At 72.0% G+C, this 112,809-nt stretch carries 102 protein-coding genes and 3 pseudogenes (1 of these 105 only partly in view); 54 read left to right on the top strand and 51 right to left on the bottom strand.

Annotation, left to right across the window (positions count from 1 at the left end):
- Positions 1–550, bottom strand: the 5' portion of a protein-coding gene (locus tag ABZ693_RS13990; RefSeq protein WP_359876181.1) for a carbohydrate ABC transporter permease. Its footprint begins 293 nt before the window's first position; only the first 550 of its 843 coding nucleotides appear in the window; it begins with the start codon at positions 548–550; the stop codon falls past the left edge of the window.
- The gene (locus ABZ693_RS13985; protein ID WP_435842421.1) at positions 547–1,509 is read right to left on the bottom strand and encodes a carbohydrate ABC transporter permease; all 963 of its coding nucleotides are present in this window, start codon (positions 1,507–1,509) and stop codon (positions 547–549) included. The genes ABZ693_RS13990 and ABZ693_RS13985 overlap by 4 nt, the downstream gene beginning before the upstream one ends.
- A gap of 321 nt (positions 1,510–1,830) precedes the next feature.
- Between ABZ693_RS13985 and ABZ693_RS13980 the strand changes: the two genes are divergently transcribed.
- The 4 genes from ABZ693_RS13980 (at position 1,831) to ABZ693_RS13965 (ending at position 5,181) form a co-directional block, all read left to right on the top strand.
- The gene (locus ABZ693_RS13980; RefSeq protein ID WP_359876177.1) at positions 1,831–2,688 is read left to right on the top strand and encodes a phosphotransferase enzyme family protein; all 858 of its coding nucleotides are present in this window, start codon (positions 1,831–1,833) and stop codon (positions 2,686–2,688) included.
- A gap of 45 nt (positions 2,689–2,733) precedes the next feature.
- Entirely contained in the window at positions 2,734–3,564 is an 831-nt protein-coding gene (locus ABZ693_RS13975; protein ID WP_359876176.1) for an alpha/beta fold hydrolase, read from the top strand.
- A 71-nt stretch (positions 3,565–3,635) separates the two neighbouring features.
- Positions 3,636–4,148, top strand: a complete 513-nt coding sequence (locus tag ABZ693_RS13970; protein ID WP_359876174.1) for a hypothetical protein — start codon at positions 3,636–3,638, stop codon at positions 4,146–4,148.
- A 298-nt stretch (positions 4,149–4,446) separates the two neighbouring features.
- The gene (locus ABZ693_RS13965) at positions 4,447–5,181 is read left to right on the top strand and encodes a DUF4232 domain-containing protein (protein WP_359876172.1); all 735 of its coding nucleotides are present in this window, start codon (positions 4,447–4,449) and stop codon (positions 5,179–5,181) included.
- Positions 5,182–5,391: 210 nt separating this feature from the next.
- Here ABZ693_RS13965 and ABZ693_RS13960 read toward each other — a convergent pair whose 3' ends face one another.
- Together ABZ693_RS13960 and ABZ693_RS13955 are read right to left on the bottom strand one after the other, a co-directional pair.
- Positions 5,392–6,147, bottom strand: coding sequence for an exonuclease domain-containing protein (locus ABZ693_RS13960; protein WP_359876170.1), 756 nt, complete (start codon positions 6,145–6,147; stop codon positions 5,392–5,394).
- Positions 6,148–6,306: 159 nt separating this feature from the next.
- Complete coding sequence (locus ABZ693_RS13955; protein WP_359876168.1) at positions 6,307–7,569, bottom strand: DUF5919 domain-containing protein; 1,263 nt, start codon at positions 7,567–7,569, stop codon at positions 6,307–6,309.
- Positions 7,570–8,087: 518 nt separating this feature from the next.
- On the opposite strand from ABZ693_RS13955, the gene glgX reads away from it, so the two are divergent.
- Positions 8,088–10,208 carry a glycogen debranching protein GlgX gene (gene glgX, locus ABZ693_RS13950; RefSeq protein WP_359876167.1) on the top strand — a complete coding sequence of 707 codons (2,121 nt, stop codon included), beginning with the start codon at positions 8,088–8,090 and terminating at the stop codon, positions 10,206–10,208.
- 125 nt (positions 10,209–10,333) lie between these two features.
- Entirely contained in the window at positions 10,334–12,700 is a 2,367-nt protein-coding gene (gene treY, locus ABZ693_RS13945) for a malto-oligosyltrehalose synthase (RefSeq protein WP_359876166.1), read from the top strand.
- Positions 12,701–12,838: 138 nt separating this feature from the next.
- Here the strand turns inward: treY and ABZ693_RS13940 are convergent, their stop codons facing one another.
- The 4 genes from ABZ693_RS13940 to ABZ693_RS13925 all read right to left on the bottom strand — a co-directional run bounded on the left by ABZ693_RS13940 (position 12,839) and on the right by ABZ693_RS13925 (position 18,770).
- A complete protein-coding gene (locus tag ABZ693_RS13940; RefSeq protein ID WP_359876164.1) occupies positions 12,839–15,016 on the bottom strand; it encodes a TerD family protein in 2,178 nt (725 codons plus the stop codon).
- Positions 15,017–15,108: 92 nt separating this feature from the next.
- Positions 15,109–16,209: a cytochrome P450 gene (locus tag ABZ693_RS13935; RefSeq protein WP_359876162.1), complete on the bottom strand. Its 1,101-nt coding sequence runs from the start codon at positions 16,207–16,209 to the stop codon at positions 15,109–15,111.
- A gap of 146 nt (positions 16,210–16,355) precedes the next feature.
- A complete protein-coding gene (abc-f, locus tag ABZ693_RS13930; protein ID WP_359876199.1) occupies positions 16,356–18,044 on the bottom strand; it encodes a ribosomal protection-like ABC-F family protein in 1,689 nt (562 codons plus the stop codon).
- 159 nt (positions 18,045–18,203) lie between these two features.
- Entirely contained in the window at positions 18,204–18,770 is a 567-nt protein-coding gene (locus ABZ693_RS13925) for an FHA domain-containing protein (RefSeq protein WP_359876160.1), read from the bottom strand.
- Between the two features lie 125 nt (positions 18,771–18,895).
- Between ABZ693_RS13925 and ABZ693_RS13920 the strand changes: the two genes are divergently transcribed.
- Together ABZ693_RS13920 and treZ are read left to right on the top strand one after the other, a co-directional pair.
- The gene (locus ABZ693_RS13920; RefSeq protein ID WP_435842417.1) at positions 18,896–20,011 is read left to right on the top strand and encodes a GNAT family N-acetyltransferase; all 1,116 of its coding nucleotides are present in this window, start codon (positions 18,896–18,898) and stop codon (positions 20,009–20,011) included.
- A 136-nt stretch (positions 20,012–20,147) separates the two neighbouring features.
- Positions 20,148–21,911 carry a malto-oligosyltrehalose trehalohydrolase gene (gene treZ / locus ABZ693_RS13915; protein WP_359876159.1) on the top strand — a complete coding sequence of 588 codons (1,764 nt, stop codon included), beginning with the start codon at positions 20,148–20,150 and terminating at the stop codon, positions 21,909–21,911.
- A gap of 27 nt (positions 21,912–21,938) precedes the next feature.
- Here treZ and ABZ693_RS13910 read toward each other — a convergent pair whose 3' ends face one another.
- Positions 21,939–23,108 carry an aminopeptidase P family protein gene (locus ABZ693_RS13910; RefSeq protein WP_359876157.1) on the bottom strand — a complete coding sequence of 390 codons (1,170 nt, stop codon included), beginning with the start codon at positions 23,106–23,108 and terminating at the stop codon, positions 21,939–21,941.
- Between the two features lie 272 nt (positions 23,109–23,380).
- Between ABZ693_RS13910 and ABZ693_RS13905 the strand changes: the two genes are divergently transcribed.
- Both ABZ693_RS13905 and ABZ693_RS13900 read left to right on the top strand, forming a co-directional pair.
- Positions 23,381–23,728: an ArsR/SmtB family transcription factor gene (locus ABZ693_RS13905; protein WP_359876155.1), complete on the top strand. Its 348-nt coding sequence runs from the start codon at positions 23,381–23,383 to the stop codon at positions 23,726–23,728.
- Positions 23,725–24,942: an MFS transporter gene (locus ABZ693_RS13900; RefSeq protein WP_359876153.1), complete on the top strand. Its 1,218-nt coding sequence runs from the start codon at positions 23,725–23,727 to the stop codon at positions 24,940–24,942. The genes ABZ693_RS13905 and ABZ693_RS13900 overlap by 4 nt, the downstream gene beginning before the upstream one ends.
- 80 nt (positions 24,943–25,022) lie before the next feature.
- Here the strand turns inward: ABZ693_RS13900 and ABZ693_RS13895 are convergent, their stop codons facing one another.
- The 3 genes from ABZ693_RS13895 to ABZ693_RS13885 all read right to left on the bottom strand — a co-directional run bounded on the left by ABZ693_RS13895 (position 25,023) and on the right by ABZ693_RS13885 (position 27,471).
- Positions 25,023–25,565: a GNAT family N-acetyltransferase gene (locus tag ABZ693_RS13895; protein WP_359876152.1), complete on the bottom strand. Its 543-nt coding sequence runs from the start codon at positions 25,563–25,565 to the stop codon at positions 25,023–25,025.
- A 55-nt stretch (positions 25,566–25,620) separates the two neighbouring features.
- On the bottom strand, positions 25,621–26,574 hold the full coding sequence (locus ABZ693_RS13890) for a DUF1444 domain-containing protein (protein WP_359876151.1): 954 nt from the start codon (positions 26,572–26,574) through the stop codon (positions 25,621–25,623).
- Between the two features lie 339 nt (positions 26,575–26,913).
- On the bottom strand, positions 26,914–27,471 hold the full coding sequence (locus tag ABZ693_RS13885) for a cysteine hydrolase family protein (RefSeq protein WP_359876150.1): 558 nt from the start codon (positions 27,469–27,471) through the stop codon (positions 26,914–26,916).
- 93 nt (positions 27,472–27,564) lie between these two features.
- Here ABZ693_RS13885 and ABZ693_RS13880 point away from each other — a divergent pair, with 93 nt between their 5' ends.
- Positions 27,565–27,876 carry a hypothetical protein gene (locus tag ABZ693_RS13880; protein WP_359876149.1) on the top strand — a complete coding sequence of 104 codons (312 nt, stop codon included), beginning with the start codon at positions 27,565–27,567 and terminating at the stop codon, positions 27,874–27,876.
- A gap of 100 nt (positions 27,877–27,976) precedes the next feature.
- Here ABZ693_RS13880 and ABZ693_RS13875 read toward each other — a convergent pair whose 3' ends face one another.
- Complete coding sequence (locus ABZ693_RS13875) at positions 27,977–28,504, bottom strand: DUF3710 domain-containing protein (protein WP_359876148.1); 528 nt, start codon at positions 28,502–28,504, stop codon at positions 27,977–27,979.
- 108 nt (positions 28,505–28,612) lie between these two features.
- Entirely contained in the window at positions 28,613–29,293 is a 681-nt protein-coding gene (locus ABZ693_RS13870) for a TetR/AcrR family transcriptional regulator (RefSeq protein WP_359876146.1), read from the bottom strand.
- Positions 29,294–29,450: 157 nt separating this feature from the next.
- Here ABZ693_RS13870 and ABZ693_RS13865 point away from each other — a divergent pair, with 157 nt between their 5' ends.
- Complete coding sequence (locus ABZ693_RS13865) at positions 29,451–30,578, top strand: serine hydrolase domain-containing protein (protein ID WP_359876145.1); 1,128 nt, start codon at positions 29,451–29,453, stop codon at positions 30,576–30,578.
- Between the two features lie 59 nt (positions 30,579–30,637).
- On the opposite strand, the gene ABZ693_RS13860 is transcribed toward ABZ693_RS13865, so the two are convergent.
- Positions 30,638–31,093 carry a winged helix-turn-helix transcriptional regulator gene (locus ABZ693_RS13860; protein WP_359876144.1) on the bottom strand — a complete coding sequence of 152 codons (456 nt, stop codon included), beginning with the start codon at positions 31,091–31,093 and terminating at the stop codon, positions 30,638–30,640.
- A gap of 539 nt (positions 31,094–31,632) precedes the next feature.
- Here ABZ693_RS13860 and ABZ693_RS13855 point away from each other — a divergent pair.
- Positions 31,633–32,397 (top strand): annotated as a pseudogene (locus ABZ693_RS13855) (outer membrane protein assembly factor BamB family protein); the annotation flags it as partial.
- 74 nt (positions 32,398–32,471) lie between these two features.
- The gene (locus tag ABZ693_RS13850) at positions 32,472–32,948 is read left to right on the top strand and encodes a hypothetical protein (RefSeq protein WP_359876201.1); all 477 of its coding nucleotides are present in this window, start codon (positions 32,472–32,474) and stop codon (positions 32,946–32,948) included.
- Between the two features lie 16 nt (positions 32,949–32,964).
- Here the strand turns inward: ABZ693_RS13850 and ABZ693_RS13845 are convergent, their stop codons facing one another.
- Positions 32,965–33,600 (bottom strand): nucleoside/nucleotide kinase family protein, encoded by a 636-nt coding sequence (locus ABZ693_RS13845; protein ID WP_435842416.1) that lies wholly within the window; start codon positions 33,598–33,600, stop codon positions 32,965–32,967.
- 149 nt (positions 33,601–33,749) lie between these two features.
- Positions 33,750–34,037, bottom strand: a pseudogene (locus tag ABZ693_RS13840) (peptide deformylase); the annotation flags it as partial.
- 280 nt (positions 34,038–34,317) lie between these two features.
- Between ABZ693_RS13840 and ABZ693_RS13835 the strand changes: the two are divergent.
- Both ABZ693_RS13835 and ABZ693_RS13830 read left to right on the top strand, forming a co-directional pair.
- Positions 34,318–34,698: a hypothetical protein gene (locus ABZ693_RS13835; protein ID WP_359876141.1), complete on the top strand. Its 381-nt coding sequence runs from the start codon at positions 34,318–34,320 to the stop codon at positions 34,696–34,698.
- 108 nt (positions 34,699–34,806) lie between these two features.
- Entirely contained in the window at positions 34,807–36,030 is a 1,224-nt protein-coding gene (locus tag ABZ693_RS13830) for an MFS transporter (RefSeq protein ID WP_359876140.1), read from the top strand.
- Between the two features lie 40 nt (positions 36,031–36,070).
- Here ABZ693_RS13830 and ABZ693_RS13825 read toward each other — a convergent pair whose 3' ends face one another.
- Entirely contained in the window at positions 36,071–36,415 is a 345-nt protein-coding gene (locus ABZ693_RS13825) for a hypothetical protein (RefSeq protein WP_359876138.1), read from the bottom strand.
- Positions 36,416–36,528: 113 nt separating this feature from the next.
- Here ABZ693_RS13825 and ABZ693_RS13820 point away from each other — a divergent pair, with 113 nt between their 5' ends.
- Positions 36,529–36,729 carry a hypothetical protein gene (locus ABZ693_RS13820; protein WP_359876136.1) on the top strand — a complete coding sequence of 67 codons (201 nt, stop codon included), beginning with the start codon at positions 36,529–36,531 and terminating at the stop codon, positions 36,727–36,729.
- Positions 36,730–36,877: 148 nt separating this feature from the next.
- Here the strand turns inward: ABZ693_RS13820 and ABZ693_RS13815 are convergent, their stop codons facing one another.
- The 3 genes from ABZ693_RS13815 to ABZ693_RS13805 are packed head-to-tail and all read right to left on the bottom strand — an operon-like array spanning position 36,878 to position 38,208.
- Positions 36,878–37,339, bottom strand: coding sequence for a hypothetical protein (locus ABZ693_RS13815; protein WP_359876134.1), 462 nt, complete (start codon positions 37,337–37,339; stop codon positions 36,878–36,880).
- 24 nt (positions 37,340–37,363) lie between these two features.
- Positions 37,364–37,948 (bottom strand): hypothetical protein, encoded by a 585-nt coding sequence (locus ABZ693_RS13810; RefSeq protein ID WP_359876132.1) that lies wholly within the window; start codon positions 37,946–37,948, stop codon positions 37,364–37,366.
- A gap of 26 nt (positions 37,949–37,974) precedes the next feature.
- Positions 37,975–38,208 carry a hypothetical protein gene (locus tag ABZ693_RS13805; protein WP_359876130.1) on the bottom strand — a complete coding sequence of 78 codons (234 nt, stop codon included), beginning with the start codon at positions 38,206–38,208 and terminating at the stop codon, positions 37,975–37,977.
- 343 nt (positions 38,209–38,551) lie between these two features.
- Between ABZ693_RS13805 and ABZ693_RS13800 the strand changes: the two genes are divergently transcribed.
- Positions 38,552–38,953: an Imm7 family immunity protein gene (locus ABZ693_RS13800; protein ID WP_359876195.1), complete on the top strand. Its 402-nt coding sequence runs from the start codon at positions 38,552–38,554 to the stop codon at positions 38,951–38,953.
- 135 nt (positions 38,954–39,088) lie between these two features.
- Entirely contained in the window at positions 39,089–39,769 is a 681-nt protein-coding gene (locus ABZ693_RS13795) for a hypothetical protein (RefSeq protein WP_359876194.1), read from the top strand.
- A gap of 205 nt (positions 39,770–39,974) precedes the next feature.
- Here the strand turns inward: ABZ693_RS13795 and ABZ693_RS13790 are convergent, their stop codons facing one another.
- Positions 39,975–40,787 carry a phytanoyl-CoA dioxygenase family protein gene (locus ABZ693_RS13790; RefSeq protein WP_359876129.1) on the bottom strand — a complete coding sequence of 271 codons (813 nt, stop codon included), beginning with the start codon at positions 40,785–40,787 and terminating at the stop codon, positions 39,975–39,977.
- A gap of 219 nt (positions 40,788–41,006) precedes the next feature.
- On the opposite strand from ABZ693_RS13790, the gene ABZ693_RS13785 reads away from it, so the two are divergent.
- Positions 41,007–42,326 (top strand): MFS transporter, encoded by a 1,320-nt coding sequence (locus ABZ693_RS13785; RefSeq protein WP_359876127.1) that lies wholly within the window; start codon positions 41,007–41,009, stop codon positions 42,324–42,326.
- A gap of 86 nt (positions 42,327–42,412) precedes the next feature.
- Positions 42,413–43,288, top strand: a complete 876-nt coding sequence (locus tag ABZ693_RS13780; RefSeq protein ID WP_359876125.1) for a MerR family transcriptional regulator — start codon at positions 42,413–42,415, stop codon at positions 43,286–43,288.
- Between the two features lie 330 nt (positions 43,289–43,618).
- Here the strand turns inward: ABZ693_RS13780 and ABZ693_RS13775 are convergent, their stop codons facing one another.
- From ABZ693_RS13775 to ABZ693_RS13765, 3 genes are all read right to left on the bottom strand, one after another.
- A complete protein-coding gene (locus ABZ693_RS13775; RefSeq protein ID WP_359876123.1) occupies positions 43,619–44,323 on the bottom strand; it encodes a DUF4232 domain-containing protein in 705 nt (234 codons plus the stop codon).
- A gap of 333 nt (positions 44,324–44,656) precedes the next feature.
- A complete protein-coding gene (locus ABZ693_RS13770) occupies positions 44,657–45,403 on the bottom strand; it encodes an SDR family oxidoreductase (protein WP_359876121.1) in 747 nt (248 codons plus the stop codon).
- A gap of 55 nt (positions 45,404–45,458) precedes the next feature.
- Positions 45,459–45,896 (bottom strand): ATP-binding protein, encoded by a 438-nt coding sequence (locus ABZ693_RS13765; RefSeq protein ID WP_359876119.1) that lies wholly within the window; start codon positions 45,894–45,896, stop codon positions 45,459–45,461.
- A gap of 136 nt (positions 45,897–46,032) precedes the next feature.
- Here ABZ693_RS13765 and ABZ693_RS13760 point away from each other — a divergent pair, with 136 nt between their 5' ends.
- Genes ABZ693_RS13760 through ABZ693_RS13750 form a run of 3 tightly spaced genes read left to right on the top strand, consistent with a single transcriptional unit; the run spans position 46,033 to position 47,869 of the window.
- Positions 46,033–46,857 carry a helix-turn-helix domain-containing protein gene (locus tag ABZ693_RS13760; protein ID WP_359876118.1) on the top strand — a complete coding sequence of 275 codons (825 nt, stop codon included), beginning with the start codon at positions 46,033–46,035 and terminating at the stop codon, positions 46,855–46,857.
- Positions 46,854–47,099: a DUF397 domain-containing protein gene (locus ABZ693_RS13755; RefSeq protein ID WP_359876116.1), complete on the top strand. Its 246-nt coding sequence runs from the start codon at positions 46,854–46,856 to the stop codon at positions 47,097–47,099. Before ABZ693_RS13760 ends, ABZ693_RS13755 begins: the two co-directional genes overlap by 4 nt.
- On the top strand, positions 47,099–47,869 hold the full coding sequence (locus ABZ693_RS13750) for an SDR family NAD(P)-dependent oxidoreductase (protein ID WP_359876114.1): 771 nt from the start codon (positions 47,099–47,101) through the stop codon (positions 47,867–47,869). The genes ABZ693_RS13755 and ABZ693_RS13750 overlap by 1 nt, the downstream gene beginning before the upstream one ends.
- 134 nt (positions 47,870–48,003) lie before the next feature.
- Here the strand turns inward: ABZ693_RS13750 and ABZ693_RS13745 are convergent, their stop codons facing one another.
- The 3 genes from ABZ693_RS13745 to katG form a co-directional block, all read right to left on the bottom strand.
- The gene (locus ABZ693_RS13745; protein ID WP_359876112.1) at positions 48,004–48,213 is read right to left on the bottom strand and encodes a YbdD/YjiX family protein; all 210 of its coding nucleotides are present in this window, start codon (positions 48,211–48,213) and stop codon (positions 48,004–48,006) included.
- Positions 48,213–50,366, bottom strand: coding sequence for a carbon starvation CstA family protein (locus ABZ693_RS13740; protein ID WP_359876110.1), 2,154 nt, complete (start codon positions 50,364–50,366; stop codon positions 48,213–48,215). The genes ABZ693_RS13745 and ABZ693_RS13740 overlap by 1 nt, the downstream gene beginning before the upstream one ends.
- A gap of 443 nt (positions 50,367–50,809) precedes the next feature.
- Positions 50,810–53,038, bottom strand: a complete 2,229-nt coding sequence (gene katG, locus ABZ693_RS13735; protein WP_359876109.1) for a catalase/peroxidase HPI — start codon at positions 53,036–53,038, stop codon at positions 50,810–50,812.
- Between the two features lie 207 nt (positions 53,039–53,245).
- Between katG and ABZ693_RS13730 the strand changes: the two are divergent.
- Both ABZ693_RS13730 and ABZ693_RS13725 read left to right on the top strand, forming a co-directional pair.
- Positions 53,246–53,653 (top strand): annotated as a pseudogene (locus tag ABZ693_RS13730) (Fur family transcriptional regulator); the annotation flags it as partial.
- 143 nt (positions 53,654–53,796) lie between these two features.
- The gene (locus ABZ693_RS13725; protein ID WP_359876107.1) at positions 53,797–54,411 is read left to right on the top strand and encodes a WD40 repeat domain-containing protein; all 615 of its coding nucleotides are present in this window, start codon (positions 53,797–53,799) and stop codon (positions 54,409–54,411) included.
- Positions 54,412–54,444: 33 nt separating this feature from the next.
- Here the strand turns inward: ABZ693_RS13725 and ABZ693_RS13720 are convergent, their stop codons facing one another.
- From ABZ693_RS13720 to ABZ693_RS13690, 7 genes are all read right to left on the bottom strand, one after another.
- Positions 54,445–54,981 carry a cupin domain-containing protein gene (locus ABZ693_RS13720; protein WP_359876105.1) on the bottom strand — a complete coding sequence of 179 codons (537 nt, stop codon included), beginning with the start codon at positions 54,979–54,981 and terminating at the stop codon, positions 54,445–54,447.
- An 89-nt stretch (positions 54,982–55,070) separates the two neighbouring features.
- Positions 55,071–55,271, bottom strand: a complete 201-nt coding sequence (locus tag ABZ693_RS13715; RefSeq protein ID WP_359876103.1) for a hypothetical protein — start codon at positions 55,269–55,271, stop codon at positions 55,071–55,073.
- Positions 55,272–55,370: 99 nt separating this feature from the next.
- Complete coding sequence (locus ABZ693_RS13710) at positions 55,371–56,885, bottom strand: FMN-binding glutamate synthase family protein (protein WP_359876102.1); 1,515 nt, start codon at positions 56,883–56,885, stop codon at positions 55,371–55,373.
- Positions 56,886–57,040: 155 nt separating this feature from the next.
- Positions 57,041–57,451: a peptide-methionine (R)-S-oxide reductase MsrB gene (gene msrB / locus ABZ693_RS13705; protein ID WP_359876100.1), complete on the bottom strand. Its 411-nt coding sequence runs from the start codon at positions 57,449–57,451 to the stop codon at positions 57,041–57,043.
- 19 nt (positions 57,452–57,470) lie between these two features.
- A complete protein-coding gene (gene murC / locus ABZ693_RS13700; RefSeq protein WP_359876098.1) occupies positions 57,471–58,862 on the bottom strand; it encodes a UDP-N-acetylmuramate--L-alanine ligase in 1,392 nt (463 codons plus the stop codon).
- Between the two features lie 126 nt (positions 58,863–58,988).
- Complete coding sequence (locus ABZ693_RS13695; protein WP_359876096.1) at positions 58,989–59,459, bottom strand: indole-3-glycerol phosphate synthase; 471 nt, start codon at positions 59,457–59,459, stop codon at positions 58,989–58,991.
- A 119-nt stretch (positions 59,460–59,578) separates the two neighbouring features.
- Entirely contained in the window at positions 59,579–60,394 is an 816-nt protein-coding gene (locus ABZ693_RS13690) for a pyrimidine reductase family protein (protein ID WP_435842414.1), read from the bottom strand.
- 63 nt (positions 60,395–60,457) lie between these two features.
- Between ABZ693_RS13690 and zapE the strand changes: the two genes are divergently transcribed.
- The 3 genes from zapE to ABZ693_RS13675 all read left to right on the top strand — a co-directional run bounded on the left by zapE (position 60,458) and on the right by ABZ693_RS13675 (position 63,644).
- Positions 60,458–61,552, top strand: coding sequence for a cell division protein ZapE (zapE, locus tag ABZ693_RS13685; protein WP_359876093.1), 1,095 nt, complete (start codon positions 60,458–60,460; stop codon positions 61,550–61,552).
- A gap of 32 nt (positions 61,553–61,584) precedes the next feature.
- Positions 61,585–62,010 (top strand): OsmC family protein, encoded by a 426-nt coding sequence (locus ABZ693_RS13680; protein ID WP_359876091.1) that lies wholly within the window; start codon positions 61,585–61,587, stop codon positions 62,008–62,010.
- A gap of 209 nt (positions 62,011–62,219) precedes the next feature.
- Entirely contained in the window at positions 62,220–63,644 is a 1,425-nt protein-coding gene (locus tag ABZ693_RS13675) for an alkaline phosphatase PhoX (RefSeq protein WP_359876089.1), read from the top strand.
- Positions 63,645–63,703: 59 nt separating this feature from the next.
- Here ABZ693_RS13675 and ABZ693_RS13670 read toward each other — a convergent pair whose 3' ends face one another.
- Positions 63,704–64,894, bottom strand: coding sequence for a cytochrome P450 (locus ABZ693_RS13670; RefSeq protein WP_359876088.1), 1,191 nt, complete (start codon positions 64,892–64,894; stop codon positions 63,704–63,706).
- 198 nt (positions 64,895–65,092) lie between these two features.
- Positions 65,093–66,034 (bottom strand): oxidoreductase, encoded by a 942-nt coding sequence (locus ABZ693_RS13665; RefSeq protein ID WP_359876086.1) that lies wholly within the window; start codon positions 66,032–66,034, stop codon positions 65,093–65,095.
- Positions 66,035–66,180: 146 nt separating this feature from the next.
- On the opposite strand from ABZ693_RS13665, the gene ABZ693_RS13660 reads away from it, so the two are divergent.
- Genes ABZ693_RS13660 through ABZ693_RS13650 form a run of 3 tightly spaced genes read left to right on the top strand, consistent with a single transcriptional unit; the run spans position 66,181 to position 68,622 of the window.
- Positions 66,181–66,819, top strand: coding sequence for a TetR family transcriptional regulator (locus ABZ693_RS13660; protein WP_359876084.1), 639 nt, complete (start codon positions 66,181–66,183; stop codon positions 66,817–66,819).
- Positions 66,820–66,835: 16 nt separating this feature from the next.
- Positions 66,836–67,708, top strand: a complete 873-nt coding sequence (locus tag ABZ693_RS13655; RefSeq protein ID WP_359876193.1) for a PPK2 family polyphosphate kinase — start codon at positions 66,836–66,838, stop codon at positions 67,706–67,708.
- Between the two features lie 23 nt (positions 67,709–67,731).
- A complete protein-coding gene (locus ABZ693_RS13650; protein WP_435842419.1) occupies positions 67,732–68,622 on the top strand; it encodes a polysaccharide deacetylase family protein in 891 nt (296 codons plus the stop codon).
- A 681-nt stretch (positions 68,623–69,303) separates the two neighbouring features.
- Here the strand turns inward: ABZ693_RS13650 and ABZ693_RS13645 are convergent.
- Positions 69,304–70,392 carry an acyltransferase family protein gene (locus tag ABZ693_RS13645; protein WP_359876080.1) on the bottom strand — a complete coding sequence of 363 codons (1,089 nt, stop codon included), beginning with the start codon at positions 70,390–70,392 and terminating at the stop codon, positions 69,304–69,306.
- Positions 70,393–70,846: 454 nt separating this feature from the next.
- On the opposite strand from ABZ693_RS13645, the gene ABZ693_RS13640 reads away from it, so the two are divergent.
- Complete coding sequence (locus ABZ693_RS13640) at positions 70,847–72,703, top strand: laminin G domain-containing protein (RefSeq protein WP_359876078.1); 1,857 nt, start codon at positions 70,847–70,849, stop codon at positions 72,701–72,703.
- Positions 72,704–72,799: 96 nt separating this feature from the next.
- Here the strand turns inward: ABZ693_RS13640 and ABZ693_RS13635 are convergent, their stop codons facing one another.
- Genes ABZ693_RS13635 through ABZ693_RS13625 form a run of 3 tightly spaced genes read right to left on the bottom strand, consistent with a single transcriptional unit; the run spans position 72,800 to position 74,989 of the window.
- Entirely contained in the window at positions 72,800–73,456 is a 657-nt protein-coding gene (locus tag ABZ693_RS13635) for an ABC transporter (RefSeq protein WP_359876076.1), read from the bottom strand.
- Entirely contained in the window at positions 73,453–74,295 is an 843-nt protein-coding gene (locus tag ABZ693_RS13630; protein WP_359876074.1) for an ATP-binding cassette domain-containing protein, read from the bottom strand. Before ABZ693_RS13630 ends, ABZ693_RS13635 begins: the two co-directional genes overlap by 4 nt.
- Before the next feature lie 19 nt (positions 74,296–74,314).
- Entirely contained in the window at positions 74,315–74,989 is a 675-nt protein-coding gene (locus tag ABZ693_RS13625; protein ID WP_359876072.1) for an AIM24 family protein, read from the bottom strand.
- A gap of 83 nt (positions 74,990–75,072) precedes the next feature.
- Here ABZ693_RS13625 and ABZ693_RS13620 point away from each other — a divergent pair, with 83 nt between their 5' ends.
- Together ABZ693_RS13620 and ABZ693_RS13615 are read left to right on the top strand one after the other, a co-directional pair.
- Complete coding sequence (locus ABZ693_RS13620; protein WP_359876070.1) at positions 75,073–75,822, top strand: peptidyl-tRNA hydrolase; 750 nt, start codon at positions 75,073–75,075, stop codon at positions 75,820–75,822.
- Between the two features lie 216 nt (positions 75,823–76,038).
- Positions 76,039–77,460 carry a multinuclear nonheme iron-dependent oxidase gene (locus tag ABZ693_RS13615; protein WP_359876069.1) on the top strand — a complete coding sequence of 474 codons (1,422 nt, stop codon included), beginning with the start codon at positions 76,039–76,041 and terminating at the stop codon, positions 77,458–77,460.
- A gap of 25 nt (positions 77,461–77,485) precedes the next feature.
- Here ABZ693_RS13615 and ABZ693_RS13610 read toward each other — a convergent pair whose 3' ends face one another.
- Positions 77,486–78,505, bottom strand: a complete 1,020-nt coding sequence (locus tag ABZ693_RS13610) for a HEAT repeat domain-containing protein (RefSeq protein ID WP_359876067.1) — start codon at positions 78,503–78,505, stop codon at positions 77,486–77,488.
- Between the two features lie 3 nt (positions 78,506–78,508).
- The gene (locus tag ABZ693_RS13605) at positions 78,509–79,264 is read right to left on the bottom strand and encodes a HEAT repeat domain-containing protein (protein WP_359876066.1); all 756 of its coding nucleotides are present in this window, start codon (positions 79,262–79,264) and stop codon (positions 78,509–78,511) included.
- A 248-nt stretch (positions 79,265–79,512) separates the two neighbouring features.
- Between ABZ693_RS13605 and ABZ693_RS13600 the strand changes: the two genes are divergently transcribed.
- Positions 79,513–81,303 (top strand): alpha/beta hydrolase, encoded by a 1,791-nt coding sequence (locus ABZ693_RS13600; RefSeq protein WP_359876065.1) that lies wholly within the window; start codon positions 79,513–79,515, stop codon positions 81,301–81,303.
- Between the two features lie 36 nt (positions 81,304–81,339).
- On the opposite strand, the gene hemQ is transcribed toward ABZ693_RS13600, so the two are convergent.
- Together hemQ and hemG are read right to left on the bottom strand one after the other, a co-directional pair.
- On the bottom strand, positions 81,340–82,053 hold the full coding sequence (hemQ, locus tag ABZ693_RS13595; protein ID WP_359876063.1) for a hydrogen peroxide-dependent heme synthase: 714 nt from the start codon (positions 82,051–82,053) through the stop codon (positions 81,340–81,342).
- A 17-nt stretch (positions 82,054–82,070) separates the two neighbouring features.
- A complete protein-coding gene (gene hemG, locus ABZ693_RS13590; RefSeq protein WP_359876061.1) occupies positions 82,071–83,543 on the bottom strand; it encodes a protoporphyrinogen oxidase in 1,473 nt (490 codons plus the stop codon).
- 165 nt (positions 83,544–83,708) lie between these two features.
- Between hemG and ABZ693_RS13585 the strand changes: the two genes are divergently transcribed.
- Both ABZ693_RS13585 and ABZ693_RS13580 read left to right on the top strand, forming a co-directional pair.
- Complete coding sequence (locus ABZ693_RS13585) at positions 83,709–84,905, top strand: DUF4349 domain-containing protein (protein WP_359876059.1); 1,197 nt, start codon at positions 83,709–83,711, stop codon at positions 84,903–84,905.
- Positions 84,906–84,911: 6 nt separating this feature from the next.
- A complete protein-coding gene (locus tag ABZ693_RS13580) occupies positions 84,912–86,285 on the top strand; it encodes an FAD-dependent oxidoreductase (RefSeq protein WP_359876057.1) in 1,374 nt (457 codons plus the stop codon).
- Between the two features lie 70 nt (positions 86,286–86,355).
- Here ABZ693_RS13580 and hemE read toward each other — a convergent pair whose 3' ends face one another.
- Entirely contained in the window at positions 86,356–87,432 is a 1,077-nt protein-coding gene (hemE, locus tag ABZ693_RS13575) for a uroporphyrinogen decarboxylase (RefSeq protein ID WP_435842413.1), read from the bottom strand.
- Positions 87,433–87,523: 91 nt separating this feature from the next.
- Here hemE and ABZ693_RS13570 point away from each other — a divergent pair, with 91 nt between their 5' ends.
- From ABZ693_RS13570 to ABZ693_RS13515, 12 genes are all read left to right on the top strand, one after another.
- Entirely contained in the window at positions 87,524–88,255 is a 732-nt protein-coding gene (locus ABZ693_RS13570; RefSeq protein WP_359876056.1) for a DUF3000 domain-containing protein, read from the top strand.
- Positions 88,256–88,611: 356 nt separating this feature from the next.
- A complete protein-coding gene (locus ABZ693_RS13565) occupies positions 88,612–89,277 on the top strand; it encodes a response regulator transcription factor (protein WP_017242457.1) in 666 nt (221 codons plus the stop codon).
- 145 nt (positions 89,278–89,422) lie between these two features.
- Positions 89,423–90,700 (top strand): ribonuclease D, encoded by a 1,278-nt coding sequence (locus ABZ693_RS13560; protein ID WP_359876054.1) that lies wholly within the window; start codon positions 89,423–89,425, stop codon positions 90,698–90,700.
- A gap of 198 nt (positions 90,701–90,898) precedes the next feature.
- Positions 90,899–91,732, top strand: coding sequence for a ferritin-like domain-containing protein (locus ABZ693_RS13555; RefSeq protein ID WP_359876053.1), 834 nt, complete (start codon positions 90,899–90,901; stop codon positions 91,730–91,732).
- A gap of 93 nt (positions 91,733–91,825) precedes the next feature.
- Positions 91,826–93,052: a thiolase family protein gene (locus ABZ693_RS13550; RefSeq protein WP_359876051.1), complete on the top strand. Its 1,227-nt coding sequence runs from the start codon at positions 91,826–91,828 to the stop codon at positions 93,050–93,052.
- The gene (locus tag ABZ693_RS13545; RefSeq protein ID WP_359876049.1) at positions 93,049–95,211 is read left to right on the top strand and encodes a 3-hydroxyacyl-CoA dehydrogenase NAD-binding domain-containing protein; all 2,163 of its coding nucleotides are present in this window, start codon (positions 93,049–93,051) and stop codon (positions 95,209–95,211) included. Before ABZ693_RS13550 ends, ABZ693_RS13545 begins: the two co-directional genes overlap by 4 nt.
- Before the next feature lie 152 nt (positions 95,212–95,363).
- Positions 95,364–96,482 carry a phage baseplate protein gene (locus ABZ693_RS13540; RefSeq protein WP_359876048.1) on the top strand — a complete coding sequence of 373 codons (1,119 nt, stop codon included), beginning with the start codon at positions 95,364–95,366 and terminating at the stop codon, positions 96,480–96,482.
- Between the two features lie 253 nt (positions 96,483–96,735).
- Positions 96,736–98,742 (top strand): hypothetical protein, encoded by a 2,007-nt coding sequence (locus ABZ693_RS13535; RefSeq protein ID WP_359876047.1) that lies wholly within the window; start codon positions 96,736–96,738, stop codon positions 98,740–98,742.
- 151 nt (positions 98,743–98,893) lie between these two features.
- Positions 98,894–100,396 carry an SDR family NAD(P)-dependent oxidoreductase gene (locus tag ABZ693_RS13530; protein WP_359876045.1) on the top strand — a complete coding sequence of 501 codons (1,503 nt, stop codon included), beginning with the start codon at positions 98,894–98,896 and terminating at the stop codon, positions 100,394–100,396.
- A gap of 119 nt (positions 100,397–100,515) precedes the next feature.
- A complete protein-coding gene (locus tag ABZ693_RS13525) occupies positions 100,516–101,337 on the top strand; it encodes a rhamnogalacturonan acetylesterase (protein ID WP_359876044.1) in 822 nt (273 codons plus the stop codon).
- Positions 101,338–101,346: 9 nt separating this feature from the next.
- Entirely contained in the window at positions 101,347–102,165 is an 819-nt protein-coding gene (locus ABZ693_RS13520) for an Ig-like domain-containing protein (RefSeq protein ID WP_359876042.1), read from the top strand.
- 10 nt (positions 102,166–102,175) lie between these two features.
- Positions 102,176–103,780, top strand: coding sequence for a glycosyltransferase family 2 protein (locus ABZ693_RS13515; protein WP_359876040.1), 1,605 nt, complete (start codon positions 102,176–102,178; stop codon positions 103,778–103,780).
- On the opposite strand, the gene ABZ693_RS13510 is transcribed toward ABZ693_RS13515, so the two are convergent.
- Complete coding sequence (locus ABZ693_RS13510; protein WP_359876038.1) at positions 103,757–105,055, bottom strand: hypothetical protein; 1,299 nt, start codon at positions 105,053–105,055, stop codon at positions 103,757–103,759. The genes ABZ693_RS13515 and ABZ693_RS13510 overlap by 24 nt on opposite strands.
- A 155-nt stretch (positions 105,056–105,210) precedes the next feature.
- Here ABZ693_RS13510 and ABZ693_RS13505 point away from each other — a divergent pair, with 155 nt between their 5' ends.
- Positions 105,211–106,278, top strand: a complete 1,068-nt coding sequence (locus ABZ693_RS13505) for an LCP family protein (RefSeq protein ID WP_359876036.1) — start codon at positions 105,211–105,213, stop codon at positions 106,276–106,278.
- A gap of 22 nt (positions 106,279–106,300) precedes the next feature.
- Positions 106,301–106,669: a PIN domain-containing protein gene (locus ABZ693_RS13500; RefSeq protein WP_359876034.1), complete on the top strand. Its 369-nt coding sequence runs from the start codon at positions 106,301–106,303 to the stop codon at positions 106,667–106,669.
- A gap of 38 nt (positions 106,670–106,707) precedes the next feature.
- On the opposite strand, the gene argF is transcribed toward ABZ693_RS13500, so the two are convergent.
- The 3 genes from argF to ABZ693_RS13485 form a co-directional block, all read right to left on the bottom strand.
- Positions 106,708–107,682, bottom strand: coding sequence for an ornithine carbamoyltransferase (gene argF / locus ABZ693_RS13495; protein WP_359876032.1), 975 nt, complete (start codon positions 107,680–107,682; stop codon positions 106,708–106,710).
- A gap of 249 nt (positions 107,683–107,931) precedes the next feature.
- Entirely contained in the window at positions 107,932–108,249 is a 318-nt protein-coding gene (locus ABZ693_RS13490; protein WP_359876030.1) for a 4a-hydroxytetrahydrobiopterin dehydratase, read from the bottom strand.
- Positions 108,250–108,254: 5 nt separating this feature from the next.
- Positions 108,255–109,517, bottom strand: coding sequence for an NsdA family TPR-like regulatory protein (locus ABZ693_RS13485; RefSeq protein WP_494485949.1), 1,263 nt, complete (start codon positions 109,515–109,517; stop codon positions 108,255–108,257).
- Positions 109,518–109,668: 151 nt separating this feature from the next.
- Here ABZ693_RS13485 and ABZ693_RS13480 point away from each other — a divergent pair, with 151 nt between their 5' ends.
- Together ABZ693_RS13480 and ABZ693_RS13475 are read left to right on the top strand one after the other, a co-directional pair.
- Entirely contained in the window at positions 109,669–110,280 is a 612-nt protein-coding gene (locus ABZ693_RS13480; RefSeq protein ID WP_359876027.1) for a hypothetical protein, read from the top strand.
- 19 nt (positions 110,281–110,299) lie between these two features.
- On the top strand, positions 110,300–110,506 hold the full coding sequence (locus tag ABZ693_RS13475) for a hypothetical protein (RefSeq protein WP_359876025.1): 207 nt from the start codon (positions 110,300–110,302) through the stop codon (positions 110,504–110,506).
- A gap of 233 nt (positions 110,507–110,739) precedes the next feature.
- Here the strand turns inward: ABZ693_RS13475 and ABZ693_RS13470 are convergent, their stop codons facing one another.
- Positions 110,740–112,242, bottom strand: a complete 1,503-nt coding sequence (locus ABZ693_RS13470; protein ID WP_359876023.1) for an amino acid permease — start codon at positions 112,240–112,242, stop codon at positions 110,740–110,742.
- Between the last annotated feature and the right edge of the window lie 567 nt (positions 112,243–112,809).

Genomic DNA, 112,809 nt, shown 5'->3' with positions numbered 1-112,809 from the left:
GCAACCGCCCGGCGCCGTCCACGGCGGCCGCCTCCTCCAGCTCGCGCGGCACGGCCCGGACGTATCCGGTGAGCATCCACAGCGCGAAGGGCAGCGACCACACCAGGTAGACGAGGACGAGGCCGGTGCGGGTGTCGACGAGGTGGAGGTTCTTGAGGATCAGGAAGAGCGGGATGATCAGCAGGACCAGCGGGAACGCCTGGCTGGCCACGACCCAGCCGGTGGCCGCGGCGGTGAGCCGGGAGCGGTGCCGGGCGAGCACGTAGGCCAGCGGGGTGGCGACGGCGACCGCGAGGAGGGCGGCGGCCACGGCCGCGATCAGGCTGTTGCCGGCGGCGCGCAGCAGGGGCTGTTCCTCCAGGGCCTGCCGGAAGTTGTCGAGGGTGGGGTCCTGCGGAATCCAGGTGGGGTGCGGGGCCCCGAGTTCGCGGGCCGGCTTGAAGGCCGTGGAGACCAGCCACAGGAACGGGAAGACGAGGAAGGCCAGGTACGCGAGGAGGGCCGCGTACTGGCCGGCGCGGGCGGGCCCGCGGCCGCGGAAGGCACTCACCGGTCCTGGTCCCCCTTCAGCCGTCCGACGAGATACAGGGCGAGGAGTACGGAGACGACGGCGACCAGGACGCAGCCCATGGCGGCGGCGTAGCCGAACTGGCCGTAACGGAACGCCTCTTCGTACGCGAAGAGCATGGGCAGCCGGGTGCGGCCGCCCGGTCCGCCGCCGGTCAGCACGTAGACCAGGGCGAAGGAGTTGAGGTTCCAGATGAAGTTCAGGGAGGTGATGGCGAGGGCGACGGGCCGCAGGGCGGGCCAGGTGACGCTGCGGAAGCGGCGCCAGGCACCGGCGCCGTCGAGGGCGGCGGCCTCGTGGAGTTCGCGCGGGGTGTTCTGCAGTCCGGCGAGCAGGGCGACGGTGGTCTGCGGCAGTCCGGCCCAGACGCCGACGACGATGACGGCGGGCAGCGCGGTGCCGAGGCCGCTGAGCCAGGCGCGCCCGTCGCCGAGGCCGAGGTCGTGCAGGGTCTCGTTGAGGAGGCCGGCGTCGGGGTTGTAGACGAGGCGCCACATCATGCCGACGACGACCTCGGGCATCGCCCACGGGACGATCGCGAGCGTCCGGGCCAGCCAGCGCAGCCGGAGGTCCTGGTCGAGGAGGAGCGCGAGGCCGAGGGCGAGCAGGAACTGCAGGGCGGTGACGCCGACCGCCCAGAGCAGGCCGATGCGGAACGAGTCCCAGAACAGGGTGTCGTGGAGCAGGTCCTGGAAGTTGAGGGTGCCGATCCAGCGGGTGGCCTGGGTGCGGCCGGACTGGGCGTCGGTGAAGGCGAGGGCGATGCCGTGGAGGAGCGGGGCGACGCTGAGGATCAGGATCGGGAGCAGCGCGGGCAGGACGAGGAACCAGGCGCCGGGACCGAGGGCCGGGCCGCCGGAGCCGCGCCGGCGGCCGGGGCGCCGGCGGCCGGGGCGCCGGCCGGGGGCGGCGCCTCTCGCGGACCGCTTCGGCGCGGCCATGACATTCGCCAAGGGATCCCCTCCGGCTGCTGAGTATCCGCCTGCTTCGTTCTGTCTACTTCGTTCTGTCTACTTCGTTCCGTCTGCTTCGTTCTGTCTGCTTCGCATCCGGCCGACCGCTCGCACGGAAAGCACAAGATTCAATCGACTTACGCGATATACGCGAGTTCTCCCGGCTTGGCAGACTTTGTGACCCCGTCCGGGACTCGGCCATCGTCCTGAGGGCCCCGCCCCCCGTCAAGGCGACCTGCGCGGCCACCTGCGCGGATGCGAGACTTTGGCGGAATCGCACCTGCTGCGGGGAAAGATGGGGAGAGAACGATGAACGAGGCGCGGGCCCGGGAGATCCTGGCCGCCGCGGGACTGCGGGCGGACGAGGCGACCCTGCTCACCCTGGGCGAGAACGCGGTCTTCGCCCTCGGCGACCTGGTGGTCAAGGTCGGCCGCGACGCCGAACTGCTGCCGCGCGCCACGCGCGAGCTGGCACTGTCCGGCTGGCTGGAATCGGCCGGCATTCCGGCCGTACGGGCGGCGGAAGCCGAGCCCCTGGTGGCCCAGGGACACCCGGTGACCCTCTGGCACCGGCTCCCCGACGCGGTCCGGCCGTCCGAGCCGCGCGACCTGGCGCCGCTGCTGCGCGCCGTGCACGCCCTGCCGGAGCCGGACGGGTTCACCCTGCCGCGCCGCGAGCTCCTGGGCGGCGTCGAGCGCTGGCTGCGGCTCGCCGGGGACGCCATCGACCCGGCGGACGCCGCGTTCCTGCGCGAGCGGCGCGACTCGTTCGCCCCGACGGCCGCCGCGCTCGCCCCGCACCTCACGCCCGGGCCGATCCACGGCGACGCGCTCCCCCGTAACGTCCACGTCGGCCCCGACGGCCCGGTCCTGGTGGACCTGGAGACCTTCTCGTCCGATCTGCGCGAGCACGACCTGGTGGTCCTCGCGCTGTCCCGGGACCGCTACGGCCTGGACCCGGCCGCCTACGACGCCTTCACCGACGCGTACGGCTGGGACGTCCGTACGTGGGAGGGCTGCGCCGTGCTGCGCGGCGCGCGGGAGACCGCCAGCTGCGCCTGGGTGGCCCAGCACGCGCCGTCGAACCCCAAGGCGCTCGCCGAGTTCGAGCGGCGGGTCGCGTCGCTGCGTGACGGCGATCCCGAGGTGCGCTGGTACCCGTTCTGACATCATGGCCCGGACGAACGGACCTGCCCGGAACGGGGTGTTGTGATGCGCGTGGAACTGTCGGACGTCACGCTGGACGTCGAGGTGAGCGGTGAGGGACCGGCGGTCCTGCTGGTCCACGGATTCCCGGACTCGCACCGGCTGTGGCGCCACCAGATCCCGGTCCTGAACGCGGCCGGCTTCCGTACGATCGCACCGACCCTGCGCGGCTTCGGCGCCTCGGGCCGGCCGGAGGGCGGCCCGGAGGCGTACTCTCCCGCCGCCTCGGTGGCCGACATGGTGGAACTGCTCGACCGGCTCGACGTCGACCGGGTCCACCTGGTCGGCCACGACTGGGGTTCGGTCGTCGCGCAGGGCTTCGCCCACGCGCTGCCGGACCGGGTGCCGAGCCTGAGCATCCTGTCCGTCGGCCACCCCCGGGCCGGCCGGGGCGCGGGCTGGGAGCAGCGGCAGCGGTCGTGGTACATCCTGCTCTTCCAGCTGCCGGAGCTGGCCGAGTCCTGGCTCGCGCGCGACGACTTCGCGAACATGCGGGAGATGCTCGCCGAGCACCTGGACGCGGAAGAGGTCCTGGAGCCGCTGCGGGCGCCGGGTGCGCTGACGGCCGCGCTGAACATCTACCGCGCGGGTCTGCCCGCCGAGGTGCAGTTCGCCCCGGACCTGCCGGTGCCACCGCTGCCCGCCGGCCTCCCGGTGATGGGCGTCTGGTCCGCCGGCGACCGCTTCCTCACCGAACACCAGATGTCCGCCACCGCCGACCATGTGTCCGGCTCGTGGCGCTACGAGCGGATCGAGGACGCGGGCCACTGGTTCCCGCTCGACCAGCCGGAACTGACGGGCGAGCTGCTGCTCTCCTTCCTGAAGGCGAACTCCTGAGCCCTCCGCGACCGACGGCCGACCGGTTGGCGGCCGGTCGGCCGGGGAACGTTCTCCCGCTCCGTACCCGAGTGCGGGTCGCCACGGCGCTGACCGTGCTCACGGTCGCCGCCTGCGGCGGTCCCGACGGCGGTTCCGGCGGCGGGAAGGACACCACCCTGGTCCCCTGCGCCGTACGGCACGAGACGGACCAGGTCACGGCGCGCTTCCCGTCGTTCGGCCCGCTGCGGTCGACCTCGTGGTGCGACAGGTGGCACGACTACGGTGAGCGCGGTGTCCCCGGACCGACCGACGTCCGGATGGTCGGGATCCTCGACCCCGTGGACGACCGGGCCGTACGCGACGACCTCGCCGACCCCACGCTGGCGTTCGAGCCGGCGACGCCCGCCGGTCTGCCGGCGGAGATCGAGAAGCTGCTACCGGAAGACGCCGAGTGGCGGGTGAGCGAGCCGGTGAGCCGGCGCCTCACCGAGGAGCGCTACTCCGGGACCTTCTTCTACGACGCGCGCAGCGGGCAGGTGCTCTTCGACTGCGTGAACCCGCGCCGCAAGGACGAGCCCCCACCCAAGGTGGTCACCAACTGACCGCCCCCGAAGCGGCGTCGGAACGGCGGCGTACCGCGGACACCCACCACCCCGCATGCGCCCGTCCGCCCGCCCATCAGGCCAAAGTCCGTTGCATGACCGGTCGGTGGGGGGCGACGGAGGGTCGCCGCGAGGGTTCGCCAAAGTCGAGCGGGCGGCACGGAGTTCGGCGACGATCTTGGACAGAGTTCGTGTGGGCTTGGTGATGCTCGCTTGTCGGCCGCGACGGGTCGCGCGGTGACGGATCATCCTCCTTCTCAGTTGGCTCTCAGTTTTTTGACGGGGAAGAAGGAAGTTCATGCGCACTCGTACCAGCACCCGCATAGCCGTTGCCGGGGCACTCGCCGCACTGTCGGCGCTCGCGCTCACCGGCTGCAACAGCGGCGACAAGGCTGACACCGCCGCCGGTGCACCGGCTCCCGCGTCGGCGTCGGCGTCTTCGTCGGGCTCGACCGCGGGCTCGCCCGAGGCGCCGTCCAAGGCGTCGTCCGGGAGCGGCTCGTCCGGTGGCAGCTCGTCCGGTGGCAGCTCGTCCGGTGGCAGTTCGTCGGGGGGCAGCTCATCCGGTGGTGACTCGTCCGGTGGCGGCGCCACCGCGGCCTGCACCACCCAGAACACCTCGGCGCAGTTCCGTCAGAGCGCGAACCACGCCAGTGCGTCGCAGGCGGCCACAGGTTCGCTGAGGATCACCAACTCCTCCGGCGCCGCCTGCACCCTCGTCGGTCCCACGGTCGTGACCGTCACCGACGACGCGAAGCGCGGCGGGTCGGCCTCCGCCGACAACTCCGAGGAAGGCTCGGACGCGGTCGACATCCCGGCGGGCGGCACGGCGACGGCCGACGTGATGTACACCGACGTGAACACCGAGGGCACCGCGCGCCTCTCCTGCCGGACGGAATCGTCCTCGGTCAAGGTCGCGCTGCCGAAGGACGCGGGCACCACGGTGAACGTGATGAAGGCGGACGGCTCGCCGGGCGGTGTCTTCAGCCTCTGCGCCGACTCCTTCAAGCTCGGCGCCTTCTCGGTCCGCTAGTACGGCGACCGTCCGTACAGCAGCCGTCTTCGGCCTGGTGGGTGGGCGGGCTCGGGTGGTGTGGCCGCGTCGGCGGCCGTAGCTGGTCCGGTCTTGGTGCTGTCGTCCGCGGCGCCGGCGCGCCCGTACGGAACGTGGTCGATCGTGCCACCGCGCCGGACGCCGCGGGCCCCACCCTCCAGGCGGACGGCGCTCCTCCCCGGGCACGGACTAGAACGGCGCCCCGCCCGCCGCCCGCTCCGCCGCCACCGGTGCGAGCGCGGGCGTGCGGATCGGCCAGACCGGGTCGATCACCGCGTCCGCGTCGCCCTTGCGGCGCAGGAAGGCCTGGAAGTCCTCGGCCCAGGTCCGGTACCAGCCGATCTGCCGCTCGTGCAGCGCGGCCGGGTCGAGCGCGGCGACGGCCGGGTGCCGCTCGGCTATCGCGATGGCGACCCGGACGGCGGCGAGCGCGTCGGCCGCCGCCTGATGGGCGGCGGTCAGCTCCACCCCGTACTCCGCGCAGACCAGCTCCAGGGTCCGCTTGCCCCGCCGGTAGCGGTCCACCGCCCGGTCGATGGTGTACGGGTCGACGACCGGCCCGATCGCGGTGCCGCCGAGCCGTTCCTCCAGGGAGGGCAGGCCGTGCCGCCGCAGCTCGGCGGCGAGCAGGGTCAGGTCGAACGAGGCGTTGTACGCGACGACCGGGACGCCCTCCCGCCAGTACCCGGTCAGGGTCTCGGCCAGCTCGTCCGCCACCTCGCGGACCGGGCGGCCCTCGGCGGCGGCGCGCTCGTTGCTGATGCCGTGGATCGCGGAGGCCTGCTCCGGGATCCGGATGCCCGGATCGGCGAGCCAGTCCCGCTGCCGGACCACCCGCCCGCCGTGGACGCCGACGACCGAGGCCGTGACGATCCGGCTCTCCAGCGGATCGGTGCCGGTGGTCTCCAGGTCGAAGCCGACCAGTGCTTCCGCATGCCAAGCCATCGGGTCCTCCTTACGTGAACTCCCCCGTGGTGATGTTCACCCTCGCACGCGCCACTGACAGTCCGACTTGAGCGGTCCGTCGAGGGGCCGCCCGAGGGACCGGACTCATGGCCGCACGAGGATGCGGACGGGCCATCGGACGGATGATCGGACCGGCGGTCAGGAGACCGGCCGGGAGTCGAGCCACACCGACTCGAATTCCTCCCGATATGTCGCGAAAAGTCCGTTGTCGCCATCCGGGTCGACGCCGCCGCCAGGACCGCCGGAACGCACCACGTTCCGCCCGCCGCCGCGCAGCACCAGGACCGGCGCCTCCATGCCGCGCGCCTTGCGCAGATACGTCTGGACGACGGCGAGCCCGTCGGGACCGTCCCCGTCGACGAGGTACGCGGTGAAGCGCGGGGTCTCGTCGAAGACGTGGATCTCGAAGGCGCCCGGGTCGCGCAGCTTGGAGCGCACCCGGCGCATGTGCAGGATGTTCATCTCGACCGACCGGCTCAGCTCGCCCTTCTTCAGGCCCAGCTCGCGCTCGCGCCGCTTGACGGCGCTGCTGGCCGGGTTGAGGAACAGCAGCCTTATCCGGCAGCCCGACTCGGCCAGCCGGACCATCCGGCGCCCGGAGAAGTTCTGCACGAGCAGGTTCAGGCCTATGCCGGTGGCGTCGAGCCGGCGCGCTCCGCCGAACAGGTCCTCGGCCGGCAGCTGCCGCTGCAGCCGCACCCGGTCGGGATGGACGGACACCACATCCGCGTACCGGTCGCCCACGAGGTCCTCGACCGCGTCCACCGGCAGCCGGTCCGCCGAGGGCACTCCGGCGCCGCTGCCCAGGATCTCCAGGAGCCGGGCGGAGGCCCGCTCGGACTGGGCGAGCACGGTCAGCGACAGGGCCCGGTTACGGGAGACGACGTTGCGCGTGACCTCCAGCTCGTCGAGGGCCAGCTCGACCTCGCGCCGGTCGTCGAAGTACGGCTCGAAGCACGGCCAGTGCTGGACCATCAGCTCACGCAGCTGCGGGAGCGTGAGGAAGCTCAGGACGTTGTCGTCGGCCGGGTCGAGGAGATAGCCCTTGCGGCGGGAGACCTCGCGGACCGCCACGGCCCGCTGGACCCACTCCTGCCCGGCGGGGCCGGCCGCGGCCACCACCCAGTCGTCGCCGTGCACCGGCTCGTAGACGGGGCGCAGCACCGCCGCGACGACGGCCCGCAGCCGCTGTTCGACGAGATTGAGCCAGATGTACGCACGGCCGGCCCGCTGGGCCCGGGTGCGCACCTCGCTCCACGCCTCGGCGCCCCACTCCAGTTCGGCCCCGATCTCCACCGGCCGGGCGACGGAGACCGCGCCGGGCGGCACCACCACCGGCTCGGCCGGCTCGCCCTCGCGACCCGCCTCGCCTGGGGGCAGCTCCAGCCCTCCCGAGCTCACCCGCGCACCGCCTTCTGCTCCCGGACATCCGGCCCGGCCACCGGCCGGACTACCGCCACTACCACCTGACAACGATCAAGGAAGGGTACTCCGGGAGCGGGAGCCGACGCAGCAGGATCGTCCGGGTCTCGCCCAACTGCCCGGATCCGGGCTGCGGTTCCCGGCGGCGAGATCGGCCGGAGTGAGCGGATTCATAGGGGTACGACCCCGGCGGCCGGCCGCGCGCCCGCCGCGTCCCGCCCCGCCCGGCGCCGGCCCGCGGCGGGGCGACGGCGAGGAACCTCGGGTTGACCGTCACGACCGCCATGGCCGGAACTTTCCCCCTTGGTTCACTTGTTCCCCCCCGCGCGCCCGTCTCGCGGGCGATCACCCGACCGGAGGGGTCGACATCCTAGGAGCTTGTCCGCTTTTCAGGCAGGATCGGCCCGCATAACGGTTTCTTGCCCCTTCCACCCCTTTCCCTCACCCCCTCTCTTGCCCTTGTCCGCCCCCGGATCGGAACTGGGAGACATTCACCTATGCAGGTCTGGCCGGGACAGGCGTACCCCCTGGGCGCCACCTACGACGGCGCCGGCACGAACTTCGCGGTGTTCTCGGAGGCCGCCGACCGCGTCGAGCTGTGCCTCCTCGACGACGACGGCACCGAGACGGCGGTGGAGCTGCGCGAGACCGACGCCTTCGTGCGGCACGCGTATCTGCCCGGCGTGATGCCGGGGCAGCGGTACGGCTTCCGGGCGCACGGCCCGTACGCGCCGGAGCACGGGCAGCGCTGCAACCCCGCCAAGCTGCTCCTCGACCCGTACGCGCGGGCGATCGCGGGCGCGGTGTCGTGGGGGGAGGCGGTGTACGGCTACCCGTTCGGGCGGCCGGACGCGCGCAGCGGCCTCGACTCGGCGCCGCGCACGATGACCTCGGTGGTGGTCAACCCGTACTTCGACTGGGGCGACGACCGCCGGCCGCGCACCGAGTACCACCACACGGTGATCTACGAGGCCCATGTGAAGGGCCTGACCATGCGCCACCCGGATCTGCCGGAGGAGCTGCGCGGCACGTACGCGGGGCTCGCGCACCCGGCGGTGATCGGGCACTTGAAGGAACTGGGCGTCACGGCCCTGGAGTTGATGCCCGTCCATCAGTTCGTGAACGACCACCGGCTGGTGGACGCGGGCCTCGCGAACTACTGGGGCTACAACACGATCGGCTTCTTCGCCCCGCACAACGCCTACGCCTCCTGGGGCGACCGGGGCCAGCAGGTGCTCGAGTTCAAGGCCGCCGTCCGGGCGCTGCACCAGGCGGGCATCGAGGTGATCCTCGACGTGGTCTACAACCACACCGCCGAGGGCAACCACCTGGGTCCGACACTGTCGTTCCGGGGCCTGGACAACCCCTCGTACTACCGCCTCGCCGACGATCAGCGCTACTACACGGACACCACCGGCACCGGGAACTCGCTGCTCATGCGGTCCCCGCACGTCCTCCAGATGATCATGGACAGTCTGCGGTACTGGGTGACCGAGATGCACGTGGACGGCTTCCGCTTCGACCTGGCGGCCACGCTGGCCCGCCAGTTCCACGAGGTGGACCGGCTGTCGTCGTTCTTCGACCTGGTGCAGCAGGATCCGGTGGTCAGCCAGGTGAAGCTGATCGCGGAGCCGTGGGACCTGGGCGAGGGCGGCTACCAGGTGGGCAACTTCCCTCCGCAGTGGGCCGAGTGGAACGGCAAGTACCGAGACTGCGTACGCGATCTGTGGCGCGGCGAGCCGCGGACGCTCGCCGAGTTCGCCTCCCGTCTGACCGGCTCCTCGGACCTCTACCAGGACGACGGGCGGCGGCCGCTCGCCTCGGTCAACTTCGTGACCTGCCACGACGGTTTCACGCTGCGCGACCTTGTCTCGTACAACGAGAAGCACAACGAGGGCAACGGCGAGGGCAATCAGGACGGCGAGAGCCACAACCGCTCCTGGAACTGCGGGGTGGAGGGCGAGACGGACGACATCGGCATCCGGGAGCTGCGGGCCCGCCAGACCCGCAACTTCCTCGCCACGCTGATGCTGTCGCAGGGCGTGCCGATGCTCAGCCACGGCGACGAGTTCGGCCGCAGCCAGGGCGGCAACAACAACGCGTACTGCCAGGACAGCGAGGTCTCGTGGGTGCGCTGGCCGAAGCCGGGGGTCGAACCGGAGGCCACGCTCCTGGAGTTCACCCGGGCCATGGTGCGGCTGCGCCGCGAGCATCCGGTGTTCCGGCGCCGGCGCTTCTTCCACGGCCGGCCGGTGGAGGGCACGCACGACGAACTGACCGACATCGCCTGGTTCACCCCGGAGGGCGAGGAGATGACCGCCCGGGACTGGCAGGCGGCGCACGCCAAGGCGCTGACGGTGTTCCTCAACGGCGACGCGATCTCCGAGCCCGGGCAGCAGGGCGAACGGATCTCCGACGACTCCTTCCTGCTGATGTTCAACGCCGAGTCCGAGCACCTGGAGTTCGAGGTGCCGGACACGCACGGCGAGCGCTGGCGGGTCGTCGTGGACACCTCCCACCCGGAGGGCATGCCGCCGGAGCGCGGACCGGAGGTCACGGCGGGCGAGCGGGTGACCCTCGCGCCGCTGACCCTGACGGTGCTGCGCCGCCCGGCCTGAGGACCGTTCCGAGACCGGCCCGGTGCGGGTCCGGAGGACGGCGGCGCGACCGTTCGGCGGCACTCGTACGGGTGAGCCCGGGGCCCGATGTCACAGAAGACGGCGCGCGGGGTACGTACGTTCGCATGACGTCCTCCGTGCAGCGGGCGCTGCCCACCGCCACCTACCGGCTCCAGCTCGGGCCGGACTTCCCGTTCGCCGCCGCCGCGCGCGCCGCGCCGCGCCTGGCCGGGCTCGGGATCTCGCATCTGCACCTGTCCCCGGTGTGGGAGGCCGTGCCCGGTTCGGCGCACGGCTACGACGTGACCGATCCCCGGCGGGTACGGGCCGAGCTGGGCGGCGAGGACGGGCTGCGGGCGCTCGCGGCGACGGCGCGGGAGCACGGGCTCGGCCTGGTCCTGGACCTGGTGCCCAACCACATGGCGGCCTCGCCGCGGCACAACCGCGTCCTGTGGGAGGTGCTGCGGGAGGGGCCCGAGTCGCCGTACGCCCGCTGGTTCGACATCGATTGGGCGGCGGGGGACGGCCGGGTGCTGCTGCCGGTCCTTCCGGCCCGGCTTCCGGACGTACGGGACCGGCTGCGGGTGGCGGACGGGGTGCTCGCGCTCGACGGGCCACAGGGGCCGGAGTTCCCGCTGCGGGCCGGCACCGAGGGGCTGCCGCCGGACGAGCTCCTCGACGCCCAGTGGTACCGGCTCGGCTGGTGGCGACTGGCCCGCACCGAGCTGAACTACCGGCGGTTCTTCACCGTCTCCGACCTCATCGGGGTGCGGATGGAGGATCCGGACGTGTTCGCGGCGACGCACACGAAGGTGCGGGAACTGGTCGCGGACGGGGTGGTGGAGGGGCTGCGGATCGACCATCCGGACGGGCTCGCCGACCCGGAGGGCTATCTGTCCCGTCTGGAGGAGGCGACCGGCGGGCGGTGCTGGATCGTGGTGGAGAAGATCCTCACCGGGGCGGAGCAGCTGCCCGGCGCGTGGCCGGTGGCGGGGACGACGGGGTACGACGCGCTGCGGCAGGTGGACGGCCTGTTCACGGATGCGCTCGGCGCGGACGAACTCGCGGATATCTACCGGGAGTTCACCGGCAAGGCCGGGGACCGGGGCGGCTACTGGGAGGCCACGGTCCGGCGCGCCGCGTACAAGGTGGTGACCCACGAACTGGCCGCTGAGATCGTGGCGTTGACCCGTTCGGCCGGGCGGATCTGCGCGGCCGATCCCGCGCTGCGCGATCACGCGCCGTGGGCGCTGCACACGGCGATCCGCGAACTCCTCGTACGGGTCCCGGTCTACCGCCCCTACCGCGTCGGCGGCGAGCGGGTGCTCACGGCGGAGGCGGCGCGGGGCGCGAAGGCGGCGTTCGCGGTGCCGGAGGAGGCGACTGCGGTGGACGTCGTACGCGGCCTGGCCCTCGGTACGTACGGAGACGGCACCGAACACCGGGCGTTCCGGGCCCGGTTCGCGCAGACCGCGTCGGCGCTCCGGGCCAAGTCGGTGGAGGACACCGCCTTCTACCGCTACACCCCGCTGCTGTCCGCCAACGAGGTGGGCGGCGATCCGGGCCGTCCGGCGGTCTCCCCCGACGAGTTCCACGCCTTCTGCGCCCGTCTGGCCCGGGATTGGCCGGCCACCGGGACGGTGCTCAGCACCCATGACACCAAGCGCAGCGCGGACGTACGGGCGGGAATCGCGGTCCTGTCCCAGTGCCCGGAGCGCTGGGCGGAGCTGCTCGCGGAGGTGACGGGCGGGACGGACGGGGCGGACAGTGCGGCCTCGCCCGATCCGCATCTGGCGTGGACGGCCTGGCAGACCGCGTTCGGCTTCGGCTCCCCGGATCCGGAGCGGCTGGTCCCGGCCCTGCTGAAGTCCGTGCGGGAGGCGGGGCTGCACACCAACTGGACGGAGCCGGACGCCGGTTACGAGCGGGCGGTGGCCGACTTCGTGGCGGCGGGCCCGGGCCGGATCCCGCTGCGCGGCCCCGACGGAGGCGCGGCCGGCCTCGAACCCCACATCCGGGCCCACGTCCTGGGCGCCACGCTGGTCCAGCTGACGATGCCGGGGGTGCCGGAGCTGTACCAGAACACCGAGCGCGAGTACCGGGCGCTGGTCGACCCGGACAACCGGGCGCCGTTCGCGAGCGGCCCGGACGACGACAAGACGGTCGTGGTGCGGGCCGCGCTCCGGCTGCGCCGCGAACACCCGGAGCTCTTCGGCCCGGCGGGCACGTACACCCCGCTGACCGCGACCGGCCCGGCCGCCCGGCACTGTCTGGCCTTCGCCCGCACCGGCCGGGTGCTGACCGCCGTCACCCGGCTGTCGCTGCTGCTCGCGGAGACGGGTGGCTGGCAGGACACCACGCTGGTGCTGCCGGAGGGCCGCTGGGCCGATCTCCTCGACGACGTACGGGAGTTCACGGGTGGCCCCGACACTCCGGTGAAGCTCACTGAGCTGTTCGAGGCCCGGCCCGTGACGCTGCTCGTACGGAAGTGACACGTACGAAGGTGACTCGCCGCTCAAGCGCATCGCGGCGAAGTGAAAAAGGGGCGAGGAAAGCGAGAGGACTAATCATGTGGAGTGATTCGTAGAAGGAAGCCCTCTCATGGCCTCGCCCCGGAAAGAACGTAACACTCAGGCGGGAATCATGTCGCGCAGATTTTCCGGGGTGATCACCCGGGAGCCCGGTGCCAGCGCGACGGGCGGCTCCAGGCCGAGGTAGACGACCGGCTCGTCCGGTACGGTCCGCCCGTCCCACACCGTGGTCCGCGTGCCCTTCTCGGCCATCAGGCCCAGGAGATGACGGACCGTCAGCGGAGTGCGCTCGACCAGGGCGCGGACGAGGAGCGCGAGGGTCACCCTGTTCTCCTCGATCCGGTTACCCGACGGCTGCCCCTTCAGGTACAGGTGCAGCCAACGGGCCTGCCAGCGGCCCTCGTCGTCACGCCGGAAGGCCAGCGGCAGCGCGACCCGGCCGGGCCCGCGCAGGTCGGACTTCAGGCGCACGGTCCGCGGTTCGAAGGGCCGCCCGCCCTGCTCGGCGTCGCGCAGCATGAAGCCGAAGAACGACTCGGCGACCTCGTCGAAGCCCTCCCCCGCGTAGATGTTCACCTGCGGCACGACGAACCGTCCGGTCACCGCGCCGAGCCGCAGATCGATGAACTCCGAGGCTCCGTCGGGCGCGTCGGTGATGTCGCCGGAGTGCGCGCCTTCCATGGATCGGAGGTTGGTGTACGACAGCCAGGTCTCGGTCTCGTAGTCGTCGCGCAGGACCACCGCGGACAGGTCGTAGTCGGTGCCGCGTTCGGTCTGCTTCCAGTACGTGAAGAAACGCAGCAGGTCGCCCTCGACCGCCGAGAGGGAGCCGCGCGGCAGCACGCCGAGGCCGGCGGTCGTCGCCCGGCCGCTCAGCGGCAGCGCCACGTCCAGCATGTCCGGGTCGACCAGCAGGTGCGCGGGCGCGTCGAGGCGGCGCCCGATCTCGGCGTCGAGGACGGCGAGGACGCGGTCGCGTACGGCGGCGGGGAGCGGCGCGCGGGTGTCACCGACGGCCCAGGCCCCGCCGGACCGGTTCACGAACACCCGCTGGGGCGCGCTCTGTTCGGTGCGGTTCTGGACGTGCTCGCGGACGGAGAGCAGCACCCGGCCGGACCCGCCGGACGCGGCCCGTTCGAGGGCGGCGAGGACGGCCTCGCGGTCCTCGTCCGTCGCGGCGGTGCGCAGCAGCCGGTCCAGGGAGCGCAGCAGCAGACCGGGCGCCTCACGGGCGAGCAGGTCGGCGGCCTGGGTGACGTCGCCCCGGCCGAGCAGTTCCTCGACCCCGGCGGTGAGCGAGGGCACCCGGCGCTCGCCCCGCGCGATCGCGAACACCGCGGCGGCGTGCGGCCACTGGGGGTACTCGTGCGGGTGCAGCCGCTCGCCGAGCCGCTTCCACACCTCGCGGTACAGGCCCACGTCGGCGTACTTGCCGGGCGCCGTGGCGAGGACCGCGTCGAGCCCGGCGAGCAGGGCGCGCCGGTGCGGCCGGGACAGCGCGCGGAAGCGGGTGCGCTCGCGCAGGGTGACGTCACCGTCGGAGAGCGCGCAGGCCAGCCGCAGCACGTCGGTGACGGTGTCGAGCAGCGGCCCGCGACCGGCCAGCAGACGCGCCTTGTTGACGACGGCGCGGCTCTCCCGGATCGGGATCGCGTCCGGCTGCGGGCCGTCGGCGCGGTGCGCGGCGAGGACGGCCAGGTCGGCCAGGTGCTCGGGACCGAGCGGGGTGGTGCTGCCGGCGAGCGCCCGGTAGAGCGCGCCGGTCTCGTCCTCCAGGGTGCCGCCGAGGTGCAGCACGGTCACCCGGTCCCGGGCGGAGGCGATCAGCCCGTCGTGGGCGGCGAGCATCTCCTCGTACGTGTGCTGGTAGCGCCCGTAGAGGGGCAGGCTCAGCAGGTCGACGAAGCCCCGGCGCAGCTGGTCGAGGACGTCGGCGCGGGTCTCGGCGTCGGCGGTCAGCGCCTGGGCGACGCACTCGTTCCAGAAGTCCCGGGTGTCGGGCACGCCGGCCGGGAAGTCCTTGAAGTAGACGTTGTGGTCGACGTGGTCGCCGACGAGCTCGCGGACCGTGGCGAGGGTACGGGTGGCGATCGCCTCGACCGCGGGCCGCTCGTACCCGGCCAGCGCGGCCAGGAGTCCGCCGGACAGTTTGAATCCCACGGACATCAGGGCCACGTCGAACTGCCGGGCCGCGTCCGCGCCTTGGCCGGCGCTCCCCTCGGGCGCGGGGACGCGAAGGGTGTGCCGGACGACCAGACGTTCGATTGCGTGCTCCATGGACGCATGCTCGCAAACCCCCACGCCTCACCGCACACGGATTTCGCCGCGGTGGTACGGGCCCCGCCACCCGGCCGGTCACCTGCCCCGGATCACCCGCCCGGGCGGACGACGAGGCTCCGGGGCGCGCGGGTGACGACGCCGGTGCGCCGTGGCCGGAAGCCGTCGGCGAGCCGGAGCCGGGGCATCGCCGCGAACAGCGCGCGCAGCGCGTACTCGGCCTCCAGGGCGGCGAGGGTGACGGCGGGGCACGGCCCGCCGCCGTACGTCAGCTGCGCGGGGTCGTCGCGTCCGGGGTCGAACCGGTCCGGTTCCCGGAACCGCTCCGGGTCGCGGCCGGCCGCGCCGAGCAGCAGGGCGACGGGCACCCCGGACGGCAGCACCCCGCCGCTGACCGGGATCTCGCCGCGCGTGCGGCGCAGCACGATCTGCACCGGCGGCTCGCGCCGCAGCGACTCGGCCCAGGCCCGCGCGACGAGCTCCGACGGCGCGTCGCGGAGCGCCGCGGCCTGCTCGGGATCGCTCAGGACGTCCGCGAGGAACCCGGCCAGGGCCTTCTCCCGCACGGCGATCTGCCCCGTGCACTGACCGGCGAGCGCGGAGGCGGCCCGGCCGCGGACCAGGCGCATCATGTCGCGGTACGGCACGCCGACGGCGGCGGCGACCGTCCCGGCGGGCAGCCAGCGGCAGAAGTCGGCGACCAGGTCGACCAGCGGCCGGCCGACGAGACGGTGGGCGAGCACGAACGCGGTGCGTTCCGCGACGGCCCGCAGCTCGGCCTCGTCGATGTCCGTGTGGGTCTGCGCGCAGGGCGGATCGCCGGGCCGGTGCCCGTGGGTGAACCGGGGGTCGGTCAGCGCGCCCGCCACGTCCGCGTACCGGCTGAGCACCCAGGCCCGCAGCAGCGGGTCGTGGGTGAGCGGGAACTCCTCGCGCAGCACGCGGTACGCACGGTACGGATCACGCGCCGCCCCCGGCGCCAGCGGGCTCGGCGCCACCCGCCGGGCGCTGGGGCGCACCGCGCCGGGGCCCGGACTCGGGCGGGCCGACGCCGGCGCCATGGCGGGCAACGCGGCCCAGAGATCCCGCCAGGGCGCCCGGTCGGGCCGGCGCCAGGGAACGTCGCCGGGTACGCCGTCGGGCGCGCCCTCGGGCCTGCCGTCCGGCAGTCGGCCCGCCTGCTGCTCGCTCATCTCGCCCCCTCGCTCATCTCGCCCTCTCGCTCACCGGTCGGCGCTGCGCATCACCCCACAGCACCACCGGCCCCGCCCGCCCGCAGCAGGTACAGGGCCGAACGGGTGAGACGCGCGGGGGCACGGGGGCACGGGGGCACGGGGGATCAGCGTCTACGGCCGGACCGCAGCTCCAGCTCCTCCCCGCCGAAGCGCGCGCGAAAGCCGCGGTCGTGCGACACCGCGACCACCGCCCCTGGAAACGCCGCGAGCGCGGTCTGCAGGTCCTCGACCAGATCGAGCGCGATGTGGTTGGTCGGCTCGTCGAGGACGAGCAGGTCCGCGGGCCGGGTCACCAGGCGCGCGAGCTGCAGCCGCCGCTGCTGGCCCGCGGACAGCCGGGCGACCGGGACGTGCAGGTCCTCCTCGCGGAACAGGCCCAGGGCCAGAAGCCCGTCGGCGTACTCGTCCGCGGGGCCCGGCCGCCCGGCCGCGAACGCGGCGAGCAGGGGGAGCCGGGTGGAGCGCGCGGGCAGCTCCTGCGCGAGATAGCCGATGCGGGCGGGGCGGCGCACCGTCCCCGTGTCCGGCTCCAGGTCCCCCGCGAGGACGCGCAGCAGCGTCGTCTTGCCCGCGCCGTTCTCCCCCGTGACCAGCAGCCGCTGTCCCGGCGCGATCGTGAGCGGCCCGTCCAGACGCAGCCGGTCGCCGACCCGTACGTCGTCGAGCACGGCGAGGAGGTCACCCGGAAGGTCCGGGTGACCGTCGTCCGCCACCACCGGCACCGCCGCGAATCGGAGCGGCTCCGGAGGCTTCGCCACCGGATGACGGCGCAGCTGAGCCAGCCGCTCCCGGACCGCGCGCACCTGCCCGCCGAGCTTCGCCTCGCTGGACCGCCGGTGTTTGCCGAAGCCCTGCCGGGGGTCACGGCCGGTGCCGGCGAGCCGCCGGCCCGCGGCGTCGAGCAGCTCCTCCACGCGGGCCACCTCCTCGGCCCAGTCCGCGTACCGCTGCTCCGCGCCGCGCCGGGCGGCGGCCTTCGCCGCGCGGTATCCGGCCCAGCCGTCGCCGTACCGGCGCACGGTCCGCTCGTCCCGGTCGACCTCGAGGATCGTGGTGGCGACGCGCTCCAGGAAGCCGCGGTCGTGGGTGACCGCGACGACCGTGCCCCGGTGCGCGCGCAGGTGGTCCTCCAGCCAGCGCACGGCCGTCGCGTCGAGGTGGTTCGTCGGTTCGTCCAGGAGCAGCAGTTCGGGGGCGGCGGCCAGGACGCAGGCGAGCGCGAGCCGCGACTGTTCGCCGCCGGACAGCGAGCCGATCCGCCGGTCGCGGGTGATCCGGGCGAGCCCGAGCCCGTGCATCGCGGCGTCGACCCGGGCGTCCGCCTCGTATCCGCCCCGCTCCTCGTAGGCGATCAACAGGTCGCCGTACGCGGCCAGTTCGCGCTCCGAGGCGTCCGTGAGGGACTCCTCCGCCGCGCGGAGCTCTCGTTCCATGGTCCGCAGTTCGGTCAGGGCGGCGTCGACGGCGTCCCGCACGGTGCGGTCCGCGGCGAGGTCGAGGGTCTGGGCGAGATGTCCCGTACCGCCGGGGAAGCGGACGACGATCTCCCCGGAGTCCGGCGTCGCGGCCCCGGCGAGCAGCCGCAGCAGGGTGGACTTGCCGGAGCCGTTCTCGCCGACGACGGCGGCCTTCTCACCGGGCCGGACGGTGAAGGAGACCTGGTCGAGAACGGTCCGGGTGCCGAAGGACCGGGTGACGTCCCTGACGGACAGCTGCGCCACGCCGGCGGGAGCGGCGACGGGCGAAAGGGCGGACGAAGGAAGGGACGAAGCAAGAGGGGCGCGGTCGCGCATGAGGCTTTCCCTGGGCATACGAAGGGTCTACGGGCGGCAGAAACGGCGGCAGCGGCCGTGCCCGGACTCAGACGAAGAAAAGGAAAGCCATGCCCCCACCGTAACAAGACGAGCCGCCCGCACCCCAACGGTTTACGGAAGGGCGGTCCCGGCCCCGGCTCAGTCGCCCGAGAGCTGGTACCCCACCTGTCCGAACCCCACCTGGTCCCCGGCCCGGACCACCACCGCGCCCGTGACCCGGCGCCCGTTGACCATGGTGCCGTTGGTGGAGCCGAGGTCGCGCAGTACCCAGACCCCGCCCTGGCAGGACAGTTCGGCGTGCAGCCGGGAGACGGTCTCGTGGGTGAGCCGCAGTCCGTTCACCGGGTCGCGGCCGATGCGCAGCGGGTACGGTCCGGGCGGCGGGAGCAGGAGCTTGGGCAGGCGCTCGGCGTGCCAGGTGAGGCGGAGCTTCGCCGTGAACGCCGACATGCGGCCGACCGCGCCCACCACCCGCTTGCTCCAGCCCGACTCGGTGGCGAGGTCGGAGGTGAGCATGACGAGTTCGTCGGACCGCCGGGCGGCCAGCACCCGCTCCATGCGGAAGAGGAAGGTGTCGTGGGAGATGCGTCCCTGTGCGACGCCCTCGCGCAGCACCGCGAGCGCCCGCTCCCGCTCGGCGTCGCCGAGCCGGGGGGCGCGGTCCGGCGGGGGCGCCGGGAGCGGGTACGGATGGGGGGTCGTCACTCCGTGATTGTCCGTCGGAATCCCCCGGGGTGTCCAGAAGGGTCGGCAGCGCCTTCGTAACTCCCGTGCCACCAGGACGGATCGCTGTTACGGTCGGCCGCTCCGACCCCTTGGAGGACCTCCGTATGACCTCATCCATGACCGCGCTCGACTCGTTCGACTCTTCCGGCTCCTCCGGCTCTTCCGACGCATCCGGCTCGCCCGAGTCGCCTGAGTCGAACGAGTCACCCACGTCACCCGAGTCGTCAGCGCTGTCAGCGTCGTCCGCCCCGCTCGTCATCCGGCCGCTCGCCGGGACCGAGGAGCTGGAGCTGTTCGACCGTCTCGACTACGTCCTGGACCACGAACTCGCCGACGACCTCGCCGCCGGCCGCCGCCGCCCCGAGTGGCTGTGGGTGGCGCTGCGCGGCGAGCGGCTGGTCGGACGGATCGGCTGGTGGACCGGCCGGGCCGGGGAAGCGCCGCAGTTCCTGGACTTCTTCGATCTGGACCCCGCCCTGCCGGCCGACGAGGCCGCCGCGATCGGGCTCCGGCTGCTGGAGACGGCGAGCGCGGCGGTCGTCGGCGACGGCCCGCGCCCCGAGTACGGCCGCTTCATGCCGCCCGACTGGCGGGAGGTGCCGGAGACCCGCGCGTACCTGGAGACCCTCTTCGGCGTCCTCACCGCCGCCGGCGCCCGCCGGCTGGTGGAGCGCCTGCGCCTGGAGTGGCGCCCCGGGACGACGTCCCCGATCGCCCCGCCCTCCGGCCGGCTGGCCTTCCGCCCCGTACGGGACCGTGAGGACCTGCTCGCGCTCATGACCCCGGTCATGGAGGGCACCCTGGACGCCCACGGGCAGGCCGATCTGGCGTCCGGACTGTCCCCGCGCGAGGCCGCCGAGCAGCACTACGACGAGGAGCTGGCGCAGCACTCCTCGCCGAAGTCGTGGTGGCGGATCGCGGAGCTCGCCGGCACCGGCGAACCCGTCGGCTTCGTCGTGCCCGCACGCAACAACTACCACGCGATCATCGCGTACCTCGGTGTGCTGCCCGCCCACCGCGGCCAGGGCTACGCCGACGAGATCCTCGCCGAGGGCACCCGTGTCCTCGCCGCCGAGGACGTGCCGCGGATCCGCGCGCGGACGGACGTCGGCAACGTGCCGATGGCGCGTTCCTTCGCCCGGGCCGGTTACGCCACGTTCGAGCGGGCCATCGATTACGTGTGGGACGCGCGGGACGTGCCGGGCGGACAGGGCGCCTGACTGCCAGGATGGTTCCGTAGCCACCCACCGCCATGGCCCGGGACCGGGCGTGTGGTCATCCGGGGCCGCCGGCCGTCGCCTGCGGGCGGTCCGGCCCCGGTGCCGCGCGCCCCCGACGAGACGAGGGGACCGTCAGGTGCTGTTCGAGGTATGGGCGCCAAAGGCCCGTGACCGGGTGACGCTGGAGCTGGCGGGTGCCGCGCATCCGATGGCGCGGGACCCCGAGCGGGCCGGCTGGTGGACCTCCACCGCCCCGGCCGCCGACGGCGACCGCTACGGCTTCGCCCTGGACGGCGGCCCCGTGCTGCCCGACCCGCGCGCCCGACGCCTCCCGGACGGGCCCGGGGGGCTCGCCGCCGTCGTCGACCACGACACGTACGTCTGGGAGCACGGCGTCCCGGCGAGGCTGCGGCTGCGCGGTGGCGTCCTGTACGAGCTGCACGTCGGCACCTTCACCCCCGAGGGCACCCTCGACGCGGCGGCGGCGCGGCTCGGGGAGCTCGCGGGCCTCGGGGTCACCCATGTGGAGCTGATGCCGCTGTGCCCGTTCCCGGGGACGCGCGGCTGGGGGTACGACGGGGTCGCGCCGTGGGCGGTGCACGAGCCGTACGGCGGGCCGCCGGCGCTGAAGCGGTTCGTGGACGCGGCGCACGGGCTGGGGCTCGGCGTGGTCCTGGACGTGGTGCACAACCACCTGGGCCCGTCCGGCAACCATCTGCCGTCCTTCGGGCCGTACTTCACCGGCGCGCACGGCGGGGCCGCCACCCCCTGGGGTCCGGCGGTGAACCTGGACGGGCCCGGTTCGGACGAGGTCCGGGCGTACTTCAAGAGCAGCGCGCTGGCCTGGCTGCGCGACTACCGGATCGACGGGCTGCGCCTGGACGCGGTCCACGCGCTCGTCGACACCCGGGCGCTCACCTTCCTGGAGGAGCTGTCGGCGGCCGTCGACGCGCTCTCCGTCGAGCAGGGCCGCCGGCACTTCCTGATCGCCGAGTCCGACCGGTGCGATCCGCGCACCACCGCGCCGCGGGCGTCGGGCGGCCTGGGCCTGCACGCCCAGTGGAACGACGACTTCCACCACGCCCTGCACACCGCGCTGACCGGCGAGTCGCAGGGCTACTACGCCGATTTCGCGCGGGCCCCGATGGCCGCGCTGGCCAAGACCCTCACCCGGGTCTTCTTCCACGACGGCACGTACTCGACCTTCCGGGGCCGGCACCACGGCCGGCCGGTGGACCGGGCGCGGACCTCCGCGCACCGGTTCCTCGGGTACGCCCAGACCCACGACCAGGTCGGCAACCGCGCCGCCGGCGACCGTCTCTCCGCCACCCTCTCCCCCGGTCTGCTGGCCTGCGCGGCGACGCTCGTGCTGACCGGTCCCGCGGTGCCGATGCTGTTCATGGGCGAGGAGTGGGGGGCGGGCACACCCTGGATGTACTTCACCGACCACACCGATCCGGAGCTCGCGGAGGCGGTACGGCAGGGCCGGCGGCGGGAGTTCGCGGCGTACGGCTGGACGGAGGAGGACGTTCCTGATCCGCAGGACCCGGCCACCCGGGACCGCTCGGTGCTCGACCGCGACGAACGCGGGCGCGACCCGCACAAGCGGCTCCTTGCCTGGCACCGCGAGCTGATCGCCCTGCGCCGTACGCTGCCGGACCTCACCGACCCGGATCTCTCGGCGGTACGGGTGGCGTACGACGAGGAGGCGCGCTGGCTGGTGTTCCGGCGCGGGGACGTCCGGGTGGCGGTGAACCTCGGCCCGAAGCCGGCGGAGATCGCGCTCGGCTCGAACGGCCGCGACCGGGTGCTCGCCGCGTGGGAGCGGACGGAGGCACCCGGCCGGGACGGGCTGCTGCGGCTGCCCGCGGAGTCGGCGGCGGTCTTCACCGACGGCTGACGGACGGTCCGTTCGTGTGCGCGGCCGCTACTCGACGAGGGCCATCTCGCGCGGGGTGTTGTTGAAGCGGCGGCCGGTGCCGTCCTCCGTCAGCGTCACGATGTCCTCGATGCGCACGCCGAAGCGGCCGGGCAGATAGATCCCCGGCTCGATGGAGAAGCACATGCCGGGGACGACGGGCCGCTCCTCGCCCTCGATCATGTACGGGGGTTCGTGCGTGGTGACGCCGATGCCGTGGCCGGTGCGGTGGATGAAGTACTCGCCGTAGCCCGCGTCCGTGATCACCTTGCGCGCGGCGCGGTCCACGTCCTGGCAGGCGGCCCCGGTCCGGACCGCCTCGAAGCCGGCCTGCTGCGCCTCCCGGACGAGGTCGTGGACGCGCCGCTCCTCGGCGGTGGGCTCGCCGACGTGGACGGTACGGGTGGTGTCGGAGCCGTAGCCGTGCTTGAGGCCGCCGAAGTCGAGGACCACCATGTCGCCGTGCTCGATCGTCCGGTCGCCTGCCTCGTGGTGCGGGTTGGCGCCGTTCGGGCCGGAGCCGACGACGGTGAAGTCGACCTGCGAGTGCCCGAAGCCCAGCAGCAGCGCGGCCAGGTCGGCGGCGACGTCGTTCTCCGTACGGCCGGCGAAACGGACCTTCAGGATCTCGCCGTACGTCTCGTCGGCGGCGGCCCCGGCGGCGGCGATCCGGGCCAGCTCGTGCGGGTCCTTGACGGCGCGGAGCATCGGCAGGGCCTCGGTGAGCGAGGCGTACGAGGTGCCGGGCAGGGCCTGCTGGAGGCCGAGCAGATGCAGGGCCCAGGTGTTGTCGCTGACGCCGAAGCGCCCGGCGGCGTCGAGCAGGGGCGCGGTGACGGCGTACGGGTCCTTGGCGTCGGTCCAGTCCCGCACGGTGAACGCGGCGGCGCCGGCGGCCTTCGCCGCGTCCGGGGCCTCCAGCGCGGGGACGACGAGGACGGGATCGCCGCCGGGGACGAGAACGAGGACGGTGAGCCGTTCGGTGATCGCGGTGGGCCGGTAGCCGGTGAGGTACGTGAGGTCGGGGCCGGGCGCGACGAGCACGCCGGCGAGTCCCGCCTCGGCGGCGGACTCGGCGGCGCGGGCCATCCGGGCCCGGTAGTCGGCGGCGGTGAAGGGGGCGGGGGCGCTCTCGGCGGCCTCGGGCGTGGTGCTCCGGGGCGCGGGGCTCTCGGTCATGGGTGATCTCCTCCTCGACGTACAGCATCCTGCCCCGCCGGTCCGGGGCCCCGCGACCGCGTACGCCCCTTCGTCCTGGTCCCGACGCCCAGGACGGTGTCCACGGGGGTGTGCCACGCCGGCCGGCCCTGGTCGTTCTCGGCGTCAGAGGCTGGGCCGCTGTTCCTCCTTCGCCCGTCTCGGAGGCCGGCGGGAGGCGGTACCGGGGTTGATCGTTCGAGAATTCTCGCACTATATTTGTGCGGGAATTCTCGAACGATTGGAGTGACGCGATGGCCGCGGTCCGCACGTACCACCATCCCGACGTCGATGAGATCGCGCTCCCACGCGTGCTGTTCGCGCTCAGTGAGCCCCTGCGCCTGACGATGGTGCGCGCGCTGAGCGAGCGCGGGGAGGTCGACAGCCTCGATCTCGGCCCGGACCTGCCACGCTCGACACTCACCCACCACACGAGCCTGCTGCGCGAATCCGGTGTGGTCTTCGTCCGCGCCGAGGGACGCAAATGCATGATCCGGCTCCGCTCCGAGGACCTCGACGCGCGGTTCCCCGGCCTGGTGCGGACGATCCTGGCCGGCTACGAGGAGGCGGGCGCGGCCGAAGCCGAGGAGGACGCCTCGTGATCGGGAAGGTCTGGCCGCTGGCCCTCGCCGGGGTCTCCCTGGGCATCGACGCGTACGTCCTCGCGGGCGTCCTGCCGGACATGGCCGACTCCCTGGCCACGACGGCCGGGGCGGTCGGGCTGGGCGTCACCGCGTTCACCGCCGCCTACGCGGCCGCGGGCCCGCTTCTCTCCCGCGTCCTGGTCGGCCGGTCGACCCGCACGGCACTGCTGGTCGCGCTCGGCATGTTCAACCTCGGCAACCTCGCCACCGCGCTGGCTCCGGCCCTCGGCGTCTTCCTGGCCTCCCGCGTCCTGGCCGGCGCGGGTGCCGGCGTCCTCACCGCGGTCGCCACGGCGACGGCCGGAGCGCTCGTGGCCGAGCATGAACGCGGGCGGGCGATGGCACTGGTGACCTTCGGTCTGTCCCTCGGAACGGTCGCCGGCGTGCCGCTGGGCATGCTCATCGGCGAACTGGTGGGATGGCGTGGAACGATGGGATTCGTCGTATGCATCGGCGTACTGAGCATGCTCGTCCTCGCCCCGCGCTCCGGCGCGCTGCCGCGACTCCCCACCGCCCGTCGCTCCGGAGGCCGCACCATGCTCGGGGACCGGCGCGTCGCACTCGGCGTCGTGCTGTCCTTCACCCTGGGAATGGCAAGCCTCGGCCTCTACACCTACCTGCTGCCGATGGCCGCCCAACGCGGCCTGGGTACCTGGGGTTTCGCGCTCGTCTGGGCCTGGGGCATCGGCGGCGTGCTCGCCTCGGGCCTGATCGGCACACCGCTCGACGCGTGGGGTCCCCGTCGGCTGATGCCCGTCGTCCCCGTCTTCCTCCTCGCCTCCTTCCTCGTCGTCTGGCGCGTCGACAGCCCCGTGGCGTGGCTGGTCGCCACCGCGGTCTGGGGCGCGAGCGGCTGGGCCTGCGTGCCGGTTCTGCAACAGGCACTCACCCTCGGCCGCGCCGAGCAGGCCATGACCGTCGTCGCCTTCCAGATGGCCGCGATGTACCTCGGATCCGCCGCGGGGTCGGCGGCTGGCAGCGCCCTGCTCGCCGGGGGCGCCGGCGCCGGCGAGCTGCCGGCATGGGCCTCGCTCCTCGGCGCGCTCGGGCTCGTGCTCGCCGTGCTGATCGCCCGGCTGACACCTCGGTCCGGACCCGCCGAACCGTCGGCCGTTCCGGCCTCGCCGAACCGGACGGCGGCACGGAATCCGACCCGGTCAGGCTGCCCGTAGCCGCCCGGCGCGGATGACGCCACCCCGCCCGCCGCTTCCCGGACGCGCCGAGGCGGGGAACCGTCACCCGGGCGGCGCGCTCAGCGGGCGGAGGGCGGCCGGACGCCGGACCACTGCTCGGCGCCGTACGCCTCGAAGCGTTCCACCTCGGCGAAGCCCAGCTTCGCGGCGAGGCGCATCGCGCGGTCGTTCGCGGTCCGGGTACGGAGCCCCAGCGGCTCACCGGGGTGCGCGGCGGTGAACCACCCGAGGGCCGCCTCGCACGCCTCGGCGGCGAACCCGCGTCCCCACGCCTCCGGCAGGAGCAGATAGCCGAGGTCGGTCACGCCGGCGCCCGGGGACACCCGGGCCGGGTCCTCCGGGCCGCGCGGGTCGAGCGTGATCGCGCCGATCATCGCTCCGTCGAGGTCGATCACGAAGAAGCCGGGGCGCTGTCCGGGAACCTCGGGGACCGCGCTTTCGAGCCGCTCGCGCGGCTGGGCGCCGCCGATGTAGGTGCCCACCTCGGGCGAGGCGAAGAGGTCGACGAACACCGCGCGGTCGCGGGCCTCGGAGGCGCGGAGCACGAGCCGTTCGGTCCGGATCGGGGCGGGCGGCCAGGAGACGGTTCCAGGGTCGGTCATGGCGGGCCACCCTAGGGCATGGCCGCGCGCGGGCCCGGCGCCCTCTCCCTCCAACCTATCCGGGGTCGCGGACGATGAGGCGTTCGAGCAGAGACTGGAACTCGTCGCCGACGACGATGCGCAACTGCCCGTCTTCCTCGCCGTGTTCGCTGAGCTGGGTGAGTGTGCCGGAGTGCCACCAGAAGACGTACGGACTGATGGCGCCCGGGGTGTCCTCGTACCCGGAGGCGGCGAAGGAGGCCATCGCACCGAGGGCGGGGACGATGGTGGTGTCGCGGATGACGTGGAACGCGAGCTGGTGCCGGAAGGGCATGGCGACGAGGGCGCCGTCCGGGGTGAGCGGGCGGCCGGTGACGCGGCGGACGACGGCGTCGAGGTCGAGGACGCGGCTGGCGGTGTAGAAGGAGTCGCCGAGGATGACCTCGAAGCTCATGCCGTCGGCGTCCTTGACGGTCTCGTGGCCCTCGACGGGCAGTCCGCGCAGATTGTCGAGCGCGCGGGCGCGCAGCCGGGCGGGGTCGCCGAGCCGTTCGAGCGCCTCGTCGGTGAGGGTCATGACGCTCTCCGGCAGGTCGAGCGCGAGGACTTCGTAGAGTCCGGGGGCGACGTGACGGGCATAGCCGAAGGTGCCGGGGTCGATGCCGTCGCCGCTGACGACGCGCGGGTAGAGCTGGGAGCGGATCTGCTCGGGCGGCAGGGTGTCGAGGGCGGAGGGCCCTTCGAGGGCGCGGACCACGAGCCGGACGTGGCGGCTGATCAGCTGGGGCCAGACGCGGGTGCCGCGCGGGTCGTGGTGGCAGACGGCGGCGAGGTTGGCGAGGCCGAAGCGGCGGCCCGAGTCGTCCGTCACGTGGTCGGCGTACACGGAGACTTCGAGCCCGAGTTCGGCGAAGGTCTGCCGGACCCGGCCGCGGAAGAGCGCGGCCTCGTGCTCGGAGAAGTACGTGAACTCCGGGTCCCGTGGCGCGTCCTCGCCATCGCGCCGGGGCCCTCGCCGGAACCACCCCACGTCGTCCCGCCTTTCGTCGGCCGTCCTCGCCAGGTTACCCACCCGCGCGGGGCGGAGACCGCGCATCGGAGGACAGTCCGGTCAACCAGGGGGTCGGGTGCGCGGGTTGGTCGCGCGGGGCGCCTCCGCCGCGCACACCGCCGCAGGCCCGCGCGCCGGAGGCGCCGGGGCGCGGGCCCGGCCGCACGCCCCGCGACGTCCTGGCGACCGGACATCAGTTCATCAGGTAGTCGCCCGGTCCCCGTCGACCCGCCCGGTTCGACGGCGGGCGAGGGGGCGACGGACGCGGGGTGGGCGGCGGGCGTGGGGGCGCCAGGCTCCGGTTCGGTGAACGGCGGCTCAGCGGGGGCGGGGCGGGGCGAAGTCCACGTCGGCGGAGGGCAGGACGCGGATCGACCGGCCGGGGAAGTCGAGGTGGCGGAAGATCTCGTTGTGGTGGGCGAGGGAGGCGTCCGGCGCCGCGTAGGGGCCGTCGCCCTCCTCGCGTACGGAGGTGGTGTGGCCGTCCGCGACGAGCACGAGGTCGTAGTGACGGCTCAGTGCCTGGCGGGCGGTGGTGTCGACGCAGATCTCGGTGGCGAAGCCGGTGACGACGAGCTCGGTGACGCCGAGAGTCCGGAGGGTGGCGTCGAGGTCGGTGTCGAGGAAACTGTCGGCACTGGTCTTGGCGATCACCGACTCGCCAGCCCCCGGGGCGAGTTCGGGGACGACATGCCAGCCGTGGGTGCCGGCTTCGAGGCCGGGGCCGTGGTGCTGGACGGTGACGACGGGGACACCGGCGGCGCGGGCACGGGCCCGGAGACGGGCGATGACCGCGATGGTGCCGGCGGCGCGATGGGCGATCTCGGCGAGGGCGTTCTGCATGTCGATGACGAGGAGCGCCGGCACATGGGTCATGGCCCCACCGTAACCGCGCGCGCCGCGCCCGGACCGCCCCATCGGGATCCACGGGCGGCCCGGCCGCGCGACGGCGGTCGTTACGCTGACGGCATGTCCCTCCCCTGGCGGTCCGGCGCCGCGGCGTTCGAGCGCATGCTGCGCCCGCTGTACGCGATGACCAGCGCGGCGGTGGTGGTGTTCTTCGCCCGGCATCGCACCCACCGGACCTGGGCCTGGCCGAACACCGTCGCGCCGGGGCTGGGCCTGATCGGCCTGCTGGCCTTCCTCGCCCTGATCCTGCGGAACCTCACGACCCTCGTCGGCGGCAACACCGCCCTGACGATCGGCATCCCGGCGCTGCTGGCGGCGGCGCTCCTCCTGGGCCCGGTCCTGGCACGGCGCGGAGCGGGGAACGGACTCTGATCAGCCGCACTCCGGGGCGGCCGGCGAAAGCTCCGCTCCAGGGTTCTCGCCGTGACCGTTCACCGCATACCCCGCGGCACCGGGTCTTGCGGCCGTCGGGTCAGGCGGGGAAGCGGAGCGGAATCGGTTCGGCCGTACGGACGCGGCCCCACGCGGCGGCGAGCGAGACGGCTCGACGGCGGCCGAAGCCGGGGACGACCACGACCTCGGCGAAGTAGTCGGCGGCCCAGTCCTCGTGGTCGGGGCCGGGGTCGATGTCCGGCCCCGTGACCGTCCCCCGGAGCAGCCACCCCGGGCCTTCCCGCCCCAGCACCCGCAGATCCGGGCCGGCTTCGGGATCCTCGCCGCTGTCCGCGGGCAGGGTGCATCTGATCTCGACGCCGTGCGGCCCGGTCCGCTCCCGGGCGGTCCCTCCTTGCTCGCGGACGCCGTCGATGAACTCGGCTCGTACGGTGGCCCATTGGGCTGACGTGCCTCGATACGCCTGGAGTTGGAGGACTGTTCCCTCGTGCAGCGCCGTGGCCGCCAGCAGACGGGCGGGAACTCCCCCGCTTTCCAGCCTGATTTCGGTATCCGGCCACTGCGGGAGCCGCAGTCCGCCCAGATCCAGCAGGTCCGTTCCCGGCATCGGTCCCCCCGTCGCCTCGCGGGTGCTGCCGTACAGCCCCGCTCCGTCGAGGCTAGCCGCCGCCGGCGGGGTCGGCCATATACGTGACAGGCCCCCGACCGCCCCTTCTTACGGGTCGACCGGCCGGTCCGCGGGCCCGAGCGCGCTCTCGATGTGGGCGAGGTGGTCGGCGAGGATCTCCTCGAACGCGGCGAGCCGGTCCGCGCCGAGGGGGCGGATGTCGCGGGCGAAGTGCGCCAGGGCGGGGAAGCGTTCGGGGTCGGCGCCCAGGACGGCGACGCGGAACAACTCCATGCCCTGTTCGTTCTCCTCGGGCGTGAGGCCGCCGGCCCCCGCCTCGGAGGTGATCAGCGCGGTGAGGAGCACCACGATCCGGTGGTAGCGCACCGGGATCTCCTCGTCGGGCAGACCTGCGGCGCGCAGAGCCTGGAGCACTTCCTCCATGACCAGCCGGGAGCCCAGGCCACCCGACCCGTAACGGCCCCAGACTGCGGCGAGTTGGGGCTGCGTGCCGAAGACGTCGCGCACGCGCAGCGCCAGGGCGGTGATGCGCTGCTTCCAGTCGCCCTCGGGGCGGTACCCGCCCATGGCGGCCAGCAGGAGCCGGTCCGCGACCGCCCGCATCAGCTCCGTCTTGCTGCGGAAATGCCGGTAGAGGCTGGAGGAGTCCGTACCGAGGGTCGCGGCGAGCCGGCGCACACTGAACGACTCGGCGTCTCCCGTCCGCAGCAACTCGGCCGCCGCGTCGAGTATGTCGCCGCTCGACCAGCGACGCCTTCGGCTCGTCACCCTGTCTCCCACCTCTCGTCCGCCCCCGCCAACTCGCAGTCTAACGTGTGCACTTGGTGTTGCACGCACCGCGTGCATAATGAGGACACGAGCCGGCGGCCGATGCCAGGCCACCCGTGTGCCGCCGCCGGGACAGGTGACCGAAAGGACGCACGTCATGAGGAACCCGCTCGATCCCGCACAGCTGAACGCCGCTCTCCATGACGTCCACCGCGCCGGTGTGCCCGGCCTGTTCGCCGAGGTCCGGGCGGGCGATCAGGTCTGGCGCGGTGCCGCCGGCGTCGCCGACCTCGCCACCGGCACCCCGGTCACCGCGGACATGCGCCACCGCGTCGGCAGCGTCACCAAACCCTTCAGCTCCGCCGCCGTGCTCCGGCTCGTCGAGAGCGGCGAGATCGGGCTCGACGCGCCGGTCGGCCGGTATCTGCCGCGGCTGGTCCCCGGGGAGCGCGGCGCCGCGATCACCGTACGGATGCTGATCGACCACACCAGCGGCCTCGCCGAGTACCTCCCGTACGCCTACCCCTCCCTCAAGGGGTTCCCGGTCGTCGCGGACACCCGGCCGGAGAGCCTGGACGACCACCGGTTCACCCGGTTCGACCCCGTCGAGCTGATCGGGATGGGCGTCGCCGCCCCCGCCACCGGCGCCCCGGGCAGCACCCCCGGGACCTACTCCAACACCAACTACCTGCTCCTCGGCGAACTCCTCCGGCAGGTGACCGGCATGCCGGCCGAGGAGTTCATCACCCGCCAGGTCATCGAGCGGGCCGGCCTGCGCGACACCGGATTCCCCACCGATCCGTACGTCCACGGGCCGCGTTCACGCCTCTACGAGAGCTGGTTCGGCATGCTCGAGCCGCCGCGCGAATACAGCGTCTACGACCTGTCCTTCGTGGGCCCGGCCGCTGCCCTGGTCTCGACCGTCGCGGACCTGAACCGCTTCTTCCGCCTGCTGCTGGCCGGCGAGATCGTCCGCCCGTCCTCGCTCGCGGAGATGCGGCGTACAGTGCGGATCGTCTCCCAGGAGAGCAAGCTGATCGACTACGGCCTCGGCCTCTACCCGATCGACCCGGACAACGTGTCCGGCCCGGGCTCCTACTGGGGCCACGGCGGTACGGTCTGGGGCGGCGGGACCCTCGCCGCGATCCGCGCCGACGGCGAACGCCGGCTGGCCCTCGCGGTCAACCGCCAGCGCTGGAACACCCTCGATGCCGACGGCCGCCCTCTGCCGCACCCCATCGACGCCGCGCTCGCCGCGTTCCAGCGGGTGGCGATGTACGGCTGAGCCGGCCCGCGACCGGGTCGGCGGGTCGGCAGGTCGGCGGGTCAGCGGGTCGGAGCCGGTCAGCGGATGTCGTGGTCGGTGTGGGCCCGGTCGTACGTGTGCCGCGCCTCGGCGATGACGGCGCGGTGCTCCAGCGACCAGTCGGCGAGCGCCTTGACCAGATGTGTGAGGCCGGCCCCCGTCTCGGTCAGGCGGTAGTCGACCTGCGCCGGGACGGTCGGGTACACGGTGCGCAGCACGAGTCCGTCCCGTTCGAGCCGGCGGACGGTGAGGGTGAGCATGCGCTGGGAGATGCCGTCGACGGCGCGCTGCAGCTCGCGGAACCGGCGTGGTCCGCCCGCGAGTTCGACGATCACGAGCACCGACCACTTGTCGCCGATGCGGTCCAGGACGTCGCGGATGCCGCAGTCGGGATGGTCCACGCGCCCGCAGGGGTCGAGGTCGGCGGGGGCGGCAGGACCGGTGGGGTCGGCAGCGCCGGCGGGGGCGGTTACCTCGGTGTGCGTGGGTGACATCAAAGTGCGTCCTTGTGGCCGGGGTGCGGGCGATCGAGGATCGAGCGTAGTTACCGAAGAGAACCCCGACGGAACGACGGAACGACGGAAGACCGCGATTCACATGATCTTGGTGACAGGAGCACGCGGCCACCTCGGCGCGGCCACCCTCGCGGCGCTGCGCGCCCGCGGCGCCGCCGAACGGACTCGCCTCCGCGGCCGGAGCGATCGGCGGCCGGATACGCAGGTCGGCGCCCGCGGAGCAACAATCCACCCCTGGCCGGTATTCGATCTGGTTTGCGAAGGTGACGGAGAGAGTTCCCTGTCCCGTCCGTTGATCAAGGATTGGTGCTCTGCGTGTCGCAACAGCCGATGCCGCCCGGTCCGCCGTCTCCTCATGGCCCCCACAACCCCCAGGGCCCCTACGGCCTTTACGGTTCCTTCGGCCCACCGCTTCAGCAGACACCTCCGCCCGGCCCGCCTCCCGGACGGAAGCGCGGTCGCGCCCGCCTGCTGATCGGCGTGGCGGCGGCCTTGGCCGTGGTGGCGGGTGGAGTCGTGTGGGCGACCTCGGTCATGGGGCGCCAGGACGACTCCGGCGAGAGCGCCGCCCCGTCGTCCTCGTCGGCCCCGGCTTCACCCACGCCGAAGCGGTCGTCCACCGAGGGGGGAGTCGCCTGGAAGGTCGACGCCCCGAGGGGCGGACCGTGTCGGCGCGCGGGGCGTGGCTGTCCGGGACCGCCTATGCGACCGGCGTCTCGGACGCGGTGACCGGCTATGACACCGCGACCGGACGTGCGCGGTGGTCGGTTCCCCTCGACGGCGACATCTGCGCGGCCTCGCCCACGCGGTCGAGCAAGGGGCTGGTGGCCGTCTCCTACCGCGACGGCAAGGAACTCAAGAGCCCCTGCACCAAGTTCGTCGTCATCGACATCACCAAGGGCGGTGTCGTGTGGCAGTCCACGCTGAAGACCGTGATCGGGCCCTTGGGGCTGAGCATGACGGTGGCCGTGACCGACCGGGTGGCCGCGATCGGCTGGCCCACGTTCGGGAGCAAGGCCACCGCGGCGGGCGGCTCGTTCGGCTTCGAACCGGCCACGGGGAAGACCATCTGGAACGCCCCGGCCGACGGATGCGAGAGCGATGAGCACACGGGAGAGACGGTTCTCGTCACGCACAGCCTGTGCGCCGGGGACTTCGAGAACGGCACCCACCGGGTCGGGCACCGCGGTCCCTCGACCGGGAAGACGTCCTGGCTGTACACGGTCCAGGCCACCGACACCTGGATCACGTCCGTCGATCCCTTGGTCGTGGGCGTCGACACCGGCCTGCCCGAGCACGACGCTCCCAGCCGGCTGATCTCCCTTTCGCCCAAGGGGGGGTCCAGGCCACCTGGAAGGTGGAGGACGTCTACGACACGGGTTGCGGCGGCCAGCGCCGTCAGTGCGGCGGAGTCCTCGCCACGGCCGACACCCTCTATCTGGCGACGCACAAGGCCGGCGGGCCCGACTCCATCCACGCGTTCGACACGCTCACCGGAAAGCGCAAGTGGTCCTTCACTCCGGACACAGAGCGCTCGCGGACCATGATCCCCGTCCAGACCGACGGTGGCGGCCTGATCGTCCACATGCTGCCCACAAGCTCGCTCGGCGGCGAGGTGCTCCGCCTCGCCGAGGCGGACGGCACCGCCACCTTGCTGATGAAGCTGCCTGACCCCGAGGGATTCGGCGCCGACACGCCTGACTCCCAGATGATGGACGCGGACGTGGACGAGCCTCTGTATTACGAGGACCAGACCCTGTTCAAGCACATCCACGGCTCGTTCGACCACGACTTCATCGGAGCCCCGATGACCATCGCCCTCACGTCCCGCTGACGTCCGCCGCCGACGCCTACGTCATGTGGACGACGAGGCGGGCGCGGGCTCTCCCCCGGACCACCAGGCGGGCGTTGGCCTCGTCGGAGCCGGCGACCCAGCGTTCGGCGTGCGCCGGAGTCTTGCCGAAGCGGATGTGGCGGGCGACGAGCCGGGCGACGCGGGTGCGATCGTCCAGGTCCGTGTACCAGGCCTCGTCGAGCAGGGGGAGGACGGCGGCCCAGGGGCCCTCGTCGTGCAGGAGGTAGTTGCCCTCGGTGATCACCAGCGGGATGTCCGGCGGTACGGGGATCGCCCCGGCCACCGGCTCCTCCAGGTCCCGGTGGAAGGCGGGCGCGTAGACGGTGACGCCGGGTTCGGTGGCGCGCAGCCGGGTGAGCAGGGCGGTGTAGCCGGCGACGTCGAAGGTGTCGGGTGCACCCTTGCGGCCGGCGCGGCCGAGGCGTTCCAGTTCGGCCTGGGCGAGATGGAAGCCGTCCATGGGTACGAGGACGGCGGCGCCGTCTAGCCGGGCGACGAGTTCGGCGGCGAGCGTCGACTTCCCGGCGCCGGGCGGGCCCGCGATCCCGAGCACACGCCGCCGCCCGTCCCGGGCGAGCCCCCGGGCGCGCTCGACGAGAGGTGCGAGTCCGTCCACGTCCATGGGCGCCATTGTCGCACCGGGCGACCCGCGGCCCGCTGTCCCGTCAGCCGCCCACGGCGACATCCTCGCCGCCCTCGTCTCGGGCCCGGGCCTGGTAGAGAGGCGATGCGGGCGGCTGGGAAGCCGGGTCGGGGCACTCGACGCCTTCGGGGAGAAGGGGGGTTGGCGTCCTTGTCGTAGCCGCGCACGACCGTGTGGTCCTCGCTGCCGAGGTCGTGGCGCGGGCCGGGGACGGAGAGGCAGCCTTCGCCGGCGTCCTGGAGCCGGCGGCTGCTCACCGGTTCGTCGACGACCGGGTTCAGGATGTTCCCCACGTGCCATACACCGTCGTCGTCGCAGTCCCGGACGAACAGCCGCAGGTCCACGTCCGCTTGGTTGGCCGCGAGACCGGCGCCCTCGGCAACGTACACGGTGAGGAACATGTCGTCGATCACCTGCGCCAGTTGAGCCTCGGCGAGAAGGTACGGCGGTTGCCGGCCCCCTACCAGGCCCGGGAGTGACTGCCCTCGACGCGCCCGGACCAGGCCGCACCGGTGGCGGTGATCAGCCGGATCTTCCCGATCCCGCCCGCGACCCCTGAGGAGCGCGCCCCCCAGGAGGACTGAACCCCGTCACCTCCGGATCCGGCTTTGCGAACAACGGTCCTGAATCCCATGGCCCGCTCCACGCCCCCGCCGGTACGGTGACGGCAATCCCGTACGACCGACACCGAGAAGGACCGAGGTCATGTCCACCCGCCCCACCACCACCGCGAGCAGCACGACCACCACCACCCTCTGGCGCCCCACGGGCCCCGAGGAGCTGGAGCTGGTGCGCGCGTCCGGCTGGCGGGCGTGGCCGGCGAGGCTGCCGGAGCAACCGATCTTCTATCCGGTGCTGAACGAGGACTACGCGATCCGGATCGCGCGGGGCTGGAACGTCCCGCACAGCGGGGTCGGTTACGTGACCCGCTTCGAGGTCGGGAGCGACTTCCTGGCTCGCTACCCCGTCCAGCAGGCGGGCGGCGAGACGATCCTGGAGCTGTGGGTCCCGGCCGAGGAGCTGACCGAGTTCAACCGGCACATCGTCGGCACGATCGAGGTCGTCCACGAGTTCCGCCGAGCCTGAGGCCGCCCGGGCGAGGGCCCAAGGGTGATGTCGTGGATCTGCCAGCTTCCATCCCGCGAGGACTGTTGAACTGATCATTCAACGGCGGTCCTTCACCGGATGGAGATCATGGCCTCGACGACCAGTCCCACCACGCACACACCCGGCGGACCCGGGTTGCCGACACGATCCCCCCTGGTCGGCTGGCTGGCCGTGGTCTCGGTGATGCTCGGCATCTTCTCGATCGTCACGACCGAGATCCTGCCGATCGGCCTGCTCACCACGATCGGTTCCAGCTTCACCGTCTCCGACGGAGTAGCCGGTCTGATGATGACGATGCCCGGGTTCCTGGCCGCCTTCTCCGCCCCCGTGGTGACGGCGGCGACCGCACGCGTCGACCGTCGACTGATGCTGTGCGCGTTCATGGTCCTGCTCGCCGTCGCGAACTTCCTGGCGGCCGCGGCACCCGATTACTGGCTCGTCCTCGTCTCTCGCGTCCTGGTGGGCATCGTCATCGGCGGCTTCTGGTCCATCGGGGCCGGACTCGCCGAGCGTCTGGTCGCCCCGGCGGCGGTCGGCCGCGCCACCGCGGTGATCTTCTCCGCGGTCCCTTTGGGGTCCGTCCTCGGTGTGCCCGCGGGCACCTACATCGGCGAAGTGGCGGGCTGGCGCACCGCGTTCGTCGTCATGGGCGTCCTGACGACCGGCACGGTGATCATGCTGCTGCTGTTCGTGCCGGCCCTGCCCGCGAACCAGGTGACCCGCCTGAGCGTGCTGCGCGGGATGCTGCGCACCGCCGGCACCCGCTTCGCGCTCCTCCTGACCTTCCTCGTCGTGTTGGCCCACTTCGGCGCCTACACCTACGTCACCCCGTTCCTCGAACAGGTCACCGGGCTCGGCGCGACGCGGATCACCGTCTTCCTGCTGATCTACGGCGCCGCGGGCATCGTCGGCAACTTCGTGGGGGGTGCCGCCGTCGGCCGCCGCCCCCGTACCGTCTTCGGCCTGGCCGCCGGCTTGATCGCAGCCGCGACACTGCTCCTGCCGGTCCTGGGGCACGGGTCGATCGGCGCCGTGGCACTGCTGATCGTGTGGGGCGTCGCCTACGGCGCCGTCCCCGTCTGCTCGCAGACGTGGTTCACCAAAGCGGCCCCTGACGCCCCCGAGGCCGCGTCGGTCCTGTTCACCGCGTCCTTCCAGGCGACCATCTCGTCGGGTGCGCTGGTCGGCGGCCTTGTCGTGGACCACGGCTCGCCGTCCACCGTCATGGTTCTGGGCGGCATCAGCGCCGCTGTCATGGTCGTGGCACTCGCGGCACACGGCGCGCGCCATCCGAGTCGTCCGTCCGTATGACCTCGCCCGTGCCCTACCGGATGTACGAACAGTCGACCGGTCAGGACCCGAGGAACACGGGCGGCACCTTGAAACTGTCCTGCGCGCGCTTCCACACGTGCCGGGTCTCGGCCTCTCGGGCGACCTTCCCCTGGACGACGATCCCGTACACGGTGCCGCTGTCCTCTTCGCCTTGAACCGGCAATCGATGGCGAACAGCCTCTTCACCCCAGATTCGGCCCCTGAGGAGACCCCTGATTCGGCATCGTAGGCGTAGGCGTAGGCGTAGGCCCGGCATCGAGCACCGTCCACGTTTTGATTCAGTCTCTATCTTGTATCCGGCCTTTGTTTCCTCGTCGCTCGCCGCGGCCATTCCCGCCCACTGTTCGAGGTCCGTCTCGTCCACCGCGGACATGGTGATGCGGGACAAGCCGGCACCGTCCGCCCCGTAGCTGACCTCACTCGGCCCCCGGCTCTCGTCGACGAGTTTCCAGCTTTCGGGATGTCGAGCTCGCCACCGTGTACGACGACGCGACCGACACGGTCAAGCTCTACACCGACGGCTACACGAACGCCGACGCCACCGCCCATCTCGCCAACGGCTGGACAAGGAACGGCCCGCTCCAGGTGGGCCGGGGCCACACGGCCGACGGCACCGACGGCTGGGGCGAGTACCTGAAGGGCCACGCGACGAGCTCCAGGCGTTCGCGGGCGCTTTGAGGCACGCCGAGATCCTGCAAATGGGCTTCGAGGGCTGAGCCGCTGTCCGGCGGATCGGCGCCGGACGGGTCGGGGTGTCCGGTGCCACGCCGGGCACCCCGGCAGGCCCCGGCCAAGACCTGCCGGGGCATTCGCCGGACCCACCCCCTCAGACCACGCCCGCCAGCACGATGACCAGAGCGGGCAGTGCGATGAAGACGGTGGCGAGGTAGACGGCGAGGACCCAGCGGTGCTCGGCGGCGACGCGGGCGAGGTTCTCGGCGCAGAGCAGGGGCACGGGGCGCAGAAGCGGGATCACGTAGATCGCGACGATCGCGAAGAGGTTGTGGATCAGGTGCACGAAGGCCGCCTGCAGGCCGATCTCCGCGTCCGGTCCGACGCCCGCGAACGCCGCGAAGACCACCGTGAAGGTGGTGCCGAGGTTGGAGCCGACGACGACCGGATACACCTGCGCCGGTGTCAGGATGCCCGTCCCGGCGAAGGGGACCAGCACGGACGTGGTGATCGTCGAGGACTGGGTGTCGACGGTGACCGCCATGCCCGACGCCATGGCGAGGTAGGCGTTGCGGCCGACGGCCTTGATCAGGATGTCGCGGGCCCTGCCGACCATGAGCAGTTTGAGCAGCTTTCCCAGCTAGCGGACGGCGACCAGGATCAGCGCGGCGCCGATCACGATGGTGAAGAGCGGACCGAGGGTGGTGCTGATGTGCGAGGTCGCCTGGATGACTCCGTGCTCCACGGGCCGGGTGGCCGCCCGGATGAAGTTGAAGTGGGAGGGGTTCGGCAGCCAGTCCGTGCCGTACAGCGCATGTGTCAGGGCCCCGCTGATGTGTTTCAGCGGATGCCAGATCAGCTCGATCGGGAAGAAGATCAGTAGCGCGAGCCAGTTGTAGAAGTCGTGGACGGTCGAGGCGCCCAGCGCCCTGCGGAACTTCGTACGGTCCCTGATGAAGGTCAGCGCGACCAGGCTCGTCGTCACGGTGGTGCCGACGTTCGCGCCCAGGATAATGGGGATCGCGCCCTCGATGGGCAGCGCGCCCGACCCCACGGCGGTGACGGCGATGGCGGTGGTCGTGGTCGACGACTGGATCAGGACCGTTGTCCGGCCCGCCGCCGGACATGGCCTCTGCCATGGACCAAGGCTACGAGCTTCCGACCAGGGACGCGCGTGACCGAGCGCCGTACGTGGCGGAGTGGGCCGAGCACCGCTCCCCGCCACAGACCGGGGAGCGGCGGGCTCAGTCGTCAGCCGCGGCGCGGGTGCGCGGCGCCTGGGCCGACGGTGGTGACGAGCCCGGGGGTCGCGACATGGATGGGGCGCCGGAAGGTTTCCGCGGCTGATTCGTGCGCGGCCTTCGGATCCGTCCCCGGCCACAGGTGGGTGAGCATGTGCCCCGCCGTACCCGCTTGGTCCGCGTACTGGGCGGCACGGCGCGCGCTGGGGCCACCGCCCATCTCGCCAACGGCTGGACGAGCCATGGTCCGTTCCAGGTGGGACGGGCCCACACCGGCGAGGGCACGGACGGCTGGGGCGAGTGCGAAGGGCCACGTCGACGAGATCGAGGCGTTCACGGGCCTCTGAAGTCGGCTGGCTGGGCGGCGAGTTCTCGTCCCGAACCCGGCAGTGCCGAAGGGACCAGGAGAGAGCGGACGCGAATTCCTCCGTGAAATCGGCTCGCTCGTCATGTGCCAAGTCCGGTGGCCGCCGCCCTCGTGAGGGTGACGGCCGCCGCGGCTTCGAGGGAAGGACGCCAGGAGGCATGCCTCAATCCTCCGCTGTGCCGAGGCTGGTCCTTCGAGGCCTGACCAACCCTCATAAGATCTGGTCGTATTCGAGTACCACGGCTGGATCACGGTCCGGGAGACCGCGAGCGGCGATGACGACGAGCTCCGACTGCGGCAGATCGTGGACGGGCTTCGTCTGCGCGTCGACCGGACGGCGAGCACCTGCCTCCTCGACCTGAGGTGGATGAACGGCGAGCCCTTCCTCCACCTGGGAGGCCACTCCAACCACCGCTCATCGACCGACGTCGTCGGCCTGTTCGAGCATGTCGCGAGGATCGCCCCCGGCTCCTACGGCCTCCTGCACATGCTCGATGACGAGGACCCGGCCCACGAGAACGAGGTACGCGTGCTCAGGCTCGTCCGGGGCACCGTCACCCTGCACACGGAAGCTCCGCTGTCCCCGTGCGTCCCGACGCTGGAGGACCCCTTCACCGAGTGACGACGTGGTTCAGAACTCGCCGCCGAAGCCCACGTATCCAACCGTCGCGAGTTGACCCCTCACTCCGGCACTGCTACTCAACATGACAGCCTTGGGGAGAATCTGGGTGTCAGAGGCACCCGGTTAAATAAGCGCGTGACCGTTTATGACGTAGCTCGCCGGCTCCCTTCCCTCGCCGACCTGCGGAACCTGTGCCGCTCACTGGCGATGCTCGATGCGATCTTGAGCCCGGACTGGGAAGACCGGTACTACTCGTTCGATGCCGGCTGGGCCGACGGCGAGGAGATGGCGTCGATGCGCAATGGGTCGGGGGACGAGTACTCCATCGTGTTCTCGGCGGCCGGGGCCTACGTCCGTGGCTTCGACCACGAAGCACCCATGAGCCCGTACGGCAACGACGGTGATCCCTGGCCTGGAGTGATCGACGAGGTACCGGAGGTCTTCAAGCCCTTCGTCGAAGAGCCGGCGTTCACCGACGAGAACGGCGTCCCCGTCGTGACGGCCTGCCTGTGGCGGGAGGCGACGGATGACCGGTGGCGACACGGCGTGATCGACTTCCCCGCCGGACGTTCCGACCCGGACGGGGCGATGGGCCTGTTCGAGCTCTTGGTCGACCGGTCGCCGGAAGCCTTCCAACGCTTCGCCGAGGACTACTACGAGGTTCCCGTGGACCTGGAGGCGGTGCGCGATGTGTACGGCTTGCGACCGCTGAGCCAGAAGCTCGTGTCCTCACTGAACTCGGAGGTCACCGTCGTGGACCTGGCCGAGGACATCGCCGAGATCGGCTACCCGCAGCAGGTCCGGGACGTGATCTGAGCTTCAACCGTCGGTGAGTCGCCGGGGAGTCCGGCCGGATGGTGACCGTAGGTGGTCGCGAGGGGTGCCGGCTCCTCCACCTCGACGGCCTGATCGGGAGGGCACTCGATGTGCCCCTGGCCTGGTTCAGCCGCTCCACATGCCTGGCCTCCTTTCTCGCCCCTCCCTTCACGCCCGCCTTGCCGGCGATGGTCGTGGAGCGCGTCTACCCGGCGCGCTGGCCGGTGCCGTCCTCGTCCGGACCGGGGGTGTCCAGTCCCAGGCCCCGGCGGATCGCGATCTCCACGGGCGAGTACGCGCCGTCGGCCCGCTCCAGTTCGTACGGCGCGGCCGGCATCAGCGGCGGCTGGGCCATGAAGCGCGGCCGCACCCCATGGTGCGGTTGCGCCGCGTGCACCAGGAACGGATGGCACAAGAAGACATCGCCCGGGGACCCGGTGGCGAGGGCGAGGGGCCGGTGGTCGGACGCCGTCACCAGATCGGGTGCGAGGGTCAGCCCGCTCGCCCCGTCCTCCCCGTACTTCTCCAGCACCTTCGGCACGTCGAGGTGTGAGCCGACCCGGATCCGGGTCGGGGCGTCCTGCTCACCGACCTCGCTGAACAGGAACAGCATCAGCAGCGCCCGGCCCCGGGAGCGCAGATTCGTGAAGTACCAGCTCTCGTCCTCCGGCAGATAGCTCCCCTCGATGTGCCAGCCCGCGTCGTCCGGCTCGTCCTCGTGCGGGAAGCGCAGCGGGAACGTGCCCAGCGAGTAGCGCGGCTCCCAGCGTCCCGCGCCGACGAGCAGGTCGTACGCGTGCTGCAGGGCCGGGGAGTTGGGCGCGGCGGCGAACGGCCCCTGCGCCATGCCGCCCACCCAGTGCACGGGCCGCGTCCACGTCGCCGGGTCGTCCCGGTCGCAGCCCGTCTCCCGCCACAGCAGCCGCGCGCAGTCCGCGGCCACGCGCGGCGCGACGGCGCCCTCCAGCTTCACGAAGCCGTCGCGCAGGAAACGGGATACCAAGGTCGTGTCGTCCATGCCCCCATCGTGCGGCGCCACCGGCCCCGGCCACCCGACATCGTCCGCACCGCCTTTGTCGGGTACGCGGATGAGCATGTGGTCCCCCGTCGCGCCGCCCACGCCTTGGGTGTCGATCAGGCAGCAGCCCCTCCCTATTGCAACTCTCTCGCTCTTGCAAGTAATAAGCGAAAAGCTACGCCAGTCCTTACTGTCGACTCGGGATGCGGAGCCGCTCTCATGCCCCTGATGCCGGAACCCGGACCACAGCGCGTCCTCGCCGCCTCGAACTTCGTCTACACCGTGGGCAGCGGCCTCTATCTGACCGCCGGAGTCCTGTACTTCACCGAGGCCGTCCGACTCCCGGCGACCCACGTGGGCCTCGGCCTCGGCATCGCCGGTGTCCTCTCGCTGGCCGTGGGCATCGCCGTCGGTCACCTCGCGGACCGGCACGGAGCACGTGGTGTCTACGCGATCACCCTCGTCGTCCAGGCGTTGGCCACGGCCGGCTTCTTACTGGCGGACAGCTTCTGGCTGTTCGCCCTCGCGGTAGGCACGGCCATGGGTGCCAAAGCGGCCGGACTGGCCGCACGCGGTCCCCTCGTCAGGCACTACGGAGGTGACCGTCCGCAGGCGTTCCGCGCCTATCTCCGCGCCGTGACCAACGTGGGGATCTCCCTCGGCGCCCTGCTGGCGGGCTGGGCCGTCCAGGTGGGCACCCTCCCCGCCTACCGGCTCCTGGTCGTCGGCAACGCGGTCGCCTTCGCGGCCTCCGCGGCGATCCTGATCCACCTGCCACGGGTCACACCTGTCCCCACCACCGGCGGCCCCCGCTGGATCGCCCTGCGGGACCGCCCCTACCTCCTGCTCACCGCCCTCGACGGCATCATGGCCGTCCAGTTCAAGGTGCTCACGGTGGCCGTCCCCCTCTGGCTGGTCACGGCCACCACCGCCCCGCGCTGGCTCATCTCGGGCACCATGCTCACCAACACCGTCATCGTCATCGCGTTCCAGATACGAGCCAGTCGCGGCATCGATTCCCCGACGGCGGGCGGAGCCGCCTACCGTCGAGCAGGCGTGGCCTTTCTCGTCTCCTGCTCGCTGATCTCCCTGTCCGCGGGGATACCGGCGTGGGCCGCCGCCGCGCTGCTCATGACCGCGATGGTGATCCACACGATCGGCGAGCTGTGGCACTCCGCCGCGGGCTTCGAAGTGTCCTTCGCCCTCGCCCCGCAGCACGCCACCGGCCAGTACCTCGGTGTGTTCGGCCTCGGAGCTGGACTGGCCGAAGCCCTCGGCCCGGCCCTGCTCATCGCACTCTGCATCACCTGGGGCCGCCCCGGGTGGTACGTCGTAGGCGCGCTGTTCACCCTGACGGGCCTGGCAGCACCCTTCGCCGTCCGCTGGGCACGACACCACCAGCACGATCGGCAGGCACCCCCACCGACCGTGTGGAAGGAAGCGGCAACGACTCCATCCGCACCGGAGCCGTCCGCGCCGTCCGCGCCGTCCACGTCTTCGCCGGCGCCGTCTCCCCCTCGCTCGTGCCCTCGACCCTAGGCCGCGTCCCTCCTGGATCGCTCTCTGACGGTCTCCGAGCATCCGGGCTTGCCCCTCCCCCAAGGGCAGAGGGCACAGTGTCCCGCGTGCAAGAGGAATTGATCGGTATCGGGGAGCTCGCGGCCAGGACCAGGCTCAGTCTCAAGGCCCTGCGGCTCTACGGGGATCGGGGGCTGCTGCCGCCCGCCCGCGTCGATTCCCGGACCGGATTCCGCCGCTACGGGCTCGCGCAGGTCGAACGGGCCCGCCGCATCGCGCTGTTGCGTGCCACCGGTATGCCGCTGGCGCGGATCGCGGAGGTGCTCGACTCTTCGTCGAGCGGCGAGGAGTCGGTACGGCTGCTCGCCGCGTACTGGCGCGATCAGGAGTCCCAGCACGCGGCCCGCCGGGACGCGGTGGGCTACGCCCGAGCTGTTCTGACCGGAAGGAGCCTGACCATGTACGAGATCGCCGAGCGTGAAGTGCCGGAGCGGAAGGTTCTGTTCACCCGCCGCCATGTGGCCGCCGCCGACCTGCCCGCTTTCCTCTCGGAGTCGAGCGAGCTGCTCTTCTCCCATCTGCGGCGGACGGGAGCCTGCCTGTCCGGACCGGTCTTCGCCGTCTTCGAAGGTGTCGTGAGCGAGGACTCCGACGGCCCGGTCGAGGTCTGCGCTCCCACCCTGAACGCGGTCGAGCCGGCCGGCCGGATCGGGGTACGCGTCGAGCCCGCGCACCGTGAGGCGTACACCGAGCGAACCAAGGCGCAGATGAGCTACTCGGGGGCGACCGCCGCCCATGACGCCGTCAGCGCGTGGCTCACCGAGCACGGGCACGCCAGAAGCGCCTCCAACCGGGAGGTGTACTACCCGAACTGGGCGACCGCCGCACCGGACGACCACGCGGCCGACGTCGCCATCCCCTTCCGCCCCGGCTGTGAGACGGCGATGGCGGATGAGTACGGCGGCGAAGAAACGGCACCTTAGGGGTTGTCTTACTGCCGTCGTTCAACTCCCGCCCGCGGGGCGGCGGGACCGCATCGCTCGACGAGCGCGCCGTGTTCACGGCGGCGGGGTACGTGCTGACAGCCCGCGGTGCGCATCCGGACCGCTCCATCAACGCCGCCATCAAGGTGAAAAACACCGCCGGACGGGCGGCGTATGCCTGTGGAGCGCCCGCAAGACCACGGCCCAGTGCCGTGGCGGGGCGTGGAGAAGCAGGAAGTCAGGGAATCCAGGCCGGAGCCCGCGCCGTGCAGCGGCGCGGGCTCCGGACCGGAAGGCGGAATCCTCTCCCCTTCAGGGAGAGGACGCACGTCACTGCTTGCCGTAGCCGACGGGGTCGACCGTGACGCCCGGACCGGACTCCGAGCCGTCCGTCACCGGGAGGCTGAGGCCGATCCGGAGCGACTTGGAGTGCGTCTCGTTCGGCGGGGTCACCACGATGGAGACGATCCGGAGGCCGGTGCCGCCGGTGTCGTTGCGCGGGGTGTGGAGCGTGAAGCGGGTGGTCTCGCCGCCGCCGAGGACGACCTCCTGCGGGGTGTTCGTGCTGCGGGCCGCGCTGAAGGTGTCGCCGTCCGACGTCTTCAGGTCGACGCCGGGGAAGCCCTTGAGCGAGCAGACGTCGCTGTTGTTCTTCAGGCTGACCAGGACATCGCCCTCGCCCATGCCATGGTCGGCGGTGATGGTGAGATTGGCCGTCTTGCACGGGCCGGTGTTGATCTGACCGCCGCCGCTGCCCTTGTCGCTGCCGCTGCCACCGCCGCTGCCGCCGCTGTTGCCACTGCCGGAGCCGCCGCCCTTGCTGCCGTCGCCCGTGGCGGTGCCGCCGTTGCCGCCGTTGCCACTGCCGTTGCTGTCCGAGGGGGCCGCGGAGTTCCCGGCGGCAGGGGAGGACGTGGTGTCCTGCGACGGGGCGGCGCCGGTGGTGCCGTCCTGACAGGCCGTCAGGGTCAGGCCCGCGAGGACGGCCACGGTGGCGAGGGTCAGCTTCTTCGTCAGCTTCGGCTGGACGTACATCGGAACTTCCTTGCTGTGATGTGGGAGGTGGCGTAGGGCGGTGGTGCGCTGCTGATCATTAGGACACAGCCCGCGTCCGCCCCGTTCCGATCCCACGTTGCTGGGACGTGTCCCTGACAGACCTGTTACACGCGGGCCCGGCACTCGGCCCGCCGTACGCGACCGCCGGAGCGCCGCACGGATCTGGGAGCCACGTCCGTTTCCGGACGCGTCGCCCTGCTACGGCACGCGCGGCACCCCCGGGTCGCAGTGTCTGACTCCTGATGAACTCCGGGAGCCGGCCGCCCCGTTGCCGCCGTCTTTTGCTGCTCGTCCGCAAGGTGCACCGTGCGGTCAGGAGTTGTCTCGGCGCTTCGCCAGGAACTCCACGAAGGTCACACGCCCCTCGGCATGGTCGGGTGCCAGGTGGCCGCCGACGGCGAAGGCGTGCGCCGTCCGGCCGGGAAGGGGGACGGTCACGATACGACGATGGCGGCCCGCGGCACGGAGGTAGGCGCGCGCCAGATCAGGGAGAGTGCGGATCTCGGGGCCGCCGAGGTCGGGAACGCGACCGGCGGGGTCGGCGGTGGCGAGGCCGGCAAGACGGGCGGCGACCTCGGACGTGTCGACGGGCTGGTCCGAGACTCCCTTCGGCAGGATGATCACGGGCAGCTTGGCCAGGACCTCCAGCCCCCTGTGTACGAGATCATGGAACTGGGTGGCGCGAAGAACGGTCCAGCCGAGCCCGGACGACTCGATCAGCAGTTCGACGGTGAGCTTCGACCGGTAGTAGCCGAGCGGTACCCGGTCGACGCCGACGATCGAGATATAGACCAGGTGCCGCACCCCGGCCCGCCGGGCTGCGCCGATCAGGTGACGTGCGGCCTCCTCGTCGCCGCCCTTCGGAGAGCTGGCGCAGTGCACGACGGTGTCCACGCCCGCGAGCGCCGCATCGAGCCGCGGCCCGCCTTTGCGCAGATCGACGGCATACGGCTGGGCGTGCCGGCTGAGCACCCGCACATCATGGCCCGCGTCGCGCAGCCGCGCGGTGACGAGCCGCCCGAGAGTGCCGGTGCCGCCCGTCACAAGGATCACGGTCATGGGTCTCGCCTTCCCTCGCGCCGTTTCACTCCTTTCACTTGTCTCACGCCGGACGTCAGAGGTCGAGTTCGGCGCAGACCGTCTTGCCCACGGGGTCGCGGTCCAGGACCCACCAGCGGCTCGCGAGCGCGTCGACCAGGAGCAGGCCGCGGCCGGACTCGGTGAAGGAATCGGACAGCGTGAGGATCGGCTGGCGTTCGGAGCGGGTGTCCGCGACCTCGATACGGAGGAGGGCGAACGGCTCCCTCGCACACTTGAGGGTCAACTCGAAGTCCCGGCCCGGGACACGACCGTGGGTGGCGGCGTTCGCGGCGAGTTCGGCGACGATCTGCGCGGCGGCGTCGGACACACACGTGCCGTAAGGGATGCCCCAGCTGTCGAGTTCATAGAGCGCGAGATGCCGGGCGAGGCGGGCGCCGCGAGGCGTGGAACTGAAGCGCTGGCTGAACACACGTACGGTAACCGGCACTTCGTCGGCGTGGGGGGTCGTCATGTGGCCACTGTCGTGGCGAAAACGCCGTCATCCCAGATCAGCTACCCGTACGCTTGGTAAGCGTACGGGTTCGGAGCGTAGACAGTACTCCTCACAGCCCGTAAGCATTCCTCTGAGATCTGGAGGTGGCGTCGCTATGGCGGACAGCAATTCGGGGCCGGAATCCTCGGCCAGCCTGAGGGTGTTCGGTGCACTGGTCAAGTTTTTCCGCAAACAGGCGGGAATCACCCAGGAGGAGTTCGGGCCGCTCGTCGGCTACTCGGTGGAGACCGTGGCATCGATCGAGCAGGGCCGACGCCTCCCCTCGGGGAAGTTCGTGGACGCCGCGGAACGGGTCCTGGACGCGGGCGGGGCGCTCAAGGAGGCGGCGAAGTATCTGGAGAGGACGAAGGGGCTGGCCAACTGGTTCGTTCAGTGGGCCGAGTTGGAGAAGTCGGCGATCTGCCTCTACACGTACGAGAACCGGATGATCCCGGGTCTGCTCCAGATCGAGCCGTACGCGAGGACGCTCTTCGAGGAGCAGGTCCCGCTGATGAGCGAGGAGGACATCGAGGAGAAGCAGGTCGCGCGAGTAGAGCGGACGGAGTTGCTGACCGGACGCCCCAAGACCATGTACAGCTTCATCATCGAGGAGCACACGCTCCGCAGGCGGATCGGCGGCCTGGAAGTACACCGGGCCCAGATCGACCACCTTCTCCACATCGCCGAGCGGCGCAACATCGAGATCCAGGTGATGCCGCAGTGCCGCGCCTATCACTCCGGAATCGGTGGACCTTTCCGGCTGCTGGAGACGCCTGAGCATCGCTCGCTCGCCTATGCCGAGGGACAGGAGAACGGACTCCTCATCTCGGACCCCGCCGTGGTCAGCATGCTTCATCTGCGGTATGTCAGGATGCGTTCGCAGGCTCTCTCACCCGAAGACTCCCTGAGCCTGTTGCGCGAGATCCGAGGAGCGACATGAGCACCACAGACCTGGCCTGGTTCAAGAGCAGTTACAGCAGCGGCTCCGGCGATGACTGCGTCGAAGTGGCCCTCTCCTGGCACAAGTCCACCTACAGCAGCGGCGGCGATGGCGACTGCGTCGAGGTCGCCACCTGCCCCACCACCGTCCACGTCCGCGACTCGAAGCGTCCCGAGGACGCCCAGCTCGCCCTCGCCCCCACCACCTGGAGCGCGTTCGTCGCGAGCTGCGAGTCGCTCTGATGGGTTATCTGGAGGGGTTGTTCTCCCTCGAAGGACGCAACGCCCTGGTCACCGGCGGAAGTTCGGGCATCGGCAAGGCCATCGCCCGGGCCCTCGCCCGGGCCGGGGCGTCCGTCGTCATCGTCGCCCGCCGTGAGGCGGAGCTGAAGGCGGCGGTGGACGAGCTGACGGAGGCCGGGTGCCGGGCCGCGTGGGTGAGCGGTGATCTCGCCACGCGCGCGGGCGTCCGTACCGTGGCCGAGGAGGCCGCCGGGGTGTTCGGGGAGCCGGACATCCTCGTCAACTCGGCCGGGATCAACATCCGTCCGCCGCTCTCCGAACTCACCGACGAGGACTGGGACCGCACGATGGCGGTCAACCTGGAGGCGCCGTTCCTGCTCGGGCAGCGGTTCGGGCCGAGGATGGCCGAGCGGGGCTACGGGCGGATCATCCATGTCACCTCGCAGCAGGCGCACCGGGCGTTCGTCCAGTCGGGGGCGTACGGGGTGTCGAAGGGCGGCCTGGAGTCGCTGGCCCGTTCGCAGGCCGAGGCGTGGTCCCCGTACGGCGTCACCGTGAACACCCTCGTCCCCGGCTTCGTGATGACCCCGCTGAACGAGCGGCTCTCCTCCGACCCCGTGAAGGTCGCGGCGCTCGCCGAGCGCACGATGGTCGGGCGCAATGGCCTCGCCGGCGACTTCGAGGGCGCGGCCGTCTTCTTGTCGAGCCCGGCCTCGGCGTACGTCACGGGGCAGGCGCTCTTCGTGGACGGCGGCCTGTCCGTCCACTGAGACCGGACGAAAGCCGAGGAGGCCCCCGGGCAGCGGACCTCGGGCGCCACGGTCCCCGCGGCACCGGCGCATCGCAGGTGTCGCGGGGACCGTCAGAGCCCGAGCGGGGTGCGACGGGCCCCGCGTCCGGACATTCAGCAGCAGGAGCCGCCCTCGCGGGGATCGGCGTCACGCCGGTCCACGCGCCGGTTCTCGAACTCCCGCCGGGAGAGCACCGTCGCGTCGGGGTCGTGCGAGCGGGCGTGGGTCACGTAACGGTCGTACGCGTGCTCACCGTTCAGCTCGCGCAGGAACCACCACGCGCGGGCGCCGGCCTCCCTCAGCAGGGTCAGAGCGGCGGCCATCATTCGACCCCGGCGCCGACCAGCTCCTTCTCGTCCGCCCGCGGCTTGCGCAGAGAGAAGGAAGGCACCTCCAGCTCGGACTTCACGTACGGGTCCTCCTGCAGCGGCAGCTTGCCCTTGCCGCGCAGGTGGGCGACCGACACGCACAGGCAGGAGAAGAAGACCACCAGGGTCAGGCCCGCGAAGACCGCCATCAGCGTGCCGGTCACCGTGGAGTTGGTGATCACCGTCGACATCTGGTCGAGGCTCTTCGCCGGGGCGAGGGTCTTACCGGCCTCCAGGGCGTCCGCGTACTTGGAACGCTGGGCCCAGAAGCCGATCGCCGGGTTGTCGGAGAAGAGCTTCTGGTAGCTGGCGGTCATGGTCACGGCCAGCGCCCAGGCGAGCGGCACCGCGGTGACCCAGGCCCACTTGACGCGGCCCGACTTGATCAGCAGCGTGGTGGAGATGATCAGGGCGATCGAGGCCAGCAGCTGGTTGGCGATGCCGAACAGCGGATACAGCTGGTTGATGCCGCCCAGCGGGTCACTGACGCCGACCCACAGGAAGTAGCCCCAGCACAGCACGACGATCGCGGAGCAGAGCCAGATGGCCGGCTTCCAGTTCTTGTCGCGGAAGCGCGGGATCACGTTGCCGATGGTGTCCTGCAGCATGAAGCGGCCGACCCGGGTCGCGGCGTCCACCGCGGTCAGGATGAAGAGCGCCTCGAACATCAGGGCGAAGTGATACCAGAAGGACATCATGCCGGTGGAGCCGAACGCCTTGGCGAGGATCATCGACATGCCGACGGCCAGCGTCGGGGCGCCGCCGGTGCGGGCGATCAGGCTCTCCTCGCCGACCTGGTCGGCGGCGTGCTGCAGCGCCTCGGGGCTGATGGTGAAGCCGAAGCCCTGCACCGCCTGGGAGGCCGACTGGACGGTGTCGCCCAGCACGCCGGCCGGGGCGTTCATCGCGTAGTACAGACCCGGGTCGAGGACACAGGCACAGACCAGCGCCATGATCGCGACGAAGGACTCCATCAGCATCGAGCCGTAGCCGATGCCCGCGATCTGGCTCTCCTTCTGGATCATCTTCGGCGTGGTGCCGGCCGAGATCAGGGAGTGGAAGCCGGACAGGGCGCCACAGGCGATGGTGATGAAGGCGAACGGGAACATCGCACCGGCGAACACCGGACCGGTGCCGCTGGCGGCGAACTCGGAGACGGACGGGACAGTGAGGTCCGGGTTGGCGACCAGCACACCCACGGCGAGCAGCACGATCGTGCCGATCTTCATGAAGGTGGACAGGTAGTCACGCGGGGCCAGCAGCATCCACACCGGCAGCACGGCGGCCACGAAGCCGTAGACCACCAGGCAGATCACCAGGGTCTTCGGGCTCAGGACGAAGGCGTCCGCGAAGGAGGACTCGGAGACCCAGCGGCCGCCCATGATGGCGGCGAGCAGCAGCACCACGCCGATCAGGCTGACCTCGGTGACCCGGCCGGGGCGCAGGAACCGCAGGTAGCCGCCCATGAACAGGGCGATCGGGATCGTCATGCCGATGGAGAAGGTGCCCCACGCGGAGTGGGAGAGCGACTGCACGACGACCAGCGCCAGCACGGCCAGAATGATGATCATGATCGCGAAGACCGCGATCAGGGCGGCGATGCCGCCGATCCGGCCGATCTCGTCACGGGCCATCTGGCCGAGCGACTTGCCGTTGCGGCGGGTCGAGAAGAAGAGCACGACCATGTCCTGGACCGCACCCGCGAAGATCACGCCGACGATGATCCAGATGGTGCCGGGAAGGTAGCCCATCTGCGCGGCCAGCACGGGGCCGACCAGCGGGCCGGCGCCCGCGATCGCCGCGAAGTGGTGGCCGAAGAGCACCCGCTTGTCGGTCGGGTGGTAGTCCACGCCGTCGTTGTGCCGCTCCGCCGGGGTCGCACGAGTGTCGTCGACACGGAGCACCTTGCGGGCGATGAACCGGGCGTAGAACCGCTGGGCGATCAGATAGGACCCGACCGCCGCGGCGACGATCCAGATGGCCGAAATCATCTCACCGCGAGCGAGGGCGATGGCTGCCCAACCGGCGGCGCCGAGGGCTGCTACCAGCAGCCATACGGCAATGCTGCGGGGATTGGTACGGGACACGTCGACGTGCCTTTCGTTCATTTCATTCGTGGCGCTTGCGCGGAAGGCTAGTGGCCGAAACACACCCATCGTCGGCAGTGCTACGTACCTCACTCTTACTTGAGGAACTCAACGCCAAGACCGACAGCCCGGCTGCCTTCGGCCACTCCCCACAAAGGGCGAGGGGCGACTGTGTCTCTCGCCGGACGGTTACTGTGCGGCACGCGCGGACACGCCGGGAGCCCTTCCTCGCGACTTTGCCGACGAACGGCGGCAATCACGCGACGAACGGTCACCCCCACCCACGCGAGACGCCCGGCTGGGAAATCCCAGCCGGGCGCTCACACAAGCCGGTTACGGCCTGTTCCACACGACCACGTGTCGCGGTGACCCCTGAAAGCCGCCGGAGCGTCAGGGCCTCGCGCTACCGGTCGGCACTACCGGTCAGTGCGACCGGTAGTGCCACCGGCGGTCAGTGCCACCGGTCAGCGGTGCAGGTCGAACCGGTCCAGCTCCATGACCTTGCCCCAGGCCGCCGCGAAGTCCTCGACGAACTTCTGCTTCGCGTCGTCCGCGGCGTACACCTCGGAGACGGCGCGCAGCTCGGAGTTGGCACCGAAGACCAGGTCGGCGCGGGTGGCCGTCCACTTGACCTCGCCCGCCGCGTCGCGGCCCTCGAACGTGGTCTGGTCGTCCGAGGTGGACTTCCAGGTCGTGTCCATGTCGAGGATGTTGACGAAGAAGTCGTTCGTCAGCGCGCCGGGGCGCTCGGTGAGGACGCCGTACGAGGTCTGCGGCTGGGTCACGCCCAGCGCGCGCAGGCCGCCGACCAGGACCGTCATCTCCGGGGCGGACAAGGTGAGCAGGTTGGCCTTGTCGACGAGCAGGTACTCGGCGGGGAGGCGCAGGCCCTTGCCCAGGTAGTTGCGGAAGCCGTCCGCGCTCGGCTCCATGACCGAGAACGAGGCGACGTCCGTCTGCTCGGCGGAGGCGTCGACGCGGCCCGCGTGGAACGGGACCTCGACGGGGGTGCCGGCGTCCTTGGCGGCCTTCTCGACGGCCGCGTTGCCCGCGAGGACGAGGAGGTCGGCGAGGGAGACCCGCTTCGCACCGGACTCCGCGTCGAACGCGTCCTTCACGCCCTCCAGGGCGCGCAGGACCTGGGCCAGCTCGTCGGGGTTGTTGACCTCCCAGCTGGCCTGCGGCTCCAGGCGGACACGGCCGCCGTTGACGCCACCGCGCTTGTCGCTGCCGCGGAAGGAGGCGGCGGCGGACCAGGCGGCGCCGGCGAGCTGCGCGACGGTGAGGCCGGTGCCGAGGACCTTCTCCTTGAGGGAGGCGGCGTCGGCGGCGTCGATCAGCTCGTACGTACGCTCCGGCAGCGGGTCCTGCCAGAGCAGCTCCTCGCTCGGGACCTCCGGGCCGAGGTAGCGGACGACCGGGCCCATGTCACGGTGGGTGAGCTTGAACCAGGCGCGGGCGAAGGCGTCCTTGAACGCCTCCGGGTCCTCGTAGAAGCGCCGCGAGATCGGCTCGTAGATCGGGTCGAAGCGGAGCGACAGGTCCGTCGTGAGCATCGTCGGACGGTGCTTCTTCTCCGAGTCGAACGCGTCCGGGACGGTCTCCGGGGCGTCCTTGGCGACCCACTGGTGGGCGCCGGCCGGGCTCTTGGTGAGCTCGTAGTCGTACTCGAAGAGGTTCTTCCAGAAGCCCTGGCCCCACTGGGTCGGGGTGGTGGTCCAGGTGACCTCCAGGCCCGAGCCGATGGCGTCCTTGCCGGAGCCGGTGCCGTACGTGCTCTTCCAGCCGAGGCCCATCTGCTCCATCGGCGCGTCCTCGGGCAGGGCACCGACGTGGTCGGCCGGGCCGGCGCCGTGGGTCTTGCCGAAGGTGTGGCCGCCGGCGATGAGGGCGACGGTCTCCTCGTCGTCCATGGCCATGCGGGCGAAGGTCTCGCGGATGTCGCGGGCCGCGGCGATCGGGTCCGGGTTGCCGTTGGGGCCCTCGGGGTTGACGTAGATGAGGCCCATCTGGACGGCGGCGAGCGGGTTCTCCAGGTCGCGGTCGCCGGTGTAGCGCTCGTCGCCGAGCCACTCGGTCTCCGGGCCCCAGTAGACGTCCTCGTCGGGCTCCCAGTCGTCGACGCGGCCGCCGCCGAAGCCGAAGGTGTCGAAGCCCATGGTCTCCAGGGCGACGTTGCCGGTGAGGATCATCAGGTCGGCCCAGGAGAGCGACTTGCCGTACTTCTTCTTGACCGGCCAGAGGAGACGGCGGGCCTTGTCGAGGCCGACGTTGTCCGGCCAGCTGTTGATGGGGGCGAAGCGCTGCTGGCCGTGGCCCGCGCCGCCGCGGCCGTCACGGACGCGGTACGTGCCGGCGCTGTGCCAGGCCATACGGATCATCAACGGGCCGTAGTTGCCGAAGTCGGCGGGCCACCAGTCCTTGGAGTCGGTGAGGACCTCGGCGATGTCCTGCTTGACGGCCGCGAGGTCGAGGGCGTTGAACGCCTCCGCGTAGTCGAAGTCGCCTCCGAGCGGGTTCGACACGGCGGGGTTCTTCGCGAGGATCTTCAGGTTGAGCCGGTCCGGCCACCACTGGCGGTTGCCGCCGCCCTGGGTCGGGTGCGCGGCGCGGCCGTGCGCGACCGGGCAGCCGCCCGTACCTTCCGTCGCCCCGTCTTCGGTGACAAGTGGATCGTGCTTCTGCTCAGACATCGGACTTTCCTTCCGAACCATTCGGCTCACGGAGCTGGGGGGACTGCTGAGGCGTCGGTGTTCGGGGGTAGACGTCGGATACCGGCGCGCACCCTCTTGGCTACTACTGGAGTCGATCCTAATATGGACACAGTCCAAGTCAAGATGACAGCCGGACTCGTACGGTCGGGGTAGTAGCGCGTTACTCGCACAGCAAGGCTGGTGACCATGAGCAACCTGCTGGAACGGCTTCGCCTTCGCGGCTGGCGGATGACCGCCCAGCGCCGCGTGGTCGCCGAGGTCCTCGACGGCGAGCACATCCACCTCACGGCGGACGAGGTACTGACCCGTGCCACTGCGAGACTGCCCGAGATCTCGCGCGCGACCGTGTACAACACGCTGGGCGAGCTGGTCGCGCTCGGCGAGGTGGTCGAGGTGTCGAGCGTCGGGCGCGCCAAGCGCTACGACCCGAACGTGCTGCGGGCGCACCAGCATCTGGTCTGCGCGGGCTGCGGCACGGTCAAGGACGTCCACCCCCAGGGGAATCCGCTGGACGTGCTGCCGGAGGGAGAACGCTTCGGGTTCACGGTGACGGGGGCGGACGTGACGTACCGGGGGCTGTGCCCGGCGTGCGCGGCGGCGCGGGGCGGGGACGGGGAGCTGCCGGACGATGGGCGGCCGGAGGGCGAGTCGCCGGGCGGGGAGCCGCCGGGCGGAGAGTCGCCGGCACGGCCCCAGTGAGCCTGAGCCGGCCGGCGAACACCCTCACACCTCGTCACGTGGCGTTCAGCCCCGACGGCCGGCTTCTGGCCACGGCGAGCGCGAGCGGCGCCTCCCTCTGGAACGCGAGGACCGGCCCGGACCTGGGCAAGCGGGTCGCCTCACTCGGCGACGACATGCTGGCGAATCAGGTGGCGTTCAGCCCCGACGGGAAGACGCTGGCCACGGTCGGCTACGACGGTCACCGGAACCCCGGCCACGAGGGCATCGCACAGCTCTGGGACGTGGCCCGGCGCAAGGCGCGCGAGGAGGTGGTCAGCACCGAGGAGGTCTACGGCCTCTCGTACAGCGCCGACGGCAAGACCATCGCCACCGCCGCCAGGAACCGGACGGTCGAGCTGCGGGACGCCTCCGACGGCCGCTTCAGAGGCACCATCGACGAGACGATGGTCGTACCGGTCCAGAGCGTGCAGTTCAGCCCTCGCGACTCCGTCCTCGCCGTGTTCAACGGCCCTGAGGTCAACCTCTGGGACACGGCCGAGAACAAGCTGAAGTACCGGTTGGTGGGCAACGACGGGAACGTCCTGCACCTGGCGTTCAGTCCCGATGGCACGCTCGTCGCGTCGGCGAGCCCCGATGACGTCGTCTGTCTGTGGAAGATCCCGCGGCCCTGACCGGACCCGCGGAACGGGCCCGGCACCGAACCGTCAGCCGGTCGGGCAGGGCGCGGCCGACTGCCGCGCGGACGCCCCTTCGCCCGTCGCGTCATCCGTCAGGTAGGTCACCAGGGGCTTCGTCTCGTCGACGACGTACGAGGAGACGATCATCGCCTCCCCCATGCCGACATTGCGCGCATTGTGGACGACGCCGTTCGGGGTGAAGAACGGGTCCCCCGCGCGCAACCGGAGCGGCGCCCGGTCGTCGTAGACCATCAGGACCTCTCCGCTGACCACGTAACCGATCTCGACGCCGGGGTGACTGTGCCGGCCCGACTCCTTGTGCGCGGGAATCTCCACGCGGGCCTGCACGGCCTTCCAGCCCGCGGCGGGCGAGGGGTGGTCCTGCAGGACGACCCGGGTGACACCGGCGTGCGGATCGGAGTCCGCCGCGTAGTGGCAGCCGGGAAGCGAGAGAGACTTCGGCGCCACGGCGGCGGCGAAGGAGGGCGGCGAAGCGGCGGCGGCGACGAGCGCGCCGGCCGCCGCGACACCGCTGGTGCGCAGAAGAGAGCGTCGGTCGAGCATCAGGGAACCTCGGATCCGTCACGAAAGGTACATGGACGGCGACCGACAGTAGTCCTGTTCCTCGTGGCCGATCGTTCCGGGCGTCGAAATCAGGACGCGCAGTAGTAGTCGAGCTTCTGGATGTCCCGCTTCAGCGCCTCGACGGCCCCGCCGCCCCAAGGGTGTTCGTCGACGAACTCCTGAGCGTCGTCGCGAACGTCCCGCCAGTCGGTGTCGTCGGCCGGGGCTCCGGCATTGGCCGGATCCCGCCGGATCCCGCAGGGTCTGCTGGACGGCGGGCGGCAGGGCACGGCGCGCCCCCCTGACGCCCGGACACGCGTGAGCCGGCGCGGCGCGTGCGCGCCGGCCGGCTCACCGGACACTCCTGGGGCCTACGGGGCCTACGGGACCTACCGGGTGACCAGGGCGGTGATCTCCCGCGCCGCCTCCGGGCCGAGCTCGCCCCAGCCGTCCTTGTACCCGTAGACGCTCGCCAGGCTGCGGGCGTCGTAGTCGCCGTTCATGATCTCGATGTCGTTCGTCGTGATGAGGCCCGGGTGGGCGACGCCGACGGCGCCCGAGACCTTCAGCAGCTCCTTGCGCAGGGTGCGCAGGTAGACGGCCGCGCGGGTGGCCTTCGAGGGCGCGTCGACACCGCGTACCAGCCACGGGTTCTGCGTGGCGATGCCCGTGGGGCACTTGTCGGTGTGGCACTTCTGCGCCTGGATGCAGCCGATGGACAGCATGGCCTCGCGGGCCACGTTGATCATGTCGACGCCCAGGGCGAAGGCGACCGCGGCGTTCTCGGGCAGGCCGAGCTTGCCCGAGCCGATGAAGGTGAGGTCGTCGGTCAGACCGCGCTCGGCGAACGTGCCGTAGACCCGGGAGAAGCCCATCCGGAACGGCAGCGACACCGAGTCGGAGAAGATCAGCGGCGCCGCTCCGGTGCCGCCCTCGCCGCCGTCGACGGTCACGAAGTCGACGCCCCGGTCGCCCCGGGACATCCTCGTGGCCAGCTCCTCCCAGAAGCTCATCTCGCCCACGGCGCTCTTGATGCCGACCGGCAGTCCGGTCTCGGCGGCGAGCAGTTCGACGAAGTCGAGCATCGAGTCGACGTCGTGGAACGCGGTGTGCCGGGAGGGGGACGCGCAGTCCTCGCCGACCGGGATGCCGCGTATCCCGGCGATCTCGGGGGTCACCTTGGCGGCCGGCAGCATGCCGCCGAGGCCGGGCTTGGCGCCCTGGGAGAGCTTGATCTCGATGGCCTTGACCGGGGCGCCGGCGACGACGTCCTTGAGCTTGTCGAGGTTGAAGGTGCCGTCCTCGTTGCGGCAGCCGAAGTACGAGGTGCCGATCTGGAGCACGAGATCACCGCCGTTGCGGTGGTACGAGGACAGGCCGCCCTCGCCCGTGTTGTGCATCGTGCCGGCCAGCGCCGCACCCTTGTTGAGCGCCGTGATCGCCGCACCGGACAGCGAGCCGAAGCTCATCGCCGAGATGTTGACGACGCTCGCCGGGCGGAACGCCTTGGCGCGCCCGCGCGGGCCGCCGAGCACCTTCGCCGAGGGCAGCGGAGCCTGCGGATCCGTCAGGTCGGGCAGCGTACCGGCGAACGTTCGCTGCTTCACGTACGCGTGACCCTGCACGTGCTCGACGTCGACGTCCGTGCCGAAGCCGAAGTAGTTGTTCTCGCCCTTGGCCGACGCGTAGATCCAGGTGCGCTGGTCGCGGCTGAACGGGCGCTCTTCCTCGTTGGACGTCACGACGTACTGCCGCAGCTCCGGCCCGATCCGCTCCAGCAGGTAGCGGGCGTGGCCGACCACGGGGAAGTTTCTGAGCAGCGCGTGCTTCTTCTGGACGAGGTCGCGGGCTGCCACGGCCGCCAGGGCCGTCGCGGCGGCCGTTCCGATGATGCGAGCACGCATGAACGTTCCTCTCGTCGACGATGCCCGGCCCCTCGACGTACGGCTGGGCGCGGGCGTTGCGCGGCGGGCGGTCGGGCAGGCTTCGCTGTCCGACCGCCCGCCGGCAAAACGTCAGACGATCCTAGAGGTCGTACAAGGGGCCGGACGGCCCCGGATCAGCTCTCCTCGGTCTCCAGACGGAGCGAGATCGAGTTGATGCAGTACCGCTGGTCGGTCGGGGTCGGGTACCCCTCCCCCTCGAAGACGTGCCCCAGGTGCGAACCGCAGCGGGCGCAGCGCACCTCGGTACGGATCATGCCGTGGGACGTGTCGGCGATCAGCTCGACGGCCTCGCTGTCCTTCGGGTCGAAGAAGGAAGGCCAGCCGCAGTGCGACTCGAACTTCTCCTCGGACGTGAAGAGTTCGGCGCCGCAGGCGCGACAGGCGTAGACGCCCTTGGTCTTCGTGTCCGTGTACGCGCCGCGGAACGCGGGCTCGGTGCCGGCGAGCCGGAGCACCTGGTACTCGGACGGCGTCAGCTGGGCCTGCCATTCCTCGTCGGTCTTCTGGACCTCGTAATCGGCCATGTCCGCCTCCCTCAGATGATCAGTTGGACAGGCGGGCGAGGATCTTCGGGCCGAGGTCCGTGACGTCGCCCGCGCCCATGGTGAGAACGAAGTCACCGGGCCGGACCATTCCCGCGATCACGTCCGGGACAGTGGCCTTGTCGTGGACGGGCGTGACGCCGGCGCCGGCCGCGCGGGCCGCGTCGATGATCACCTCGCTGGTGACGCCCGGGATCGGGTCCTCGCGGGCCGGGTAGATGTCGAGGACGACCGACGCGTCGGCGAGCGCGAGCGCGTCGCCCATCTCGCGGCCCAGCTCCTGGGTGCGGGAGAACAGGTGCGGCTGGAAGACCACCAGGAGGCGCGAGTCGCCGACGGCGCCGCGCATGGCCTCCAGGTCGGCGGTCATCTCGGTGGGGTGGTGCGCGTACGAGTCGATGACCTGCACGCCCGCGGCCTCGCCCTTGAGCTGGAGGCGGCGGCCGACACCGGTGTACGCGGTGAGGGCCTGGGCGAGCGCGGCCGGGTCGACGCCCGCCGCGGCGCCGGCGGCGAGGGCCGCGGCGGCGTTGTGGGCGTAGTGGCGGCCGGGCACGGAGACGGTGAAGACGTACTCGACGCCGTCCATGACCACGACGACCTCGCTGGTCATGCCCTTCGGCTCGATCGTGCGGATCCACACGTCGGAGGTCTCGTCCTCGCCGACCGTACGGACGACCAGGTCCTTGTCGCCGGAGACGCGGCCGGCCAGCTCGCGGGCGCCCGCGTGCTCGCCGACGACCAGGGTGCCGCCGGGACGGATCTTGGCGGCGAACGCCTCGAAGGACTCGTAGATCTCGTCCATGGAGGCGTAGTTGGCGTGGTGGTCCAGCTCGACGTTGAGGACGATCGCGACCGACGGGTCGTACTTCTGGAAGCTGCGGTCGCTCTCGTCGGCCTCGGCGACGAAGATCTCGCCCTCGCCGTGCCGGGCGTTGGTGCCGGGGCCCGCGAGGTCGCCGCCGATCGCGTACGAGGGGTCGAGACCCAGCTCGGTGAGCGCGACGGCCAGCATGGAGGTGGTGGTGGTCTTGCCGTGGGTGCCGGCGACCGCGATGGCGCCGAGGCCGTCCATGAGGGAGGCGAGCGCGTCGGAGCGGTGGACGACCGGGATGTCCAGCTCGGCGGCGCGGGCCAGCTCGGGGTTGTCGGCACGGATGGCGCTGGAGACGACGACGGCGGAGGCGTCGTCGGCCAGGTGCTCGGCGGCGTGGCCGATGTGCACGGTGACGCCCAGGGCGCGCAGCGCGTCGGCGGTGGCGGACTCCCTGGCGTCGCTGCCGGCGACCTTGGCGCCGCGCTGGGCGAGGATCTTCGCGATGCCCGACATTCCGGCACCGCCGATGCCGATGAAGTGCGGCCGTTCCATGGCGGCAGGGATGGCGGGTGCCATGCGGTTCTCCCCTGGGTCAGTCCGTGTCCGTGTGTGACGAATGCGGGCCCAGCCTAGGCGATGGCGGGCGGGCGCCCGGGGAGCGGTGGCCCCGGGCGCCCGCGCCGCGTCAGGTCGTGTCCGGAGTCACTCGCTGTGCGCGAACAGCTTCAGAACCGGGACACCCACCTTGTGGCGGGCGCGGGAGGCCCAGTCGCGGTGGAAGAACTCCTCGACGTAGTGCGGGGCCGTCAGCACGATCACCTCGTCGGCCTCGGACCCGTCGACGACGCTCTTCATCTTGTCCAGCGGGTGATCCTCGATCACCTCTCCGACCGCGTCGCATCCCGCGGCCCGCAGGGCCTGCAGCGAGACCTCCAGGGCCGTCTCGGCGGGGGCGAGCGCGGCCTTGCCCTCCAGCTCGTCGCGCTCGCGGGCCGCTTCCTTCAGATCGCCCATGGCGACGTCGTCGATGGCGCGCAGCAGTACGTCGGCCTGGTCACCACGCGGCTGCATCAGGACGATGAAGGACACGCCCTCGTCGCCGTGCAGAGTGGTGACGAACTCCACGTCGACGGCCGTCAAGGGCTTCTCGATCATCAGAACGCTTGTGAACACCTCAGGAGCCCTTCTGCGGAAACCATCCTTCCCCGTGCCCGCACGGGATGCGGGACCGGGGACTGCGAGGGTAAGTCTGCCCAGCGCAAAGTAAGCGGAACGACTAATTCCGCCGATTGTCAGATCCGACGGTAGCGGGTGAAGAGGAAGCCGTCCTGCTCCAGTACCGATGCCACGGCGAAGCGTTGCGGAACCGCGATCACCGGGCCCCCGGCGATCCGCTGCGCACCGCCCGCCGTCATGGTCGGCGACAGGCTCAGGCACAGCTCATCGAGCACTCCCGCCGCCACGAACTGGCCGAGCAGCGTCGGCCCGCCCTCGGTCAGCTGGCGCCGCAGCCCGCGCTCGGCGAGCGCCGCCACCGCCTCCAGCGGCTGGACGTCACGGCCGTCGCCCGCGATCACCACCTCCACGCCCGCCCGCTCGGCCTCCGCCCGGCGCTCCGGGGAGGACGCGGCACCGGTCAGGACCAGGGTCGGCACCAGCGGCTCGGTGAACAGCGGCAGCGAGAAGTCCAGCTCCATCGAGGCCGTCACCACCGCGATCACCGGCGCCGGGCCCTGCCCCGCCGCAGCCCGGCGCTCCGCGAAGGCCTCCCGCGCCCGGGCGGGACGGTAGCCCTCCTGCCGTACGGTCTCGGCGCCGACGATCACGACGTCGGCGAGCGCCCGCAAGGTGCCGAAGACCCGCATGTCGGCGTCCGAGGACAGCGGCTGGGAGCGGCCGTCGTGCTGGCCGGCGCCGTCGAGCGAGGAGACCATGTTGGCGCGCAGCCAGGAGGCACCCTCCGGAAGCGGGTCGGGGTACGCGTAGGCGTCGGCCAGCTCGTCCAGGGTCCACTCCCGGTCGGCGCCGGTCACGGCCGCGTCCGCGGAAGCGGAAGAGGTTGTACCGGCGGTGTCACCGGCCGCGCGCGGCGGCGTCGTGGATGTCATGTCCGTCACAGGGAACAGGCGTCGCATCCTCGCAGTCTGACATGGCGCTTACAGTGGATAACTGTGTCGACCCGTGCCATAACCGAAGCGGCGCCCATCGAGGCCGCCCCGCTCTCGCTGTGTTCGCGTGAGCCCCACGTCCCCGCCGACCGCCTGGTGGCGGAGATGGTGCCGCCGCCCCGGTTCGACTCGGTGCGTTTCGACACGTACATCCCGGACCCGAACCAGCCCAGCCAGACCCAGGCCGTCCAGGTCCTCTCCGACTTCGCCGCGGGCCTCGGCGGCGCCCACGCCTCCGGCGAGGGGCGGCGGCGCTGGTTCTCCCGCGCCCCGAAGAAGCCGGCCGCGGCGGCCGGACCGCGCGGCGTCTACCTCGACGGCGGGTACGGCGTCGGCAAGACCCACCTCCTCGCCTCCCTCTGGCACGCCACCCCGGCCGAGCCCGCGCTCAAGGCCTTCGGCACCTTCGTCGAGCTGACCAACCTGGTCGGCGCCCTCGGCTTCCAGCAGACCGTGCGCACCCTCAGCGGACACCGGCTGCTGTGCATCGACGAGTTCGAGCTGGACGACCCGGGCGACACCGTCCTCGTCTCCAGCCTGCTCGGCAAGCTCGTCGACGAGGGCGTGGCGCTCGCCGCGACCTCCAACACCCTGCCGGGCAAGCTCGGCGAGGGCCGGTTCGCCGCCGCCGACTTCCTGCGCGAGATCCAGGGCCTGTCCGCGCACTTCCGGCCGCTGCGGATCGACGGCCAGGACTACCGCCACCGCGGGCTGCCCGAGGCCCCCGCGCCGTACGACGACGAGACCGTCACCCGGACCGCGTACGCCACGCCGGGTGCCTCCCTCGACGACTTCCCGCACCTGCTCGATCACCTGGCCAAGGTCCACCCGAGCCGGTACAGCGCGCTGACCGAGGACCTGACGGCGGTGTGCCTCACCGACGTGCGGGCGGTCCCCGACCAGTCGACCGCGCTGCGGCTCGTCGTGCTCGCCGACCGGCTCTACGACCGCGAGATACCCGTGCTCGCCTCCGGCCTGCCCTTCGACAAGCTGTTCAGCGACGAGATGCTGAACGGCGGGTACAAGAAGAAGTACTTCCGGGCGATCTCCCGGCTCACCGCCCTCGCGCGGGACGCGAAGGGGCTGGTGGCGCAGTAGCTTGGGCCGTACCCCAAGCGAAAGGGATACACATGGCCACCGTGCGTCACGCCCACACCGTCTGGCAGGGCGACCTCATGAAGGGGGAGGGGGTCGTCAGCCTCGACTCCTCCGGCATCGGCAAGTACCCGGTCTCCTGGCCGTCGCGCGCCGAGCAGGCGAACGGCAAGACCAGCCCGGAGGAGCTCATCGCCGCCGCGCACTCCGCCTGCTACTCCATGGCCCTCTCCCACGCGCTCGCGGGCGCCGGGAACCCGCCGACCCGTCTGGAGACCAAGGCGGACGTCACCTTCCAGCCGGGCACGGGCATCACGGGCATCCACCTGTCCGTGCGCGGCCAGGTGGACGGCATCGACGCGGCGCAGTTCCAGTCGTTCGCGGAGGACGCGAAGAAGAACTGCCCGGTGAGCCAGGCGCTGACGGGGACGACGATCACCCTGTCGGCCGAGCTGGCTTGAGCGGGGGCCGCCTTCTCGGCCTGAGGCTCCCTGAGTCTCTTCTCTGAGGTTCCTCCCCGAGGCTCTTCCTTGAGGTTCCTCCGTGAGGTTCTTCCTTGAGGCAGCGTGTGGCCCGCGTGGTTCACGTGTCACCACCGTGCGTGGTACACACATGCGGGTCACACGTCACACCCTTCTCTGTTCCTTTGCAGAAAGCGGGTCGTTGCCTCATGTTCGCCGAACGTTCTTCCGCAACACGACGTCAGATCCTCGCCGGGACGGGCGCGTCCGTCGCCGGCATCGCCTTCGCCGGCGCCTTCTCCGAACTCTTCGCGGGCACAGCCGCGGCGGCCGGGGGCGGCACTTCGGGTGGGGGCCCTTCGGGTGCCGGTCCGCTCGGCGGGAACCACGCCGGATACGGTCCGCTGGTCGCCGACCCGGCCGGACTGCTCGACCTGCCGGCCGGCTTCTCGTACAAGGTCCTGTCGCGGCAGGGCGATCAACTGCGGTCCGGCGAAGGGCTGGTGCCCAGCAACCACGACGGCATGGGCGCCTTCGCGGGCCGGCGCGGCCGGGTGCACCTGGTGCGCAATCACGAGAACCGGGCCACCGGACTGATCGGGGTGCCGACCGTGGCCGGTCTGACGTACGACCCGGGGGCCAAGGGCGGCTGTACGGTCCTGGAGCTGGACGGGCGCGACAACGTGCTCGGCGAGCGCGTCGGCATCGCCGGGACGGCGGTCAACTGCGCGGGCGGGCCCACCCCTTGGCGGACGTGGCTGACCTGCGAGGAGACCGAGGACCGGGCGGGCACGAGCGGCTACACCAAGGACCACGGCTTCATCTTCGAGGTCGACGGCGCCGACCCGCACCGCACCGGAGCGGTCCCGCTGACGGCGATGGGCCGCTTCCAGCACGAGGCGATCGCGATCGACCCGCGCAACGGGATCGTCTACGAGACGGAGGACGCGTTCGACAAGCCCTTCGGCCTCTTCTACCGCTTCCTGCCGAACAAGCCGCTGGGCGGGACGGGTTCGCTGCGCGCGGGCGGCGCGCTTGAGGCGATGCGGGTACCGGGGGTGCCGGACCTGTCGGTGGTACAGGAGCCGGGGACACGGTTCGAGGGGATCCAGTGGGTGCCCGTACCGGATCCGATGGCGGCCGAAACCCCCATCAGGAACCAGGACTTCGGATCGAAGGGGATCACGCACGCGCAGAAGCTGGAGGGCTGCTACTGGGGCGGGCAGGCGGTCTACTTCGTGTCGTCGTTCGCCCGGGCGAAGGACGGCTCGGCGGCGACCCACTACGGGCAGGTGTGGAAGTACGAGCCGGGGCCGCGCCGGCTGACGCTGGTCGTGGTCTTCGGGCCGGGCACGAACGTGCGGCTGCCGGGCGAGTCGCCGGACAACATCTGCCTGGCGCCGACGGGCGGCCTGATGGTGTGCGAGGACGGCGAGGGCGCGCAGCACGTCTTCGGCGTGAGCAGGAAGGGCGAGGTGTACGCGGTGGCACGCGGGGCCCAGAACATCGGCACGCCGGAAGCTCCGGAGTGGGGCGAGTTCGCGGGCGTCACGTTCTCGCCGGACGGGGCGACGATGTACGTCAACTGCTACACGCCGGGGACGACGTTCGCGGTGACGGGGCCTTGGAAGTAACCGGGGCCTGATGACCGGGTGCCGCGGGCGGGGTGGGGCCGCCCACGGCATCGCTCCGCCTACCAGGTGACGGGCAGTTCGAGCATCCCCTGAATGGTGTCCCCGGGCTTGAACGGGATCCGGTCGGCGGGGGCGGCCAGGCGCAGACCGGGCAGCCTGCGCAGCAGTGTGCCCAGCGCGATCTCCAGTTCGATCCGCGCCAGGTTCTGCCCCAGGCACTGGTGGATGCCGAAGCCGAACGCCACATGGTGCCGGGCCGAACGCGACCAGTCCAGGGTGTCGGGGTGCTCGTACACCGAGTCGTCCCGGTTGATCAGGGACGTCGGGAACACCACGCCCTCACCCGCCCGGATCACCTGGTCCCCGACCGGCACGTCCTCACGGGCGACCCGGACGAGCCCGTCCGCGATGGACAGGAAGCGGAGCAGTTCCTCCACGGCCGCCGGGACGAGCCCCGGGTCGGCCCGCAACTCCGCTAGCCGCGCGGGGTGTTCGAGCAGCGTGTACGTCGCCAGCGAGATCATGTTCGCGGTGGTCTCGTGCCCCGCCACCAGCAGGACCGTGGCGAACTGCACCAACTCGTCGTCGTCCGGCCTGCCTTCCTCGCGCTGCCGGGCGACCAGGTCGTCGATCACCCCCTCGCCCGGGTCGGTCCGCTTGGTCTCGATCAGCTCGCCGAAATAGCCTTCCAGCGACCGGAACGCCTTCTCGATGTCCTCGGCGGCGGGACCTCGCAGCAGCCGGCGCGACTGCTCCTCGAAGAACTCGTGGTCTCCGTACGGCACCCCGAGCAGCTCGCAGATCACCATCGACGGCACGGGCAGCGCGAACGCGCCGACCAGTTCGGCCGACGGCCCGGCCGCGATCATGTCGTCCAGCAACCGGTCCACGATCGCCTGGATGCGGGGCCGCATGCTCTCGGCCCGCCGCAGGGTGAAGCTCGGGATCAGCATGCGCCGCTGCTCGTTGTGCTCCGGGTCGTCCCAGCCGAGGAGCGCCCCGCGGCGCTGTCGGCGCAGCGACTCGGACCGCTCGGTCGGCAGCGGGAAGTCCTCCCGCGTCGAGTCGGTGGACAGCCGCTGGTCCCCGAGCAGCGCGCGGGCGGCCTGGTGCCCGGTCACGAACCAGACCTGACGCCCGTTCCACAGCGTCACCCGCGACAGCGGACGCTCCTCGCGCAGGGGCTCGTAGGCGGTCGGCGGGTGGTAGGGACAGCTTCGATTCTGAGGAAAAGCCACGGCTTCGGTCATGAAGGACCTCGCAGAGGGCGGTGGTGGATCTCGGTTTCTGTTGTGGCGCCGCTTCCACTACATGCCCGAGGCACCTATTCGGTCCATACACACTTCGGCCAAACCGCCGGATCGGGGTACCTCCATCCGGCGGAGGGCGACGACCACCGGCGTCCCCCCTCGACGCCCCGCGCCGCGACCCCGCCCCGACCCGCCGCGTCACCCGAGCGGGTAGCCCACCCCCGTCAGCCTCTCCGACAGCTCCCACAGGCGGCGGCCCGTCTCCGGATCCGTCGCCGCCGGCGCGAGCGCGACCCGCTTCGGCGCTCCCCGCAGCTCGCCCGGTCCGCCCGGGCCGAAGAACGCGCCGCTCCCGGCGTCCGGCGCGGTCGCCGCGTGCAGCTGCGAGAAGGCACCGGTCTCGGACGACTGGGCGAACAGCGGACCGAGGATCCGGCCGAAAAGCAGGCGTATGGCGGCGACCGGGGTCTCGGCCTGGAGGTGCGTGGCGGCGTAGCCGGGGTGCGCGAGCAGGCTGCGTACGGGGTTTCCGGCGGCGGTCAGACGGCGGTGGAGTTCGTGGCCGAAGACGGCGTTGGCGAGTTTCGACTGGTTGTACCAGCCCATCGGCGAGTAGTCGCGGGGGCGACCCCCGCCCTCCAGGGCGTCGAAGTGGATGCCGCCCTTGCGGTGCTGGACCGAGCTGACCGTGACCACGCGGGGTGCGCTCCCGGCGACGAGCCGGTCGAGCAGCAGCCCGGTGAGCGCGAAGTGGCCGAGGTGGTTCACGGCGAACTGCAACTCGTGGCCCTGGGCGCTGCGGGTGTACGGGGGCGCCATCAGGCCCGCGTTGTTGACGAGCACGTCGAGGCCCGGGTACTCGGCGCCCAGGGCCGCCGCGCACTCCCGTACCGAGTCGAGATCGGCCAGATCGAGCCGCTGGACATCGAGCCGGGCGGCCGCTCCCGGGATCTCGTCGGCGAGTGCGCGGACGGCGGCGCGGCCCTTCGCCTCGTCGCGTACGGCGAGGACGACGTGGGCGCCATGGCGGGCGAGGGCCCGGGTGGTGGCGAGGCCGAGACCGCTGTTGGCGCCGGTGACGACGAAGCGGCGTCCGGTCAGACCGGGGATGGCCGCGGGGACGCTCGAAGATTTACCCATGCGACACACGCTGCCGTTGGTGTCACTTGGTGTCAAGTTTTACATTCGGTGTCGGCGACAGGTCTAGGATCGGCACCATGACACCCCCTTCCGTCCCCTCCCCCTCCCCCTTCTCCGCCTCTGCCTCCGCCTCTGCCTCTGGGCCGATGAGTCTGGCCGAGCGCAAGCGGCTGCTGGTGGCCACCGAGCTGACCGAGGCGGCGCTCCAGCTGCTGGCCCTGAAGGGGTTCGACGCGGTGACGGTGGACGAGATCGCGGCGTCGGCCGGGGTGTCGAAGCGGACGTTCTTCCGCTACTTCGCGTCCAAGGAGGACGTGGTCGTCCAGTTCCTGTCCGGGATGGGCGGCGACATCCGGGCGGCCCTCGCCGCCCGGCCGGCCGGGGAGGCGCCGTCCGTTTCACTGCGGCACGCGGTCGCCGTACCGCTGGCCGCCTGCACCGACCGGCACCCCGAGCACGCGGCCCGCGCGCTGCGCGTGGTCCGGCTGATCCTCCGTACGCCCGCCCTCCTCGCCCGCTTCCTGGAGCTCCAGGCGGCGTGGCGCGAGACGCTGGCGGAGGAGCTGGCCGGCCGCCGGGGGCTCGATCCGGCGGCCGATCCGTATCCGCGACTGGCGGCGGGGACGGCACTGGTCGCCTTCCATACGACACTGGAACTGTGGAGCGACAGCGACGCGGAGAGGGACCCGCTGGAGCTGCTCGACCGGGCGTTCACGATGGTGGCCCCGGCACTGGACGCGCACGATCGGGGGGAGGCCGCCGGGCGGGCGGCCGGGAAGGGGTGACACGGTGCCGAAGAAGATGAACGGGCCCGGCGGGGGCGAGCGGCCGTCGGTACGGGAGCTGCTGCGGGTCCCGCTGGGCGAGCGGGTCGACCTCTCCGCGTACGACACCGGCGGGACCCCCGGCGGCACCTGGGCACCCCAGAGCAAGGCGGTCGGTCTCGCCGCCACCGAGGCGCTGGCACCCCGGCTCGCCGCGCTCCAGGAGCGGCTGTTCGCGTCGAGCACGGCGGGTGACCGGCGCCGGCTGCTGCTGGTCCTCCAGGGCATGGACACCAGCGGCAAGGGCGGCACAGTCAAGCATGTCGCCGGGCACTTCAACCCGTCCGGCTGCCGCATCCGGGCCTTCAAGGCTCCGACTCCGGAGGAGAGCGAACACCCCTTCCTGTGGCGGGTCGCCCAGGCCGTTCCCCTGCCCGGTGAGATCGGCGTCTTCGACCGTTCGCACTACGAGGACGTCCTCGTCGCGCGCGTCCGCGAGCTCGCGACGCCGCCCGTGATCGAGGACCGCTACGGCCAGATCGCCCGCTTCGAGCAGGCCCTGGCCGACGAGGGCGTGACCCTCGTGAAGGTCTTCCTGCACCTGTCCCACGAGGAGCAGCGGGCCCGCCTGCTCGAACGGCTGGACGACCCCGACAAACACTGGAAGTTCAACCCCGGCGACATCGACGACCGCGCGCTGTGGCCCGCGTACCAGGAGGCGTACGAGATCGCCCTGGAGCGGTGCGCGACCGACCGTACGCCCTGGTATCTGGTCCCGGCGGACCGCAAGTGGTACCGCAACTGGGCGATCAGCTCCCTGCTCCTGGAGCATCTGGAGGAGTTGGATCCGCAGTATCCGAGGGGGGACTTCGACGTCACGGAGTGCCGGAGACGGCTACTCACCGCATAATCAGCTAATTTCCCCAGGTGACCATTTCTGCACGAAGAGTTGCGTCGATTGCCCTTTTTGGCGCCTTTCTTGTCGGCTGCGCTGGAGGCGGGAGCGCGACCGGCCCGTCCACTCCCCCGAAGGCCGCTGTCCCTGAAGTCAGCGCCAGCGCCGCGGGAGCCCGCCCCGCCCCGGACCACCCGGCGAGCCGGCCGGCCGAATCCGTCCGCAAGGCACCCCCCACCCTCCCCCCGGCGGCCGGCGGACTCACCCCCGTCTACACCCACCGGGCCAAGAGCGCCGAGAAGGTCGTCGCCCTCACCTTCGACGCCGACATGACCGCCGACCAGGGACCGCGCGCGGCAGGCGGCGAGCACTTCGACAACCCGCAGCTCATCGCGACCCTGCGCCGCCTCAAGGTGGACGCCACCGTGTTCATGACGGGCCGCTGGGCGCAGGAGTACCCGGACCAGGCGAAGTCCATCGGCAACGACCCGCTCTTCGAGGTCGCCAACCACTCCTTCAGCCACTACGCCTTCTCGACCCCCTGCTACGGCCTGCCGACCGTCGAGCGGACCGAGATGGCGACCGACGTCCAGCGCGCCTTCGACGCCTTCCGCGACGCCGGGGTCACCCATGTCGTGCCGTACTTCCGCTTCCCCGGCGGCTGCTACGACGACGCGGCCCGCCGCGCCCTCGCCCCGGCCCGGGTCACCGCCGTGCAGTGGGACGTGGTGAGCGGCGACGCCTTCGCCACGGACGCGGACGCGGTCGCCGACGAGGTCCTGTCCGGAGTGAAGCCGGGCTCCCTGGTCGTCATGCACTGCACGCGCAGCGCGGCACCGGTCACGGAGGAGGCGATCCGCCGCATCGTCCCGGAGCTGCGCGCGAAGGGCTACCGCTTCGTCCGCGTGTCGGAACTGATGAGCCGCTGAACGAAGTCCCGAGGCGGGCGCTGTCGGAGCTCGCCCTCGCAAAGTCCGGGGCGGAGAGCGCCGTCGGCCTCGACCTCTCCGCGGGCACCGCCACCATCCGCCGAACCTTGCAGCGCACCACCGAGCGGAGTGCCGTGTCGGCCTCCGCCCAACCGCCAGCCTTCCGGACACGAACCGGCTGTGTGTGCGTCACCGATTCCAGCACCCCGTCCGAATGCGCGGTCACCTCACTGAATTCGGTGCGTATCGACGGGACATCGACGGTCTTATCGGTCTTCTTGGCTTGCTCGACGGCAAGGCTCTCCGGTGTATCCACGGCCTCCGGTGAATCAACCTCCCGGGACTCGTCGCCGCCTGCCGACACCGCGGGCCCCTCCGGTGCACTGTCCACCCAGGAAGCTTCCCCCGAGAGTGATACGGCAGTCACAAGAAAAAGAACTGCCGCAGCCTTGCTCACTCTGCGGACAGGTCTCCAACGCACACGTTTCGAACGCACGAGGGTCCCATCCCTCAGTTACAGATGTACGGGGGCATAAAAAGCGCGCCAGTGTGACTGCGTCAACACCCTTCGTCACATTGACGGTGCGTGACATCTCGCCATATCCGGAACTACCGGGACAAGATCACGAGGTGAAACGGAATTCCCTGCACCGCAACGTGATGCAGGTCACAGAGAATGCGTTACTTCCGCCGGTGGGACCCGGTGACGCAAGTCGACTCCTCCGGGCGGAAGAGCCAGTTCAAGCGGGGCTCGACCAGCGGGCGCAGCAGGAATTGGACCGGTCGCGTGCACAGCAGCAGAGAGAGGGCGACGCAGAGGACGGTGAGTGCCGCCAGGCCGGGCAGGCCGCGGACGAAGGGGTGGTCGAAGAAGCCCGCCGCGAACGCGCCCTGGCGGATGAAGGCGTGCAGCAGGAAGGCGCCCATGGTGCCCGCGCCGAGCGAGGTGAACCAGGCGCGGCGGGCCGGGACGAGGGCCAGGAACGCGGCGGTGAGGACGAGGCCGGCGACGAAGATGATCCCGGCTTCGAGGGCCCACCGGGTGTAGCCGATGTGGAGCTCGGGGGCTCCCTTGCTCCGGTAGAGCCATACGGCCTCCAGGTCGGGCGCGACCTTGTAGGCCGCCGCGCCGGCGACGACGAAGACGGCGACCGCGGCGCCCTTGACCCATCGGGTCTCACGCAGCCAGGCGAGGTGCCGGGGGTCCAGGGTGAGGCCGAGCACGAAGTACGGGAGGAACTGCAGGACACGGGTGACGGACAGCTGGGCGCCGAGAGAGAAGGCGCCTGCGGCCAGGAAGACGAGGGTCGCCACGGTCACCGGGGCACGCAGATTCCGCCAGAGCGGCACGGAGAGGCGCCAGAGGAAGAGGGCTATCAGGAACCAGGTGACCCAGACCGGCGTGAGCGGCTGGATCGAGACCGGCTTGTCGTTGACCGCGCCGGTGAAATACGCGAGGAGGATTCCCCACACGAGGAAGGGGACCAGGACGCCGCTCACCAGTCGCCGCATCTGCCGGGGCTGAGCGGTGAAACTGCGCGAGAAGTAGCCCGATATGAGAATGAACGCGGGCATATGGAACGCGTAGACGAGCAGGTACAGCGCCTTCGCGACACGCTGCCCCGGCTGGTCGATCAACGGCTCCCAGAAATGACCGCACACCACGAGGACGACGGCCAGCAGCTTCGCGTTGTCGAAGTACGCGGCGCGCTCGGGTGGAGCGGCCGGCGCGGGAGCGGAACTCTGGACCGGTGGCGCGAGCTGGGACACGTGCTTCCTCGGGTGGTGACGGTTCGGGCGGCCGCTCTGCGAGCGGGCGACGGGCCCCGGTCCACACCGATGACGGTCCCGGTCGCCGGGCCGGCCTCGGCCCCGCGCTTCGGAAGCGGACCGTCCGGCTGGTGGCCGACGGAGCGGAAGGGCTCGCTGCCCGGCGAGAACGCGGATCATGGAGGCCCTGCCCCGGCCCTCACCGGAGACGCCTTCCTGACGGGGCAGCGTACCGGGCCCTGCCTGCGCGCCCGCTGTCGGGGCGCCCTGATGCGACCTTCGCGAACGTTCGAAGCGGGACCAGCGTGAAAAGGACTTGAAGGGCCCTGTCGCGGACCTGTGTCATATGCCAGATTGTGTACGCACTGTGAAGCGCATATGACTCTTTGGTGGGGGCATGAACATGAAGAGTGGGCACGTTCCTCGTGTCCGCAGGCCGAGGCGGCTCGCGACCATGGCCTTGGCCTTGGGGCTGACAGTGAGCACCCCCTCGTTGCTCGCACTCTCGGCGAGCAGCGCCCAGGCGGCGTCGCGGGTGACGGCCGGCCAGGACGGGCAGGGGCAGCTCGTGGGCCCCGAGTCGCCGGTTGTGAAGTCCAGCTCGGTGTACGCCCCGTGTGTCACGGGCGGCGCGTGCGAGGCTCTCGGTGGCCCGAACCAGGCGGGATCGTTCACCTTCGGCACGGGCGTCGACGGAACGGGCACCCACTACCAGTACCGGTTCTCCTACGAGGATGTCTGGAGCGATTGGACGGCCTTCAGCGACGGATCGTTCACCGTCGGCGTCCTCCCCCCGATGTCCGGCACCTTCCTCCTGGACGTCCGGGTCAAGGACGCCCAGAACCGGGTCGGTGCGGCGACGGTGAAGTTCCTGGTCAAAATGGGATCCGCGCCTGTCGGCAAGTGGAACTTCGACGAAGAGTCCGGGGCGGCGGTGGACCGTTCCACGGACGACCCCGCCCTTCGGCACGACCTGGCCCTCGCCGGCTCCGGCACGAGCCGTACCGATCACGGCCGCCAGGGCGAACTGACGGCACAGGACGGCACCAAGACGCAAGACAAGGCGCTGGCCCTGACCCGTACGAGCCAGGGCGCGGCATGGACGGCCGAGCAGGTCGTCGACACCCGGGCCTCCTACACCGTGACGGCGTGGGCGCGACCGGAGACCACCGGTACCGAGGACTTCGCGGTACTGGCACAGGACGGCTCCCACCAGAGCGCCTTCTCCCTGGGCTACTGCGGTGACGTCCGCACCTGGTGCGTGCGGCTGCCCGACGAGGACACTGCGGACGGCGGGATCGGTACACGGCGGGTCGACGCGCTGCACGCGCCGCAGCCCGGATCGTGGACCCACCTCGGCCTCGTCGTGGACGACGCCACGAAGAAGGCTCACCTCTACGTGAACGGCGCGCCGCAGGGCAGCACCGACATCGCCGCGCCCCTGTGGGCCTCGGCCGGTGGCCTTCAGATAGGACGCGCCAAGCACTCCGGTTCGTACACGGACCACTTCCCGGGCGAGATCGACGAGCCGACTGTCTGGCAGCGCCAGCTGTCCCCGCAGGAGGTGGCCACCGAGGCGGGCCTGACAGGCGAAGGTGGCCATGCCTCCGTCGAACTGGTCGCCTCCTACAGCCCGGCCGGTGCCACCGGCTCCTCCCTGCCCGACAGCAGCGGATACGGCAACACACTGACGCTGTCGTCCGCGACCTCGCTGAACGGCGAGACCATCGGCTTGGACGGGGTGGACGACTTCGGCTCGACCGAGCGCCCGCTCGTGGACGACACCGGCTCCTTCACCGTCGCCACGGCGGTGGAGGTGGACACCGAAAAGCTCTCCGACCTGCCCAACGGGTCCCGCACGCGGGTTCTCGGCCAGCAGGCGGGAGCTGCCGGGTCCTCGTGGGCCGTCTGGTTCGAGAAGGTCGGAATGATCGACGACACCAGCACGCCTCCGGTGATCGATGAGGAGACCGGCGAGCTCATCTTCCAGAAAATCCCCGTCGGACGCTGGCACTTCGGGCGTCCGGCACCGGACGGCACCGTCGTCTCCGTGGCCAGTGAGGAGCTCGGCACCCCGAAGGGCAGAGTCGGTCTCACCGGGGTCTACGACGCCACGACGAGAACCATCAGTCTCTATGTCGACGGTGTCCGGCAGGTCACCCCGAGAGCCTACAACGCGACGGTCGGTTCGGGCTTCTCCGTCGGCACGGCCTGGGCCGGGAGCCACGTGCCCGTCCGGATCAGCGACATCCGGGTCTGGGCGGGTGCCGTCAGCAACGCCCAGCAGGTCGCGGACGTCGTCGGCTACTGACCCCGGTCGCACCCCTTGTCCCCACGCACACCTCGTCGACCGGGGCGGGCGCATCGCGCGCTCTGCCCCGGTCGTCGTGTGCTCCGGAACGGACGTTCAGGCACGCCAGGCCGTGGCGCGGCAGGCGAGGGTCACGGAGGCCGTCGTGAGGGTGAGGGCGAGGAGGAGGGCCGGCCAGGGGTGCGGGGCGGTGGCCGGGGTCGTGCGGGCCGCCGTGGTCAGGGCCGTCAGGGTGGTGCGGGCCGGGGAGCCCGCGGTGACCAGGGCGAGCAGCGAGCCGAGCAGCAGGGCCGCCAGGGACCAGCCGCGGGCCTGGATCAGCGGGCGGGTGGTGAGGGCGCCGACGGTCGTGCCGGTCAGGACGCAGACGGCGGCGGCCACGAGTCCCGCCATCCCCGCCGCGAGCGGGGTGAGGCCGCGCCGGTCGGCCAGGGCCGTGACGGCGAGGACCGTGACGACGCCGACGAGGAGTGCGGCCAGGGCTCCGGTGAGGATCGTGGCCAGGTGGGCACGGGTGCGGCCGGCGGCGGTCGCCGTGACGGCGCGGGCGGCGGGCGGCTCCTGGACGAGGCAGATCCGGACCACCCACGCCGTCACCGGCACCAGGCCCGCGACCGCGTACCCGAGGGAGTCCAGCACCGGGTCCCCGGGGCGGATGCCGACGGCGGCGAAGGCCGCGTACACGAGGAACGGCGCGAGCCAGCGCTGGGAGCGGAGCAGCAGGGCGGACTGATAGCGGATCAACGCCGTCATGCGCGGACACTCTCGTCGTCGGTCGTGTGGGTGCTGGTGCGGAGGGTGTCGATGTGCCAGCCCGCGTCGAGCAGGGCGCGCAGGATGGCGTCGGATTCGGAGGGGGCCGCGGTGACGGTCAGTCGGTCGCCGTCGCGCCGTACGTACGCGGTGGGCAAGCCCTCGGGGACGCCGGTGCCGGCAGTGGCGGTGATGTGGACCCGGAGTTCGGCCACGGGCGGTTCGACGTCAAAACGGGTGACGCGGCCCGCCGCCACCGTCCACACGGCGTCCGGCTCGCCCGCCAGCCGCCTCGGATCGTGGTCGACGAAGAGGACGCGGCCACCGGCGGCGGTCCGTTCCCTCACCGCCTGGTCGAGTTCGTTGCGGGCCCCCGTATCGAGACCCGTCCACGCCTCGTCGAGGACGAGCAGGCCCGGCGCGGCGAGCAGGGCCTGGGCGACGGCGACCTTCTGGCTGCTGCCCTTGGACAGTTCGCCGAGCCGGGTGTCCCGGTAGCCGCCGGCGCCGAAGCGCTCCAGCCACTCCCCCGCCCGCCGCCGGGCCGTACGCCTGTCGAGGCCCTGGATCCGGCCGAGGTGGACGAGGTAGCCGAGGGCGGTGAGCGGCAGGGCGGCGGGGAAGCGTTCGGGGACGTACGCGGTACGGGCCGGGCGGCCGGTGATCCGGCCCTCGCCGGGCGCGTCGAGGCCCGCCGCGAGCCGTAACAGGGTGGATTTCCCCGTGCCGTTGGCGCCGGTGACCCGGGTGAGGGTGCCGGCGGGCAGGTCCATGCCCACCTCGCGCAGCACCCACGGCCCGCGCGGTCCGTAGCGGCGTCCGACGCCCTCGAACCTCATCGCTGATCCCGTACGACGGTCAGTTCGCGGCCTTCTGCGGGGTCGCCTCGCTCGGGCGGACGACGACGAAGCCGTTGCCGTCCAGGCGCAGTTGCACGGCCTCGCCCGAGCCGCCGCGCATCATCGAGCCGAAGGACTGCGAGCGGTGCAGCGAGGTCTGGAGCTGGGCGCTCCAGCCGACGACGGCGTCCGTGTCGACGAAGACCGGCGCCTCCGGCGTGACGGGTATGACGATCGGCGTGCCCTCGCACATCAGGGCGAGCTTGCCGTACCCGGTGAAGAGGCTGTTGAACAGGCCGCCGCCGGTCATGCCGGCGCCCTTCACCGTCTTGATCTCGTAGTGGAGGGTGGCGTCGAAGCAGAGGACGTTGCGGCCGTTGACGGTCAGCGAGTCGCCCTGCTCGATCTCGACGATGAAACAGTTCTGCGCCTCGTGCGCGAACCACGCCTCGCCCTGACCGCGTACGGCCATCAGCGCCAGGCCCTCGCCGGTCACGGCCCGCTTGAGCAGGCCGCCCAGGCCCTGGCTCTTGTGCTCGAACTGCAGATTCCCCCGGAACGCGACCATCGAGCCCTGCCGGGCGTGCATCTCGCCATTGACGGCGTACTTGACCGACTTGGCGTTCTGCAGGGTCATCCCCGGGACCATGGCGGCCTCGGCGAGGTGCTCACTCGCGAACAAATCACTCTTCATGAGAGGCATCCTGTCCCGGAAGCGCCGGTTCCCACAAGAAAACCGGGAGCGGGACCCGGCGGACGCGGTGGCAGACTTGCCGGGTGAGCAGCAGTGACGAAAAGCCCGAGTTCGTTCTCCCCTTGGTGGTACGGATCGAACGCGCCGCGCCCCCGGCCCGTACCGACGCCCTGGAAACGGCCGCCCGCGCGGTCCTGACGATCCTGTCCGACGAACGGTCGCTCGGCGAGGGGCCCTGGGCGCAGGCCATGACGGACTGGCAGGACGCCCGGATCCGCAAGGTGGTGCGCCGGGCGCGCGGCGCGGAGTGGCGCAAGGCGGCGGGGCTGCCCGGCATCACCGTGACCGGTCCGGCGACCGGAGACGGCTCGAATGAGACGGACAAGGCGGATGAAGCGGGCGGGACCGAGAGGCCGGCGCCGGCCGAGGTGCACGTCTTCCCGCCGATCCCGCTGGACGGCTGGCCCAAGGAGCTGGCCAAGCTCCAGGTGTCGGGCACCGACCTCGACGACCCGGCCGAGCCGGGCCCCGTCCCGGAGGGCGCGGCGGTGCTGTGGCTGAATCCGAAGCTCGACATGTCGGCGGGCAAGACGATGGCCCAGGCCGGCCACGGCGCCCAGCTCCTGTGGTGGCGCCTGCCGGACCCGGCCCGCGCGGCCTGGCGCGCGGCCGGCTTCCCGCTCGCCGTCCGTACGGCCTCCCCGGAACGCTGGGCGCGCCTGTCGGCGGGCGACCTCCCGGTGGTCCGGGACGCCGGCTTCACGGAGATCGCCCCGGGCTCGAACACCGTGATCTCGGAGTTCCCGGCCGCGGGCCTCTCGGCCGACGCCTAACCCGGAGAACCGGCCGACGCCTAACCCGGAGAACCGGCCGACGCCTAACCCGGAGAACCGGGTGACGCAGAGTCCCGGCGGGGCTGCCGGGGCCTGTGGGACCGTACACGGCAGCGAACCTCAAATGAAGCTCTGAACGTCTCTTGATCCGGATTCGAACGTTTGGTTCCGGGCCATCAGCTCAGAGACCGCACGGCCGAGAAGGGGGACAACGGCATGGGGGAATCGGGGAAGGCACGCGCGTACGTGGATCTGGGGGTCGGCATCGGGTGGCGGCCGGAGATCGCGGACGCGGTCGAGGCGCTGCCCGGGATCGACTGGGTCGAGGTGGTCGCGGAGAACCTCTGCGTCGACCACCTGCCCGACTCGCTGGCCCGGTTGCGGGCGCGGGGGACGACCGTCGTCCCGCACGGCGTGTCGCTGGGGCTCGGCGGCGCCGACCGGCCGGACGCCGGCCGGCTCGCGGCGCTCGCGCGGAAGGCGGAGGCGCTGGGCGCGCCGCTGGTGACGGAACACGTGGCGTTCGTACGGGCCGGGGGGCCCGTGACCGCGACGCCGCAGCTGGAGGCGGGCCATCTGCTGCCGGTGCCGCGCACCCGGGACGCGCTCGACGTGCTGTGCGAGAACGTGCGGATCGCGCAGGACGCGCTGCCGGTGCCGCTGGCCCTGGAGAACATCGCGGCCCTGATCGCCTGGCCGGACGAGGAGCTGACGGAGGCGCAGTTCCTGACCGAGCTGGTGGACCGTACGGGGGTACGGCTCCTGATCGACGTCGCCAATCTGTACACCAACCACGTCAACCGGGGCGAGGACCCGGCCGAGGCCCTGTCCGGGCTGCCGCTGGACGCCCTCGCGTACGTGCACGTCGCGGGCGGTCTGGAGCGGGACGGGGTGTGGCACGACACGCACGCCCACCCGGTGCCGCGGCCGGTCCTCGACATCCTGGCGGACCTCGCCTCCCGGGTCTCCCCGCCGGGGGTCCTGCTCGAACGGGACGACCGCTTCCCCGCGCGCGAGGAGCTGGCCGCCGAACTCGACGCGATCCGTACGACGGTGCTCGCGGCACGCCCGCGGCCGCTGCTGATCGGCGCGGGCGCCCGGGTCTCGGGCGGTGCGATGCCGCCCGCGGTACCCGTCCACGCCCCTCGGGCCGTGCCGGCCGCGACACCCGTCGCGCACGCCATCCGGCGCGAGCCCGACCCGGCCGGCACCCTGCGCGCCCGGCAGCGGGTCGGGCTCGCGGAGACGGCGCTGCTCTCGGCTCTGGTGGCGGGGACCCCGGTGCCCGAGGGGTTCGACGTCCGGCGGCTCGGGGTGCAGAGCCGGGCGCTCGCGGGCAAGCGGGCCGACGTGGTGGCGAAGGTGGCGCCGGAACTGCCGGAAATCCTGGGCGCGGACTACCGGCCGGCGTTCCTCGCGTACGCCCGTACGCAGCCCATAACCGACGGATACCGGCACGACGCCCTCGACTTCGCCGAGGAACTGCTGGTCTCCGGCCGTCCCGAGGACCCGGCCGCGCGCCGGCTGCTCGTCGCCTGGTGGCGCGAACGGGCGGGCACCCGCCCGCCGGGCCCGGCCGCCCGGCTCGCCCACCGGCTCCGTACGGCGGTGCGGCCGGTCGGCGGCAGAAGGCGGTAGTCACCTGGGGCTCACGCGCGCGGGCTCACGGCCCCGGACGCGTCTGTACGTCCCGCAGCCGCAGCACCGCCGTGGCCGTCAGGGACACTTCCCGGTCCTCGTCGTCGGACAGCGCTTCGAGCGCGCGGACGGCCGCGGGCCCGGGGATGTCGGCGAGCGCCTGGGTGAGCCGCCGGCGCGCCGGGGGTTCCGGGGTGCCGGCGGCGAGGCGGCCGACGAGCGCGGCCGTGATCCGCTCCGCCGGCGCGGCCTCGTGCGCAAGGGCGCCCAGCGCGTCGGCGGCGTCGACGTCGTTGCGGCCCTCGACGATCAGGTCGACGAGGGTCGGTACGGCGTCGGCCACGCCCCGCGCGCCGAGCGCGAGGGCCGCGTACCCGCGCACCACCCCGTCGTGATGCGCGAGGGCGTCGTGGAGCAGGGCGGTCGCCGCGTCGCCCGGGATCTCGGCGAGGGAACGGACGGCCCGGACGCGTACCTCGGCCTCCGTCGCGTCGAGCCCCCGCGCGAGCAGCACGGCCGCCTCCTCGCCCGCGGGGACGAGCGCCCAGCGCAGGGCACCGGCGACGTTCGGGTCCGGCTCCCGCAGGACCGCCTCGACCAGGGCCTCCACCGGTACGGGGACCTCCTCGGCCGCCGACAGGGCAGCGCGCTGCCGCGCCTTCGGGTTCTCCGAGCCCAGCGCCTGGAGCAGCGCGGTGATCTGGAGGACGTCCTCCCAGTCCTCGGGTGCGGCGGCGTCGATCCGGCGCAGCCGCGTGAGCAGCTCCGTCTCCGCCGCGATGCGTTCCCGCGTACGGCGGACGAGGTCGTCGACGAGCCCGGCGGGCGCGAAGCCGGGGTCGTCGAGCGCGCGTCCGACGTCGCGCAGCGACAGGCCGAGGGACCGCAGGCTCTCGATGTGGAAGATCCGCCGGATGTTCTCGGCGGAGTACTCCCGGTAGTCCGAGCCGGTACGGCCGGTCGGCCGCACCAGGCCGAGCGCCTCGTAGTGCCGCAGCATGCGGGCGCTCACCCCGGACCGTCGCGCGACCTCACCGATCAGCACCGTCTACCGCCCCTCCGCCTCGCCCTCGCCCTCGCCCTCGCCTGAACCCGACGCGCCCGAACCCGACGCGCCCGAATCCCCGCCGGCCTGCCCGCCCAGGGCCACGACCCGCTTCGCCTCCTCGATGGCCGAGGCGAATCCGGCGTCCGGGTCGCGCCACAGCCTCACCGTGGCCCCCGCGTGCGCGCGCACGTCGGGATCGGGGTCCGTCTCCGCCGCCGCCAGGAGCGGCAGCATCACCTCGCCGAGCGCGATCAGCGCCCGGCTGAGACTCAGTTGCGTGTCGTGCGCTCCCCACCCCAGCCGTTTCGCCAACTCTACGGCGAGCGCCCGCTCCTCCCCCTCGGGTACGAGCACGGCCGCCGCCCGCCAGGCGGTGCGGGCCACCTCGACGTCGGAGTCCGCGAGCAGCACCGGGGTGATCACCGGCCACGCCCGCCGGTCCCCGATCTTGGACAGCGTGTGCAGTGCCTGGCTCCGCGCCCGCGGCCGGTCCGAGCGGACCTCGGCGACGAGCGGCGGAACCGTCGCGTCGGCCGCGTGGCGGGTCAGTGCCCAGGTCAGCGTCTCCCGTACGGAGAAGTCGGGTTCGACCCGGCACCGCTCGATCAGCGGCGCGACGTACCCCGCGTCGGGGCGCGAACCGATCGCCAGTGCCGCCCGGACCCGGACCGACGCGTCGGGATGCTCCAGCCCCCGGAGCACGGACGCCTTCTTGGCGTCTTCTTCTGGCACGGATGCCGATGCCGACATGGTCATGTGGGCCACCTCCTGCGGCCCAGTGAAGGGCTTGTCACCGTGTCAAGGTCAAGGTCGGACGCCAAGAGCCCGGAACAGCGCACGCCGGGGGCGCGCGTCCCTCCCCGCGCTTCCGCCGCGTGCGGCGTTCCGGGGACAGTGCGGCGACACCCGCCGACGGTGCTTTACAGCGCCGCCCCGGCGGCGAACCCTCCCCCTGGGAGGCGTCTGTCCCGCCCCCGCCGGAAGGTCTCCTCGAAGGATCCCCCATGAAGCCGGTCGCGCTGCTGTTGTCCGCCCTCCTCACCCCGGCCGCCGTCGCCACCCCCGCCGCGGCCGCGCCGGGCGGGCCGGCCCCGTCCGCCGAAAGCCTGGGCGTCGCGGTCGCGGTGCGGGTCGCGGCGGCGCGGGGCATCCGGTTCGGGGCGTGCCCGGCGGCCGAGAAACTGCCGGAGCCGGTGGAGTGCGGGACCGTGGAGGTCCCGCTCGACTACGCGCAACCGGACGGCACCCGCGTCCCGCTGACGGTCAGCCGGGTGAGGGCCGCCGGCCCGGAGGCGAAGCGGCAGGGCGCGCTCGTCTACAACCCGGGCGGCCCCGGCGCCTCCTCCACCTTCTTCCCGCTCGCCGCCGAACTGCCCGTCTTCAAGCGCATCGCCGCCGCGTACGACCTGGTCGGCTACGCCCCGCGCGGCGTGGCCCGGTCCGCGCCGGTGTCCTGCCAGGCCCCGGCCGACCGCCAGCAGGGGCCGTCGCTCGCGCCGTCGGAGCCCCCGGAGGACTTCAAGCGGGAGCGGATCGCCCGCGCCAAGGCGTACGCGCGGGGCTGCGCGGAGCGCACCGGCCCGGCCCTGCGGCACTACCACTCGCTCAACAACGCCCGCGACCTGGAGGTGCTGCGGGCGGCGCTCGGCGAGCGGCGGCTGACGTTCATGGGCGCCTCGTACGGCACGTACTTCGGCGCCCTGTACGCGACGCTGTTCCCGCACCACGTACGCCGGATGGTCTTCGACGCGCCCGTGAACCCGGCGCCGGGCAAGATCTGGTACGAGAGCAACCTCGACCAGTCGCTCGCCTTCGAGCAGCGCTGGGAGGACTTCCGTACCTGGGCGGCCCGGCACGACAAGGTGTACGGGCTGGGGACGACGGCCGCCGAGGTCGCCCGCCGTTACGAGAAGGTGCGCGCCCGGCTCGCCGCGCATCCGGCGGACGACCGGGTCGGGCCGGGGCAGTTGCACCGGGCGATGCTCGCGGCACTGTACGACGACCGGTTCTGGCCGGCCCGGGCGGGCGCGCTCGGGGCGTATCTGAAGGGCGATCCGAAGCCGCTGGTGACCCAGGCCGCTCCCGACCCCGTCGATCCGGAGGACACGAAGGACGCCGATCCGGGGAACGGGACCGCCGTCTACACGGCCGTGGAGTGCAACGACGGCCCGTGGCCGGAGGACTTCGCCGTCTGGGACCACGACAACACCCGGCTCGCGCGCCGCGCCCCGTTCGAGACCTGGGACAACGTGTGGGCGAACCTGCCCTGCGCGTACTGGCCCGCGCCGCGCCAGGAACCGCTGGACGTGCGCACCGGTCCGGGAGTGCTGCCGCCGGTGCTGATCCTCGCGGCCGAACGCGACGCCGCGACACCATACGAGGGGGCGCTCGAACTCCACCGCCGGCTGGCGGGTTCCGCGCTGGTGACCGAGCGGGGTGCCGGGACGCACGGCACCGGAGGCGGCCCCAACGCCTGTGTGAACGGCTATCTGGAGCGCTATCTGCTGACGGGCGAGGTGCCCGACGAGGCGATGGGCGGCGACGGGGCGAGCGCGGAGGAGGAGGCCGAGACGGCGGCACCTCTGGCCGCGATGGGGCCGCACGCGGATCCGTCCGCGTACACGGCCCAGAAGACGCCGGTGCGGCGCGCGTCATGCGCGCCGCACCCGGAGCCGGACCCGGTGTCGCTGGAGCGGCTCGCGAAGGACCGCGAGCCGTCTGATCTTCCGGGTCGAGGGGCCACCCATCCGGCTGGGCGCCGGACGGTGACCTGGTCGGTGATGCCGGAGGACTGAGCTCCGGGGCCCGGTCGGGCCCCGGGGACGTCAGCCTCAGGCCAGGCCCGCCACCAGCTCGGCGACGCTCCTGCGCCGGCCGGTGTAGAACGGGATCTCCTCGCGGACGTGCAGGCGCGCCTCGGAGCCCCGAAGGTGACGCATGAGGTCGACGATACGGTGCAGCTCGTCGGCCTCGAAGGCCAGGATCCACTCGTAGTCGCCGAGCGAGAACGAGGCGACCGTGTTGGCGCGCACGTCCGGGTAGCCGCGGGCCATCTTGCCGTGGTCGGCGAGCATCCGGCGACGGTCCTCGTCCGGCAGCACGTACCAGTCGTACGAGCGCACGAACGGGTACACCGACACGTAGTTACGCGCGGTCTCGTCGGCCAGGAAGGCCGGGATGTGCGACTTGTTGAACTCGGCGGGACGGTGCAGCGCCATGTTCGACCACACCGGCTCCAGGGCACGGCCCAGCTTGGTGCGGCGGAACAGGTTGTACGCGTCCTGGAGCTCGTCGCTCGTCTCGGCGTGCCACCAAATCATGAGATCGGCGTCGGCGCGCAGCCCGGAGAGGTCGTAGGTGCCGCGGATGGTGATGTCCTTGGCGGCGAGCTGGTCGAACAGCTCCTGGACTTCTTCGGCGTAGCCGGCCCGATCCTCGGGAAGAACATCGCGCAGCTTGAAGACGGACCACAGGGTGTAGCGGATGACCTCGTTGAGGTCCTTCGCCTTCTTACCGGCGTTCGGGATCTTTTCGGGCGCACTCATGGCTCTATTCTCGCCCTTCACCGAGAGTGCCCCGCACCGGGGTCGCCCGTTTCCGACGTGGCGATGATCTCGTCCGCCGCGCGCTCGCCCGAAGCGACGCACGCGGGGATTCCGACGCCTTCGTAGACGGCGCCCGCGAGGGCCAGCCGGGGCAGTCCGGCGACGGCGGCGCGGATCCGGTCGACCCGGGCCAGGTGGCCGACCGGGTACTGCGGCAGGCCGCCGATCCAGCGGGTGACGGTGGAGGCGACGGGCCGGGCGGCCAGACCGGTGGCGGCGGCCAGGTCCTTCAGGGAGACGTCGACCAGGTCGGAGTCCTCGCGGTCGACCTGCTCCGCCTCGCCGTAGCGGCCGACGGAGGTGCGGAGCACGAAGAGGTCGGGGGCGCCGTCGGCGATCCACTGCCACTTCTGGCTGGCGAAGGTGGACGCCTTGATGGTGTGGCCGTCGACCGGCGGGACGAGGAAGCCGGAGCCGGGCAGCTCGGGCAGGTCGGCGCGCCGGAAGGCCAGGGTCATCAGGGCCATGGACGCGTACTCGACGGCGCTCAGCTCGGTCGCCGCGGCGGGCGCGAGACCGGCGAGCAGCTCGGCCGCGGGTCCGGCGGGGGTGGCGAGCACGACGGCGCCGGGAGTGAGGACCCGGTCCGGGGTGGTGACCTCCCAGCCGTCGGGGCCGGTGCGGCGCAGGCCGGTGACCGGGGTACGGGTGAGGATCGTGCCGCCCGCGGCGCGTACGGCGTCGGCGACCGCGCCGGGGAGCGTGCCGACGCCGCCCCGGATGCCGGCGAAGGCGGAGCCGCCGAGGCCGGTGCCGAGGCCCGTACCGCCGCCCGCGGCGTCGCTCGGGCCGGCCGCGCCCGCCTGCTGGACGGCGCGTACGGCCTCGGTGAGCGTGGCGTGCTCACGGGCGGCGCGGAACAGCGCGGGGACGGCGGCGCGCATCGAGATGCGGTAGGCGTCGCCCGCGTACACCCCACCGAGGAGGGGTTCGACGAGCCGGTCGACGACCTCGTGGCCCATCCGTTCGGCGACGTACGCGCCGATGGCGATGTCGTCGCCGATCTCGGTGGGCGGCAGCTCGCGGTCGCGGCCGACGCGCGCCACGGCCTCGGCGGACAGCAGGCCCTCGACGGCCCGGCCGTCGCCGGGGACGCCCATGACGTGGCCCTTGGGCATGGGCACGAGCGCGCCGCGGGACCAGACGGAGGCGGTGGTGGTGGCGGGGGCCTGGAGGCGGTCGCCGAGGCCGACCCGCTCGGCGAGCGCGACGGCCTCCGGCCGCCGGGCGAGCAGGGATTCGGCGCCGAGATCGACGGGGGCGCCGGCGATCTCGCCGGCCAGCAGCTTGCCGCCGACCCGGTCGCTCGCTTCGAGGAGGACGACCCGCTTACCGGCCGTGACGAGGCGGTGGGCGGCGGCGAGGCCCGCGATGCCGCCGCCGATGACGACGACGTCCGGTGCGTCCGTTGTCTGCGCGTTCGCGTTCATGGTCCCACTCTCTCAAACCGCTTCGGCGCGCCCGATCCGAGGCCTGACCGTGACCGCATCGCGACCGCCGAAGCGAAACCGGACACCCGCCCCCTCCGTCAAAAAGGCGCCACGACACACCGACGATCGCCTTGGGGGGCCTTGATGAGCAACGGGAACGTGGACATGGGGAAGAAGAGAGCCGGGACGGTACGGGCGGGCGCGGCGGCGACGCTGCTGACGGCCTCGCTGGTCCTGACGGGCTGCGCCGGAGGCGGCACCGCCGACGCCGGGTCGGCGGACGCGAAGGCGGCGGACCGCGGGTACGCCGCCGGGAGCGGGGCCGCCGCCGACCGGGCCGACGGGCCCAGCGCGGGACTGACGGCCAAGCCTCCGGCGCAGGGGAAGGGCGGCACGCCCCGTACCCCGGCGGCGCAACAGCACGTCATCCGTACCGCCGAACTGTCCGTCCGGGTCCGCAGCGTGGAGAACGCGGCGGCCGACGCCCGCCGTGCCGCGACGGACGCGGGCGGCCGGGTCGAGACCGAGACGACGCAACGCGACGACGGCGACGAGGTCTCCTACAGCGACGAGAGTCTGGTCACGTCCCGGCTGGTGCTGCGCGTCCCGCAGGACCGTTACGACGACGTCCTCACCAAGCTCGCGGGTGGCGGCAAGCTGCTGTCGCGCAAGGCGGACGCGAAGGACGTCACCGACCAAGTGGTGGACGTCGAGAGCCGGATCGCGACCCAGCGAGCGAGCGTCGCGCGGGTGCGGGAGCTGATGGACAAGGCGACGCAGCTGAGCGACGTGGTGTCCCTGGAGAGCGAACTGAGCAGGCGGCAGGCCGACTTGGAGGCGCTGCTCGCCCAGCAGGCCTCACTGAAGGACCGTACGTCACTGGCGACGATCACGCTCCTGCTGAGCGAGACACGGACCAGCGCGCCCCCCGCCGAGGACGACGACCGGCCCGGCTTCCTCGACGCCCTGAGCGGCGGCTGGCACGCGCTGGCCACCGCCGTCACGTGGGTCCTCGTCGTGCTCGCCGCGCTCGCGCCGTGGCTGGCGGTCGCGGCGGTCGGGTACGCGGTGTGGCGGTGGCTGGTCCGGCCCCGGCTGCGCCGGCGTGCGCCGGTGGCGACCGGGCACGGGGCGCTCGCCACCCCCGGGCTGCCGCACTGGACGGGCGGCACGCCCGGAACACCCGCATCGCCGGCACCGGCCGCACCTCAGGCACCGGCCGCCACGTCCGGAACGGCCGGAACGGCCGGAACGGCCGGAACGGCCGGAACGGCCGGAACGGCCGGAACGGCCGGAACGGCCGGATCCGGCGACACGGCCGGACCCTCCATGCCCGCACCCGACGGGGAGCCCGCAGAATAAGGCCCCATGAGCGAACGCCTTGTGGTCATCGGCGGGGACGCGGCGGGCATGTCCGCCGCGTCACAGGCGCGCAGGCTGAGGAAGCCCGGGGAGCTGGAGATCGTCGCGTTCGAGCGCGGTCACTTCAGCTCGTACTCGGCCTGCGGCATCCCGTACTGGGTCGGCGGTGACGTCCCCGTCCGGGACGCGCTGATCGCGCGCGGCCCGGAGGAGCACCGCGCCCGGGACATCGATCTGCGGATGCGGACCGAGGTGACCGAGCTGGATCTGCCCGGTCAGCGGGTGCGGACCCGGGACCTGGAGTCGGGCACGGAGGCGTGGACCGGTTTCGACAAGCTGGTGATCGCGACGGGCGCCCGCCCGTCGCGGCCGCCGCTGCCGGGCATCGACGCGCCGGGCGTGCACGGCGTGCAGACCCTCGACGACGGGCAGTCGCTGATCGAGTCGCTGTCCCGGGCGCGCGGCCGGCGGGCCGTGGTCGTCGGCGCCGGGTACATCGGGGTGGAGATGGCGGAGGCGCTGCTCGGCCACGGCTTCGAGGTGACGGTCCTCAACCGGGGCGAGCAGCCGATGGCCACGCTCGACCCCGACATGGGACGCCTGGTGCATCACGCGATGGACGGCCTGGGCATCCGTACGGTCGGATCGTCGGCGGTCACCGGCATCCTGACCGGCGACGACGGCCGGGTGCGGGCGGTCACGACGGACACCGGCGAGTTCCCGGCGGACGTGGTCGTGCTCGGCATGGGCGTGGTGCCGGAGACCACCCTCGCGCGGGCGGCGGGGCTGCCGCTGGGGGCGTACGGGGGTCTGCTCACCGACCTGTCGATGCGGGTGCGCGGGCAGGAGAACGTGTGGGCGGGCGGCGACTGCGTGGAGGTCCTCGACCTGGTGTCCGGCAAGGAGCGGCACATTCCGCTGGGCACGCACGCCAACAAGCACGGCCAGGTCATCGGCTCGAACGTGGGCGGCGACTACGCGACGTTCCCGGGCGTGGTGGGCACGGCGGTGTCCAAGGTGTGCGACCTGGAGATCGCGCGGACCGGGCTGCGGGAGAAGGACGCCCGTGCGGTGGGGCTCCAGTACGTGACGGTGACCGTGGAGTCGACGAGCCGGGCGGGCTACTACCCGGGGGCGGCGCCGATGACGGTGAAGATGCTGGCCGAGCGGCGTTCGGGACGGCTGCTCGGGGTGCAGATCGTGGGCCGCGAGGGTGCGGCGAAGCGGGTGGACATCGCGGCGGTGGCGCTGACGGCCGGGATGACGGTGGAGCGGATGACCGCCCTGGACCTCGGGTACGCGCCGCCGTTCTCGCCGGTGTGGGACCCGGTCCTGGTGGCGGCGCGCAAGGCGGTCGCGGCGGTACGGGCGGCGGGCTGAGGCACCGGGGCCGAGGCGGCGGGCTCAGGGGCTGCTCGCCCCGGCCCGCCGCGCGTACCCACTCAGCGACTCAGCGCGCGGTACGCGTGTGCACGTAGTCGACGAGCCGGGTCAGGGCCTCCGGGTCGGTCGTCGGCAGCACACCGTGACCGAGGTTGAAGATGTGGCCCTCCAGGCCCTCGGCCGCGGCCAGGACCTCGTCCGTCTTGGCCTCGACGGCCTCGCGGGAGGAGAACAGGACGGCCGGGTCGAGGTTGCCCTGGAGCGCCTTGCCGGGGCCGACGCGGCGGGCGGCCTCGTCGAGCGGGACGCGCCAGTCGACGCCGACCACGTCGGCGCCCGCCTCGCCCATGAGGCCGAGCAGCTCGCCCGTACCGACACCGAAGTGGATGCGCGGCACGCCGTACCCGGCGACCGCGTCGAAGACCTTCGTGGAGGCCGGCATCACCGAGCGGCGGTAGTCGGCGGGGGCGAGGGCGCCGACCCAGGAGTCGAAGAGCTGGACGGCGGAGGCGCCGGCCTCGATCTGCACCTTGAGGAAGGCGGAGGTGATCTCGGCGAGGCGGTCCAGCAGGTCGGCCCACAGCTGCGGGTCGCCGTACATGAGCGCCTTGGTGTGCTCGTGGTTGCGGGACGGGCCGCCCTCGACGAGGTAGCTCGCGAGGGTGAACGGCGCACCGGCGAAGCCGATGAGCGGGGTGGCGCCCAGCTCGGCGGTGAGCATGCCGATGGCCTCGGTGACGTACGCGACGTCCTCGGGCGTGAGGTCGCGCAGCCGGGCCAGGTCGGCGCGGGTGCGGATCGGCTCGTCGACGACGGGGCCGACACCGGGCTTGATGTCGAGGTCGATGCCGATGGCCTTGAGCGGGACGACGATGTCGCTGAAGTAGATCGCGGCGTCGACGTCGTGCCGGCGGACGGGCTGCAGGGTGATCTCGGTGACCAGCTCGGGCCGCATGCACGACTCGAGCATGGGGATGCCCTCGCGGACCTTGAGGTACTCGGGCAGGGACCGCCCGGCCTGCCGCATGAACCAGACCGGCGTGTGCGGCACCGCCTCGCGCCGGCACGCCTTGAGGAACGTGGAGTCGTAGGTCTGCGGCTGGTGCTTCGTCTGCTGGCCCGTAGGGCGATCCATGGCGCTCACGCCCAGAATCTTCGCATGTGGCGAGAAGCCGCTCGCCCGGCCCGGGTGTCCCTCCCTGCGCCAGGGCCCCGTTCCGCCTACTCTTCCCCGCATGGCTGCGGCTCAGGGACATTCTTCCGATCATTCCGACGGCATTCGAGGGACAGAGACGGGGACGGGGAAGACGGCGGGTGACGACAAGGTGAGTGCCACGGAGGCCGACGCGGTGCCGCCCGCGTTCCGGCGGGCGGTCGAGGGGCTGCGCGCGGTGCGGCTGCGGCCGGAGATCGAGGCCGAGCCGACCCGGCCGCCGCAGCGGCTCGCCCCGCACGCGTACGCGCTGGAGGCGGTGGTCGTCGACGGCGACGAGGACCTCGCGGACGGGCGTCTCGTGCTGCTGCACGACCCGGCCGGGCACGACGCCTGGAAGGGGACGTTCCGGCTGGTCACCCTGGTGCGGGCGGAGCTGGAGCCGGAGATGGCGGCGGACCCGCTGCTGCCGGAGGTGTGCTGGTCCTGGCTGACCGGGGCGTTCGAGGCGCGCGGCCTCGCGTACGAGGAGGCGAGCGGCACCGTCACGATGGCGGGCTCGCACTATTTCGGGGGGCTCGCGGAGCGCGCGCCGGCGACGCAGATCGAGATCCGGGCGTCGTGGACGCCGCGGGAGGGGCAGGGCGGGGTGCCGGACACCGGGGCGCATCTGGAGGCCTGGTGCGATCTGCTGTGCCAGGTCGCGGGGCTTCCGCCGTCGTCGCCGGAGCCGCCGAAGGGGCCGGGGGCGGGGACCACGTCCGGCGCCGGGGTCGTCTCGCTGCCGCAGCGGCGGGGCCCGCAGCAGCCGTAGCCAGGGGACGCAAGCACACGGCGGCACGGGGGCAGAGGGACAGAGGGGACCGGGGGGACACACCGGGTTCGGGAGACGCGGGGCGCGGGGGCGCGACACGCCCGGGCGGCGACACGCCCGAGCGATGCTTTTCGGACACTTTCGAGCGAGGGTGGGCCGCAGAACGGCATGAGGCTCGTACGATGATCGATCGCGCGTCCGATTTGCCCCCCTTGTCGCTCACCAAATCGTGATCTTTCCCTAAAGGCGGGCCGTCCGGCTGCCGAAGGAGTCAATGACCCCTTCACAGTCGGGTCCGCCCCCCGGCTTCTTCCCCGAGCCGGCTCCCGTCCCGCACCTTCCCCCCAGGAGGTTTGGTGTCCGTTCTCCTCGAGCAGCCCGCAAGCCTGGTCGCCTACCGCCCGAACAAGCCGACGGCCATGGTCGTCGTGGCCGACCCACGCGTCCGTTCCACCGTCACCCGTCATCTGTGGGCGCTCGGTGTACGCGACGTCATCGAGGCGTCATCCATCGCGGAGGCGCGTCCCCGCGTCGGCAACCCACGCGACATCTGCGTCGCCGACGTCCACCTCCCCGACGGCAGCGGGCTGACCCTGCTGTCCGAGACCCGCGCCGCGGGCTGGCCCAACGGCCTCGCCCTCTCGGCCGCCGACGACATCGGCGCCGTGCGCAACGCGCTGGCGGGCGGGGTCAAGGGATACGTCGTCACCGGTACGCGCACGAACATCGGGCACCCCACCCGCCCCGGCGCCGCCCCCATCGGCTCCGCGGCCGCCCGCCTCGGCCACCGCCGCCCCCCGGGTGCCCCGAGCCACCCGGGCGGCTACCGCGAGCTCTCCGGCCGTGAGGTCGAGGTGCTGCGGCTGGTGGCCGAGGGCCAGTCCAACAAGGCCATCGGCGTGTCCATGGGCCTGTCGGCCCTGACCGTCAAGTCCCACCTGGCCCGGATCGCCCGCAAGCTGGGCACCGGCGACCGGGCCGGCATGGTCGCGGTCGCCCTGCGCACCGGGATCATCCACTGAGCGCGTACCCCCGCCCCACCCTGCGCGTCAGCAGGTGAAGAACGTCGAGCGCCCGTCGACGGAACGTTCCCTCTGCCCGGTCGGCCCGGGCCGAACGGGACCGTTCCCTCGATGGGCGCTTGCCATGGACGGATACCCTTGACAGGTGACCGAAGCCCAAGACACCGCGAGTGACACCGCACTACGAACCACCGGGGGCGCCCCCTCGGACGACGAAGTCCCTGCGCACGGGCTGCCGACCCCCCTGCTCGAACCCCGCGAGGGCATCCCGCCCGTCGTCGCCGGCGAGGACGCCCTCGCCGACGTGATCGCGGCCTTCGCCGGCGGTCGCGGCCCGGTCGCCGTCGACGCCGAGCGGGCCTCCGGATACCGCTACGGGCAGCGGGCCTATCTCGTCCAGATCCGCCGCGAAGGCGCGGGCACCGCGCTGATCGACCCGGTGGGCTGCCCGGACCTCTCCGGTCTCGGCGAGGCGCTGACCGGCACCGAGTGGATCCTGCACGCCGCGACCCAGGACCTGCCGTGTCTGCGCGACATAGGCATGCGGCCCTCGCGGCTCTTCGACACCGAGCTGGCCGGCCGGCTCGCCGGCTTCCCCCGGGTCGGCCTCGGCGCGATGGTCGAGTCCGTCCTCGGGTACGCCCTGGAGAAGGGCCACTCCGCCGTCGACTGGTCCACCCGCCCGCTGCCCGACCCCTGGCTGCGCTACGCGGCGCTCGACGTCGAGCTGCTCGTCGACCTGCGCGACCAGCTGGAGCGGGAGCTGGACCGGCAGGGCAAGCTGGGCTGGGCGCTGGAGGAGTTCAGCGCCATCGCGTCCGCCCCGCCCGCCCCGCCCCGCAAGGACCCGTGGCGCCGTACGTCCGGCATGCACAAGGTACGCCGGCGCCGGCAGATGGCGGTCGTACGGGAGCTGTGGACGGCCCGCGACAAGGTGGCCCAGCGGCGCGACGTCTCCCCCGGCAAGGTGCTGAGCGACGCGGCGATCGTCGAGGCCGCCCTGGCGCTGCCGCCGAACGCGAACGCCCTGGGTTCGCTGCCCGGCTTCGGGCAGCGGATGAGCCGGCGCCAGCTGGAGCAGTGGCAGGCGGCCGTGGACCGGGCCAAGGCGCTGCCCGAGGTGGAGCTTCCGCAGCCCGGCCAGGCGCTGGCGGGTCCGCCCCCGCCGCGGGCCTGGGCGGACAAGGACCCCGCCGCGGCGGCCCGGCTGTCCGCGGCCCGCGCGGCGGTCTCGGCCCTCGCCGAGCAGCTGCACCTGCCGCCGGAGAACCTGATCACCCCGGACACGGTCCGCCGGGTGTGCTGGGAGCCGCCCGCCCCGGCCGATCCGGACACCATCGCCGCCGCCCTGGCCGGGCACGGCGCCCGTCCCTGGCAGATCCACCTGGTGACCCCGCTCCTCGCGGCCGCTCTGGCGGGCTGAGGACACGGCGGAACCACACGAGGCCCCTGACGCTCCGGCGCCGGGGGCCTCCGCCGTATCCGCGCGGGCACGTCACGGAGGCACGTATCCCCGCATAGGCGGACGCAGGTGTCCCCGCTCCCCCGGTTCATGTCCCGGTTCTGTCACCGCTGATCCGGATCTCTAGGGGCCGCTCCTCGCGCCGCCTAGTTTTCGAACATGCTCAAAAACAGGCTCACGCATCAGGCCCACCCGGCACACCCGGCACACTCGGCACACGACGACCGCGAGGACTACGCGGACTGGGTCGCCGCTTTCCACACCGAGCGGCGGCGCCGCGACACACTCGGCGATCCGTCCTGGGAGCAGGGCTCCCGGCTGCCCGCGGCCCTGGTGCGCAGTATCCAGCGCTTCGAGGTCGGCGAGGGCGGCGACGGCGCGCAGCTGCTGGCCAAGGCCCGGCGGGCCGGGATACCCGGGTACGGCGAGGCGGCGGCCCTGTTCGTCGCCGAGGAGCGCAATCACGCGCGCATGCTGGCACTGCTGCTGTCGGCGGCCGGGGCCGGGACGCTGGACGGGCACTGGACGGACACCGTGTTCGTCCGGCTGCGGCGGACGCTCGGACTGCGGACGGAGGTGCTGGTGCTGATGGTCGCGGAGGTGGTGGCGCTGCGGTACTACCGGGCGCTGCGCGACGGTACGGACGATCCGCTGACCGCGGAGGTCGCGGGAAGGATTCTGGCGGACGAGGAGCGGCATGTGCCCTTCCACTGCCGGCGGCTGCGCGCGGATCTCGGCCGCCGTCCGCTCCCGGCGCGGCGCGGGACGACCGCCGTCTGGCGGGGGCTCGTGGCCGGGGCCGCGCTGGTCGTCGCGTACGACCACGGTCCGGCGCTGCGCGCGCTCGGGGTCTCCCGTACCGCCTTCTTCCGGGACGTCGTCCGCTCCTGCGGCCCGATGGCCGCCATGATGGACGGCCGGCTTCCGGTGCCGGAGCGCGGTGTGACCTTCGCCGCTCCCGGCCCCGGGGGTGGGCAGCTTGGTTACTCGTAAGTAGCATGGGGGGAGCAAGCGCGCGCTTAGGCGCGTGTCCGGGCCGCGCGCCCGCAGCTGCAGTGCCATCCCGCACCCTGGAGGAGAGCCATCGTGCCTCGTACCGTCAGGGACGTCGTCTTCGTCGACGGCGTCCGTACCCCGTTCGGCAAGGCGGGCCCGAAGGGCATCTACCACGAGACCCGCGCCGACGACCTCGTCGTCAAGGCCATCCGGGAGCTGCTGCGCCGCAACCCCGGTCTCGACCCCGCCAAGATCGACGAGGTCGCCATCGCCGCGACCACGCAGATCGGTGACCAGGGCCTGACCCTCGGCCGCACCGCCGGCATCCTGGCCGGTCTGCCGCAGTCCGTGCCCGGCTACTCCATCGACCGCATGTGCGCCGGCGCGCTGACCGCCGTCACGACGACGGCCGGTTCGATCGCCTTCGGCGCGTACGACGCCGTCATCGCCGGTGGTGTCGAGCACATGGGCCGTCACCCCATGGGCGAGGGCGTCGACCCGAACCCGCGCTTCGTGTCGGAGAAGCTCGTCGACGAGTCCGCCCTGTTCATGGGCATGACCGCCGAGAACCTGCACGACCGCTACCCGAGCATCACCAAGGAGCGCGCCGACGCCTACGCGGTGCGCTCGCAGGAGAAGGCCGCCAAGGCGTACGCCGACGGCAAGATCCAGCAGGACCTGGTGCCGATCTCGGTGCGCCGCACCTCCCCGGAGGCCGGTGAGACGGGCTTCGGTCTGGTCACCGCCGACGAGCCGATGCGCCCGGGCACCACGATGGAGAGCCTGGCGGGCCTGAAGACGCCGTTCCGCGTCCACGGCAACGTCACCGCGGGCAACGCGGCCGGCCTCAACGACGGCGCCACCGCCTCGATCATCGCCTCCGAGGACTTCGCCCGGGAGAACAACCTCCCGGTGAAGATGCGCCTCGTCTCGTACGCCTTCGCCGGCGTCGAGCCCGAGGTCATGGGCTACGGCCCGATCCCGGCCACCGAGAAGGCGCTGGCCAAGGCCGGTCTGTCCATCTCGGACATCGGTCTCTTCGAGATCAACGAGGCCTTCGCGGTCCAGGTCCTCGCGTTCCTGGAGAACTACGGCATCGCCGACGACGACACCCGCGTCAACCAGTACGGCGGCGCGATCGCGTACGGTCACCCGCTCGCCTCCTCCGGCGTCCGTCTGATGACGCAGCTGGCCCGCCAGTTCGAGGAGCAGCCCGAGGTCCGTTACGGCCTCACCACCATGTGCGTCGGCTTCGGCATGGGCGCCACGGTCATCTGGGAGAACCCGAACCACAAGGACGCCGGAGGCAGCAAGTGAGCACCACCACTGAGCTTCTGAAGGGCGCCGCCGAGCTCTTCCCGGACGAGGTCGTCACGTCCGCCCACGTACGGCACTTCGAACTCCCCGCGACCGGGTCCGATAGCGGCTCCGCCGCGGGGGGCCGGTTCGCGCTGATCACGCTGGACAACGGTTTCGACCACACCAAGCCGACCACCTTCGGCCCGCAGTCCCTCGGCAACCTGAACAAGGCGATCGACCAGGTCGAGGCCGAGGCCGCGAACGGTGAGATCGTCGGCGTCGGCATCACCGGCAAGCCGTTCATCTTCGCCGTCGGCGCCGACCTCAAGGGCGTCGAGCTGCTCAAGCGGCACTCCGACGCTCTCGCCATCGGCAAGGGCGGCCACGACGTCTTCAAGCGTCTGTCCGCGCTGGCCGTGCCGACCTTCGCGTACTACAACGGCGCGGCCATGGGCGGCGGCGTCGAGGTCGGTCTGCACTGCACGTACCGCACCGTCTCCAAGGCCCTGCCGGCCTTCTCGCTGCCCGAGGTCTTCCTCGGCCTGGTGCCCGGCTGGGGCGGCTGCACGCTCCTGCCGAACCTGATCGGCCCGGAGAAGGCCGTCTCGGTCGTCATCGAGAACTCGCTCAACCAGAACCGCCAGCTCAAGGGCAAGCAGGTCTTCGAGCTCGGCATCGCCGACGCGATGTTCGAGGGCGCGGACTTCCTGGAGCGCTCGCTGGTGTGGACCGCGCAGGTCCTCAAGGGCGAGATCACCGTGGAGCGCCCGGAGATCGACCGCGGCGAGGGCTGGGACGCGGCCGTCGCCAAGGGCCGCGCGATCGCCGACTCCAAGGTGCACGGCGCCGCCCCCGCGGCCTACCGCGCGCTCGCCATCATGGAGGCCGCCAAGGACGGCGACCTGCAGAAGGGCTTCGACGCCGAGGACCAGGCCCTCGCGGACCTGATCATGGGCGGCGAGCTCCGCTCCGGCATCTACGCCTTCAACCTGGTGCAGAAGCGCGCCAAGCGCCCGGCCGGCGCGCCGGACAAGTCGCTGGCCCGCCCGGTCACCAAGGTCGGTGTCGTCGGCGCCGGTCTGATGGCCTCCCAGCTCGCCCTGCTCTTCCTGCGCCGCCTCGAGGTGCCGGTCGTCCTGACCGACATCGACCAGGAGCGCGTCGACAAGGGCGTGGGCTACGTACACGGCGAGATCGAGAAGCTGCTCGGCAAGGGCCGCATCAACCAGGACAAGGCCAACCGTCTCAAGGGCCTGGTCTCCGGTGTGCTCGACAAGGCCGAGGGCTTCGCGGACGCGGACTTCATCATCGAGGCCGTGTTCGAGGAGATGTCCGTCAAGCAGACGGTGTTCGCGGAGGTCGAGGCCGTCGCCCCGGCGCACGCGATCCTCGCCACCAACACCTCCTCGCTGTCCGTCAGCGAGATGGCGTCGAAGCTGAAGCACCCCGAGCGGGTCGTCGGCTTCCACTTCTTCAACCCGGTCGCGATCCTCCCGCTCCTGGAGATCGTGCGCGGCGAGCAGACCGACGACGCCTCCCTGGCCACCGCGTTCGGTGTCGCCCGGAAGCTGAAGAAGACCGCGGTCCTGACGAAGGACGCCCCGGCGTTCGTCGTGAACCGCATCCTGACCCGCTTCATGGGCGAGATCCAGAACGTCATCGACGAGGGCACCCCGGTGGCCGTGGCGGAGAAGGCGGTCGAGCCGCTGGGTCTGCCGATGTCCCCGCTGGTGCTCCTGGAGCTGGTCGGCCCGGCGATCGGTCTGCACGTCTCCGAGACCCTGAACCGCGCCTTCCCGGAGCGCTTCAAGGTCTCCCCCAACCTGAAGGCGGTCGTCGAGGCCGGCAAGCGCGGCTTCTACGTCTACAAGCCGGAGAACGGCTTCAAGCCGGAGCTGGACCCCGAGGTCGCCGCGCTCCTCAAGCAGGGCGACAGCGTCCTGACGGAGGAGCAGGTCCGCGACCGCGTCCTGGACGCGGTGGCGCAGGAGATCGGCCTGATGCTGGACGAGGGTGTCGTCGCCGAGGCGCAGGACATCGACCTGTGCCTGATCACGGGCGCCGGCTGGCCCTTCCACCTGGGCGGCATCACGCCGTACCTGGACCGCGAGGGTGTCTCCGAACGCGTCAACGGCAAGCGCTTCCTGGCGCAGGGCGTGGCGAGCGTTCCCGCGTAAGCAGGCCGCCGCACAGCCTTCGGGTGTCCGTCCCTCACCTCGTGAGGGGCGGGCACCCGTTCGTGTGTCCGGGCGCGTCTCCCCTGGTGTCCCCCGCGCGCAGCCCCGGCCTCTCGTTCGGGATTCGAGCGAAGATGCCAGAATGGCGCGTCTTGTCCTCGACAGAACGGCCCCGCACCATGGCGCACCCCGGTTCCGGCTCCACCCGCCGCACCCTCCTCGTCGCGGGGGCGGCCTCGTTGGCGGTGGGCGGTCTGGCGGGGCTGGCGCTGTGGGCGGACGACGAGACCACGAAGGACGCGAACGCCCCGGCGGGGCCCGCGATCGCGGGCTCGTTCGACATCGCCCGGCCCACCCGGCTGTGGCGGCCGACCGCGCTGAACGACACCACCGGTCCGCAGTCGCTCGCGTTCGACGACACCACCGGTGACGTGTACGTGGTGCAGCAGGCCCAGGGCGGACTGCGGCTGCGCGGCGAGAAGGCCCCGGTGGACGCGGCGGAGCGCAAGCGCGCCGGGGACCTGTGCGTCACCCGTTTCTCCGGCTCCGGCGAGCAGCTGGGCCGGATGTATCTGCGGGGCTTCGGGCACGGCGTCTCGATGGGGGTGCAGGCCGCGGGCCGGACGGTGTGGCTGTGGGTCGAGTCCCGGGCGCGGGGGAAGACCGCGTACGGACAGGCCGTCACCCGGGTGCCCTTCGAGGACGGGGCGGTACTCGACGACGCCGACCGCTCGGTGCGCCCCCGGTTCCTCGCGCCCCGGGGCAGCCTCCGGGTCCATCCGGCGGTCGACCCGACCACGGGCCGTCTGCTCGTCGGTTATCTGGACGCCGACGGAAAGGCGCACGGCTATTCCGTGCACCGGCTGCGGGACGTCCTCGCGGGCGACGAGACGCCGTTGTGGCGGATCGACGGAGCCGCTTACCTGGAGAAGGCGACATTCCAGGGCTGCACCCTCCACGGCGATTACATCTACCAGCTCACCGGGAATCCCTACAGCAAGGCGGACGGCCGCAATCCGCGTGATTCGGGGGGAAACACCTTCATTTCCGCCCTCGATGTCCGCACCGGGCGGCCGGCGGGCCGTCAGCTCGTTTCCGTCGACCCCTCGCTCCGCTTCCGGGAACCCGAGGGAATCGCCGTCCGCGCCCACCCTGAACCGCTGCTGTGCATGGGTTTCTCGGTGAAGACCACCGACCGGCGGAAGCTCGCCCTCTACGGCTTCGACCCCCGGAAGGGCGGAAAGGGCCGAAAGGCAGGCAACGCTTCGTAGGCGTCCCGCCACCATGAGCGAGGGTTGTACGCGCCCCGGACACTCTTCCGCCATGTTTCGATAACTATTCAGCGACGAGCCGCATGGTTCTCACTTCGCATCCACCCCACGCTCGCCCTCCTGTCTGTCTTGCCTATACTTTGCGAACGCTTTATGGCGTCTTCACAAGTCGACGGTCACGTCCCCACCGTGGCGCGGTTTCGGCGCGGAGTGACAACGCGTCACTGAAATCGGCAGGAGGGGCCTCACGGCCATGAACAAGCAGCGTCGTCAAGCCTTGCTGGGTGTCCTCGTCTCGAGCGCCCTGGTGTTGAGCTTCCTCGCCATGATGGCCGCGGTCGTGCTGCCGTCGGTCGAGTTGTTCGCCCTCGCGGCGGCGGTCAGTTATCTGTCGGACCTGATGCTGCACAGCGCGCAGTCGCCCACCCTGGAACGGCTGCGCGACTCCCGCTTCGGTCTGACCATCCGCTTCATCATCCGCCAGTTCCTGCTGCTGGGACTGTGCGGCGCGATGACGGACATCGACTCGTTCGTGGCCCAGATGACCGCGGTGGGGCTGCTCCTGCTCTTCGTGCTCCAGCTCGCGTACGGCGCGCTGCTCAAGCACGTCCGCAAGAAGCGCGCCGAACTGCCGTACACGACCCGCGGCCTGGACATGGAAGTCCTGGGCATCCGGCGCCTGCCGTCCCCGTTCCTGATGGACAAGCACGTCCGCAAGACGCTGCACCTGGACATCCCGCTGTTCGCCGGCGCGCTCGCCACCATGGCCACCGACAACTGGCGCTACGTCACCTACGGCGGCATCCTGTCGGTCTCCGTCGCCTACCTGGCGCTGCTCGTCCTGCTGCCCGGCGCCCGCAACGCGCTCATCCTGCCCGACACCGACCACGCCATCGACCTCCTCAACGAGGAGCTGCGCCGGTACCGTCCGCAGGTCGCCCTGTACTTCACGTTCGCGGCGATCTCCAAGGACTTCATGTACCAGGTCAACATGTGGCTGGAGTCGCTGGAGGCGCTGGACCTGCGGCCGGTCATCATACTGCGCGAGCGGGCCACCCTGCGCTACCTGGACGCCACCGCCGTGCCGGTCGTCTGCGTCCCGAAGGCCGAGTACCTGGCCCGCGTCGAGATGCCCGAACTGCGCGTCACGCTCTACCCCGGCAACGCCGGCAAGAACGTGCACATGCTCCAGCGCCACGACGTCAAGCACGTCTTCATCGGTCACGGCGACAGCGACAAGGCCGCCAGCAGCAACCGCGTCAGCAAGGTCTTCGACGAGATCTGGGTGGCCGGCCGGGCCGGCCGCGACCGCTACGAGCGCATCAAGCACGCCGTACGCCCCGAGCAGATCGTCGAGGTCGGCCGTCCGCAGCTGATGTCCCTGCACCGCTGGACCGGGCAGGTCAGCCAGCCCGTCCCCACCGTCGTCTACGCGCCGACCTGGGAGGGCTGGACGGACGACGCCTGCTACACCTCGGTGATCCCGGCCGGCGAGAAGCTGATCGAGGCGCTGCTCGCGCACAAGCGGCAGCTGCGCGTCATCTACAAGCCGCACCCGCTCACCGGTTCGCGCTCGGCCGCCGCCGGCGCCGCGCACCGGCGCATCATCGCCCTCCTGGAGGCGGACAACGCCCGCCGCTTCGGCAAGCGGATGACGGAGTCGAAGAGCGCCGCGAAGAAGCTCGCGCGGATCGACAAGCTCATCGCCGAACTCTCCGAGCGCGGTGTCCGGTCCAAGTTCCCCGACCTCTCCGAGGCCGAGCGCACCGCCCGGATCCGGCGCCACCGCAACCAGGCCGGCGAGCTGTACTGGAGCGCCGTGCCGGACGGGGCGCACCACGTGGTGCTCGACCGGATCCCCGCGCTCAACGACTGCTTCAACCACTCGGACCTGCTCATCGGCGACATGTCCAGCGTGATCTCGGACTTCATCGCGACGCGCAAGCCGTACGCCGTCTTCAACCTGGAGGGTCTGCCGGACCACCAGTTCCGCGACGAGCAGCGCACCGCGTACGCCTCGTACCTGCTGGACCTGGACTGCGACGGGCTCGACGCCGCGCTCGACGCGATGCTCGACCCGAAGAAGGACATCATGGCGGCGTACCGCGAGCAGTTGAAGGACTACCTGCTCGGCCCGGACTACCCGCCGTCCGTGGTCCGCTTCAACGCGGCGGCGAACGACCTCTACGCCCGCGGCCTGGCGGACTTCCCGATCGAGTACCCGGATCCGGAACCCGATCCCGCGCAGGCCCGCGTCTAGCGGCTCGCCCCCGCCCGGGCCCCGTTGCCCGGGCCCTCGACTCACCTCCACGCCCGGCCCCCCACACGTGCGTGCCCCCGCTCGGGCACGCACGCCGTCCGGGCACCCCTTCCCGTACCGCCACGCCCCCTCACCCAGGAGTCCGGAGACCGTGACCAGCACCGTCCCCCGCCGTCGTACCGTCGCCGTCGTCCTCGCCGGCGGCACCGGGCAGCGCGTCGGGCTCGCGATCCCGAAGCAGCTTCTGAAGATCGCCGGAAAGTCGATCCTCGAACACACCCTGTGCATCTTCGAGAACGCCGCCGACGTCGACGAGATCCTCGTCCTCATGGCCGCCGACCACACCGAGGAGGCCGAGCGGATCATCGCCAAGGCCGGCCTGCGCAAGGTGTCGCGGGTGCTGCCCGGCGGCTCGACCCGCAGCGAGACCACCAGCATCGCCATCCGGTACGTCACCGAGAACCTGCCCGAGGGCCAGGACGCCAGCCTGCTCTTCCACGACGCCGTACGCCCGCTGCTGTCGCAGCGCGTGGTGAAGGAGTGCGTGCGCGCACTGGAGCGCTACCAGGCCGTGGACGTGGCGATCCCGTCCTCGGACACCATCATCGTGACCCGGACCCACGGCGACGACGGCGAGTTCATCACCGAGGTGCCGGACCGCTCGCGGCTGCGCCGCGGCCAGACGCCGCAGGGCTTCCACCTGAGCACCATCCGCCGGGCGTACGAGCTGGCGCTCGCCGACCCGCGGTTCGAGGCCACCGACGACTGCTCGGTCGTCATCAAGTACCTGCCCGACGTCCCGGTCCACGTGGTCATGGGCGACGAGTACAACATGAAGGTCACCCAGCCGGTCGACGTGTTCATCGCCGACAAGCTGTTCCAGCTGGCCTCGTCGGCGGCCCCGGCCGCCGCGGCCGAGGACTCGTACCGGGAGGCCCTCACCGGCCGCACGATGCTCGTCTTCGGCGGCTCGTACGGCATCGGCGCCGACATCGCCCGGCTCGCCGAGGAGTACGGGGCGACCGTCTACGCCCTGGGCCGCTCCACCACCGGCACCCACGTGGAGATCCCGGAACACGTCGAGGAGGCGCTGGCCAAGGCGTACGCCGAGACCGGCCGGATCGACTACGTGGTGAACACGGCCGGCGTGCTGCGCACCGGCCGGCTCGCCGACACCGACAACGAGACCATCCGCGAGGCGACCGAGGTCAACTACCTCGCGCCGGTGAACATCGCGCGCTTCTCCTACAAGTACCTGGCGGAGACGAACGGCCAGCTGCTGCTGTTCACCTCCAGCAGCTACACCCGCGGCCGCTCCGAGTACAGCCTGTACTCCTCCACCAAGGCCGCCGTGGTCAACCTGACCCAGGCGCTCGCCGAGGAGTGGGCGGAGGACGGCATCCGCGTCAACTGCGTGAACCCCGAGCGCACCGCGACCCCGATGCGGACGAAGGCCTTCGGGCAGGAGCCGGCCGGGACCCTGCTGTCCTCCGAGACCGTGGCGCGCAGCGCGCTCGACGTCCTGGTGTCGCGGATGACCGGCCATGTCGTCGACGTCCGCCAGCAGGACCCGACGGGCGGCGCCGCGGCGCAGTCCGGCTTCGAGCGGGCGATCGCCTCGGTCCTCAGCCGGCAGGAGAGCCAGGAGCTCTGAGGCCGGGCCGGGCCGGGCCCGAGCCGCGGGCCCGTCGGGGTCCGGCTCCGGTGGGGCGGTCCGGTCGGGTCATGGAGGAGGAGAGAGACGTGGGAGGGGTGAAAGGGGTGGGAGGGGACATGACGTATCCCGAGGCCATGACGGAGGCCGAGGCGCGGCCGGGCCGGCGGACCAGGATCTTCCTGTCCGGCGGTTCGGGAACGGTCACCCGGCCGGCGAGCCATCTGCCGATGATGGGCTGGGGGCAGGCGCTCGGCCTGTTCCTCACCGACGACGTCGAAGTCGTCAACTGTTCGCGGGCGCGGGCGAGTACCAAGAGCTTCCGCGAACGCGGCCGGCTCCAGTGGATCCTCGACGAGATGGAGCCCGGCGACTACCTCGTCATGGCCTTCGGCCAGATCGACTGGAAGCCCGACCCGGGCATCCACACCGAGCCGTTCGAAGACTTCCTCGAACATCTGCGGGCATACGTGACGGGGGCCCGGGAGCGTCAGGCGCACCCGATCCTGATGATGCCGTTCGAGCGGCGCCGCATCGACCGGCACGGGAACGTCAGCCGGTTCCTCGGCGACTACCCGGTCGCCATGCGGCAGCTGGCCCACGAGGAGTTCGTCCCGCTCGTCGACGTGTACGGGCAGAGCCTGCGGTGGTGGGAGGAACTCGGCCCCGAGCACAGCAAGCACGTGTTCACGTATCTGCGGCCGGGCGAGCCCCTGATGCCCATCGTGCAGGACGCCGACAACGTGCACCTGCGGGCCGAGGGCGCCGTCGAGGTGGCCAGGTTCACCGCCCGCGCGCTGGTGACCCAGGGACTGATCCCCGCCCACTGGGTGAAGGACCTCGACCGGCGGACGTTCTCGTACGACGAGATGGGCTGGCTGGACGAGGCCACGTTCCAGCACCGTACGAAGTCCCGTGTCACTCCCGCCCGTGATCTGTGAGGCCGGTCCATGAACCACTTGCTGTGTGCCGGCCGGGCCGTCGGCACCGAAGAGCACTCCCCCGGCGTGACGCACGCCGCCCTGTACAGCTCCGTCGCGCCCTTCAGCGGCGTCGCCCCCGGTGACGTGGTGCAGCTCGCGCTGTCCGTCGCCGTGGAGAACGCGCCCTTCGGCTACGCGTACGTCCAGGAGAAGTACTTCGCCGACGCGGCGGAGATCCTCGCCATCCAGGACGTGGAGTACTTCCCCAAGCAGCGCTGGTACCGGGTGCGGGCCGAACCGGGGCAGAACGGCGTCGGGTTCCTCTCCGTCCGGGTGAAGCAGCCGAAGAAGAAGGAGCCCCGGCTGCGCCCGCACATCGCGGTCGCCGTACCCGGGCGGGAGTCGCGCAAGATGGTCCGTACGGCCTCGCTGCGCGACCGTTCGCTGCTCATCCGGACGATGTTCGCGCCCGGCCTGCGGATCGTCACCGCCCCCGGCGTGCCCGGCATGGCCGACGCGCTCGGCGCCCTCGCCACCCTCGCGCCGGGCAGCCGGCCGGTGTCGGTGTCCCAGCCGCGGTCCGGCACCGCCGGGCTCGGCCAGGACGGCCGGATCGGCTACGAGCCGCGCCCGGGGTTCACCGGCTACGACCGCTTCGAGTACACCGTCGCCACCCCGGACGGCGGGCAGGTCACCGCGCCGGTGAACGTGTACGTCGGCGCCCTGGACGACCGTCCCGGCGTCTTCCCCGAGCACCAGCTCACCACCGACTTCCAGCCCTGGCAGTGGTCGGAGCTCACCGGCGCGATGCCGTGGCCCGGGCCCGTCACCCCGCAGAACGGATAGGCGCCGGCCCATGACCACCTCCGTGCCCGTGCACCCGGGCGACCTCCGCGACGTCACCGTGGTCCTGCACGTCCGGGACCACGCCCGGACGCTGCCGGCCTGCCTCGACTCGCTGCTGGGCCAGACCCTCGGCACCGACCGCATCGAGATCATCGCGATGGACGACGGCTCGACCGACGAGGGCGGCTCCCTGCTGGCCGAGGCCGAGCAGCGCCATCCCGGACTGGTGCGGGCCGGCCAGTTCCGGCGCGGCCTGTCCACCGCCGACGCCCGCAACTGGGGCATGAGCCAGGCCGCCGGCCGCTACCTGCTCTTCCTGACCGGTGCCGACCGGCTCGCGCCGAAGGCCCTGGAGCTGATGGTCGCCTCGGCCGACGCGCACGAGGCCGACGTGGTCCTCGGCAAGCTGGAGAGTTCCGGCAAGCACACCGTGGCGACGTCGATGTTCCGCCGGACCCAGGGGTCGGTGGACCTCTACGGGTCGCGGGTGTACTGGTCGCTGACGCCCGACAAGCTGTTCCGTACGAGCCTGGTGCGCCGCCGCGGCCTGGAGTTCCCGACGGACATGACGATCGGCGAGGACCAGGCGTTCACCGCCGCGGCCCTCGTCCACGCCGACAACATCGCGGTGGTCGCCGACGAGCCGTGCGTGATCAAGGGCCCGGCGCAGACCGGGTCCGTCCCGCTGCCGCAGCGGGTGGCGCTGGCCAGTCGGATGATCGGGCTGCTGGCCTCGATGGTGCCGCCGGGACCGCGCCTGGACCTGCTGATCTCCCGGCACCTGGAGGCCGACCTCGGCAAGGCGACCGGCCCGCTGCTGCTCGCCTCCGACCAGCCCGCCGAGCGGGAGCAGACCCTGTGGGCGGCGGCCGAGCTGCTGCGCGCGCAAGTGCCGGCGAGCGCCCTGGCGCTGCTGCCGCGTCCGCTGGCGGTCCGGTACACGCTGCTCGCGGCCGGACACCACGCCGAGGCCGAGGAGATGGCCGCGTACGAGGCGGACAAGACGCGTCCGGCGCCGCGGAAGAAAGTCGAGGACGGCGTCGTCTACACCCAGCTGCCGTTCTTCCGGGACCCGGCGGTGAACCTGCCGGACGAGGTCTTCGACATCACCGCCAAGATGACGGTGAACCAGCTGCTGACCGGGCTGCGCTGGAACGGTTCGCTGCTGCTCCTCGACGGGCACGCGTTCTTCGAGCAGCTCTCCACGCGCGACCGGAACACCAAGGTCGTGCTGCGGAACCGGATCACCGGCGCCGAGGAGCGGTTCTCCGTCACCGCCCGCCGGGACGAGACGCTGCTGAACTCCAAGGGCAAGGCCCGGGCGATGGGCCGGTTCTCCACCCGGATCAACCTGCGCCAGATGTCGGACGGCCGGCCGCTGGGCACCGGCGTCTGGGACGTGTGCCTGGCGGTGAGCTTCGAGGGCGTCACGCAGGAGGTACGGCTCGGCCGCAAGCGGTCCGACGAGGTCGACGTCGTCAGCCGGGCGCCGATGGTCTTCGCGCCGTCGGCGACGACGCCCGGCCACGAACTGGCCGCGACGCCGTTCTACACGCAGGAGGGACACCTCGCGCTCGAGGTGTCCGAGCGGCTACCGCTGCCGAGCGGCCGCTGACCGCGCATGCCCGCTCTCACGATGCCACGGTCCGAAGGCCAGGCCGTCCTGCGTCCGGTCCTGACGGGCCAGCAGCAGACCGCCCGCCCGGTCGAACGCGGCGACGACCAGCCGGCCCTGCCCGTCCGTGCCCACCTGCGGGTCGCGCGGCGCGTCCCCGGCGCCGCCGCCTTGGCCGGTGTCGGCCAGGGGCGCCCACCAGGTGCCGTACCCCTCGTTCTCGGTGACGTAGGCGGTGACCTCGATGCCGCCGTGCGCGCCCACCTGGGCGAGCACGGTGCAGTCGTAGCCGCCGATGACGCCGCGGCCGACGCCGGGCCGGCCGCGGCCGCCCGCGCCGCCGAGCGCCATGACGCCGCCCGGGGTGTCCTTGCCCTGGGCGCGCCAGGCGACCAGGGAGTCGTCGCCGGGGTAGCGCCAGATGTACGTGGCGCGCTTCCGGCCGGTCTCCAGGGCGGTCCCGGTGCCGTCGGTCGCCGCCATGGCGAAACGATCCCGCAGCTCGGCGCCGCCGCCCTTCACCAGGACCCAGCGGTCCAGCGCGCCGGCCGCGTTCACGGCCAGGACCTGGAGCGCGCCGCCGGTCGGCATCTGGGCGGTGAACTCGCCGGTGTACGGCTGGTCGGTGACGTTCTTCCAGCGGCCCCAGCGGCCCTCGCCGGTACGGCTGCGCCGCACGATGCCGCCGTACCGCAGCGAGACGAGGACGTGGACCGAGCCGGACACCTGGTTCACCACGACCACCGGACCGGCGACGATCGCGTCGCCGGAGCCGGCGCCAGGGCCGGAGTCGGAACCGGAGGCGGAGTCGGCCGTGGGCGCGCCCAGGTCGCGCCAGTCGCCCAGCGGGCGGCCGGTCTGGTACTGGGTGCTGAGGATCACGTGCGGGGTGCCGCCCCCGGGCGCGTGCCGCAGCCCGGCGACGTACACATAGCCCTCGCTGCCGGCGGCGATGCCCGACGGCCCGACCCAGCCCGGCACCTCGAACACCGTCGGGCCCTCGAAGCCGCCCCGCGGGGACTCGGTCCAGCGGACCGGGCCCGCGGCGCTGCCCGCGTACGCCGTCAGCCGGCCGTCGGCGCCGGTGAACAGGCGGCGGCCGGAGGGTGCGAGGAGCCCCGCGGAACCGGAGGGATCCGTGTGACCGGAGGGTTCACCGGAACCAAAGGGGCCGGCGGAACCAAAGGGGCCGGCCGAAGCGACGTGATCGGTGTGGCCGCTGTGAGTGACCGCTCCGGAGTCCGCGCCCCGGTTCTTGTTCCTGCCCCGGTTCACGCCCACCCTCTGCCTCTCCCGCCGTCCGTCGCCCCGAAGTTTGTCACACGCGTCACCGCGTGTTCACGAGAGCCCGACGTCTCTCGACCGGCAGGGCGGCCCGTCCGGCTCGCCCCGCACACCATGTCCGCCCGAAGGAAGAGATTCGACCAGCCATGACCGACCACGACACCACCGTGCCCGGCGCGCGCCGCGGCGGCGGCAAGGTCCGCAAGCGGCGGACCGGCCGCATCGTGCTGCTGACGCTTCTGGTGCTGCTCCTCGCCGCCGGCGGCGGGCTGTACTGGATGTACTCCAGCCTCAACTCGAACATCACGGCCGTCGACCTCGACAAGGAACTCGGCACCGACCGGCCGGAGAAGCTGCCCACCTCCGGGCAGAACCTGCTCGTCCTCGGCTCCGACTCGCGGGCCGGGGACAACGCCGCGCTCGACAAGGCGGCGGTCAGCGGAGCCCGTTCCGACACGGCGCTGGTGGTGCACATACCCGAGGGCCGGTCGAAGGCCGTCGCCGTCAGCATCCCGCGTGACACCCTGATCACCCGGCCGGAGTGCAAGCGGCGGGACGGCTCGGAGGCCGCCGGGGCCAACCGCGTCATGTTCAACTCCGTGTACGCGCAGTACGGTCCGGCCTGCGTGGTCAAGACCGTCGAGAAGATGTCCGGCGTCCGGCTCGACCACTACATGGAGATCGACTTCGCCGGCTTCAAGGGCCTGGTCGACGCCATCGGCGGCGTGACCGTCGACATCGACAAGCCCATCAACGACAAGCACTCGGGTCTGGAGCTGGCCGCGGGCCCGCAGCGCCTGGACGGCACCCAGTCCCTCGCCTTCGCCCGGACCCGCTACGGCGTCGGCGACGGCAGCGACCTGGGCCGTATCGGCAACCAGCAGAAGTTCCTCACCGCCCTGCTCACCGAGGTGAAGAAGCAGGACCTGCTCGGCAGCCCCGCCAAGACGTTCAAGATCGCGAACTCGGCGACCGAGGCGCTCACCACCGACGCCGAACTGGCCTCGCTGACCTCGCTCAGCGACTACGCCCGCAGTCTGAACGGCGTGGACCCGGCGAACATGGAGACGATCATGCTCCCCGTCGCGTACGACAAGGTGGACCCGAACCGCGTCGTCGCCCACGAGCCGAACGCCTCCCAGCTCTGGAAGGCCCTCCGCGAGGACACCGACATCCCGGCCTCGGCGAAGAAGTCCCCGGCCACCGGCGGCTGACCGGCGCTGTCATCCTGAGGGCATGACACTTCCTCTCCTCGTCGTGGACGGCGCCAACGTCGTCGGGTCGGTACCCGACGGCTGGTGGAAGGACCGGCGCGGGGCCGCCGAGCGGCTCCGCGACCGGCTCGCCGCACACGGCGGTCCGGAGGACGGCCCGTACCCCGGCCCGTACGAGATCGTCCTCGTGGTGGAGGGCCGGGCCCGGGGCGTCGCCTCGGTCCCGGGCGTACGCGTGGAGGAGGCCCAGGGCAGCGGCGACGACCTGATCGCGGACCTGGCCCGGTCCGCCGCCGGCCGCCCCTGCCTGGTGGTCACGGCCGACCGCGAACTCCGCCGGAGGGTGGAGGAGTGGGGCGCGCGATGCGTGGGGCCACGGGCACTGCCGTGACTCCGGCCGGTGGCCGGGCGGTCCGGCGGCGCGCTCCCTCAGGAGGCACGCCGGCGTGCCGTGGTGATGAGGGAGTGCAGGACCGCCTGGGCGGTCGGCAGCCGGTTCGCCGCCTGGCGCCAGGCCAGCGAGCGGGGGCCGTCGAGTACCTCCGAGGTGATCTCCTCACCCCTCACCGCCGGGAGGCAGTGCATGGCGACGACGTCCTTTGCCGCGTGATCGAGCAGATCGTCGTCGACCCGGTAGCGGGCCAGCCGCTCGGCGCGTTCGGCACGCTCGTCGGGCTGGTCGTGCTTGTCCATGGACACCCACACCTCGGCGTAGACAGCCTGCGCCCCGGACACCGCCTCGACCGGTTCCGTGGTGAGCGTGACGGAGCCTCCCGTACGCGCCATCAGCTCGCGGGCCTCGCGGAGGATGTCGTCGTCCGTCTCGTACGCGGGAGGGGTGGCGATGGCGAGATGCATGCCGGAGGCCGCGCACGCCGCGAGGAACGAGTTGCAGGTGTTGCTCTGTCCGTCACCGATGAAGGCGGTCCGCATCCCCGTCAGCGAGCCGAAGTGTTCGCGGAGCGCCAGGAGGTCGGCCAGCGACTGGCACGGATGGTGGGTGTTGGAGAGGGCGTTGACGACAGGAACCGTGGAGACGGCGGCCATCTCCTCCACGACGCTGTGCTCGAAGGTGCGCATCGTGAGGGCGTCGAGGAAGGAGGACAGGACGCGGGTGGTGTCGGCGACCGTCTCGCCGTGACCCAGCTGCAGATCGGCGCGATTCAGCACGAGGGCGTCCATCCCCAGCCGATGGGCCGCCGTGGCCAGGGAGACCCGGGTGCGCGTGGACGGCTTCTCGAACACACACCCGATCACCGCCCCCCGCAGACTGTCCGCCCAGCCCAGAGGCTCCTCCTTCATGGCCGCCGCCAGATCCAGGACGGCCACCAGGGTCTCGGGAGCCAGATCGCTCACCCTCAGGAGATGGCCGGGGATATCGCCGTTCACTGTCGGATGGTTCATCCGAGCCTCCGGCTCATGCGGGCGGGCAAACCGTCCCGACCAGCATGAGGCGCGACAGGGCGGGCGAGCCCCTTGAACGACTCCGAGCGGGTGAGACGGGCGGTGCGCTCCTCGGGGAGCCAGGCCCGCCGACGACCGTCACCCTGTCTCGCGGCAGCTGTGTGCGGTGCAGATCCTCACTCGCACCGGCGCGCACACCCCCCGTCACCGGGGACCGGTTCGCAACCCCGCCCGCCAACGCCTCCGGGGTCAGCCGTCGACCGGTTCGGCCCCGTGTGCCGCCGCGATCGCGTCGATCCGCCGGGCGAGATCGAAATCCGCCGCTGTCAGCCGGTATCCCGCGTCATGCGTCGTGATCCCGAACCTGAGCCGGTCCCACCGCAGGTCGATGTCCGCATGGTGGCCCATCAGCCGCTCCACATCCGCGACATGCACGATCATCGCCACGCCTCCGTGATAGCGGATCGCGTACGACCGGGTGATCTCGTCGCCTTCCCGGCGCCACCCCGGCGCCTCGGCGAGCGCTGCCCCGATCTCCACCTCGGTCAACGGCACCAGTTCGGCCACGTCCGTCACCCCTCCGTCACCGCCGCCAGGATCTCCGCCAGCTCCCGGCCGACCGGGGCATCCTGCCACGGCTTCATCGCCACCTCCAGGGTGGTCAGCTCCCGACGCATCCGGGCCGAACCGGTCTCTCCCACGATCACCGCCACATCCCGCGCGATCTCGACCGCGTGTTCCGGCTCCCGCGCGGCAACCGCCGCCGTGGCCTGCCGGGCCATGTACACCCCACGGTCCCTCCGGGCGGTCGTCGGAATGGCGGCAAGGACCTGAGTCCACAGCGCGGCCGCCTCGGCACCGAGGCCGAGCCGGCCGTAGCATGTCGCCCGCTGGACTTCCAGGTAGCCGGGGGTGCGCCTGCACGCGTTACCCCATGGCAGGTCGTCATCCACACGGCTGAGCAACGCCCCGGCCTGGTCGATGAGGTCATCGACCAGGGCGCGGTCGCCGGTGAGGCTGGCGCCGTGTGCCTGCTGCTGCATGGCCATGATGCGTACCTTCGGGGCAAGCCTCCGGGCCTGGTCGAGAGCGACCTCGCAGAGATCGATCACCCCGTGCCCGTCGCCGAGGTCGGTCCTCACCTGTGCCTGATTCACCAGCGCGTACCCGATCAGGTGCGCGTCCCGCGCCCGCATCGCCATCTCCTGGGTCACGCCTCGCCAGAATGCGGCCGCCCCGAGGTCACCGGCGTCCTGGTAGAGCCAGCCGACGAGTGCGGCATACGCGGCCCCGATGCGGAGCAGACCGCGGCGGGTCTCGTCCTTGGCGGAGCGGGTGAGCTTGTCGATCAACTGGTACTGGGCGCTTACGGTCCCGATGAGATCGTGCGGGCCGAGGAACATGTCGGCACGGTAGTGGCCTTCCAACTGCTCCTGGAAATAGGTGATCAGGGCAGGGTCGACGTGCTGCGTCGCGGCCGGGCCGGGCATAAGGGCGGCGGCGGTCACGGACTCGAACTCACGGCGTCTCACATCGGCCTCCTCGTGGTACTCCGGCCGGATCCAGCCCGGCGGTGTGGGGAATCCGAGGTCCTCAGGCCACCGGCCGAAGGCATCTCGCAGGACGACCGCGGTCTCCTCGGACGGCCACGTCGGGGCCGGTCCCTCCCAGCGGCGCCAGGTCCGGGCGGAGACGGTGAAATGCGCGTCTCCGAGGAATTGTTGACCGTGCGCTGTGATCGCCTCGGCGGCCCGCTCGGCCGACCGCCATCCGAGACGTAGCCGAGCTGCTCGCAACGCGTCGTTCCGCTTCACGCTGCCAGCGTGAGGGGTCATCGGGCCCGCTTTCGACGATGGCCGCCACGTGGCCACGCGTGGCCACGGCGTGACCTATTTACTCAGTGCCGTGTCCGCCCATCATCGGATCCATCCAAAGGGGCTGTGCCGTGAACGGCGGAATCGTCCCTCGAATGGACAGGAGCGGAGCATGGGCGAGGAGCCCCAGGACCAAGCAGCAGCCGCCGTCGCAATCCGCCGCCCGGCCGCCCGGGCTGTGGGTACGGCTGTGGTGCGTCGGGCGGAGCGACGAGCGGCCGTGGCCCAGTGGCTACTGAGCGCCGCGCCCAACGCGCGGGAAGCGAAGGCCGAGTGGGACCGGTACGGCATCGCAGTCCTGGCATGCGGTGGTGTGCTGTCCGCCGTGCGTGTGCCCGGCGAACTCGTTTGGGCGGCAGCCGGAACCGAGGACCACGCCGAGGCTGACGTGTTCCTGACCGACTGGCTCGACGATGGCGCGGTCGTCATGGACCGCCACGCCGGCCTCTACTACTTCCTCGTGCCCGCGCTCATGGGACGCCTGTGGAATCCGAAGGCATTCCACAAGGTGGAATGCCTGGGATCGAACTCCTACCTCGGCGTGCCGCTCGTCGACCACACCATCCCAGAAGGGCGCGCGTACTGGGCCGTGGAGATGGACTCGCCCGGCGCCCTGTGCTGGCCGGACGAGGTCGCGGCCCTGCTCCATCGCGGGCAGACGGCCCTCGGCGGCCAGACCGCTCCCCGGCCGGTGCCCCGCCTGCTGGCCGAACGCTTCGGATGACTCCCAAAGGAACCTGCCCATGCCCCGCGACCGCCGCTGCCACACCTGTCACACCGTCACCAGCGTCAACGGCGCGCCGACTGTCGTCGTCGCCGTAGTCGACGGCCAGGACGTCTACGCCTGCGCCGCGCACCGGGCCGAGCACGCCGCCCCGGCGCATGACCCGCTCGTGGCCCTCGCCCAGTACCAGGACATGGCCGCGCGCCCGTACACGAGGCCACGGTGACCCACTGACCGCCTCGGCCGTTTCGATTCCCCCGCGGCCGAGGCCCCCACACCTGTCCGGGGCCGGACTCGTCGTCCCGGCCCCGGACAGGCGCGGACCGCCCCGGCCGGCTACCTGTCCCCGGCCGGGGCAACCTGACGAGTACCGCAGCCGCGAGCCGGGCCCGTGCGCGAACGAGCCTCAGGCCCCCGGGCCGCCCGGCGTGCGCGGCGGGTTCACGTTCAGGTTCAGGTTCAGGGGGCTTCCGTGTTCAGGCGGCTGTGGCGGCGGCCGTAGAGGAAGTAGACGAAGAAGCCGATCACCATCCAGACCGCGAAGCGGAACCAGGTCTCGCCCGGCAGGTTGAGCATCAGCCACAGGGAGGCGGCGATCGAGAGGATCGGCAGGAACGGGACCCACGGGGTGCGGAAGGCGCGGGGGAGGTCCGGGCGGGTGCGGCGGAGGACGATCACGCCCGCGGCGACCACGACGAAGGCGAAGAGCGTGCCGATGTTCACCAGGGTCGCCAGCTCGTTGATGCTGGTGAATCCGGCGACGATCGCGATGATCACGCCGAGCAGGATGGTCGGCCTGTACGGGGTCTTGAAGCGCGGGTGCGTGATCGAGAAGAAGCGCGGCAGCAGGCCGTCGCGGCTCATCGCGAAGAACACCCGGGTCTGGCCGAGCAGCAGGATCAGGCAGACCGTGGTCAGGCCGATCGCCGCGCCGAAGCTGATGACGCCCGCGTAGAACGGGTGGCCGACGGCCTTGAAGGCGTCGGCGAGCGGGGCGTTGACCGACAGTTCGGAGTAGTGCTGCATGCCGGTGACGACGAGGGCGACCGCCACGTACAGGAAGGTGCAGATGAGCAGCGAGCCGAGGATGCCGCGGGGCATGTCGCGCTGCGGGAGTTTGGTCTCCTCGGCCGCGGTGGCGACCACGTCGAAGCCGATGAAGGCGAAGAAGACGACCGAGGCGGCGGTGAAGATGCCCATGACGCCGAAGTTGGTCGGCGCGTACCCGGAGATCAGCTGGATCAGCGGCTGGGTCCAGTCGGAGCCGCCGCCCGGCGGGGCGCTGGCCGGCGGGATGAAGGGCTTGTAGTTGTCGCCCACGACGAAGAACAGCCCCGCGACGATCACGATCAGCACCACCACCACCTTGATGGCGACGACGATCGACGTGATGCGCGCGGACAGCTGCATGCCGAGCACCAGGACCCCGGTGAGCACCAGGACGAGGAGGAAGGCGAGGATGTCGAAGGTGCCGCCGGTCACGTCGGGGCCTTGCAGGACGAGCGGGAGATGCCAGCCGATGTTGTCCATGAGCGACTGGACGTAGCCCGACCAGCCGACGGCGACGACGGCGGTGCCGAGGGCGAACTCCAGGACGAGGTCCCAGCCGATGATCCAGGCGGGCAGTTCGCCGATGGAGGCGTACGCGAAGGTGTACGCCGATCCGGCGACCGGCACCGTCGACGCGAACTCCGCGTAGCACAGGGCCGCGAGCGCGCAGACGATGCCGGCGACGACGAAGGCGAGGGAAGTGGCGGGGCCCGCGTTCTCCTTGGCGACCTTGCCGGTGAGGACGAAGATGCCGGTGCCGATGATGACGCCGACACCGAACACGGTCAGGTCCCACGCGGAGAGGGACTTCTTGAGCGCGTGCTCGGGTTCCTCGGTGTCACGGATGGACTGCTCCACCGATTTCGTACGGAAGATCCCGGTGCGCGCGGGAGTCCGCTCATCCGTACTCACGTCGTACCTCCCTGCCTGGGGGCGCAGCCGTCCGCCGGTGCTTCAGGCCAGAATGCACGCGGAGGAGCGGGTCGGCATTCCGGGACATACCCGGATGAGGGCCTATACAGGCCACGCCCCGCGTCGCCCCACCCCCGCCGGTCCGTCCGGGGCGCGCGTCCGTCCGGGGGGTGTTTGGCTGATCCGTACGGGAGACCCCGAAGCCCGACCACCGAACACCCCGACCGCACAAGACGCCACCGACCCGAGGACGTCTCAGGTGAAGCCGACGAGGGACGACGTCATGGCCTTCCGCCTCCGCGCCCACCACCTCGACCGGCGTACGGGCGGGGCCGGCCCGCTCGACGCGGCCGGGCTCTGCGGCGTCCAGGACAGTCCGCCCGGATCGGCGCTGCTCGCCCTGCACGCCCGGGTGGAGGGCGTCCGTCCGGCCCGTACCCACACGGAAGGGCCGGTCGGCACTCCGAGGAGTCCGCCTCGCGCGTTCCCGGCTCACGCGTTTCCGCTCAGGACTCCGCCGGCGGCTCCTCGATGTGCAGCGCGGCGACGGCCTCGCCGATCTGCTCC

The sequence above is a fragment of the Streptomyces laurentii genome (assembly GCF_040635425.1).
Taxonomy (GTDB): domain Bacteria; phylum Actinomycetota; class Actinomycetes; order Streptomycetales; family Streptomycetaceae; genus Streptomyces; species Streptomyces laurentii.
Note: the sequence above shows the minus strand (reverse complement) of the source record. Positions and strands in the feature narration are given on the sequence as shown.

What these genes read in the sequence shown, in the direction of transcription:
- ABZ693_RS13985 (WP_435842421.1), bottom strand. Translation starts at nt 1,509, where the DNA reads ATGGCCGCGCCGAAGCGGTCCGCGAGAGGCGCCGCCCCCGGCCGGCGC.
- ABZ693_RS13980 (WP_359876177.1), top strand. Translation starts at nt 1,831, where the DNA reads ATGAACGAGGCGCGGGCCCGGGAGATCCTGGCCGCCGCGGGACTGCGG.
- ABZ693_RS13975 (WP_359876176.1), top strand. Translation starts at nt 2,734, where the DNA reads ATGCGCGTGGAACTGTCGGACGTCACGCTGGACGTCGAGGTGAGCGGT.
- ABZ693_RS13965 (WP_359876172.1), top strand. Translation starts at nt 4,447, where the DNA reads ATGCGCACTCGTACCAGCACCCGCATAGCCGTTGCCGGGGCACTCGCC.
- ABZ693_RS13960 (WP_359876170.1), bottom strand. Translation starts at nt 6,147, where the DNA reads ATGGCTTGGCATGCGGAAGCACTGGTCGGCTTCGACCTGGAGACCACC.
- glgX (WP_359876167.1), top strand. Translation starts at nt 8,088, where the DNA reads ATGCAGGTCTGGCCGGGACAGGCGTACCCCCTGGGCGCCACCTACGAC.
- treY (WP_359876166.1), top strand. Translation starts at nt 10,334, where the DNA reads ATGACGTCCTCCGTGCAGCGGGCGCTGCCCACCGCCACCTACCGGCTC.
- ABZ693_RS13940 (WP_359876164.1), bottom strand. Translation starts at nt 15,016, where the DNA reads ATGGAGCACGCAATCGAACGTCTGGTCGTCCGGCACACCCTTCGCGTC.
- ABZ693_RS13935 (WP_359876162.1), bottom strand. Translation starts at nt 16,209, where the DNA reads ATGAGCGAGCAGCAGGCGGGCCGACTGCCGGACGGCAGGCCCGAGGGC.
- abc-f (WP_359876199.1), bottom strand. Translation starts at nt 18,044, where the DNA reads ATGCGCGACCGCGCCCCTCTTGCTTCGTCCCTTCCTTCGTCCGCCCTT.
- ABZ693_RS13920 (WP_435842417.1), top strand. Translation starts at nt 18,896, where the DNA reads ATGACCTCATCCATGACCGCGCTCGACTCGTTCGACTCTTCCGGCTCC.
- ABZ693_RS13910 (WP_359876157.1), bottom strand. Translation starts at nt 23,108, where the DNA reads ATGACCGAGAGCCCCGCGCCCCGGAGCACCACGCCCGAGGCCGCCGAG.
- ABZ693_RS13905 (WP_359876155.1), top strand. Translation starts at nt 23,381, where the DNA reads ATGGCCGCGGTCCGCACGTACCACCATCCCGACGTCGATGAGATCGCG.
- ABZ693_RS13895 (WP_359876152.1), bottom strand. Translation starts at nt 25,565, where the DNA reads ATGACCGACCCTGGAACCGTCTCCTGGCCGCCCGCCCCGATCCGGACC.
- ABZ693_RS13885 (WP_359876150.1), bottom strand. Translation starts at nt 27,471, where the DNA reads ATGACCCATGTGCCGGCGCTCCTCGTCATCGACATGCAGAACGCCCTC.
- ABZ693_RS13880 (WP_359876149.1), top strand. Translation starts at nt 27,565, where the DNA reads ATGTCCCTCCCCTGGCGGTCCGGCGCCGCGGCGTTCGAGCGCATGCTG.
- ABZ693_RS13875 (WP_359876148.1), bottom strand. Translation starts at nt 28,504, where the DNA reads ATGCCGGGAACGGACCTGCTGGATCTGGGCGGACTGCGGCTCCCGCAG.
- ABZ693_RS13865 (WP_359876145.1), top strand. Translation starts at nt 29,451, where the DNA reads ATGAGGAACCCGCTCGATCCCGCACAGCTGAACGCCGCTCTCCATGAC.
- ABZ693_RS13860 (WP_359876144.1), bottom strand. Translation starts at nt 31,093, where the DNA reads ATGTCACCCACGCACACCGAGGTAACCGCCCCCGCCGGCGCTGCCGAC.
- ABZ693_RS13845 (WP_435842416.1), bottom strand. Translation starts at nt 33,600, where the DNA reads ATGGCGCCCATGGACGTGGACGGACTCGCACCTCTCGTCGAGCGCGCC.
- ABZ693_RS13835 (WP_359876141.1), top strand. Translation starts at nt 34,318, where the DNA reads ATGTCCACCCGCCCCACCACCACCGCGAGCAGCACGACCACCACCACC.
- ABZ693_RS13830 (WP_359876140.1), top strand. Translation starts at nt 34,807, where the DNA reads ATGGCCTCGACGACCAGTCCCACCACGCACACACCCGGCGGACCCGGG.
- ABZ693_RS13815 (WP_359876134.1), bottom strand. Translation starts at nt 37,339, where the DNA reads ATGGTCGGCAGGGCCCGCGACATCCTGATCAAGGCCGTCGGCCGCAAC.
- ABZ693_RS13805 (WP_359876130.1), bottom strand. Translation starts at nt 38,208, where the DNA reads ATGGCTCGTCCAGCCGTTGGCGAGATGGGCGGTGGCCCCAGCGCGCGC.
- ABZ693_RS13790 (WP_359876129.1), bottom strand. Translation starts at nt 40,787, where the DNA reads ATGGACGACACGACCTTGGTATCCCGTTTCCTGCGCGACGGCTTCGTG.
- ABZ693_RS13785 (WP_359876127.1), top strand. Translation starts at nt 41,007, where the DNA reads ATGCCCCTGATGCCGGAACCCGGACCACAGCGCGTCCTCGCCGCCTCG.
- ABZ693_RS13775 (WP_359876123.1), bottom strand. Translation starts at nt 44,323, where the DNA reads ATGTACGTCCAGCCGAAGCTGACGAAGAAGCTGACCCTCGCCACCGTG.
- ABZ693_RS13770 (WP_359876121.1), bottom strand. Translation starts at nt 45,403, where the DNA reads ATGACCGTGATCCTTGTGACGGGCGGCACCGGCACTCTCGGGCGGCTC.
- ABZ693_RS13765 (WP_359876119.1), bottom strand. Translation starts at nt 45,896, where the DNA reads ATGACGACCCCCCACGCCGACGAAGTGCCGGTTACCGTACGTGTGTTC.
- ABZ693_RS13760 (WP_359876118.1), top strand. Translation starts at nt 46,033, where the DNA reads ATGGCGGACAGCAATTCGGGGCCGGAATCCTCGGCCAGCCTGAGGGTG.
- ABZ693_RS13755 (WP_359876116.1), top strand. Translation starts at nt 46,854, where the DNA reads ATGAGCACCACAGACCTGGCCTGGTTCAAGAGCAGTTACAGCAGCGGC.
- ABZ693_RS13750 (WP_359876114.1), top strand. Translation starts at nt 47,099, where the DNA reads ATGGGTTATCTGGAGGGGTTGTTCTCCCTCGAAGGACGCAACGCCCTG.
- ABZ693_RS13745 (WP_359876112.1), bottom strand. Translation starts at nt 48,213, where the DNA reads ATGGCCGCCGCTCTGACCCTGCTGAGGGAGGCCGGCGCCCGCGCGTGG.
- ABZ693_RS13740 (WP_359876110.1), bottom strand. Translation starts at nt 50,366, where the DNA reads ATGAACGAAAGGCACGTCGACGTGTCCCGTACCAATCCCCGCAGCATT.
- katG (WP_359876109.1), bottom strand. Translation starts at nt 53,038, where the DNA reads ATGTCTGAGCAGAAGCACGATCCACTTGTCACCGAAGACGGGGCGACG.
- ABZ693_RS13720 (WP_359876105.1), bottom strand. Translation starts at nt 54,981, where the DNA reads ATGCTCGACCGACGCTCTCTTCTGCGCACCAGCGGTGTCGCGGCGGCC.
- ABZ693_RS13710 (WP_359876102.1), bottom strand. Translation starts at nt 56,885, where the DNA reads ATGCGTGCTCGCATCATCGGAACGGCCGCCGCGACGGCCCTGGCGGCC.
- msrB (WP_359876100.1), bottom strand. Translation starts at nt 57,451, where the DNA reads ATGGCCGATTACGAGGTCCAGAAGACCGACGAGGAATGGCAGGCCCAG.
- murC (WP_359876098.1), bottom strand. Translation starts at nt 58,862, where the DNA reads ATGGCACCCGCCATCCCTGCCGCCATGGAACGGCCGCACTTCATCGGC.
- ABZ693_RS13690 (WP_435842414.1), bottom strand. Translation starts at nt 60,394, where the DNA reads ATGACATCCACGACGCCGCCGCGCGCGGCCGGTGACACCGCCGGTACA.
- ABZ693_RS13680 (WP_359876091.1), top strand. Translation starts at nt 61,585, where the DNA reads ATGGCCACCGTGCGTCACGCCCACACCGTCTGGCAGGGCGACCTCATG.
- ABZ693_RS13675 (WP_359876089.1), top strand. Translation starts at nt 62,220, where the DNA reads ATGTTCGCCGAACGTTCTTCCGCAACACGACGTCAGATCCTCGCCGGG.
- ABZ693_RS13670 (WP_359876088.1), bottom strand. Translation starts at nt 64,894, where the DNA reads ATGACCGAAGCCGTGGCTTTTCCTCAGAATCGAAGCTGTCCCTACCAC.
- ABZ693_RS13665 (WP_359876086.1), bottom strand. Translation starts at nt 66,034, where the DNA reads ATGGGTAAATCTTCGAGCGTCCCCGCGGCCATCCCCGGTCTGACCGGA.
- ABZ693_RS13660 (WP_359876084.1), top strand. Translation starts at nt 66,181, where the DNA reads ATGAGTCTGGCCGAGCGCAAGCGGCTGCTGGTGGCCACCGAGCTGACC.
- ABZ693_RS13655 (WP_359876193.1), top strand. Translation starts at nt 66,836, where the DNA reads ATGAACGGGCCCGGCGGGGGCGAGCGGCCGTCGGTACGGGAGCTGCTG.
- ABZ693_RS13640 (WP_359876078.1), top strand. Translation starts at nt 70,847, where the DNA reads ATGGCCTTGGCCTTGGGGCTGACAGTGAGCACCCCCTCGTTGCTCGCA.
- ABZ693_RS13635 (WP_359876076.1), bottom strand. Translation starts at nt 73,456, where the DNA reads ATGACGGCGTTGATCCGCTATCAGTCCGCCCTGCTGCTCCGCTCCCAG.
- ABZ693_RS13630 (WP_359876074.1), bottom strand. Translation starts at nt 74,295, where the DNA reads ATGAGGTTCGAGGGCGTCGGACGCCGCTACGGACCGCGCGGGCCGTGG.
- ABZ693_RS13625 (WP_359876072.1), bottom strand. Translation starts at nt 74,989, where the DNA reads ATGAAGAGTGATTTGTTCGCGAGTGAGCACCTCGCCGAGGCCGCCATG.
- ABZ693_RS13615 (WP_359876069.1), top strand. Translation starts at nt 76,039, where the DNA reads ATGGGGGAATCGGGGAAGGCACGCGCGTACGTGGATCTGGGGGTCGGC.
- ABZ693_RS13605 (WP_359876066.1), bottom strand. Translation starts at nt 79,264, where the DNA reads ATGACCATGTCGGCATCGGCATCCGTGCCAGAAGAAGACGCCAAGAAG.
- ABZ693_RS13600 (WP_359876065.1), top strand. Translation starts at nt 79,513, where the DNA reads ATGAAGCCGGTCGCGCTGCTGTTGTCCGCCCTCCTCACCCCGGCCGCC.
- hemQ (WP_359876063.1), bottom strand. Translation starts at nt 82,053, where the DNA reads ATGAGTGCGCCCGAAAAGATCCCGAACGCCGGTAAGAAGGCGAAGGAC.
- hemG (WP_359876061.1), bottom strand. Translation starts at nt 83,543, where the DNA reads ATGAACGCGAACGCGCAGACAACGGACGCACCGGACGTCGTCGTCATC.
- ABZ693_RS13585 (WP_359876059.1), top strand. Translation starts at nt 83,709, where the DNA reads ATGGGGAAGAAGAGAGCCGGGACGGTACGGGCGGGCGCGGCGGCGACG.
- ABZ693_RS13580 (WP_359876057.1), top strand. Translation starts at nt 84,912, where the DNA reads ATGAGCGAACGCCTTGTGGTCATCGGCGGGGACGCGGCGGGCATGTCC.
- ABZ693_RS13570 (WP_359876056.1), top strand. Translation starts at nt 87,524, where the DNA reads ATGGCTGCGGCTCAGGGACATTCTTCCGATCATTCCGACGGCATTCGA.
- ABZ693_RS13555 (WP_359876053.1), top strand. Translation starts at nt 90,899, where the DNA reads ATGCTCAAAAACAGGCTCACGCATCAGGCCCACCCGGCACACCCGGCA.
- ABZ693_RS13535 (WP_359876047.1), top strand. Translation starts at nt 96,736, where the DNA reads ATGAACAAGCAGCGTCGTCAAGCCTTGCTGGGTGTCCTCGTCTCGAGC.
- ABZ693_RS13525 (WP_359876044.1), top strand. Translation starts at nt 100,516, where the DNA reads ATGACGTATCCCGAGGCCATGACGGAGGCCGAGGCGCGGCCGGGCCGG.
- ABZ693_RS13520 (WP_359876042.1), top strand. Translation starts at nt 101,347, where the DNA reads ATGAACCACTTGCTGTGTGCCGGCCGGGCCGTCGGCACCGAAGAGCAC.
- ABZ693_RS13515 (WP_359876040.1), top strand. Translation starts at nt 102,176, where the DNA reads ATGACCACCTCCGTGCCCGTGCACCCGGGCGACCTCCGCGACGTCACC.
- ABZ693_RS13505 (WP_359876036.1), top strand. Translation starts at nt 105,211, where the DNA reads ATGACCGACCACGACACCACCGTGCCCGGCGCGCGCCGCGGCGGCGGC.
- ABZ693_RS13500 (WP_359876034.1), top strand. Translation starts at nt 106,301, where the DNA reads ATGACACTTCCTCTCCTCGTCGTGGACGGCGCCAACGTCGTCGGGTCG.
- argF (WP_359876032.1), bottom strand. Translation starts at nt 107,682, where the DNA reads ATGAACCATCCGACAGTGAACGGCGATATCCCCGGCCATCTCCTGAGG.
- ABZ693_RS13485 (WP_494485949.1), bottom strand. Translation starts at nt 109,517, where the DNA reads ATGACCCCTCACGCTGGCAGCGTGAAGCGGAACGACGCGTTGCGAGCA.
- ABZ693_RS13480 (WP_359876027.1), top strand. Translation starts at nt 109,669, where the DNA reads ATGGGCGAGGAGCCCCAGGACCAAGCAGCAGCCGCCGTCGCAATCCGC.
- ABZ693_RS13475 (WP_359876025.1), top strand. Translation starts at nt 110,300, where the DNA reads ATGCCCCGCGACCGCCGCTGCCACACCTGTCACACCGTCACCAGCGTC.